Source organism: Mycolicibacterium obuense, from assembly GCF_055397605.1.
This window is the reverse complement of sequence record NZ_AP043663.1, coordinates 5332830-5443191: the sequence shown is the minus strand read 5'-3', so window position 1 is coordinate 5443191 and position 110362 is coordinate 5332830. Positions and strand designations below refer to the sequence as shown.

The 110362-nt window shown below is 68.8% G+C and carries 112 protein-coding genes (2 of these 112 only partly in view); 60 read left to right on the top strand and 52 right to left on the bottom strand.

Translation table 11 applies throughout. The features are described 5' to 3' along the window. Positions 1-2001: the 3' portion of an MMPL/RND family transporter gene (locus ACZ50N_RS26385; RefSeq protein ID WP_236728492.1), read on the top strand. 891 nt of this gene lie to the left of the window's left edge; 2001 of the gene's 2892 nt are visible here — the last part of the coding sequence; its start codon lies off the left edge, out of view; it ends in the stop codon at positions 1999-2001. A gap of 7 nt (positions 2002-2008) precedes the next feature. On the opposite strand, the gene ACZ50N_RS26380 is transcribed toward ACZ50N_RS26385, so the two are convergent. After that, positions 2009-2485, bottom strand: coding sequence for a hypothetical protein (locus ACZ50N_RS26380; protein WP_048424983.1), 477 nt, complete (start codon positions 2483-2485; stop codon positions 2009-2011). Between the two features lie 206 nt (positions 2486-2691). On the opposite strand from ACZ50N_RS26380, the gene ACZ50N_RS26375 reads away from it, so the two are divergent. Beyond that, positions 2692-3267, top strand: coding sequence for a DedA family protein (locus tag ACZ50N_RS26375; protein WP_201778417.1), 576 nt, complete (start codon positions 2692-2694; stop codon positions 3265-3267). Here the strand turns inward: ACZ50N_RS26375 and ACZ50N_RS26370 are convergent. Genes ACZ50N_RS26370 through ACZ50N_RS26345 form a run of 6 tightly spaced genes read right to left on the bottom strand, consistent with a single transcriptional unit; the run spans position 3233 to position 8532 of the window. After that, positions 3233-4009, bottom strand: a complete 777-nt coding sequence (locus tag ACZ50N_RS26370) for an HpcH/HpaI aldolase family protein (protein ID WP_464474173.1) — start codon at positions 4007-4009, stop codon at positions 3233-3235. The genes ACZ50N_RS26375 and ACZ50N_RS26370 overlap by 35 nt on opposite strands. A gap of 10 nt (positions 4010-4019) precedes the next feature. Then, positions 4020-4976 (bottom strand): aldo/keto reductase, encoded by a 957-nt coding sequence (locus tag ACZ50N_RS26365; protein WP_046365368.1) that lies wholly within the window; start codon positions 4974-4976, stop codon positions 4020-4022. Then, positions 4976-5830, bottom strand: coding sequence for an ATP-binding cassette domain-containing protein (locus ACZ50N_RS26360; protein WP_464474172.1), 855 nt, complete (start codon positions 5828-5830; stop codon positions 4976-4978). The genes ACZ50N_RS26365 and ACZ50N_RS26360 overlap by 1 nt, the downstream gene beginning before the upstream one ends. Next, positions 5827-6639 (bottom strand): ABC transporter ATP-binding protein, encoded by an 813-nt coding sequence (locus tag ACZ50N_RS26355; protein WP_464474171.1) that lies wholly within the window; start codon positions 6637-6639, stop codon positions 5827-5829. The genes ACZ50N_RS26360 and ACZ50N_RS26355 overlap by 4 nt, the downstream gene beginning before the upstream one ends. 1 nt (position 6640) lies before the next feature. After that, a complete protein-coding gene (locus ACZ50N_RS26350) occupies positions 6641-7600 on the bottom strand; it encodes an ABC transporter permease (protein ID WP_048424986.1) in 960 nt (319 codons plus the stop codon). Beyond that, positions 7597-8532, bottom strand: coding sequence for an ABC transporter permease (locus ACZ50N_RS26345; protein ID WP_046365376.1), 936 nt, complete (start codon positions 8530-8532; stop codon positions 7597-7599). Before ACZ50N_RS26345 ends, ACZ50N_RS26350 begins: the two co-directional genes overlap by 4 nt. A gap of 341 nt (positions 8533-8873) precedes the next feature. On the opposite strand from ACZ50N_RS26345, the gene ACZ50N_RS26340 reads away from it, so the two are divergent. From ACZ50N_RS26340 to ACZ50N_RS26315, 6 genes are all read left to right on the top strand, one after another. Continuing rightward, positions 8874-10460, top strand: coding sequence for an ABC transporter substrate-binding protein (locus ACZ50N_RS26340; protein WP_464474170.1), 1587 nt, complete (start codon positions 8874-8876; stop codon positions 10458-10460). Beyond that, complete coding sequence (locus ACZ50N_RS26335; protein ID WP_464474169.1) at positions 10457-11677, top strand: sialidase family protein; 1221 nt, start codon at positions 10457-10459, stop codon at positions 11675-11677. The genes ACZ50N_RS26340 and ACZ50N_RS26335 overlap by 4 nt, the downstream gene beginning before the upstream one ends. After that, positions 11674-12369: an SDR family NAD(P)-dependent oxidoreductase gene (locus ACZ50N_RS26330; RefSeq protein WP_464474168.1), complete on the top strand. Its 696-nt coding sequence runs from the start codon at positions 11674-11676 to the stop codon at positions 12367-12369. Before ACZ50N_RS26335 ends, ACZ50N_RS26330 begins: the two co-directional genes overlap by 4 nt. Continuing rightward, positions 12366-14627 (top strand): 4-hydroxythreonine-4-phosphate dehydrogenase PdxA, encoded by a 2262-nt coding sequence (gene pdxA, locus ACZ50N_RS26325; protein ID WP_464474167.1) that lies wholly within the window; start codon positions 12366-12368, stop codon positions 14625-14627. Before ACZ50N_RS26330 ends, pdxA begins: the two co-directional genes overlap by 4 nt. A gap of 9 nt (positions 14628-14636) precedes the next feature. Then, positions 14637-15440, top strand: coding sequence for a DeoR/GlpR family DNA-binding transcription regulator (locus ACZ50N_RS26320; RefSeq protein ID WP_464474166.1), 804 nt, complete (start codon positions 14637-14639; stop codon positions 15438-15440). A gap of 78 nt (positions 15441-15518) precedes the next feature. Further along, positions 15519-16007 (top strand): MarR family winged helix-turn-helix transcriptional regulator, encoded by a 489-nt coding sequence (locus tag ACZ50N_RS26315; RefSeq protein WP_073682161.1) that lies wholly within the window; start codon positions 15519-15521, stop codon positions 16005-16007. A gap of 6 nt (positions 16008-16013) precedes the next feature. Here the strand turns inward: ACZ50N_RS26315 and ACZ50N_RS26310 are convergent, their stop codons facing one another. Further along, on the bottom strand, positions 16014-16958 hold the full coding sequence (locus ACZ50N_RS26310) for an NADP-dependent oxidoreductase (RefSeq protein WP_464474165.1): 945 nt from the start codon (positions 16956-16958) through the stop codon (positions 16014-16016). A 153-nt stretch (positions 16959-17111) separates the two neighbouring features. Then, positions 17112-18143 carry a fused (3R)-hydroxyacyl-ACP dehydratase subunits HadA/HadB gene (locus ACZ50N_RS26305; protein WP_046364231.1) on the bottom strand — a complete coding sequence of 344 codons (1032 nt, stop codon included), beginning with the start codon at positions 18141-18143 and terminating at the stop codon, positions 17112-17114. Between the two features lie 19 nt (positions 18144-18162). Between ACZ50N_RS26305 and ACZ50N_RS26300 the strand changes: the two genes are divergently transcribed. Then, positions 18163-18678: a MarR family winged helix-turn-helix transcriptional regulator gene (locus tag ACZ50N_RS26300; protein WP_048424991.1), complete on the top strand. Its 516-nt coding sequence runs from the start codon at positions 18163-18165 to the stop codon at positions 18676-18678. A gap of 1 nt (position 18679) precedes the next feature. Here the strand turns inward: ACZ50N_RS26300 and ACZ50N_RS26295 are convergent, their stop codons facing one another. Then, on the bottom strand, positions 18680-19423 hold the full coding sequence (locus ACZ50N_RS26295) for an SDR family oxidoreductase (RefSeq protein WP_133412607.1): 744 nt from the start codon (positions 19421-19423) through the stop codon (positions 18680-18682). An 83-nt stretch (positions 19424-19506) separates the two neighbouring features. Here ACZ50N_RS26295 and ACZ50N_RS26290 point away from each other — a divergent pair, with 83 nt between their 5' ends. From ACZ50N_RS26290 to ACZ50N_RS26280, 3 genes are all read left to right on the top strand, one after another. After that, a complete protein-coding gene (locus tag ACZ50N_RS26290; RefSeq protein WP_133412606.1) occupies positions 19507-19713 on the top strand; it encodes a zinc-ribbon domain-containing protein in 207 nt (68 codons plus the stop codon). 85 nt (positions 19714-19798) lie between these two features. Next, positions 19799-20764, top strand: coding sequence for a glycoside hydrolase family 6 protein (locus ACZ50N_RS26285; RefSeq protein WP_464475725.1), 966 nt, complete (start codon positions 19799-19801; stop codon positions 20762-20764). A 55-nt stretch (positions 20765-20819) separates the two neighbouring features. Continuing rightward, the gene (locus ACZ50N_RS26280) at positions 20820-21695 is read left to right on the top strand and encodes a nitroreductase family protein (protein ID WP_464474164.1); all 876 of its coding nucleotides are present in this window, start codon (positions 20820-20822) and stop codon (positions 21693-21695) included. Here ACZ50N_RS26280 and ACZ50N_RS26275 read toward each other — a convergent pair. After that, positions 21677-22177: an STAS domain-containing protein gene (locus ACZ50N_RS26275; RefSeq protein WP_048424994.1), complete on the bottom strand. Its 501-nt coding sequence runs from the start codon at positions 22175-22177 to the stop codon at positions 21677-21679. The two genes, ACZ50N_RS26280 and ACZ50N_RS26275, sit on opposite strands and share 19 nt — an antisense overlap. Positions 22178-22407: 230 nt before the next feature. On the opposite strand from ACZ50N_RS26275, the gene ACZ50N_RS26270 reads away from it, so the two are divergent. After that, entirely contained in the window at positions 22408-23586 is a 1179-nt protein-coding gene (locus ACZ50N_RS26270) for an FAD-dependent monooxygenase (RefSeq protein ID WP_048425110.1), read from the top strand. Here the strand turns inward: ACZ50N_RS26270 and ACZ50N_RS26265 are convergent. The 4 genes from ACZ50N_RS26265 to ACZ50N_RS26250 form a co-directional block, all read right to left on the bottom strand. Continuing rightward, positions 23575-23922, bottom strand: a complete 348-nt coding sequence (locus ACZ50N_RS26265) for a hypothetical protein (protein ID WP_464475724.1) — start codon at positions 23920-23922, stop codon at positions 23575-23577. The two genes, ACZ50N_RS26270 and ACZ50N_RS26265, sit on opposite strands and share 12 nt — an antisense overlap. 70 nt (positions 23923-23992) lie before the next feature. Then, positions 23993-25063 (bottom strand): aldo/keto reductase, encoded by a 1071-nt coding sequence (locus ACZ50N_RS26260; protein ID WP_464474163.1) that lies wholly within the window; start codon positions 25061-25063, stop codon positions 23993-23995. A gap of 4 nt (positions 25064-25067) precedes the next feature. Beyond that, positions 25068-25568 carry a DoxX family protein gene (locus ACZ50N_RS26255; RefSeq protein WP_464474162.1) on the bottom strand — a complete coding sequence of 167 codons (501 nt, stop codon included), beginning with the start codon at positions 25566-25568 and terminating at the stop codon, positions 25068-25070. A gap of 60 nt (positions 25569-25628) precedes the next feature. Further along, entirely contained in the window at positions 25629-26885 is a 1257-nt protein-coding gene (locus ACZ50N_RS26250; protein WP_110797955.1) for an oxygenase MpaB family protein, read from the bottom strand. A 79-nt stretch (positions 26886-26964) separates the two neighbouring features. Here ACZ50N_RS26250 and ACZ50N_RS26245 point away from each other — a divergent pair, with 79 nt between their 5' ends. After that, on the top strand, positions 26965-28713 hold the full coding sequence (locus tag ACZ50N_RS26245) for an MOSC domain-containing protein (RefSeq protein ID WP_464475723.1): 1749 nt from the start codon (positions 26965-26967) through the stop codon (positions 28711-28713). 97 nt (positions 28714-28810) lie between these two features. Continuing rightward, positions 28811-29764: an LLM class F420-dependent oxidoreductase gene (locus ACZ50N_RS26240; RefSeq protein ID WP_464474161.1), complete on the top strand. Its 954-nt coding sequence runs from the start codon at positions 28811-28813 to the stop codon at positions 29762-29764. 16 nt (positions 29765-29780) lie between these two features. On the opposite strand, the gene malQ is transcribed toward ACZ50N_RS26240, so the two are convergent. From malQ to ACZ50N_RS26225, 3 genes are all read right to left on the bottom strand, one after another. Further along, positions 29781-31763 (bottom strand): 4-alpha-glucanotransferase, encoded by a 1983-nt coding sequence (gene malQ, locus ACZ50N_RS26235; protein WP_464474160.1) that lies wholly within the window; start codon positions 31761-31763, stop codon positions 29781-29783. A 28-nt stretch (positions 31764-31791) separates the two neighbouring features. Further along, complete coding sequence (locus ACZ50N_RS26230; protein ID WP_048424999.1) at positions 31792-32502, bottom strand: VIT1/CCC1 transporter family protein; 711 nt, start codon at positions 32500-32502, stop codon at positions 31792-31794. Between the two features lie 138 nt (positions 32503-32640). Beyond that, positions 32641-33111 carry a hypothetical protein gene (locus tag ACZ50N_RS26225; protein ID WP_111509391.1) on the bottom strand — a complete coding sequence of 157 codons (471 nt, stop codon included), beginning with the start codon at positions 33109-33111 and terminating at the stop codon, positions 32641-32643. Positions 33112-33246: 135 nt separating this feature from the next. Between ACZ50N_RS26225 and ACZ50N_RS26220 the strand changes: the two genes are divergently transcribed. Continuing rightward, positions 33247-34710 carry an amidase gene (locus tag ACZ50N_RS26220; protein ID WP_046364241.1) on the top strand — a complete coding sequence of 488 codons (1464 nt, stop codon included), beginning with the start codon at positions 33247-33249 and terminating at the stop codon, positions 34708-34710. Here the strand turns inward: ACZ50N_RS26220 and ACZ50N_RS26215 are convergent. Continuing rightward, positions 34707-35537 carry a formate/nitrite transporter family protein gene (locus ACZ50N_RS26215; protein WP_046364242.1) on the bottom strand — a complete coding sequence of 277 codons (831 nt, stop codon included), beginning with the start codon at positions 35535-35537 and terminating at the stop codon, positions 34707-34709. The two genes, ACZ50N_RS26220 and ACZ50N_RS26215, sit on opposite strands and share 4 nt — an antisense overlap. A 30-nt stretch (positions 35538-35567) precedes the next feature. After that, complete coding sequence (locus tag ACZ50N_RS26210) at positions 35568-36389, bottom strand: acyl-CoA thioesterase (protein WP_464474159.1); 822 nt, start codon at positions 36387-36389, stop codon at positions 35568-35570. A gap of 82 nt (positions 36390-36471) precedes the next feature. Between ACZ50N_RS26210 and ACZ50N_RS26205 the strand changes: the two genes are divergently transcribed. From ACZ50N_RS26205 to ACZ50N_RS26185, 5 genes are read left to right on the top strand one after another with little or no spacing between them, the layout of a single operon-like run. After that, the gene (locus ACZ50N_RS26205) at positions 36472-37317 is read left to right on the top strand and encodes a 1-acyl-sn-glycerol-3-phosphate acyltransferase (RefSeq protein ID WP_046364261.1); all 846 of its coding nucleotides are present in this window, start codon (positions 36472-36474) and stop codon (positions 37315-37317) included. 8 nt (positions 37318-37325) lie between these two features. Continuing rightward, on the top strand, positions 37326-37760 hold the full coding sequence (locus tag ACZ50N_RS26200) for an SRPBCC family protein (RefSeq protein ID WP_046364244.1): 435 nt from the start codon (positions 37326-37328) through the stop codon (positions 37758-37760). 45 nt (positions 37761-37805) lie between these two features. Continuing rightward, entirely contained in the window at positions 37806-38705 is a 900-nt protein-coding gene (locus ACZ50N_RS26195; protein ID WP_464474158.1) for an EamA family transporter, read from the top strand. Next, positions 38702-40012: a hydroxyacid-oxoacid transhydrogenase gene (locus ACZ50N_RS26190; RefSeq protein WP_464474157.1), complete on the top strand. Its 1311-nt coding sequence runs from the start codon at positions 38702-38704 to the stop codon at positions 40010-40012. Before ACZ50N_RS26195 ends, ACZ50N_RS26190 begins: the two co-directional genes overlap by 4 nt. Then, positions 40005-40436 carry an acyl-CoA thioesterase gene (locus tag ACZ50N_RS26185; RefSeq protein WP_046364246.1) on the top strand — a complete coding sequence of 144 codons (432 nt, stop codon included), beginning with the start codon at positions 40005-40007 and terminating at the stop codon, positions 40434-40436. Before ACZ50N_RS26190 ends, ACZ50N_RS26185 begins: the two co-directional genes overlap by 8 nt. 61 nt (positions 40437-40497) lie before the next feature. Here ACZ50N_RS26185 and ACZ50N_RS26180 read toward each other — a convergent pair whose 3' ends face one another. After that, a complete protein-coding gene (locus ACZ50N_RS26180; RefSeq protein WP_464474156.1) occupies positions 40498-41409 on the bottom strand; it encodes a LysR family transcriptional regulator in 912 nt (303 codons plus the stop codon). Positions 41410-41610: 201 nt separating this feature from the next. Here ACZ50N_RS26180 and ACZ50N_RS26175 point away from each other — a divergent pair, with 201 nt between their 5' ends. After that, positions 41611-42360, top strand: coding sequence for an SDR family NAD(P)-dependent oxidoreductase (locus tag ACZ50N_RS26175; protein WP_133412592.1), 750 nt, complete (start codon positions 41611-41613; stop codon positions 42358-42360). A 13-nt stretch (positions 42361-42373) separates the two neighbouring features. Here the strand turns inward: ACZ50N_RS26175 and ACZ50N_RS26170 are convergent, their stop codons facing one another. Genes ACZ50N_RS26170 through ACZ50N_RS26155 form a run of 4 tightly spaced genes read right to left on the bottom strand, consistent with a single transcriptional unit; the run spans position 42374 to position 46202 of the window. After that, entirely contained in the window at positions 42374-43162 is a 789-nt protein-coding gene (locus ACZ50N_RS26170; protein WP_464474155.1) for a DNA-formamidopyrimidine glycosylase family protein, read from the bottom strand. Between the two features lie 12 nt (positions 43163-43174). Next, on the bottom strand, positions 43175-43525 hold the full coding sequence (locus ACZ50N_RS26165; RefSeq protein WP_046364250.1) for an STAS domain-containing protein: 351 nt from the start codon (positions 43523-43525) through the stop codon (positions 43175-43177). After that, the gene (locus ACZ50N_RS26160) at positions 43522-44577 is read right to left on the bottom strand and encodes a cobalamin B12-binding domain-containing protein (RefSeq protein WP_464474154.1); all 1056 of its coding nucleotides are present in this window, start codon (positions 44575-44577) and stop codon (positions 43522-43524) included. The genes ACZ50N_RS26165 and ACZ50N_RS26160 overlap by 4 nt, the downstream gene beginning before the upstream one ends. Next, the gene (locus ACZ50N_RS26155; RefSeq protein WP_464475722.1) at positions 44574-46202 is read right to left on the bottom strand and encodes a PP2C family protein-serine/threonine phosphatase; all 1629 of its coding nucleotides are present in this window, start codon (positions 46200-46202) and stop codon (positions 44574-44576) included. Before ACZ50N_RS26155 ends, ACZ50N_RS26160 begins: the two co-directional genes overlap by 4 nt. A gap of 239 nt (positions 46203-46441) precedes the next feature. Between ACZ50N_RS26155 and ACZ50N_RS26150 the strand changes: the two genes are divergently transcribed. Next, positions 46442-47575, top strand: a complete 1134-nt coding sequence (locus tag ACZ50N_RS26150) for a CynX/NimT family MFS transporter (RefSeq protein ID WP_464475721.1) — start codon at positions 46442-46444, stop codon at positions 47573-47575. 30 nt (positions 47576-47605) lie between these two features. Here ACZ50N_RS26150 and ACZ50N_RS26145 read toward each other — a convergent pair whose 3' ends face one another. Both ACZ50N_RS26145 and ACZ50N_RS26140 read right to left on the bottom strand, forming a co-directional pair. Next, positions 47606-47749 carry a hypothetical protein gene (locus tag ACZ50N_RS26145; RefSeq protein ID WP_162938453.1) on the bottom strand — a complete coding sequence of 48 codons (144 nt, stop codon included), beginning with the start codon at positions 47747-47749 and terminating at the stop codon, positions 47606-47608. Between the two features lie 287 nt (positions 47750-48036). Then, positions 48037-49386, bottom strand: a complete 1350-nt coding sequence (locus tag ACZ50N_RS26140; protein ID WP_464474153.1) for an acyltransferase family protein — start codon at positions 49384-49386, stop codon at positions 48037-48039. Positions 49387-49566: 180 nt separating this feature from the next. Here ACZ50N_RS26140 and ACZ50N_RS26135 point away from each other — a divergent pair, with 180 nt between their 5' ends. Genes ACZ50N_RS26135 through ACZ50N_RS26125 form a run of 3 tightly spaced genes read left to right on the top strand, consistent with a single transcriptional unit; the run spans position 49567 to position 50420 of the window. After that, positions 49567-49806 carry a hypothetical protein gene (locus ACZ50N_RS26135; protein ID WP_082164362.1) on the top strand — a complete coding sequence of 80 codons (240 nt, stop codon included), beginning with the start codon at positions 49567-49569 and terminating at the stop codon, positions 49804-49806. Continuing rightward, on the top strand, positions 49793-50062 hold the full coding sequence (locus ACZ50N_RS26130) for a hypothetical protein (RefSeq protein ID WP_133412590.1): 270 nt from the start codon (positions 49793-49795) through the stop codon (positions 50060-50062). The genes ACZ50N_RS26135 and ACZ50N_RS26130 overlap by 14 nt, the downstream gene beginning before the upstream one ends. 16 nt (positions 50063-50078) lie before the next feature. Further along, positions 50079-50420 carry a heme-binding protein gene (locus ACZ50N_RS26125; protein WP_046364730.1) on the top strand — a complete coding sequence of 114 codons (342 nt, stop codon included), beginning with the start codon at positions 50079-50081 and terminating at the stop codon, positions 50418-50420. On the opposite strand, the gene ACZ50N_RS26120 is transcribed toward ACZ50N_RS26125, so the two are convergent. Continuing rightward, positions 50417-51613, bottom strand: coding sequence for an MFS transporter (locus tag ACZ50N_RS26120; protein ID WP_464475720.1), 1197 nt, complete (start codon positions 51611-51613; stop codon positions 50417-50419). The two genes, ACZ50N_RS26125 and ACZ50N_RS26120, sit on opposite strands and share 4 nt — an antisense overlap. Before the next feature lie 284 nt (positions 51614-51897). Here ACZ50N_RS26120 and ACZ50N_RS26115 point away from each other — a divergent pair, with 284 nt between their 5' ends. Next, positions 51898-53034, top strand: a complete 1137-nt coding sequence (locus ACZ50N_RS26115) for a glycoside hydrolase 5 family protein (protein WP_464475719.1) — start codon at positions 51898-51900, stop codon at positions 53032-53034. Positions 53035-53062: 28 nt separating this feature from the next. Here ACZ50N_RS26115 and ACZ50N_RS26110 read toward each other — a convergent pair whose 3' ends face one another. From ACZ50N_RS26110 to ACZ50N_RS26095, 4 genes are all read right to left on the bottom strand, one after another. After that, complete coding sequence (locus tag ACZ50N_RS26110) at positions 53063-53836, bottom strand: enoyl-CoA hydratase/isomerase family protein (protein WP_133412587.1); 774 nt, start codon at positions 53834-53836, stop codon at positions 53063-53065. A 12-nt stretch (positions 53837-53848) separates the two neighbouring features. Next, positions 53849-54235 (bottom strand): nuclear transport factor 2 family protein, encoded by a 387-nt coding sequence (locus tag ACZ50N_RS26105; protein WP_133412586.1) that lies wholly within the window; start codon positions 54233-54235, stop codon positions 53849-53851. 68 nt (positions 54236-54303) lie between these two features. After that, a complete protein-coding gene (locus tag ACZ50N_RS26100; RefSeq protein ID WP_464474152.1) occupies positions 54304-54861 on the bottom strand; it encodes a type 1 glutamine amidotransferase domain-containing protein in 558 nt (185 codons plus the stop codon). Positions 54862-54927: 66 nt separating this feature from the next. After that, positions 54928-55215, bottom strand: coding sequence for a sortase family protein (locus ACZ50N_RS26095; protein WP_464474151.1), 288 nt, complete (start codon positions 55213-55215; stop codon positions 54928-54930). A gap of 99 nt (positions 55216-55314) precedes the next feature. On the opposite strand from ACZ50N_RS26095, the gene ACZ50N_RS26090 reads away from it, so the two are divergent. The 3 genes from ACZ50N_RS26090 (at position 55315) to ACZ50N_RS26080 (ending at position 57136) form a co-directional block, all read left to right on the top strand. Beyond that, positions 55315-56019, top strand: coding sequence for a cutinase family protein (locus ACZ50N_RS26090; protein ID WP_133412583.1), 705 nt, complete (start codon positions 55315-55317; stop codon positions 56017-56019). 203 nt (positions 56020-56222) lie between these two features. Then, positions 56223-56909: a HemK2/MTQ2 family protein methyltransferase gene (locus ACZ50N_RS26085; protein WP_046364723.1), complete on the top strand. Its 687-nt coding sequence runs from the start codon at positions 56223-56225 to the stop codon at positions 56907-56909. Next, a complete protein-coding gene (locus ACZ50N_RS26080) occupies positions 56906-57136 on the top strand; it encodes a CDGSH iron-sulfur domain-containing protein (RefSeq protein WP_073684327.1) in 231 nt (76 codons plus the stop codon). Before ACZ50N_RS26085 ends, ACZ50N_RS26080 begins: the two co-directional genes overlap by 4 nt. Here the strand turns inward: ACZ50N_RS26080 and ACZ50N_RS26075 are convergent. Continuing rightward, positions 57113-58123: an iron-containing redox enzyme family protein gene (locus ACZ50N_RS26075; RefSeq protein ID WP_464474150.1), complete on the bottom strand. Its 1011-nt coding sequence runs from the start codon at positions 58121-58123 to the stop codon at positions 57113-57115. The two genes, ACZ50N_RS26080 and ACZ50N_RS26075, sit on opposite strands and share 24 nt — an antisense overlap. A gap of 205 nt (positions 58124-58328) precedes the next feature. Here ACZ50N_RS26075 and ACZ50N_RS26070 point away from each other — a divergent pair, with 205 nt between their 5' ends. From ACZ50N_RS26070 to ACZ50N_RS26035, 8 genes are all read left to right on the top strand, one after another. Beyond that, a complete protein-coding gene (locus tag ACZ50N_RS26070; RefSeq protein ID WP_464474149.1) occupies positions 58329-59321 on the top strand; it encodes a ferritin-like domain-containing protein in 993 nt (330 codons plus the stop codon). Between the two features lie 161 nt (positions 59322-59482). Beyond that, positions 59483-60721, top strand: coding sequence for a KasA/KasB family beta-ketoacyl-ACP synthase (locus ACZ50N_RS26065; RefSeq protein WP_133412580.1), 1239 nt, complete (start codon positions 59483-59485; stop codon positions 60719-60721). Further along, on the top strand, positions 60718-61434 hold the full coding sequence (locus ACZ50N_RS26060) for an NUDIX hydrolase (RefSeq protein ID WP_048425011.1): 717 nt from the start codon (positions 60718-60720) through the stop codon (positions 61432-61434). Before ACZ50N_RS26065 ends, ACZ50N_RS26060 begins: the two co-directional genes overlap by 4 nt. A gap of 49 nt (positions 61435-61483) precedes the next feature. Beyond that, a complete protein-coding gene (locus ACZ50N_RS26055) occupies positions 61484-61936 on the top strand; it encodes a hypothetical protein (RefSeq protein WP_046364717.1) in 453 nt (150 codons plus the stop codon). 99 nt (positions 61937-62035) lie between these two features. Then, positions 62036-62836 (top strand): DeoR/GlpR family DNA-binding transcription regulator, encoded by an 801-nt coding sequence (locus ACZ50N_RS26050; protein ID WP_464474148.1) that lies wholly within the window; start codon positions 62036-62038, stop codon positions 62834-62836. Positions 62837-62841: 5 nt separating this feature from the next. Further along, a complete protein-coding gene (locus ACZ50N_RS26045; RefSeq protein ID WP_464474147.1) occupies positions 62842-64374 on the top strand; it encodes a xylulokinase in 1533 nt (510 codons plus the stop codon). Beyond that, positions 64371-65408 carry a zinc-dependent alcohol dehydrogenase gene (locus ACZ50N_RS26040; protein ID WP_082164348.1) on the top strand — a complete coding sequence of 346 codons (1038 nt, stop codon included), beginning with the start codon at positions 64371-64373 and terminating at the stop codon, positions 65406-65408. The genes ACZ50N_RS26045 and ACZ50N_RS26040 overlap by 4 nt, the downstream gene beginning before the upstream one ends. Beyond that, entirely contained in the window at positions 65405-66055 is a 651-nt protein-coding gene (locus tag ACZ50N_RS26035; protein WP_464474146.1) for a class II aldolase/adducin family protein, read from the top strand. Before ACZ50N_RS26040 ends, ACZ50N_RS26035 begins: the two co-directional genes overlap by 4 nt. Before the next feature lie 49 nt (positions 66056-66104). Here the strand turns inward: ACZ50N_RS26035 and ACZ50N_RS26030 are convergent, their stop codons facing one another. The 4 genes from ACZ50N_RS26030 to ACZ50N_RS26015 all read right to left on the bottom strand — a co-directional run bounded on the left by ACZ50N_RS26030 (position 66105) and on the right by ACZ50N_RS26015 (position 70786). Further along, entirely contained in the window at positions 66105-67154 is a 1050-nt protein-coding gene (locus tag ACZ50N_RS26030) for a substrate-binding domain-containing protein (protein WP_046364712.1), read from the bottom strand. Positions 67155-67218: 64 nt separating this feature from the next. Continuing rightward, on the bottom strand, positions 67219-68259 hold the full coding sequence (locus tag ACZ50N_RS26025; RefSeq protein ID WP_046364711.1) for an ABC transporter permease: 1041 nt from the start codon (positions 68257-68259) through the stop codon (positions 67219-67221). Continuing rightward, complete coding sequence (locus ACZ50N_RS26020; RefSeq protein WP_046364710.1) at positions 68256-69800, bottom strand: sugar ABC transporter ATP-binding protein; 1545 nt, start codon at positions 69798-69800, stop codon at positions 68256-68258. The genes ACZ50N_RS26025 and ACZ50N_RS26020 overlap by 4 nt, the downstream gene beginning before the upstream one ends. Then, positions 69797-70786, bottom strand: a complete 990-nt coding sequence (locus tag ACZ50N_RS26015; protein ID WP_201778418.1) for an NAD(P)-dependent alcohol dehydrogenase — start codon at positions 70784-70786, stop codon at positions 69797-69799. Before ACZ50N_RS26015 ends, ACZ50N_RS26020 begins: the two co-directional genes overlap by 4 nt. A 200-nt stretch (positions 70787-70986) precedes the next feature. Between ACZ50N_RS26015 and ACZ50N_RS26010 the strand changes: the two genes are divergently transcribed. The 3 genes from ACZ50N_RS26010 (at position 70987) to ACZ50N_RS26000 (ending at position 75149) form a co-directional block, all read left to right on the top strand. Then, positions 70987-71943 carry a sugar-binding transcriptional regulator gene (locus ACZ50N_RS26010; RefSeq protein WP_464474145.1) on the top strand — a complete coding sequence of 319 codons (957 nt, stop codon included), beginning with the start codon at positions 70987-70989 and terminating at the stop codon, positions 71941-71943. Next, positions 71940-72704, top strand: coding sequence for an SDR family oxidoreductase (locus ACZ50N_RS26005; protein ID WP_046364707.1), 765 nt, complete (start codon positions 71940-71942; stop codon positions 72702-72704). Before ACZ50N_RS26010 ends, ACZ50N_RS26005 begins: the two co-directional genes overlap by 4 nt. 522 nt (positions 72705-73226) lie before the next feature. After that, positions 73227-75149: a hypothetical protein gene (locus tag ACZ50N_RS26000; RefSeq protein ID WP_464474144.1), complete on the top strand. Its 1923-nt coding sequence runs from the start codon at positions 73227-73229 to the stop codon at positions 75147-75149. On the opposite strand, the gene ACZ50N_RS25995 is transcribed toward ACZ50N_RS26000, so the two are convergent. The 4 genes from ACZ50N_RS25995 to ACZ50N_RS25980 all read right to left on the bottom strand — a co-directional run bounded on the left by ACZ50N_RS25995 (position 75146) and on the right by ACZ50N_RS25980 (position 78578). Further along, complete coding sequence (locus ACZ50N_RS25995) at positions 75146-76327, bottom strand: mechanosensitive ion channel family protein (protein ID WP_277243214.1); 1182 nt, start codon at positions 76325-76327, stop codon at positions 75146-75148. The two genes, ACZ50N_RS26000 and ACZ50N_RS25995, sit on opposite strands and share 4 nt — an antisense overlap. A gap of 134 nt (positions 76328-76461) precedes the next feature. Then, positions 76462-77118: an MOSC domain-containing protein gene (locus ACZ50N_RS25990; protein WP_464474143.1), complete on the bottom strand. Its 657-nt coding sequence runs from the start codon at positions 77116-77118 to the stop codon at positions 76462-76464. A gap of 25 nt (positions 77119-77143) precedes the next feature. Continuing rightward, a complete protein-coding gene (locus ACZ50N_RS25985; protein WP_048425017.1) occupies positions 77144-77545 on the bottom strand; it encodes a DUF2237 family protein in 402 nt (133 codons plus the stop codon). 16 nt (positions 77546-77561) lie between these two features. Further along, a complete protein-coding gene (locus tag ACZ50N_RS25980) occupies positions 77562-78578 on the bottom strand; it encodes a CobW family GTP-binding protein (RefSeq protein ID WP_464474142.1) in 1017 nt (338 codons plus the stop codon). Positions 78579-78689: 111 nt separating this feature from the next. Between ACZ50N_RS25980 and ACZ50N_RS25975 the strand changes: the two genes are divergently transcribed. Beyond that, entirely contained in the window at positions 78690-80309 is a 1620-nt protein-coding gene (locus tag ACZ50N_RS25975) for a diguanylate cyclase domain-containing protein (RefSeq protein WP_464474141.1), read from the top strand. Here ACZ50N_RS25975 and ACZ50N_RS25970 read toward each other — a convergent pair. From ACZ50N_RS25970 to ACZ50N_RS25960, 3 genes are all read right to left on the bottom strand, one after another. Further along, a complete protein-coding gene (locus ACZ50N_RS25970) occupies positions 80275-81030 on the bottom strand; it encodes an SDR family NAD(P)-dependent oxidoreductase (RefSeq protein WP_464474140.1) in 756 nt (251 codons plus the stop codon). The genes ACZ50N_RS25975 and ACZ50N_RS25970 overlap by 35 nt on opposite strands. Continuing rightward, positions 81027-82280, bottom strand: coding sequence for a metal-dependent hydrolase family protein (locus ACZ50N_RS25965; protein WP_464474139.1), 1254 nt, complete (start codon positions 82278-82280; stop codon positions 81027-81029). Before ACZ50N_RS25965 ends, ACZ50N_RS25970 begins: the two co-directional genes overlap by 4 nt. A gap of 90 nt (positions 82281-82370) precedes the next feature. Continuing rightward, positions 82371-82793, bottom strand: coding sequence for a hypothetical protein (locus ACZ50N_RS25960; protein ID WP_464469167.1), 423 nt, complete (start codon positions 82791-82793; stop codon positions 82371-82373). A gap of 61 nt (positions 82794-82854) precedes the next feature. On the opposite strand from ACZ50N_RS25960, the gene ACZ50N_RS25955 reads away from it, so the two are divergent. After that, a complete protein-coding gene (locus ACZ50N_RS25955) occupies positions 82855-83499 on the top strand; it encodes a hypothetical protein (RefSeq protein ID WP_046365979.1) in 645 nt (214 codons plus the stop codon). Between the two features lie 12 nt (positions 83500-83511). On the opposite strand, the gene ACZ50N_RS25950 is transcribed toward ACZ50N_RS25955, so the two are convergent. Beyond that, positions 83512-84900: an aspartate aminotransferase family protein gene (locus ACZ50N_RS25950; RefSeq protein WP_464474138.1), complete on the bottom strand. Its 1389-nt coding sequence runs from the start codon at positions 84898-84900 to the stop codon at positions 83512-83514. A 42-nt stretch (positions 84901-84942) separates the two neighbouring features. On the opposite strand from ACZ50N_RS25950, the gene ACZ50N_RS25945 reads away from it, so the two are divergent. Continuing rightward, positions 84943-86382, top strand: coding sequence for an HNH endonuclease signature motif containing protein (locus ACZ50N_RS25945; protein ID WP_464474137.1), 1440 nt, complete (start codon positions 84943-84945; stop codon positions 86380-86382). 50 nt (positions 86383-86432) lie between these two features. Here the strand turns inward: ACZ50N_RS25945 and ACZ50N_RS25940 are convergent, their stop codons facing one another. Genes ACZ50N_RS25940 through ACZ50N_RS25930 form a run of 3 tightly spaced genes read right to left on the bottom strand, consistent with a single transcriptional unit; the run spans position 86433 to position 90493 of the window. Then, complete coding sequence (locus ACZ50N_RS25940) at positions 86433-87857, bottom strand: WS/DGAT/MGAT family O-acyltransferase (protein ID WP_464469164.1); 1425 nt, start codon at positions 87855-87857, stop codon at positions 86433-86435. Between the two features lie 22 nt (positions 87858-87879). After that, on the bottom strand, positions 87880-89337 hold the full coding sequence (locus tag ACZ50N_RS25935) for a protein adenylyltransferase SelO (protein WP_464474136.1): 1458 nt from the start codon (positions 89335-89337) through the stop codon (positions 87880-87882). 10 nt (positions 89338-89347) lie between these two features. Continuing rightward, entirely contained in the window at positions 89348-90493 is a 1146-nt protein-coding gene (locus ACZ50N_RS25930) for a hypothetical protein (protein WP_464474135.1), read from the bottom strand. 181 nt (positions 90494-90674) lie between these two features. On the opposite strand from ACZ50N_RS25930, the gene ACZ50N_RS25925 reads away from it, so the two are divergent. Next, entirely contained in the window at positions 90675-91568 is an 894-nt protein-coding gene (locus ACZ50N_RS25925) for a mycobacterial-type methylenetetrahydrofolate reductase (RefSeq protein WP_046365982.1), read from the top strand. Here the strand turns inward: ACZ50N_RS25925 and ACZ50N_RS25920 are convergent. Further along, complete coding sequence (locus tag ACZ50N_RS25920) at positions 91565-92113, bottom strand: hypothetical protein (protein ID WP_464474134.1); 549 nt, start codon at positions 92111-92113, stop codon at positions 91565-91567. The two genes, ACZ50N_RS25925 and ACZ50N_RS25920, sit on opposite strands and share 4 nt — an antisense overlap. Further along, positions 92114-92725, bottom strand: coding sequence for an MspA family porin (locus ACZ50N_RS25915; RefSeq protein ID WP_464474133.1), 612 nt, complete (start codon positions 92723-92725; stop codon positions 92114-92116). A 191-nt stretch (positions 92726-92916) separates the two neighbouring features. Here ACZ50N_RS25915 and ACZ50N_RS25910 point away from each other — a divergent pair, with 191 nt between their 5' ends. From ACZ50N_RS25910 to hrpA, 3 genes are read left to right on the top strand one after another with little or no spacing between them, the layout of a single operon-like run. Further along, positions 92917-93315, top strand: coding sequence for a hypothetical protein (locus tag ACZ50N_RS25910; protein WP_464474132.1), 399 nt, complete (start codon positions 92917-92919; stop codon positions 93313-93315). Next, on the top strand, positions 93236-93637 hold the full coding sequence (locus tag ACZ50N_RS25905) for a VOC family protein (RefSeq protein ID WP_046365972.1): 402 nt from the start codon (positions 93236-93238) through the stop codon (positions 93635-93637). Before ACZ50N_RS25910 ends, ACZ50N_RS25905 begins: the two co-directional genes overlap by 80 nt. 1 nt (position 93638) lies before the next feature. Then, positions 93639-97550 carry an ATP-dependent RNA helicase HrpA gene (hrpA, locus tag ACZ50N_RS25900; protein WP_464474131.1) on the top strand — a complete coding sequence of 1304 codons (3912 nt, stop codon included), beginning with the start codon at positions 93639-93641 and terminating at the stop codon, positions 97548-97550. A 6-nt stretch (positions 97551-97556) separates the two neighbouring features. On the opposite strand, the gene ACZ50N_RS25895 is transcribed toward hrpA, so the two are convergent. Next, positions 97557-99194, bottom strand: coding sequence for a helix-turn-helix domain-containing protein (locus tag ACZ50N_RS25895; RefSeq protein WP_464474130.1), 1638 nt, complete (start codon positions 99192-99194; stop codon positions 97557-97559). A 99-nt stretch (positions 99195-99293) separates the two neighbouring features. Here ACZ50N_RS25895 and ACZ50N_RS25890 point away from each other — a divergent pair, with 99 nt between their 5' ends. Genes ACZ50N_RS25890 through ACZ50N_RS25860 form a run of 7 tightly spaced genes read left to right on the top strand, consistent with a single transcriptional unit; the run spans position 99294 to position 105336 of the window. Next, on the top strand, positions 99294-100343 hold the full coding sequence (locus ACZ50N_RS25890) for an ABC transporter substrate-binding protein (protein ID WP_464474129.1): 1050 nt from the start codon (positions 99294-99296) through the stop codon (positions 100341-100343). Then, complete coding sequence (locus tag ACZ50N_RS25885) at positions 100340-101176, top strand: ABC transporter permease (RefSeq protein WP_464474128.1); 837 nt, start codon at positions 100340-100342, stop codon at positions 101174-101176. Before ACZ50N_RS25890 ends, ACZ50N_RS25885 begins: the two co-directional genes overlap by 4 nt. Further along, the gene (locus ACZ50N_RS25880; protein WP_464469154.1) at positions 101173-101943 is read left to right on the top strand and encodes an ABC transporter permease; all 771 of its coding nucleotides are present in this window, start codon (positions 101173-101175) and stop codon (positions 101941-101943) included. The genes ACZ50N_RS25885 and ACZ50N_RS25880 overlap by 4 nt, the downstream gene beginning before the upstream one ends. 16 nt (positions 101944-101959) lie before the next feature. Beyond that, complete coding sequence (locus tag ACZ50N_RS25875; protein ID WP_046365006.1) at positions 101960-102706, top strand: ABC transporter ATP-binding protein; 747 nt, start codon at positions 101960-101962, stop codon at positions 102704-102706. After that, the gene (locus ACZ50N_RS25870; protein ID WP_073684913.1) at positions 102703-103686 is read left to right on the top strand and encodes an amidohydrolase family protein; all 984 of its coding nucleotides are present in this window, start codon (positions 102703-102705) and stop codon (positions 103684-103686) included. The genes ACZ50N_RS25875 and ACZ50N_RS25870 overlap by 4 nt, the downstream gene beginning before the upstream one ends. Beyond that, positions 103679-104887 (top strand): FAD binding domain-containing protein, encoded by a 1209-nt coding sequence (locus ACZ50N_RS25865; protein WP_464474127.1) that lies wholly within the window; start codon positions 103679-103681, stop codon positions 104885-104887. Before ACZ50N_RS25870 ends, ACZ50N_RS25865 begins: the two co-directional genes overlap by 8 nt. Positions 104888-104901: 14 nt before the next feature. Continuing rightward, on the top strand, positions 104902-105336 hold the full coding sequence (locus ACZ50N_RS25860) for a cupin domain-containing protein (RefSeq protein WP_464474126.1): 435 nt from the start codon (positions 104902-104904) through the stop codon (positions 105334-105336). Here ACZ50N_RS25860 and ACZ50N_RS25855 read toward each other — a convergent pair. Beyond that, a complete protein-coding gene (locus tag ACZ50N_RS25855) occupies positions 105333-106493 on the bottom strand; it encodes a zinc-binding dehydrogenase (RefSeq protein ID WP_464474125.1) in 1161 nt (386 codons plus the stop codon). The two genes, ACZ50N_RS25860 and ACZ50N_RS25855, sit on opposite strands and share 4 nt — an antisense overlap. A 30-nt stretch (positions 106494-106523) precedes the next feature. On the opposite strand from ACZ50N_RS25855, the gene ACZ50N_RS25850 reads away from it, so the two are divergent. The 5 genes from ACZ50N_RS25850 to ACZ50N_RS25830 form a co-directional block, all read left to right on the top strand. Beyond that, positions 106524-107315, top strand: a complete 792-nt coding sequence (locus tag ACZ50N_RS25850; protein ID WP_464474124.1) for a glutaminyl-peptide cyclotransferase — start codon at positions 106524-106526, stop codon at positions 107313-107315. A 14-nt stretch (positions 107316-107329) separates the two neighbouring features. Next, positions 107330-108202 (top strand): DUF1295 domain-containing protein, encoded by an 873-nt coding sequence (locus ACZ50N_RS25845; protein WP_464470821.1) that lies wholly within the window; start codon positions 107330-107332, stop codon positions 108200-108202. Beyond that, positions 108199-109299 carry an FAD-dependent oxidoreductase gene (locus ACZ50N_RS25840; RefSeq protein ID WP_464469149.1) on the top strand — a complete coding sequence of 367 codons (1101 nt, stop codon included), beginning with the start codon at positions 108199-108201 and terminating at the stop codon, positions 109297-109299. Before ACZ50N_RS25845 ends, ACZ50N_RS25840 begins: the two co-directional genes overlap by 4 nt. Before the next feature lie 95 nt (positions 109300-109394). Beyond that, complete coding sequence (locus ACZ50N_RS25835; protein ID WP_464474123.1) at positions 109395-110042, top strand: (2Fe-2S)-binding protein; 648 nt, start codon at positions 109395-109397, stop codon at positions 110040-110042. A 5-nt stretch (positions 110043-110047) separates the two neighbouring features. Beyond that, positions 110048-110362, top strand: partial view of an FAD binding domain-containing protein gene (locus ACZ50N_RS25830; protein WP_464474122.1) — the 5' end (the start) only. Its footprint extends 663 nt past the window's final position; only the first 315 of its 978 coding nucleotides appear in the window; the start codon lies at positions 110048-110050; its stop codon lies off the right edge, out of view.

Genomic DNA, 110362 nt, shown 5'->3' with positions numbered 1-110362 from the left:
GGCTCCGGCCTCACCATCGCCGGAGCGGTGCTGTGCCTGACCTTCACCCGGTTGCCCTACTTCCAGAGCCTCGGGGTGCCTGCCGGCATCGGCGTGCTCGTCGCCGTGGTGGCCGCGCTGACGTTGGCACCGGCGCTGCTGTCGATCGGCCGGCATTTCGGACTCTTCGAACCGGCCCGGCCGATGAGCACGCAGGGTTGGCGGCGCATCGGGACCGCGATCGTGCGCTGGCCGGGTCCCATCCTGGTGGCCACTGTCGCGATCGCGCTGATCGGCCTGCTGGCGCTGCCCAATTACAAGACCAACTACGACAACCGCACCTACATGCCCGCCGACTCGCCGGCGAACGTCGGCTACGCCGCCGCCGAACGGCACTTCTCGCAGGCGCGCCTGGAACCCGAACTGCTGATGGTCGAGGCCGACCACGACCTGCGCAACCCCACCGACATGATCCTGCTCGAGCGGGTCGCCAAGGCCGTGTTCCACACCGACGGCATCGCGCAGGTGCAGTCGATCACCCGCCCGCTCGGTACCCCGCTGGACCACACGTCGATTCCGTTCCAGCTCAGCGCCAGCAGCGCCGCGCAGATCAACTCACTGCCGTTCCAGCAGGCCCGCACCGCCGATCTGCTCAAACAGGTGAGCGTGATCAACGACGGAATCAACACGTTGCGCCAGCAGTACGCGCTGCAACAACAGTCGGCTGCGGTGACCGATGAGCAGACCCGGGCGTTCGCGCAGACCGTCGCGACCGCACAGGATCTGCGGGACAAGATCGCCAACTTCGACGATTTCTTCCGGCCGATCCGCAACTACTTCTACTTCGAGCCGCACTGCTACGACATCCCGATCTGCTGGGCCCTGCGGTCGCTGTTCGACGCCCTGGACGGCATCAACGACCTGACCGACCAGCTCGCCAATGTCGCCGGGAGTATCGCGAAACTCGATGCGCTGCAACCGAAGTTGTTGGCCCTGATTCCTCCGCAGATCAGCAACCAGGAGACCAACCGCAATCTGACGATGACGAACTACGCGACGCAGTCCGGTCTGAACGACCAGAATTCGCGGGCCCTGGAGAACTCCACCGCGTTGGGCCAGGCCTACGATGCGTCCAAGACCGACGATTCGTTCTACCTTCCTCCGGAAGCGTTCACCAATCCCGAATTCCAGCGTGGGCTCAAGCTTTTCCTCTCACCCGATGGCAAAGCCGCCCGAATGATCATCACCCATGAGGGCGATCCCGCCACCACCGAGGGGATCTCGCACATCGACTCGATCCGGCATGCGGCGGTCGAAGCCGTCAAGGGCACCCCGCTGGCCGGCTCGCGGATCTTCATCGCCGGTACCGCGGCTACCTACAAAGACATCGCCGACGGCGCGAAGTACGACCTGATGATCGCGGGGATCGCGGCGATGTGCCTGATCCTGCTGGTGATGGTGTTCATCACGCGCAGCATCGTCGCGGCGTTCGTCATCGTCGGCACGGTGGCACTGTCCCTGGGCGCGTCGTTCGGCCTGTCGGTGCTGATCTGGCAGGACCTCCTGGGTATCCAGCTGTACTGGATCGTGTTGGCGCTGGCCATCATTCTGCTGTTGGCCGTCGGCTCCGACTACAACCTGCTGCTCATCTCGCGCTTCAAGGAGGAGATCGGAGCCGGACTGAACACAGGGATCATCCGTGCGATGGCGGGATCCGGGTCGGTGGTGACGGCGGCCGGGCTCGTCTTCGCGGCCACGATGGCGTCGTTCCTGTTCTCAGATCTGCGCATCCTGGGTCAGATCGGCACGACGATCGCGCTCGGGCTGCTGTTCGACACCCTCATCGTCAGGTCGTTCATGACGCCGGCGGTGGCGGCTCTGCTGGGCCGGTGGTTCTGGTGGCCGCTGCGGGTGCGGCCGCGGCCGGCGAGTGCGATGTTGCAGCCCTACGGGTCACGCGCGGCGGTGCGGCAACTGCTGCTGTGGGAGGACGACGACCCGGCGGTCAAGCACGCGAAGTAGGCGAGGGTCAGACGTGGGCTGGTTCGCGCTGCTCGATCGGTTCGGTGTCGAGCACCTCGACGTCGCGCAGGTTCCCCTTGAGGGCGGCCACGCGGCGGAGCTGGTTGGCCATGTTCATCGACGTCAGCATCGGGATACCGCCGATGAACGTCCGGAACGACGGGTGCCCGCCGTCCAGATGCAGGACGAACAGACACCCGACGACGTAGAAGAAACCGAGCGTGAACAGCGCGGCGGGAATCGCGTAGGCGAGCGGTGACCGGGCGTCGTGAATCAACTCGGCCGCGTAGTCGGCTTCGTCACGTGTGAGGGGTTGCTTCTTGCGCAGCTTCGCCAGCACCTCTTTGTGGGCGCCGACGACATCGCCGAGCGGATGCGACGTCTGCCGTTCGAGCCGTCCGACGTACACGAAAACACACGTGGCAAAAACTATTTCGGCGACAGCGGCAAGCACCGACAGATCGCCCCACAGACCCAGGTCCACGGTGGAACTCCTCACGCTCACCGAAAAGGTTACCCGGGCTAACTGATTCCGACGCACGCTCACAGCAATGACACAGGAAGCTTCGGACCGGGCCGTCTTCTGCAACATCGGTACCCTCGCGGGGGATTCCCCTCACGAAAGGCGACCCTTTGTCGACACAATCCGCGACAGCTGTGGATGGTATTGCCGGCTGGACGGTCGAGCTGATGGAGCGATGGGGCGGGCTCGGCGCGGGCATCGCGATCGCCGCCGAGAATCTCTTCCCCCCGGTACCGAGCGAGGTGATCCTGCCGATGGCAGGCTTCGCTGCCCGCCTCGGTGACCTCTCCCTGGCCGAGGCGATCGCGGGTGCCACGGCGGGCTCCCTGGTCGGCGCCTGGCTCCTCTACGCGCTCGGGGCGTGGCTCGGACATGACCGGATGCGGGCGCTGATCCTGCGGATCCCGCTGGTCGACGCCGAGGACGTCGACAAGACCACAGCGTGGTTCGGCAAGCACGGGGCCAAAGCGGTCCTGTTCGGTCGCATGATTCCGCTGTTCCGCAGCTTCATCTCGATCCCGGCGGGCGCGGAACGCATGAACTTCGCGCTGTTCACGGTGCTGACCCTGCTGGGCAGCCTCGTCTGGAACAGCGCCTTGATCGGCGCCGGCTACCTGCTCGGAGCCAACTGGCACGCCATCGACCCGTACACCGCCGTCCTGCAGTATCTGGTGATCGGCGGGGTGCTGCTGTGGCTGGCGCGGTTCGTCATGACCCGCCGGGCTCGTCGTTCGCAGCCTTGAGGTGCGCGGCCGCCGCGATCTTCAGATGCGTGAGGTCAGAGGCCACCGACGCGAACGTGTAGCCCTCACCCAGCCGGCGCGACGCAGTCGCTCCGTCGGGGGTGTGGATGCCGGCGGCGATGCCTGCCGCGGCGGCGGCTTCGCGGACCCGCACGAGCGCTGCCTCAAATTCGTCGTCGACAGCAGGGTCCTGCGAATGCGCGCCGCCCACCGCGATCCGTAGGTCGGACGGGCCCACGTAGACGCCCGTGAGACCCTCGGTCGCGCAGATCTCCTCGACGTTCGCCAGGCCCTGGGGTGTCTCGATCATGGCGAAGACGACGGTGTCGTTGTTCGCGACCGCCGGAGTGGGGCCGATGCGCAGCTGGGCACGCATGGGTCCGTAGGACCGAATGCCGGCCGGCGGATAGGTGGCCGCCGCGACGGCTGAGGCGGCTTCGGCCGCGGTGTTCACCAGCGGCACGATGACTCCCGCCGCACCCGCGTCGAGCGCTCGGCCGATGGGCGTGGGGTCGTTGGCTTCGACGCGGACCATGCCCACGGGCCCCTGGGCAGCGTCGACGGCGGTGAGGCCCGCCACCATGCCGGAGTAGCCGATGAGGCCGTGCTGCAGGTCGAGCGCGAGGTAGTCGTAGCCGACGTAGGCCAGCCATTCGTGGGCCACCGGGCAGTCCAGCACCGACCAGTAGCCGATCAGGCGTTCGCGGCGGCGCATCCGAGATGCGAATTCGCTTGCGGTCATGGGTTCGTCCTCAGCGGTTGTAGTTCGGCATGGCTCCGCGCACGGCAGCGCCGACGTCGTCGCATTCCGCGACCAGGTCGGCGTCGAGTGGGCCGGCGGCGATCGCATCGATGTTGGCTTGGAGGTGCCCGACCTTGGAACCGCCCAACAGGATAGGTCCCGCCGCCGGCTTGCTCACCAGCCACCGCAGGGCCAGCTCGGTCATCGGTATACCGGCCTTCTCGGCGAGCGTGGCAAGGTCGCCGATGGCGTCGAACACCGCGGCGTTCCAGTACCTCTGCTTGTACATCGCGGCGAGCCGCGAATCGCCGAAGCGGCCCTCCGCCGGATCGGCGTCGAAAGTGTGCTTGCCCGTGAGCAGTCCACCGCCCAACGGGTTGTACACCATGGTCACCAGGCCGGTCACGGCAGCGAACTCGGCGTATTCGTCTTCGATGCGGCGCGCGATGAGGTTGTAGACCTGCTGGGCCACGATCGGGCGCGGTGCGCCCACTTCGTCGGCGAGATGGTTGATCTCGGCGATCTGCCAGGCTGCGTAGTTGGACACTCCGAGTGCGCGCACCTTGCCCTCGGCCACGAATTCGGCCACGGTGGCCAGAGTGTCCCGCAGCGGCACAGCCCGATCGGGCTGGTGGAGGTAGAACAGGTCGACGTGGTCGGTGCCGAGGCGGGCCAGGCTGCCGTCGAGGCTCGCGCGGAGCCCGGCGGGCGAGAGCGGCGAGTGGTCACCGGAATCCGGATGGGGGATGCCCGCTTTGGTGGCCAAGGCGACCTCGTCGCGACGACCACGCAGCACCCGGGAGAGGATCCGTTCCGATTCGCCACCGGCATAACCGTTGGCGGTGTCGATGTGGGTGATCCCTGCCGCCAGAGCGGCATCGACCATGTCTGCGGCCACGCGCTCGTCGACGGTGTCCCCGAACGTCATGGTGCCCAGGACGGGTCGGGTGAGGTCGAGCTCGGTCATCAGGCAGCTCCTCGGGAGGTGGGGGTGGCGGTGCCGGTGGCACCGAGACGCGAGACCACGTTGCGCGGCTTCACGCCGACCATCGTGGTGGGATCGAGCGCCGCGGCCCGCAGCGCGGCGGTGTAGGGCTGGGTCGGGCGGGCCAGAACCTCAGAGGTGCTGCCCGATTCGACGATGCGACCGGACTGCATCACGACGATGGTGTCGCTGATCTCCCGCACCACGCCGAGATTGTGGGAGATGAACACGTAGGTCAGACCGGTGTCGTGCCTGATCTCACGCAGCAGATCGAGCACCTGCGCCTGGACCGACACGTCGAGCGCGCTGGTCGCCTCGTCGCACACCAGCAACTCGGGTTCGCTGGCGAGCGCACGGGCGATGCCGATGCGCTGACGCTGACCACCGGAAAACTCCGCCGGTTTGCGGTGCAGTGCCGTGGACGGCAGACCCACCCGGTCGATCAGCGCGGCGGCACGCGTCTCGCGCTCGCTCTTGCTGCGCACGCCGCGCAGTCGCAGCGGCTCGGCGACGATGTCCACCGCGGACAGATGGGGGTCCAGCGATCCGTAGGGGTCCTGGAACACCATCTGGATCCGGGATCGGTAGGGCTTGAGCTTCCGCTCCGACATCGTCGCGATGTCGACGTCGTCGATGCAGATCCGTCCCGACGTGGGGCGGACCAAGCGCACGATCGACTTGGCCAATGTCGACTTGCCGCAGCCAGATTCGCCGACGACGGCGAGACAGGTGCCCTTGTCGACGGATAGGCTGATCGAGTCGAGCGCGCGGAACACGCCCCCCGTGACCGGGTATTCGACGACCAGATCGTCGATGCGCAGCAGTGGTTCGCTCATGCCGGAACCTCCAGTTCGGGGTGGCCGTCCAGGCGCGGAACGGCGTCGAGAAGGCGCTTGGTGTAGGGACTCTGAGCGTTACCCAGCAGCTCGTCGGCGTTTCCGCCCTCGACGAATCGGCCCTGCTTCATGACGAAGATCCGGTCCGACATCAGCCGCGCCACGCCGAGATCGTGGGTGATCATCAACATCGCCACTCCGGTGCGCTCCTGCAGTTCCAGCAGCAGGTCCAAGATGCTGGCCTGGACGGTGACGTCGAGAGCGCTGGTGGGTTCATCGGCGACGATGAGTTCCGGGCCGGCGGCAAGGGCGGCTGCGATCAAGACGCGCTGCAGCATGCCGCCGGACAGTTGGTGCGGATACTTGCCGAGTTGCTCTGTGGCACGGGGAATGCGGACCTGCTCGAGCAGTTCGACCGCGCGGTCCCGTTGTGCCGCGCGCCCCGTGACCCCGCTGTGGCGGATCGCGTCGCGCAGCTGGGAGCCGATGGTGTGAACCGGGCTGAGCGCCGTCATCGGGTCCTGGGGGATGAGTGCGATGTGGCGACCGCGTACTTTCGCCAAAGCCGCGCTGTTGCCGAGGATGTCGCAGTCCTTGAAACTGGCGTGCCCGGAGAGCACGGCCAGATCCGTGGGCAGCAGGCCCAGGACGCCCATGGCGGTCGTGGATTTCCCGGAGCCGGACTCGCCGATGATGGTGACCGTCTCGCCGGCATCGATGCAGAACGAGACGCGGTCGACCGCGCGAACGACCCCGCGCGCGGTGATCAGTTCGATCTGGAGTTCGTCGACGCGTAACAGGTTGCCCATCTCACTTGTCCTTCCGCTGCAGCGCAAAGCGTTTGAGGAGACCCTTCGACCCGCCGGTGCGATCACGCATACCGTCGCCCAGCAGGTTGACCCCCACCACCAGCACCGCGATCACCAAGCCCGGCAGCGTGACCAGCCACCAAGAGGTGGTGACGTAGTCCTGCCCGTCGGAGATGATGCGACCCCAGGTGGCGAAGGGCCGTTGCGGGCCGGCGCCCAGGTAGGACAGGGCACTCTCCAGCAGTACGGCCTGCGCGAGCAACAGCATGACCACCAGCGAAACCTGCTTGACGATGTTGGGCACGATGTGACGCAGCAGGATCGCGCCGTTGCCCAGGCCGAGCACGTGGGCCGCCGCGATGTACGGCTTCTCCCGTTCGACCAGGGTCAAAGATCTTGTCAGGCGCGCGATTTCGGGCCACTGCGCGATCGCGATGACGAATGTGATCACCGGGATCGACGCGCCGAACAGCGCGACGACGAGCAGCAGCATCATCAGCAGGGGCAGTGACAGCTGAGCTTCGAGCAGGCGGCTGACGATGGTGTCGGTCCACCCGCCGCGGTAGCCGGCGAGCGCGCCCAGTGTCAGCCCGATCAGGCCCGACACCAGCACCGCGAGAAGACCGATGAGCAGCGACACCTGGCCGCCGTAGAGCACGCGCGCGAGCAGATCGCGGCCGAGCTGGTCGGTGCCGAACAGGTGGCCGTCTGTCAGCGGCGGCAAGCGGCGCGCGGCCAGGTTCGTCGCGTCGGGGGACGGGAGCGGCAGAATGCGAGCCAAGGCCACGGGAGCAACGACGATCAGCACGGAGATGGTGCCGACCCAGATCTTGATGCGGCTGTCGCGGCTGCGCCGGGTGGCCCCGGCCCGGGCGATGTCGCGTTCGGTGACGGCGGAAGGGCGGGGTTGATCGGGTGGCTCGATCACGATGGTCTGTGGAGGGGTTGATGCGCTGGTCATTTGCCGCGTCCCTTTCCGAGGCGGACCCGCGGGTCCAGGAGTGGATAACAGAGGTCGACCAGCAGCTGGACCAGGATGGCCAGGACGGCGGTGACCAGCACGGTGGCCTGGATGAGCGGGTAGTCGCGGGTCTCGAGTGCGCGGACCACCAGTGAGCCGACGCCCGGCCACGCGAACACGACCTCCACGACGACGACGCCGTTGAGCATCGACGCGAAGCGGGTACCGAGCGCGGTCAGCACGGGGATGGCCGAGTTGCGCAGCGCGTAGCGCCAGATCAGCTCGCGTTCGGACACCCCGCGTGCGCGGCCGACGGTGATGTAGGGGGACAGGAACGCGCCGACCATCTCGCGGCGGACCATCCGAGAGATGAGGGCCACCTGCAGCACTGCGACCGTGACAGTGGGCAGGATCAGGCTCGACCAGGTGGTGAATCCGGCAGGCGGCAGGATCGGAAACACGACCGCGAACACCGTGATCAGCATCAGCCCGGTCCAGAAGTCGGGCATCGACTGACCGGCGATGGTCGCGGCGTTGGCGGCCAGCTCACGACGCGTGTCGGCGTGGTGGGCCATCCAGACCCCGAGGGGGATGGCCACCACCGTCGTCAGCAGGATGGCGGCGACCGCCAGGGTGACCGTGTAGGGGAGTCGCGAGAACACGACGTCCAGCGCGGGTGCCTGGAATGAATACGAGGTGCCCAGATCCAGATGCAGCAACCCCTGCAGGTACTTCAGATACTGGACGAAGACGGATTCGTCGAGACCCATCTGGGTGCGGATGCGGGCGAGATCTTCGGTGCTCGCCAGCGGCCCCGCCAGGGCGTAGGCCGGATCGCCGGGGGCCATCCGGATGAGCACGAACACCGTTGTCAGGGTGAGGAACACCGTGAGGAGGCTCTGGCCCAGGCGGCGCAGTAGATAGCCCGGCATCGGCCCGAGCAGTGCGTCCATCGACCGGCGGCGAGCCGTGCCGGCCTGGGGAGCCGGTTTCGGTGGGGCCGCGAGTAGTTGATCGGCCATCTCAGTCACCGACCTCTCGATGCGCCTGTGCGGTCATCGTCGACCTTTCGATCCGCCGCGACGATGTGGTCGCGGCCGTGAAGTGACGAGTTTGTCGTCCAGATCACAATGACACTGATGCGCACAACGCGCAAGTATGGATTTCAATATTGCGTGTTACGCGCAAAACAGTTACGTTGTTGTGGTCGCGATCACAACTCATGCGCATTCCGATGCGTCACCGCGACAACCCCGTCGAAGTTGGAGGGTCGATGATGACCGAATCGCTCGCCGATCGCCGCCTGTCGCGACGCTCGATGCTGAAGTCGAGCCTGCTGTTCGGTGCCGGTCTGGCCATCGCTCCCGCGGTGGTGTCCTGCGCCACGCCGACGGGACGCCCAGGACCGACCACCATCAGCCTCGGTCTCAATCGGGCACTGAACACGCTCGACAACAAGCTGCTGCAGTATGACGCCGCGCTGACCGTGCAGCGCGCGGTGCGGCAGGCGCTGACCGAGATCGACGCCGATCTCAAGCCCCGACTGGTGCTCGCCGACCAGTTCCGGCTCGTGGACCCGACCACCTGGTACGTCCGGCTGCGGCCCGGTATCCGCTACTCGGACGGCGCACCGGTCGAGGTTCGTGACGTGGCCACGGCGCTGTCGATGTACTCCCAGGTCAACGGATCCTTTGTCGCGGGCTTCTTCCCCGAGTGGCCCACTGTGGAGCAGATCGACGACGCCAGCTTCACGTTGCGCACGACGCGGCCCGTGCCGGTGCTCGACTACCTGATGAGCAACATCTTGATCACCCCGGCGGCGGCCAACAAACCCGAGGACCTCTCCGGTGGAGTCGGCACCGGGCCCTATGTGGTGACACAGTCGGATCGCGGACAGGGCACCTACACCTTGGCGCGCAACGAGAACTACTGGGGCGCAGCGCCGCACGTGGAATCGGTGCGGGTGCGGTTCATGCCCGACGAATCGAGCCGCGTCGTGGCCCTGCGCAGCGGTGAGATCGACGTCATCGACTCCATCACCCCCGATTCCACCGACCAGATCTCCGGGCTGGCCGGCGTGGCCGTTCAGCATGCGGACGGGGTGCGTCTGAACCAGCTCTTCTACAACTTCCGCAAGCCCCCGAGCTCTCCGATGGCAGATGCGCGGGTGCGCCGGGCGCTCACCTACGCGATCGACGGGCAGTCCCTCATCGACAACGTCATGCAGGGCTCGGCCACCGCCTCCCGCGGCGTCATTCCGTTGAGCCTGGCCGGCGCCGTCGAAACCGGCAACTACACCTACGATCCGGACCGCGCCAAGTCCGAGCTCAGAGCCCTGGGGCTCGATGATCTGCGCGTCAAGATCATCTGGGAGAGCGGTGAATTCGCAGCAGACACCGACATCATGGAGTCGGTGGTGCAGATGCTCTCAGCTGTGGGGGTCAACGCCGTGCTCCAGCAGTTCGAGCCCGGCGGCGACATCGCCCAGTGGCGGCAGGGTAAGGCCGGCGACTGGGACATCCTCGGCAACGGCTACCCCAGCCCCACCGGCTTGGCGCTGACGATCATGCAGGGGATGTATGCAGGCACCGCCGCCAAGGAGGCCACCCGGGACACCTACCACGGTTACGTGTTCCCCGACATCACGAAGACCATCACGGCTGCCTCCGAAGAAGTGGACCCTGTCCGCCGCGATGCCCTGCTCGCCGACGCGCAACGGCAGATCTGGGCGACCTGCCCGTGCCTCTGGTCCTTCGTCCCGAAGGCCGTCCTCGGCCGCCGGAGTCGCATCGACGGGATCAACCTGCGCCCCACCAACTCCTACGACCTCGCCGCTGTGACGCTGAACGGAAACGCATGAGCACCGCCACCGCCGACACCACCACCCTGCAGCCCGACGGCGTGCTGCGGGATCACGCCGAAGAGGGCCGCCACGAAACGTTGCTGCCGCCGCCGCGCGTCCAGAACCACGCCGCGAACCTCACGATGCTGCCCGACGGATCCCTGGCGTGCGTGTGGTTCTCGGGCACGCAGGAGGGCGTGGCAGACATCAGTGTCTGGTTCTCCCGACTGCCCGCCGGCGAGACGGTCTGGACGCAGCCGGTACAGATGTCCGACGACAGCACGCGATCCGAGCAGAACCCCGTGCTGCACGTCCGCGACGGCGGTGAGGTGTGGCTGCTGTGGACGTCGCAGCACGCCGGCAACCAGGACACCGCGCGGGTGCAGCGACGCATCTCGAACGACGGCGGAAACACCTGGGGCCCGGTGCACACCATGGTCGCCGAAACCCCGCATGCGGGTGTGTTCATCCGCCAACCCCTGACCGTGCTGCCGAGCGGCCGACTGCTGCTGCCGATCTTCTACTGTGTGCGCACCCCGGGCGAGAAGTGGGTCGGCAACCACGATTACAGCGCCGTGCTCATCTCCGACGACGACGGATCGACCTGGCGTGAGGTGGTGGTGCCCGACAGTATTGGCTGCGTACACATGAACATCGGCCGTCTCTCCGACGGCACACTGGTCGCGCTGTTCCGCAGTCGGTGGGCCGATTCGATCTACCGCAGCGTGTCCACCGACGACGGCGAATCGTGGTCGGCGCCGCAGCCCACCGAACTGCCCAACAACAACTCCTCGATCCAGTTCGTCGTACTGCCCGACGATCGACTTGCGTTGGTGTACAACCATTCCAGTGCCGCCGACGCCACGGCCCGACGTCTCTCGCTGTACGACGAGATCGACGACGACGGACTCGCCGAGGGCGCCCAGCACCCTGTCACGCCTGAGCCGTCGGCGATCGACGCCGACGCGCGCACCGCGTTCTGGGGTGCCCCGCGGGCCCCGATGACGCTTGCGATCTCCCGTGACGGCGGACTGACGTGGCCCGTCCGCCGCACCGTCGAAGACGGTGATGGTTACTGCCTGTCCAACAACTCCCGCGATGCGCTCAACCGCGAGCTGTCGTACCCGTCGATCTGCGCGGACGGTCAGACGCTGCACGTCGCGTTCACGCGCTTCCGTCAGGCGATCGAGTATGTCGGACTGGACAATTCGTGGGTGTACGGAAGCGCGACATGAGCGAGGTCAAAAGCGCCACCAAGCAAGCCATCGTGACGGGGGTCAGCTCCGGAATCGGTGCGGCCATCGCCGAGCGGCTGCTCGCCGACGGCTGGCGCGTGCTGGGGCTCAGTCGCCGCAAGCCCGCCCTCGACGACGACCGTTTCGACTGGTGCGAAACCGACATGGCGGACTTCGGCCAGATCCAGCGCCACCTCGCTGGGCTGCAGACCGTCGACGCGGTCATCCACGCGGCCGGTGTCCAATTCGCAGCGCCGGTGGGCGAACTGGATCTCGGGCACAGTGCGCAGATGTGGCGCATCCACGTCGGTGCGGCCGAAGCGCTTGTCGACACCCTGGCCTCCCGGATCGCCGAGGGTGGCCGCATCGTCCTGATCGGCAGCCGCACGATGAGTGGCAATCCCGGCAAGAGCCAGTACGCCGCCACCAAATCCGCACTCACGGGCATGGCTCGCTCGTGGGCAGCCGAACTCGTCACGCGAGGCATCACCGTCAACGTCGTCGCCCCGGGACCCACGGACACCCCGATGTTGGCCGACCCGAACCGGGCACGAACCCCCGCCACGGTGCCCCCGATGGGGCGCCTCATCGACTCCGGTGAAGTCGCCGGCCTGGTCACCTTCCTACTGGGCGCCGACGCGCGCAGCATCACCGGCCAGGTCATCACCCAATGTGCAGGTCTGTCGCTATGAGCACTTCTGCCGACATCCTCGTTCTCGCCGACGACCTCTCCGGTGCCGCCGAGGCCGCCGCATCCTTCCTCGGCCGCGTCCCCGAGGCGAGGCTCGTGCTGGACCCGGCGCACGCGGACCTTTCCGGCGTCACCGTTGTCGACCTGAACACGCGGGCAGCGCCGCCGTCACAGACGGATTCGGTTCTGGAGTCCACCCTCGACCGCAGCCCCGCGGACCGTCTCACGATCGTCAAGATCGACTCACTGTTGCGCGGGCACATCGGTTCGACCGTGGACGTCCTGGCCGATCGCGGCCCGGTCGTCGTCGCGGCCGGGCTTCCCGGTCTCGGCCGCACTGTGCGCGACGGTGTGCTCCACGTCGACGGCGTTCCCCTGCACCGCACCGACCTGTGGCACCTGGAGCCGGCACCACCGCCGCTGTCGATCACCGACGTCGTCCGGCGCCCCAGCCGCATCTGCTCGTCGCCGGCGGACATCGCCGTCGCGGTGGCCGACGGTGCGGTGGCGATCTGCGATGTGGCCTCAGACGCCGACCTCGATGCCACGCTCGCCGCCGCTCGACAGGTACCGGGTGTCCAATTGGTCGGAACCGCAGCGCTGACGGCTGCCCTGGCGCGCACACTGGACGCGAGCTCTTCCGTATCGATCGCCGAAAACGACGGTCAATCAGTCATTTTGACCGTCGTGGGCACCGGAGCCAGGAATGCGACGGCACAGGTTGCGGCGCTCGTCGGCGCCGGTGCGGTACCGATCACGGTCGCAGCCGACGAGCTCCTCACGGGCACCGCCGAATCGTCCCGACTGGCTGAGACATTGGCGACGCACGCGCAGGTCGTCCTCACCATCACCGGATCGGTGCCGGCGGAGCAGCGCACTGCGTTGGCCTCTCGGCTGGGCGCTCATGTCGCCGCCGGTGACCGTGAGGCGAGACAGCGCCCCGATCTCGTCCTGACCGGCGGGGAGACCGCCCGCGCGGTCATCGACGCGCTCGGATACGACGCGCTGCGGCCGGTCGACGTCGTGCACCACGGAGCTGTCGTCAGTGTGGCCTCCGACGGTCGCAGGATCGTGACTCGCCCCGGAAGCTTCGGCGATCGCGACAGTTTCGTCGACATCGCAGCGCACCTGAGTTCCTCACGTGCGGACAGGGTTTCACCCACCCACCACCCGATGCTTTCACCCACCCACCACCCGATGTTTTCACCCACCCACCAGTTGAAGGGCACCACCATGACGCCGAACTCCGGCACCGCAGCACTTCCCGTCGTCGCCGTCACCATGGGGGATGGCGCCGGGATCGGTCCCGAGGTGATCGTCCCGGCACTCCTGGACGACGCCGTCGCGGGGTGGTGCGTCCCCGTCGTGATCGGAGACGCGAAGCGGCTGACCCAAGCCGCGGACATCCTGGGCATCACGTGTGACATCGTTGCGGTCGAGACGGTCGGCGACGCCCGTGTGGCGCCGGGCCGGATCAACGTCATCGACCTCGACCTGCTTCCGGCAGACCTGCCCTGGGGTGAGCTGTCGGCCGTCGCCGGCAACGCCGCCTACGAATACATCCGGGTGGCAAGCGAACTGGCGGTTCGCGGCGAAGTCCAGGCGATCTGTACCGCGCCGCTGAACAAGGAGGCGCTGCACGCCGCGGGACACATCTATCCGGGGCACACCGAGCTTCTCGCCCACCTGACGGGTACCGAGGAGGTGTCGATGATGTTGTCGTCGCCGAAGCTGAAGGTCATTCACGTCACCACTCACATCGGGCTGCTCGACGCCGTCGCAAAAATCGAACCGGGCCTGGTGGAACGAACGGTGCGCCGCGGGCATGACGCACTCGTGCGGTCGGGCAATCCGCATCCCAAGATCGGTCTCTGCGGTATCAACCCACACGCGGGGGAGAACGGGCTCTTCGGCTACGGCGAAGAAGACCAGAAGATCGTGCCGGCTGTCGAAGCGCTGGTCGCCGACGGGATCGACGCGCACGGACCACTGCCGGCCGACACCGCCTTCTTCCTCGCCGGCCGCGGCGACTACGACCTGATCGTGGCGATGTACCACGATCAGGGACACGGACCGGTCAAGGTGCTCGGTATCGAGGCGGGCGTCAACATCACGGTCGGTCTGCCGGTCATCCGGACGTCGGTCGATCACGGAACCGCCTTCGACATTGCGGGCAAAGGCATCGCGGAGGCGGGTAGCATGGTCGAAGCTCTGCGCCAGGCCGCCGAACTTGCCACCAGCACAACGGTTCTCAATTAGGAGTGGGTGATGCCACCACGTGGGTCGACGGGCCGCCGCGCTGAGATCATTCGGCTGGCCCGGTCCACAGGGCTGGCGAGCGTCGAAGAGTTGTCGGCCCAGTTCGGCGTGACCGCGTCGACGATCCGCCGCGACCTGAGCCTGCTGACCGAAGAGGGACTGATCGCGCGCACCTACGGAGGTGCGATCGCGCTCGGGCGGCAGCCGGAGTCCTCGATCCGGCAACGGGCGATGCAGGGATTCGACGCCAAGCACGCCATCGCCAAGTGGGCGGCCGAGCAGGTGCAACCCGGCGAGACCATACTGCTCGACGCGGGCACCACGGTGGGGGCGATGGGCGATTACCTGCGCACCGTCGCCGATCTCACGGTGGTGACCGCTGGTCTCACCGCTCTCGAAGCCCTTGCCGACGCTGACGCAGTCCGCGTCGAGTGCATCGGCGGCACTCTGCGGCACCTCAGCCAGGGTTTCGTCGGCCCGTTGGCCGAGGCCACGCTGGAGCGGCTGACGTTCGATCGCGCCTTCCTGGGCGCAGACGCGGTCAACTCGGAACTGGGGATTTGCGAAGCGGAGCTGGAACAGACTCGGCTCAAGGAACTGATGATGCAGCGCGCGGAGACGGTCTACGTGCTGGCCCACGCACAGAAGCTGGGGCGCAGGCCATTTCACGCGTGGGCGCCGATTCCGGCCGGCGCCACGCTGGTGACCGACTCCGACGTCACCGAGGACCAGATCCGTTCGTTCGAAAAGGCTTCGCTGACCGTCGCGGTGGCGCCGCAGCTTCTGGACCCGGCGGTCAGACCCGCGACGTGATCCGCGGACCGCGATGGCTCACGCGCGTGTCTGCGGTCGGGCCCTGGCACTTCGACATCGAAGCACTACAGTCGGGCCATGGCCGACACCCTGAACCCCGTCCAACTGCGGGCGTACTTCGCACTGATGGAGTCGGTCAGCTTGTTGCAATACGCGGTACGCCAACAGCTGCTGGACGACGGGGGCTTGAGTTACGTGCAATTCGAGATTCTCGCCAAACTCTCGGACAACGATCGACCGCTCACGATGACCGATCTCGCCGACGGCGTCGTCTACAGCCGTTCCGGGTTGACGCACCAGGCCGGGCTGCTCGAGAAGCAAGGATTGATCAGCCGCGCCGCGTCCTCGGAGGACCAGCGCGCCACCGTCGTCGAGATCACCGCGCGCGGCCGTGACCGGCTGGCCGCGGTGTTGCCGGGGCACATCGACGTCGTGCAGGAGTTGCTCTTCGACGCGCTTTCGGCCCGAGATGTACGCGCACTCGCAGACATGATGAGCGCGGCGCGCGACCACATGCGTGCTCGCCCGCCGCGCTCGGCCGCCCCCCGCAGACACCGCGCCGACTGACCGGCGTCAGTGTCGCGCGGGGACGAGCAGCGTCTTGCCGTGCAGGCGCCCCGCGTCAGAGGCGTCGTGCACCGCGGCGGCCTCAGCAAGAGGGCGGCGATCGGCGACCTCGATGCGCAGCTGTCCGTCGTCGACGCGGTGCGCCAGTGCAGCCAGCTGGGCGGCGTCGCTGCGGACGAACACGCGCTGGGTGCGGATTCCCCGCGGCGGGTTCTCGGGTCCGAACACCATGGTCCCGACGTGGAAACCGCCGTCTCCGATCAGGCTGATCAAGGCCTCGGTTTGCGAGTCGGTGGTGGAGACCAGGTTGAGCACCACGTCGAACGGTGCCCCCTCGACGCGGATCGGTGATCGGTCGTAGTCGAGGTACCCCACCGTGCGATCAGCGCCGAGATCAAGCAGCCGTTGTGTGTCGCGGTCCCTCGCCGTGGCGGTGACGTGCGCGCCGGCCTGCTTGGCCAACTGCACGGCGTAGCCGCCGACGGCTCCGGCGGCGCCGTTGATCAATACACGTTGCCCGGCCGTGAGCCCGGCGATCTCGAACAGCGCCTGCCAGGCGGTCAGTGCGGGCTCGGGGAGTGCTGCGGTATCGACGAGGGGCACCGACGTGGGGGCCGCCGCCAATGCGTAGGCGGGCACCAGGGCGTACTCGGCTGCCGCGCCGTCAGCGTCGAGGGGCAGGAACGCCACCACGGCGTCGCCGAGCGTCCATCCGGTCACGCCGTCGCCGAGCTCCGCGATCGTGCCGGCCACGTCCACACCCGGGATGTGGGGGAAGTCGACCTCGTAGACCTCTGTCAGGTAGCCGCCCCGGATGCCCGCGTCCACCGGGTTGAACGATGTGGCGGCGACCTCGACCAGCACCTGCTGCGGGCCGGGTGTCGGGCGCGGAGCGTCCTCGTAACGCAACACGTCACTGCCGCCGTACTCGTGATACCGCACTGCCTTCATGGTGTCCTCCTCGATCATGTGCTTCGCATTCGAAGCATCTGCGGGTGACAACTCGCTTCGACATCGAAACATTCCGGAGGTGCGCGGTGGATCGATAGGTCGGCCTGACCGGGGCCGCAGTGGGCCGGCCGCGCCAGCCGGCGCCGGAGTCGGTCAGCTGAAGCGGACGGCGAGGGTGGCCAACCCGAAGATCTTCTTTCCGGCCGACTTCGCGCCGACGATCAGGACGCCCGACCGGGTCTCGGGGTCAAGCGACTTCACCTTGCCGCTGAACTCGACGTCGGCGCCCTCCTTGGCGGACACGATCGCCGGCGCCGACAGCCGAACGGCGAACCGCAGCGCCGCCCCGGGATCACCGGTCCACGACGAGGCGAACCCGGCGCCCAGGCCCATCGTCAACATGCCGTGGGCGATCACGTCGGGCAACCCGGCCAGCTTGGCGAGGTCCTCGTCCCAGTGAATGGGGTTGGCATCACCGGCCACCCCGGCGTAGTTGACGAGATCGCCCCGCGACAGGCGGGTGTGGTGCACCGGGATCTCCTCGCCGGCTGACACGTCGGTGAACGCACGTGAGCCCGGCGTGCGTGTCGAGCCGCCGTCGGACAGCCGGACGTCGCCGTCGGGGCGCACCGTCTTCTCGTAATTCTCCTGCGAACCCCCGATGTCGAGGATGTTCATGTCGTGCATCATCGCGTTCTGCACCGCGGCCTTGACGTCAGCGCCGATGTCCTCGGCGGTCACCCCGACCACCGTCGTGTGCAGCGTGTGCACCCGTTCGCCGGCGGTATCGGTGAACGTGTTCGTCACCGTGATCAGGTCACGTCCGGCGATGCGGCGCACCGACGTCAGCTCGACATCGATCTTCAACTCGTCGCCCGCCACGATCGGACGGTGCTGCTCGAAGACCTCCTCGGTCTGCATGTAGGTGTCGTAGCCGACCACGACCTCTTCGAACATCCGACGGTTGCACTGCATCCCCGGCGCCGACGTGAAGGTCAGTGGCGCCACGAGATCGGGATAGCCCAGTTCAGCGGCGGCGTCGACATCCCAGTGCGCGGGGTGATAGTCCTGCACTGCACGGGCGTACTCGCGGAGCTTCTCGCGGCCGACCAGATACGTGCCGTCCATCTGGTAGTAGTGGCCCACCCGGGCTTCCAACGGCGACGTTTCTGCTGCGGCAGTCATGGATTGCACACTAATCGGCATGGCAGAACGGTCGGCGGGGGCGGCGGGCGACGGGCTCACCGCCTCCCAGCAGCGGGCGTGGATCAGCTACATGCGGGTGTACCACCGGCTCGAGTACGAGATGAACCGGCACCTCCAGCGCGACTGCGGGTTGTCCCTTGCGGACTACACGGTGCTCAATGCGCTGTACAACGCACCCGACGGCAAGGCGCAACTGTCCAGCCTGGCCACCGTCATCGGATGGGAGCGCAGCCGGCTCTCTCACCACCTGAAGCGCATGGCCACACGCGGGCTGATCGACCGGCTGCCGTCGGCTGACGACCGCCGCGCCACCGACATCACGCTGACCGCCGACGGGGTGCGCCAATTCCGAGCCGCCGTTCCGATCCATGCGGCCTGGGTGCGAGAGACGGTTTTCTCCGACACCGACCGTGGCCAGGAGTCGGCGCTCGCCGACATCCTGGCCACGGTCCACGACTCACTGCTGCGTACGGGCTCGCTCCCACCTCCGGAATTCGGCTCGCCGACCGAGTGATTCACACCTGTTCTGCCCCGCCGTCGACGAACACTTCCGCGCCCGTCATGAAGCTGCTCTGATCCGAGGCCAGGAACAGCACCGCCGCGGCGATCTCCTCAGGCTGACCCACCCGGCCCAACGGCACGTCCGCGGCTTGGGCGTCGAGGAGCTCCTGCTCACTGCCCGGAGCCAGACCGACGAGTCCGGGGGTTTCGACAGGTCCCGGCACGACGGTGTTGACGCGGACGCCGCTGCTCGCCAACTCGGCGGCCCAGGTGCGGCCGAACGACCGGATCGCGGCCTTCGTCGCGGCGTACACGCTGAACGACGGTGTCCCGTTGGATGCCGCGGTCGAGCCCGCGAGGACGATCGAGGCGCCGCGATTGAGCAGGGGCAGCACCTTCTGCACGGTGAACAGTGTGCCGCCGACATTGGTGGTGAACGTGGTGGTGAAGTGTTCGACAGTGATGTCCTGCAGCGCGGCGAACTCTCCGCCGCCGGCGTTGGCGAAGACGACGTCCAATCCTTCACCGCGCGCCTCGATGACCTCGACGACCGCGTCGAGTTCCTCGGGTTTCGACACGTCGCTGCGCACACCGGTCGCGGCGTCGCCGATCGACGCGACTGCCGCATCGAGAGCCTCCTGCCGGCGCCCGGTGATCACGACATGCGCACCCTCGGCTGCGAGTCGCTGAGCAGTGGCCAGTCCGATCCCGGATGTCCCGCCGGTGACCAGTGCGGTCTTGCCTTCCAGCTGTCCCATGATGTTTCCCTTCTTCGCGGTGGACGTGCGCTACAACATGCGTGACATGTCACCTATTCCGGCGGCGTCGCTACGGTGGTGTGGTGTTGTTCTTGCTGTTCGGCATCGGAACCAAGCGCAAACCCCTCGGCGCGGGAGGCATGCGGACGTGCCCTCGATGCCACAACACCACGCAGTGGACGCGGATGCGCCAGTTCCGCCAGTTCAGCGTCTTCTTCGTTCCGCTGATGCGGTGGAAACGACAGGAGTTCGAGATGTGTGGAATCTGCGGCACCGCCGTCACCACATGAGGCCCGCTCAGATTGGCGTCGGACGAGAAGCCTCGATACGTTCGTCGGCGTGACGTTTCCCGCGCTCAGTTCGCTCGCCCGGTGGATGGCCCCTGTCATCGCCGTGACCGCCGTGGCCACCGCCGGCGCCCTCGCAGGACCGGCGCCCGCCGATCTGCGTACCGACACCGTGCGCCTGGCCGCCGACGCCAACCCGCTTGCCGGCCTGCCGTTCTACGTCAACCCCGACTCCAAGGGCGTCCGGGCAGCGCGCAGTGTCGGCAACCCCGTGCTCGACCGTGTCGTCAACACGCCGACCGCGTACTGGATGGATCAGCTGTCCACGCCCGCAGTGGACGCGAAGTACATCGCGACCGCTCAGGCGGCGGGCACCATGCCGATCCTCGCCCTCTACGGAATTCCGCACCGCGACTGCGGCAGCTTCGCCGCGGGCGGCTTCGGGTCCGCGGGCGCCTACCGCAACTGGATCGACGGTGTCGCGGGAGCCATCGGCGGCGGGCCGGCCACCGTCATCCTCGAACCCGACGCTCTCGCGATGGCCGACTGCCTCTCCGGCGATCAGCGGCAGGAGCGATTCGACCTGATCTCCTACGCCGTGGACACGCTGACGCGCAATCCCGGCACCGCCGTGTACGTCGACGCCGGCCACTCGCGCTGGGTCAGCGCCGACGAGATGGCCAACCGGCTCAACCAGGTGGGCGTCGCCAAGGCGCGCGGCTTCAGCCTCAACACCGCGAACTTTTTCACCACCGACGAGGAGGTCGGCTACGGCTCGGCGATCTCCGGGATGACCGGTGGCAAGCCGTTCGTCATCGACACCTCGCGCAACGGTGCCGGACCGGTCGAAGGGGATCCGCTGTACTGGTGCAACCCGACCGGACGCGCGCTCGGCGTGGCACCCACCGCGAACACCGGCAACCCGCAGATCGACGCCTTCCTCTGGGTGAAGCGGCCCGGCGAATCCGACGGCTCCTGTGGCCGGGGCGAGCCCGGCGCAGGCACATTCGTCAACCAATACGCCGTCGACCTGGCGCGCAACGCCGGCTGGTGAGACTGCTCGCCGCGTAGGATTTCTCCGCGAGAAACCCCAGGCGGAAGGACAGGCGGTGGCGAGCGGACCCGATACCGCGACGCTGGAACGGGTGCTGGAGGCGGCCGGCTGGGCGCCGTCAGCGCAGAACGCCCAACCCTGGTCGTGGCACGTCGACCCGAACGGCCTGCATCTTGACGCCGATTGGAGCCGCCGGCTCGGCGACTCACCCTTCGACCGTTGCGATGTCCTGCTCGCCTGCGGAGCGGTGCTCGACCACTGCGCGATCGCGCTGGACGCCGCCGGCTGGGCCACCCGCATCCACCGCTTCCCGGGCGGCACCGTCCTCGATCCCAGGCTCGATCCCGTGCGCTTGGCCACCTTCGAGACAATCGAATCCGCTCCGATGCCGGCCGCTCGTGAGCTTGCCGACGTCATCCACCGCCGCAGGTCGGACCGTCGCCACTACGCATCTGCTACCCTCCCCGAGACAACGGTCGAAACGCTACTGGTGCGTGCCGCGCGCCGCGGTGTCGAGCTGGGGGTCGTCCCGGCCGCGCGATGGCACCGCGACGACACCGGGCAGGTGCATCTGCACTACGGCGACCACGCGGAGACGTCCGCGGCTCCCGCCGACGGTGTGCTGCTCGCACTCGGCACCGAGGACGACAGCGACGCGGCCCGGCTGCGTGCCGGGGAAGCGGCCAGCCGCGTTCTCCTCTCGGCGACCGCGATGGGGCTGGCGTCCTGCCCCTTGACCGAACCGCTGCGCCCGGCGCGGGACAGGGTCGCGTTGGCATGCGAGGTGTTCGACGGGCAGAGGCATGCGCAGATGCTGATCCGCATCGGCACGCAACCGGCCGATGTACCGGGTGTCTCCGCCGTCGTCCGGCGGTCTGTGGCCGAGACGACGACGTGGGCGGTGGACGGCGGTCAGCGGCGAATACGCTGAATCGTCGTGCGGCTCGCCGGCCGGTGCCACCCCGCCTGTGCGGTCCAGATGACGTGTGCGAGGCCGTGGCCCAGTCGGTCGAGACGGGCCAGCGCCGACGACAGATCGGTGGCAAGCGGGAGCTCGCCGTCCGGATCGCAGATCGACAGCAGGCGGCGGACCGGGTCACCCCCCACGATCGTCCAGTCCACATCGCTGCGTGTGCAGTGCACGCTGATGTAGTAGAGCGCGGTGAAGCCCGCCGAGCCGAAGAAGTCGACGGCACGCAAGTCGAGCACGAGCTGTTTCGAGATACGTGTGTGTCGCTGGACGTAGCGGCCGAACTCCCGACCGTTGACCGCGTCGATCTCGCCGATGACCGCGATGGCCACGCGAGTGGACGAACACTGGCGGGCCTCGAAAATGGCTGGCCCGCAACGCTGTTGCTCGTAATCCGTGCTGTAGGCGAGGGAAAAGCTGCGGTGCTTTTCGGCGGCGGTCATCGTGGGATACCTCGGATCGGTTGAACTCGTGGACAGTCCGCGGGCTGGAAGCTCAACCAAAGTCAAGATAATACGGATTTCGTTTGAGCGAAAGGTCTGCGTCCATTCTGTGAGCGTGCCCCTCAGCAGGGCATCTGTGTCTGTGCGGTGCCTGAATATTGACGCTCGAGCTGATCCGCGGATCGAACGCAACGAAATCCGTCGCCACGCCACCGCAGGCACAATGGATCGTGCCCTCACACGCGATCATCTCCGGTGCCGGTATCGGCGGCCCCGCTCTGGCCCATCAACTCAACGCGCGCGGATGGCGCACCACGATCCTCGAGCGCTATCCGCAGCGCCGCGACGAGGGACAGAACGTCGACATCCGCGGCGCCGCCCGCGACGTCATCCGCCGGATGGGTATCGACGCCGACGTGCGCGCAGCCAACACCACCGAGATCGGAACCCGGTTCGTCACCGCCGACGGCAGGGCTGTCGCGTCGTTCCCGGTCGGCAGCGGCGGCCACTCCGACGGACCCACCGCGGAACTGGAGATCCTGCGCGGCGAACTGTCCCGCATCCTCGTCGAGCACACGGCGGAGGCCACCGACTACCGATTCGAGACCCAGCTCGTCGACGTGACCGACCACGGCGACCGGGTGACGGCGGCGCTGAGCGACGGCTCCACGCTCGACGCCGACGTCGTCGTCATCGCCGAGGGTCTGTATTCGCGCTCACGCCGATTCGTCACTCCCGTCGACGTGCACAGGCTCGGCATGTACTGCGCCTACGCCACGCTGCCTCGCGACGACAGCGATGACCGGTGGTGGAACTGGCAGCACGCCACCAAGTCCCGCAGCGTGCACCTACGACCGGACAACCTCGGAACCACGCGCGGGATGCTGTCCTTCCTCTCCGACGTGCGCGGGCTGGAGGAACTCGGCCGTCGCGACCTGGTCACAGTGCTGCGGCGCACGTTCGCCGATGTCGGTGGCGCCGCACCGCGCATCCTCGATGCGCTGGACGCCGATGCGCCCATGTACTTCTCCGCGGTCGGCCAGGTGCATCCGCCGGTGTGGAGCAAGGGCCGCATCGGGTTGCTCGGCGACAGCGCGTTCTGCAACGCGACGTTCGGCGGCGCGGGCACCAGCCTCGCCCTGATCGGCGGCTACCTTCTGGCCCGTGAGCTCGCCGACGGCGACGACCCGAGTACCGCACTGCACCGTTACCGCGACGCCATGCGGCCCTTCGTCGCGACGGCGCCCACCGTGCGAGAGAACTCGCTGCGCTTGGCCAACCCGCGATCGCGATTCGGGGTGCGCGCCGTACACACCGTCGCGCGCGCCGCTGCGGGCCCCCTCGGGAAAGCGGTCAGCACAGTTTCCGGGATGGCCGGCATCGGCGGTGACCAGCAGTCACTGGACTGAGTCCGGCAGCAGCGCATCGATCACCGTCATCTCGGCAACCGTCGCCCACGACGGATTCGACTGCACCGGAACGCGAAACACCTCCAGGGAGGCCAGATCCGGACTCGTGCGGAGCTGCTCAGCGGTCAGCGGCTCGGAGAGCAGCGGGATGTGCACCGGCACCCGGTGCCTGCCGTCGGCGACCGCCACGTCACCGGTGATCCGGCCGACGCCCCAGATACCGCGGTCAGGTCGCGTCGTCACCCACAGCAGCACCCGCTGCCCAGGCCGCATAAACCGCGTCCGGTAGTTGTCGGCCACGCACCACCGCGGCGCGGTGTGCCCGGCCGAGACCATCGGCTCCACGGGCGTGTGCCGCGGATTGCACTTGATCACCCAGGCGCCCAGCGTCTCGAGCGAGACACGCTCAGACGTCAGAACTCTCCCGCCACAGGTCGATGCCGGACTCGATGGCGTACTGGTCGATTTCGGCGAGCTCCTCATCGGTGAAGTCCAGGTTCTTCAGCGCGCCGAGATTCTCGTCGAGTTGGGCCACACTCGATGCACCGATCAGCGTCGACGCCACGGTCGGCTCCCGCAGCACCCATGCCAGCGCCAGCTGGGCCAGCGACTGGCCACGACGCTCGGCAATGCCGGCCAGGCCGCGCAGCCGCTCCAGAACATCGTCGGTGACCTGCTCGTCATCGAACGTCGGCCGGGCGGTGGCACGCTCCACACCGTCGGCGGGCTGCGAGATGTAGCGGTCGGTGAGCAGGCCCTGCGCCAGCGCGGTGAACGCGATCGCGCCCATGCCCGCGGTGTTCAGCTCGGCGGTGAGACCGTCCTCAATCCACCGATTGAGGAGTGAATACGACGGCTGGTGAATCACCAGCGGCGTGCCCAAACTCTGTGCAATGGCGGCGGCCTCGGCCGTTTTCGCCTGCGAGTACGACGAGATGCCGACGTAGCGTGCCTTGCCCATGCGTACCGCGGTGTCCAGCGCGCCGATCGTCTCCTCCAGCGGGGTGCGGGGGTCGATGCGATGGGAGTAGAAGATGTCGACGTAGTCCAGCCCGAGACGGTCGAGGGATTCGTCGAGGCTGTTGAGGACATAGGTGCGGCCGCCGAGCTGACCATAGGGGCCGGGCCACATGTCCCAGCCAGCCTTCGTCGAGATCAGCAGTTCGTTGCGGTAGGGCTTGAAGTCGCGGCGCAGCATGCGGCCGAAGTTCTCCTCCGCCGAACCGTAGGGCGGCCCGTAGTTGTTCGCCAGATCGAAGTGGGTGATGCCGCGATCGAAGGCGTGCCGCAACACTTCTCGTTGCGTGTCGAACGGCCGATTGTCGCCGAAGTTGTACCAGAGGCCCAGCGAGATCGCGGGGAGCAGCAGCCCCGAGGTACCGACTCGGCGGTAGGGCATCTCGCTGTAGCGCTGGGCCGACGCCACCCAGGGGTCGTGGGTGAACGGAACGTCCGGAATCGCGAATTGCTCGGCCATCTGTTCATCGTAGGCCGCCCGCGTCGGCTGCTCGGTGTCCCTTAAGGGCATCCAGTGACGCGCCGCCTGCGCCGACGATCAGCAGGAAGATGCTGCCGCACAGCATGGCCATCTCGAGGCGCCCTTCGTGGAAGAAATCCCAGACACCGCCCTCGGAGGGATAGAGCGGCGCGTCGCGCCACAGCAGCGGCACTTTGGTGATGGTCAGCGCGCCGACCATGTCGACGATCATCGGCAGCACTGCGATTCGAACCAGCAAGCCGACGAGAATGGCTGCGCCGCAGAGAATCTCGGCAACACCATCGGCGTAGGCGAGTGCTGTCGACGCCGGTATCCCGGACTTCTCGAACCGGCCCGGGCCCAGGGTGTCGGGCCGCAGGAACTTCAGCACTCCTTCGCCGGCGAAGATCAGGCCGACGTAGAGGCGGATCAGGACCACCGCACCCGATGCTCGGGTGGCGGTCACACGATCGAACGGGAGGGGGCGTGCGGAGAGGACGGACATGCGGACTGCCTTTCTCGACGATGGGTTCGTCGAGATACACGCAGTCGGGTCATCTCCGGTTCACCGTCGCAGCGGAACCGCCGCCTCGAACTGGGCCGCCTTGCCGGCTGACTGCCACGAGAGCCAGCGTTCCCAGCGATGCAGATTCGTGCGCTGCCACCATCGATCCAGGGGCGGGCAGATGCGACGACCGAGCTCCAGCGCCGTGATCGCCGGTGCCCGCGCGAGCAGGAGCGCGATACCGGGCAGTGCCGACGGGAGCCGGTAGCGGCGGCGATTCCAGGGCAGCATGTAGAGGCCCAGATAGCCGGCCTGCACCCGATAGTGGTACTCGGCGCGCAGCCGGCCCAGGCCCCGGTGCGCCGTGGTCGGTGCGAATGCGGGCACGAACGATTCCACCAATTCGGTTCCACTGGAACCGCTGTCGTGACTGCGGGCCGAGTCGGCCATCAGCAGGATGCGCCACGCGTCGGTGACGGTCTCGGGGAAGTAGCCGTCACACCGCACGCCGACGAGATGGCCGCAGTACCGGTTGAAGTGCAGCACCGCGCGCATCTCGGCCGGGGAGGTCACGTGGCCGAGGAGGAACAACCCGAGCGCGGGCGCGACACTGCCACCGAGCAGCGTGAGCAGCATCGCGGACTGGCTGATCGGCAAGCCCCACCGCGCGGTGTCCCACTCCGGGTGCTGGCGCACCCGCTCGCGGACGCTGACGTGCATGATGCGCACGTGCAGAGAGATCTGCCGACCGAGCGAGCCGGGGGTCAGCAGCGCGCCCGGGCGGCACACCTCGATCCACCAGCGTGACGTCTCCAGGTAGCGATGCAGCGCGCGCTGGCCCGCGTACCCGCCGGACAGCGAGAGCGGGACCGCGAGCCAGCCCTCGGTGTAGGTGTCGGTGGTGCCGGCGTTGCCGAGCGCGCCCAGGGCATACGCCCACCGTCGCCACACCGCAGCGCCCTGCTCGACCAGTTCGGGATCCAGCCATTCGGGCTGCTGCTCGAACTCCGCGAACAGCGCCCGCATCGACTCCGGTGCGTGCGCCACGCTGTCGATGCCGTGGCGTTGCGCCTGCTCGACGAGATCGCGAGCCCGACGTGCGCCGAGCTCCCCGTGGTAGGTCTCGGCGACGAATCGCTCGGCCACCGGATCGCCGTCGGTGAGGCCGGTCATGAACGCCCGGGCCACGGCGTGGGACGGGAACGGGTCGATGCCCGTCAGCCGACGGATGCCGCTGCGCAGCCGCGCGCGCCGGTCGCCCACCTCGGGGTAGCGGAACGCGGTGGGTGCCTGCGGCGGACGAACCGTGTCGGGCATGGCTGTAGTCATAGCGCAGCCCTCGTGCCGACGGGTGGGTTTGGCTGCGACGGTGCGCCGATCCGAGGAGGATGGCCGGGTGGCCACCCTGGTGTCTGTGAACGTGGGCATGCCCCGTGACGTGTCGTGGAACGACCGCACCGTCTACACCGGAGCGTGGAAGGAACCCGTCTCCGGACCGCGGCGGATACGCAGGCTCAACATCGACGGTGACGGGCAGGGCGATCTCGGCGGGCACGGCGGCGAGAACCGCGCCGTGCTCGTGTATCAGATGGATTCCTACCGGCATTGGGCGCAGGAGTTCGGCCGTGACGACCTGGTGCCGGGCCTGCTGGGGGAGAACCTCACCGTGGAGGGTCTGCCCGACGACGAGGTGTGCATCGGTGACCGCTACCGCGTGGGTGACGCGATTCTCGAGGTCACGCAGCCCCGGGTCACCTGCTATCGCGCCGGGATGCGGATCGGGGAGCCGAGAATGGCCGCACTGCTGGTTGCGCACCGCCGCCCCGGGTTCTACTGCCGGGTGATCACCGAGGGCGATGTCGAAGCCGGGCAGGAGATCGTCAAGATCTGCGACGGCCCCGAACAGATGACCGTCGCCGAGATCGACGCGCTGCTCTACCTTCCCGGCCATGCTCGCGATGGACTCGCCCGGGCGCTGCGCATCCCCGCCCTCAGCCCGGGCTGGCAGGGTTCGCTGCGCGCGCTGGCCGACCACGACGCGGCCGATACCGGCAACCCCGGTCTGGCCGCCGCTGGTCCGCCGCCCGCCTGGACCGGCTTCCGGTCGCTGATCGTGCGCGACGTAGTCGAGGAGAGCCGGTCGGTTCGTTCCGTGGTGCTCGCCGATCCGACGGACGCGCCGCTACCGAGATGGCTTGCCGGCCAATCGGTCACGGTCCGGTTGCCGCGCAGCGGCGAAGCGCCCGCCGTGATCCGTACCTATTCGCTGTGCAACGCACCGGGTAGTCCGGCCTACCGCATCGGTGTCAAGCGCGAACCGCACGGCGCGGCGAGCGAATACCTGCACACCCAGCTACAGCCGGGCGACTCACTCGACGTCGCCGCGCCACGCGGCACGTTCTGGTTGGCCGACGACGAGTCGCCCGTGGTCCTCGTCTCCGCCGGAGTCGGGGTCACGCCGGTGCTGTCGATGCTCAACGCTCTGGTCGCAGCCGCATCCACCCGGTCGGTGTGGTGGCTGCACGGCGCGCGCAACGGCGCCGACCACGCGTTCGCCACCGAGGTCGAGAATGCGCTGAAAGCATTGCCCAACAGTGTCTCTCACGTTGTCTACAGCCGGCCCGCACCGACGGACCGGGCAGGAGTCGACTTCAGCGAGCACGGGCGGCTCTCCGCTGCGACGCTCGAGGGGCTGGGCATCCCTACCGAGACGACCGCCTACGTGTGCGGACCGCAGCCGTTCATGACCGGGATGGCAGCGGCACTGCTCTCCCACGGCCTGGACCCGTCGCGGGTGCACACCGAGATCTTCGGTGCTGGGCCGGCTCTCACCCCCGGGATCGCCGCGACGACCCGCACGCCGCACCCACCCGAGGGTGAGCCCGGACCGGGTCCCGAGGTGCAGTTCGTGCGCAGCGGGCTGGCCGTGCCGTGGGGACCGAAGCGGATGAGCCTGCTCGAACTCGCCGAGGCGTGCGACGTCCCGACCCGCTGGTCATGCCGCACAGGTGTCTGTCACAACTGCGAGACGGCCCTGCTGTCCGGATCGGTGCGCTACGACCCCGAACCGCTGGAGCCTCCTGCCGACGGGAATGTGCTCATCTGCTGCGCGTCACCGGTCGAGCCGCTGGCGCTGGATCTGTAGCGCCGGCTGCCACCGGAACCTCGCCGCGAGCTCGGGTGCGCTCACCCCGGCCAAACCCGCATGCATAGTGACACCGGCGCGGGGTAACCGCGCCGGCATGGCGAAGATCGGTTACTTCCTGTCCTGCGAACAGTTCACCCCGCAAAGCCTGGTCGATCAGGCGAAACGGGCGGAAGACGCGGGCTTCGAGGCGCTGTGGATCTCCGATCACTTCCACCCGTGGAACGACGAGCAGGGCCAGAGCCCCTTCGTGTGGGGCATCATCGGCGCGCTGTCGCAAGTGACGTCGCTGCCGGTCAGCACCGCGGTGACGTGCCCGACGATGCGCATACATCCGGCGATCATCGCCCAGGCCGCAGCGACAGCCGCGGTGCAACTCGACGGCCGGTTCGTGCTGGGCGTCGGTAGCGGCGAGTTGCTCAACGAGCACATCTTCGGTGACCCGTGGCCCTCGGTGGGGGTGCGTCTGGAAATGCTCGAGGAAGCGATCGACGTGATCCGGTTGCTGCACCGCGGCGAGGAGATCAGCCACCACGGTGAGCACTACGAGGTGCAGGAGGCCCGCATCTACACCCGCCCGGAGCAGCCGGTGCCGATCTACGTGTCCGGATTCGGCACGCAGGCAGCCGAATTCGCGGGACGCGTCGGCGACGGGTTCTGCACCACGATGCCCGACGCCGACCTGGTCAAGGCGTTCCGCGAATCCGGGGGCGGCGACAAGCCTGTGCAGGCGGGCACGAAAGTGAGCTGGGATCGCGATGCCGACGCCGGTCTCGACGCCGCGCACCGGTTGTGGGCCAACGAGGCACTGCCCGGTCAGCTGGCGCAGACCCTGCCGCGGCCCCGCGACTTCATGGCGGCCTCGACTCTGGTGCCGCGCGACATGGTGGCCGAGTCGGTGGCGTGCGGTCCCGATGTCGATGCGCACGTCGCGCAGGTGCGTCAGTACGTCGACGCCGGGGTCGACGAGATCTACGTGCAGCAGATCGGCCCCGACCTCGACGGGTTCTTCACGAGCTGGCAGCAGGACGTGCTACCGCAGTTCCGCTGACGAGTTACCAGGGATGTCAGCTCTGCCTCATCGCCGCGGTGATCGCGGCGACCCGCGGATCGGCTTGCAGCTCCTCGAGCGTCTCGGGCAGCGGTAGCCGCCAGTTCGGGTATTCGTCCACGGTGCCGGGCAGATTGGGCTGGCGCACCTCGCCGATGACGTCGTAGGGCGAGATCAGCGTGAGCCTGCTCGGTGTACGCGCGAGCAGCCGGTGCATCGCCACGACGACGGCGGTCTCATCAGAGTCCTCGGCGCCGAGCAGCCCCTCAGAACGCAACAGCGCCAACCATTCCGCGCGCTCGGCATCGGCGTTCGCCTGCTCTGCCGGCACGTCGTCGAGCAGGCCCAGATCGGCGCGCGCCCGCACATGCTCGCCCTCCAGGAATCCGGCGGCGGTCGGCAGGTCGTGCGTGGAGATGCTCGCCGCTGCCCGTTCGGGCCACCGCGCCGGCGGCAGCAACGGCTCGTTCGGCTCGTCGAGGTCGCGGGTGAACCACGCGACTGCGCAGCCCAGCATCTCGTTGTCCGCCAGCGCCTGTGTCACCTCTGGCTCGACGGTGCCCAGATCTTCGCCGACCACGGTCGCGTTGGCCCGGTGGGCCTCCAGCGCCAGCACGGCCAGCATCGCCTCGGCGTCGTAGTGCACGTAGGTGCCGCGGTCGGGTCCGTCGCCCGGCGGTATCCACCACAGCCGCCACAACCCGGCGACGTGGTCGATGCGCAGGCCGTCGGCATGGGAGAGCACGGCGCGCAGCATGTCGCGCAACGGCGCATAGCCGCTCGCCGCCAATCGATCCGGCCGCCACGGCGGCAACCCCCAGTCCTGGCCGCGGGGCGTGAAATTGTCCGGCGGCGCGCCGATGCTCACTCCGGTGGCCAGCACGTCGGCCAGCGCCCAGGCGTCGGCACCGTCTGCGTCGACGCCCACGGCGAGGTCGTGGAGCACTCCCAGCGCCATCCCGGACGCCTTCGCCGTCTCCCGCACCGAGCCGAGTTGCGCCGCGCACTGCTGCTGAACCCACGCGTGAAAGGCCAACCGAGGAGCCAACTCTCGCCGGGCAGCTGCGACTGCGTCGCTGTTGACCTGGCGCAGCGATTCTGGCCACCGGCTCCACCGACCACCGTGACGTTCGGCGAGCGCGCAATACGTGGCCCAATCGCGCAGCCCGGCAGAGGCGTCGCCGGACAGGGGATCGGGTCGCCCGGCCGAGTGCCACAGCAGCTCCAGCGCCGAGCGCTTCGCCGCCCACACCAGGTCGTGGTCGATGCGCGGCGTGCTAGCGGATACACGCAGTGCGTCGACATCGGCGCGGGTGGCGGGGTCGAGTCCGGCGTAGGCCGGTAGGTCCTCGATCCGCAACGCCAACGGGTTGGCGAACCGCCGGCTCGACGGCGTGTACGGCGAGGGCTGGACCGGATGGGTCGGGCCGGGTGCGTGCAGCGGATTGAGAAGTACCGCGCCACAACCGTGTTCGGTGGCGGTCCAGCGGATGAACTCGGTCAGGTCGCCGAGGTCGCCGATACCCCAGGAGCGTCCCGAGCGCAGCGCGTACAGCTGCAGCATCCAGCCCCAGGTGTCGGGCGCGGTCGGCACTGTCGGCGGCGCGGCGACCACCGTGACCTCCTGGCCGTCGCGCGTGTGCAGCTGATACCAGCCCGGCGCCAGGTCGGCCGGAATCTCGTCGTGCACGTCGATGCGCGAGCCGTCCTCGGCGATCAGCAGCGTCGCCTGAGGGACAGGCTTCGGCTGTCCGGTCAAGCGCACCGCAATGGTGGGCGGCAGCACCCCCGCTCGCGCGCGTTCCTCGAGAAGGGTGAGCTCGGCGCGGCGCTGGGCTTCGGTCCCGGCCTCCACATCGAGAAGACCGAGCACACGGATCACGACGTCGGCATCGACGTTCACCGGTTCGCGACGTTCATTGCGGTAGAAGGTCGCGACGCCGTGCGCATCGGCCAACCGGCGCAGGTCGTCAGGCACGGGTGCGGGCTCGGTGGTCACCGCCGGTCTATACCCCGCGCGGAGATCCTTACACTGCGGCGCCGACCAGGTGTCCGATTCCATAGGTGATCAGCAGTGCGAGGCCGCCGCCGATCACGTTTCGGGCCATGGCGCGTTGCTTGGGTGCGCCGCCGAGTCCGGCCGACACCGCGCCGGTGAGAAGAAGTGCGGCGAGGACGGCCACCACGGTGACCGGCACTCGCAACGACGTCGGGGGCGCAAGGATCGCAATGATGGGGAGCAGCGCGCCGATGGTGAAGGACAGTGCCGATGACAGGGCGGCCTGCCACGGATTGGTGAATTCCCCTGGTGTGATGCCCAATTCAGCCTCGGCATGCGCGGTGAACGCATCGTGAGAGGTGAGCTCCTCGGCGACGGTGCGTGCGGTGGCGGGGTTCAACCCCTTCGCCTCGTACAGGGCGGCGAGTTCGTCCAGTTCTGCGGCGGGATCATCGCGCAGCTCGCGCCTCTCCTTGTTCAGCAGCGCCTTCTCAGTGTCGCGCTGCGTGCTCACCGAGACGTATTCGCCCAGCGCCATCGACACCGCGCCGGCGGCCAGGCCGGCGATGCCGGCGGTCAGGATCGGGCCCCGCTCGGCCGTCGCCGCAGCGACGCCGACCACGAGTCCCGCGGTCGACACGATCCCGTCGTTCGCCCCAAGGACGCCGGCCCGCAACCAATTCAGCTTGGCGGCAACGGAACCGAGATGAGGTTCGTCGGCGTGGGTTTCAGTGCTCACCGCGCTACCGTAGCCAGAATCGGCAGGATCTACCAGCAAACCAAGCCTTCCCAAACGCGCCGCGAAGGTGCTCTTTTGGTAGCTCCGAGCGCCCGATCGCTACCGCCGGTGCACTTTCGGCTCGGTCAGTGAGCAGACTCAGTGCGCGGCGGCGATCCGCACGGGGGCGCCCGCGGGCTGTGACGGGACGGCAGCAGGCACGGCCGCACGACGTCGGCGGCGCTGATCGCGGACGATGCGCCGGGTCAGGTGGCGCTCGTCGCGGTCGGTCAGCGACCGGAAGCGCTGGGAGAGGGCATCGAGTTGTTGCCAGCTGAGCCCGTCGAGATCACCGTCGGCGTCGTGGGTCGCCACGACGACGGCGCCGCGCAGCAGAGGCACGTTCTTGGCAGTGAAATTGGTTGTTGCCATGAGTAATTCGGTGGCATGGCGGTTGACGCGACGTTGGCAGCGTCCCGCCGACGAGCTGAACCAGAAATCGAACTGATGGTCAGCGCTGCTCAGCGACTGCAGCCCGCGGTCGTGCACGAGACGGTCGATGTCGGCCCGGGTGTAGGCCCGTGTCTCATAAATCGAACCCTGGGTGCTGAAGTACAGGATTGTGTTCATGGCGATGATCCATTCGTCACTTTCTCGGGGGTGGTGTGACGCGGGGTCCGCGTCGTTACTGGAGTTACCCATGTGACAAATGGGACAAACCTTGATAACGATCGAAACATTCCCATTGCGCGCTACGGTCGCGTCATGGACTTCGCGGACTACCGGACTTTCGATGCCGTCGGGCTGGCCGAGCTGGTGGCTTCCGGCCAGGTGTCGGCCGATGAGTTGCTCACCGTCGCACGGGAACGGGCCCGCGCCGTCAACCCGCGGATCAACGCGATCGTGCGCGACGTGCCCGCGCCCGAACCCTCCGACGGTCCGCTGCGCGGAGTGCCGTTCCTGATCAAGGACCTCGGCCAGGACTTCGCCGGACTGCCCACCGGTGCCGGATCGCGGGCACTGGCATCGCGGCCCGCCGCCGAGCACGCCACGGTGGTGCAGCGCTGGCTCGATGCCGGCCTGGTGATCTTCGGCAAGACCAACACCCCTGAGTTCGGCGCGAAGGGGATCACCGAGCCGGTCGCGAACGGCGCGGCGCGGAACCCATGGAACCTCGCACACAGCCCCGGCGGGTCCTCCGGTGGCTCGGCAGCCGCGGTCGCCGCCGGCATCGTCCCGTGCGCGGGCGCCAGCGACGGCGGCGGTTCGATCCGCATCCCGGCGGGCTGCTGCGGACTGTTCGGACTCAAGCCCGGCCGCGGCCTCGTCCCGTCAGGTCCGGGTGCCGGGGAACCCATGCACGGCGCCGCGGTCAACGGCGTCGTCTCCCGATCGGTGCGCGACACCGCCGCGATGCTCGACGTATTGCGCGGCGGTGAACCCGGCGCCCCGTACTCGCCCGCGATTCCCGACGAGCCGTTCACCTCGGTCCTCGACGCAGACCCAGCGCCCCTGCGGATCGGGTTCCGCGTGCCGTCCTCGATCACCCCGTCTCCGGACCCGGAGGCCTACGCCGCCGTCGAGAACGCCGTGCGGGTGTTGACCGAACTCGGCCACCAGGTGGAGGAGCTGCCGGAAGCGCCGTTCGACGACGCCGCCCTGGCCCGCGACTTCCTGCTGACCTGGTTCGTCTCTCTGGCCTTCGAAGTCGACGAGACCAAGAGGTTGACCGGCGCGGGTGACGCATCCTTCGAACGGGACACGTTGATCATGGCGGCACTGGGCCGGGCGACCAGCGCCGTCGACTACGTCGACGCCGTGGCCCGCCGCCACGAACACACCCGTCGGCTCACCGACTTCTTCACCACGCACGATCTGCTGTTGACGCCGACGCTGGCCAGCCCACCGCCGGTGATCGGCGCCTTCGACCTGCCGGCTGCGCTGGCGCGCGGCGCCGACGTGCTGCTCAAGACCCGGACCGCGAAGATGCTGCGATTCACCAAGATCGTCGACGACATGGTCGACGACAACCTCGGCTGGGTTCCGTACACCCAGCTGGCGAACCTGACCGGCCGCCCGGCCATGTCGGTGCCGCTGCACTGGACCGCAGGCGGGCTCCCGCTCGGCGTCCAGTTCGTCGCTCCGCTGGCCGGGGAGGCTCTTCTGCTTCGCCTCGCCGCCCAGCTGGAGCGGGCCGCGCCCTGGTTCGATCGGGTGGCCCCGGTCTAGCGTTCTTCACCCGCCGGCGATTCGGCCTCGCGGCGTTCCTCTTTCAGGCGATCTTTGCTGCGGATCAGGCGCAGCAGCGTGACCAGCGCCAGCCCGCCCACGATGTTGCCGACCACCGTGTAGCCGAACCACGACAGCCAGTCCAGGTAGCCGAACGACGTGCCTCCGGCGATCAGCGCCCCGAAGATCAGCAGCGAATCCAGGATCGAATGGAACAGCTGCAGACCGGCCAGCAGGAACGCGCCGGCGACCGCGGCGGCGATCTTGGCCGGCATCGAATCGGTGCCGTGCTGCATGCGCGTCATCAGCGTGATCACCATGCCGCCCAGCAGCGCGAGCGCGATGCTCTCTGCGTTCAGCGGCGCCTCGACGAAGTGCTTCGCCGATTCGATCGTCTGCTCGTGCAGCTTCGGGAACGCCGCCATGACCAGCCACATGATCAGCCAGCCGCCGACGAGGTTGGCCGCCAGCGTGCCGGCCCACAGCTTCAGTAGCTGTGCGACGCTCGCCCGCTTGGCGACCACCGTGGTGACCGGCACGAGGAAGCCTTCGGTGAACAGCTCACTGCGGCCCAGCAGCAATGCGAGGAAGCCGACGGAGAAGGCCAGGCCCGCCAGCAGGGGATTGCCGGTGGCGAGCAACACCGACAGGTAGGCCAGCACGCCCATCGCGACCTCGGTGCCGCCGAAGAACCCGGTGACCAAGATTTCCCGCGGACTGCGGTGCAGCCGCTGGGTGCCCTCGTCGACCATCCGGTTGAAGGCGTCTTCGAGAGCGTCCTCGATCGGGCTGTCGGAGTCTCCGAGTTCGCGCTGGTCGGTGTCCATCGCGCGCGAGTACCCACTGAGGCGCCGGAGTCACCCCCGCGGTGGCGCGAAGTACAGCTCCTGACGCACCGTGCACACGAGCGTGCCGTCACGGTTGAACATCGAGCCGCTTCCCAGCGCCAGGGCCTCGGTGCTGCTCGGCGAGCTCTGGTCGTAGAGCAGCCAGTCGGACAGGTCCGCCGGGGCGTGGAACCACACCGAGTGGTCGCGCTGCAGGGACGTGCCGATCCGGCCGCGGGCGCGATACACCGGCTCGGTCAATGTCACCGCCGACAGATAGGCGACCAGCGCCGCCGTCCGCGCCGGATCGTGCTCCGGCAGCTCGCCGTCGGGCCGCCACCAGATGAGGCTGCGCGCCGGCGGCGCCGACTCCTCCTCGACGATGCGGCGCTCGAACCAGCGCAGGCTGGCCCACTGCCCGGCCGTCGCCTCCGACGACTCGGCCAGGTGTGGCGGCACCACCGGCAATGACTCCGGGGCCGGCACCGTTGGACAGGTCGGCTGGTATCCACCGGCTTCCGCCAGCGCGGTGAACGACGACATCGCCTCGAGCAGGATCTGGTCGTCCTGGCGGGCCGTCACCCGGCGCGCCGAGAACGTGCGGCCCTCCTGGAGGTCGACGACGTCGAACCGGACCGGCCGGCGTGCGTCACCCGGCCGGAGGAAGTACGTGTGCACGCTGTGCGGAGCGCGGTCGGGTGCGGTCAGGCTCGCCGCCAACAGCGCCTGCGCGGAGATGTGCCCGCCGAGGATGTGGTTGGCGGGCGCCGGAAGCTGCTCCCCACTGAACGAGCGCGAGTCGAGGCGCGTCAGGTCCAGCGAGGCGAGCACGTCGGCGAGGGAGGAGGGCACGCCGCAGATAATGCCCGACGGGTGCGTGGCCGCCGCGGCGCTGCAGGTTTACTGCGAGCCGATGGTGGTCAATATCACTGCCATGCCTGGGCTGGGTGATGCGCTGGAATGGGTCAAGCACGAAATTTCGGCGCGCGTGCCCAAGGCCGACCTCGATCAGCGCGACGCCGACTACATCCTCGAGCAACTGCCGGGACTTTGGTTGCTGGCGTCGCTGTACTTCCGCGCCGATGTCCGTGGGTTGGATCGCATCCCCGCCAACGGCCCCGTGCTGATGGTCGGCAACCACAGCGGCGGCAATCTGCCCCCGGACACGTTCGTCTTCACGTTGGCGTTCTGCTCGTACTTCGGTGTCGAGCGACCGTTCTACCAACTGGCGCACAACCTGGTGGTCTCCATGCCCGGGCTGGGATCGCTGCGCAAGTTCGGAACCGTCGCCGCCAACCACGACAACGCGACGCTCGCCTTGGCATCGGGCGCGGCGCTGCTGGTGTACCCCGGCGGTGACTACGAGGTGTTCCGGCCGTCGTGGGAACGCCACGACGTCGACTTCGGCGGCCGCAAGGGCTACGTCAAACTCGCTCGTGAAGCAGGAGTGCCGATCGTCCCGATCGCCAGCGTCGGTGGCCAGGAGGCCGCGCTGTTCCTCGACCGCGGTCAGTGGCTGGCCAAATTGCTGATGGTTGACAAACTGGCCCGGCTCAAGAGCGTGCCGATCTTGTTCGCCCCGCCATGGGGGCTGACGGTCAGCGACTTCATCCCGCGGCTGCCGCTGCCCACCAAGGTCGTCATCGAGGTCCAAGAACCCATCGACGCCGCCGACATCGCCAACGCCGACGACGACGTCATCAACGACAAAGTGCTCGCCAGCCTGCAGGGTGCGGTGGACCGTCTCGGCGCCGAACGGCGCTTCCCGGTGATCGGATAGGGGGAGCGATGCGACTCTCGCGCAGCATCGTCGTCAACGTCGAACCCCACCTGGTGTGGAAACACATCAGCGACCCCGGGTGCTATCCGGAGTTCATGGCCAACCTGGAGCGCTGGGAGATCGTCACCGACACCCCCGCCGGGGTGGGCGCGCGCTACACCGTGCACTGGAAGGTCGGCTCGGTGCCCATCGGCGGCGTCATCGAGGTGTCCGAGTTCGACGAGCCGCGCGACCTCGCGTGGATCGGCATCACCGGGATCACGCTGCGGGGCCGCTTCCGGATGCGCGACGCCGGAGACGGCCGCACCAAGGTGAGCTTCCGGCTCGCCTACGAGGCACCCGGTGGGCTGCTCGGATTGATCGCCGACCGTGTCGCCGCGAGCCAGGTGACCCGCACGATGGACGAGACACTGCGCAGGCTCAAGCACCTCGTCGAGAACTGACGTCGAGCACTGACGTCGAGCACTGACTCTGCTGTACTCGCAGCCGTGCCCGTCCGTGCGATCCCCCCGTGGTCGGTGCCGCTGTTCTTCGTCGTCGGTGCGGTGTCCCAGTATGTCGGCGCGGCGATCGGCGTCTGGCTGTTCGCGACGACGGAGCCGGCGACAGTGGCGTGGTTGCGCGCGATGGGCGCCGCAGTGGTGTTGCTGGCGTGGCGACGGCCCTGGAACGGGCGGGAAAGACGGCCCTGGACCCGGCGGGGTGTGGGTGCGGCTGCGGCGTTCGGCGCCGTCACGCTGGCGATGAACATCGCTTTTTACGAGTCGATCGCCAGGATTCCGCTGGGCACTGCCGTCGCGATCGAGTTCACCGGTCCGGTGGCGGTCGCGGTGCTCGGGTCGCGCCGCCCCCTCGACTACGCGGCTGTGGGACTGGTCGGTGCGGGGGTCTACCTGCTGGCCGGGGTGCAGGCCGACGTCGACGCCGTGGGCGTGGCGTTCGCGCTGCTCGCCGCCGCGCTGTGGGCGGGCTACATCGTGCTCGGCAAGAGGGTCGCCGACGCGGGGACCGGGCTCGACTCACTGGCCGTGGGTATGGCGGTTGCCGCGGCGGTCAGTGCGCCGGTGCTGCTCGCGATGCAATCCGCTGTCGACGTGTCCGTGCTCGCCGAACCGCGGACCTGGCTGTGGGGCGCAGGTATCGGGCTGCTCTCCAGTGCCATCCCCTATGCGCTGGACCAGCCGGTGCTCGCGACGATCGGCAGGGCGCGGTTCGCGCTGCTACTGGCGTTGCTGCCCGCAACCGCCGCAGTCGTCGGCGCCGTGGCTCTGGCCCAGCGGCCCACCGTCGCCGAAGTCGCGGGCATCGGCGCGGTGATGGCGGCCCTGGCGGTCAGTGCCCGGGCCGCCCGCGGCGGCGGCGGTGACGACGGCACAATCGAGCCATGAGCTGTTGCCAGCACGAGGCGGGCCTCGACCCCGGATTCGACACCGCGTTCACCGTCGACGCCTCCCGCATCACGTTCGGTCGCGGCTGTATCGGCGAGGTGGGGGACCAGGCGGCTGCACTGGGGATGCGTCGCGTCGCGCTGTTCACCGATCCGTCGGTCGCCCGGCTGGAGCTGTTCGACAACGCACAGCGCGCGCTGCGCGACGCCGGACTCGACGTCGTCACCTATGCCGAGGTCGCCGTCGAACCCACCGATGAATCCTTCCGTGCGGCAGCAGCTTTCGCCACGGACGCGCGCCCGGACGGTTATGTGTCGGTCGGCGGTGGATCGGTCATCGACACCGCCAAGGCCGCCAACCTCTACGCGACCCACCCCGCCGATTTCGCTGCCTACGTCAACGCGCCCATCGGAGAGGGCCGACCGGTACCCGGACCGCTGGCGCCGCACATCGCCTGCCCGACGACATCGGGCACCGGCAGCGAAGTCACCGGCATCGCGATTTTCGATTTCCTCGAGCTACACGCCAAGACAGGCATCGCCAGCCCGGCGCTGCGTCCGTCGGAGGCGCTCGTCGACCCCGACAGCACCGACACGCTGCCCGGCGAGGTCGTCGCCTGCAGTGGGTTGGACGTGCTCTCTCACGCGCTGGAGTCCTACACCGCGCGGCCGTTCACCCGGCGGGCGGCGCCGGCGCGGGCCAGCGCGCGACCCATGAGCCAGGGTGCCAACCCGTGGAGCGACCTGGGCAGCCGCGAAGCCCTCGCCCTGCTCGGCCGCTATCTGGTGCGTGCGGTGACGGACTCCTCGGACCGCGAGGCCCGCGAGCAGACGATGTGGGCGGCGACGCTGGCCGGCATCGCGTTCGGCAACGCCGGTGTGCACATTCCGCACGCGATGGCCTACGCCGTGGCGGGACAGGTCCGCGAGTTCCGCCCCACCGGATATCCCGACGCCAAACCGCTTGTGCCACATGGCATGTCGGTGATCCTCAACGCGCCAGCTGCGTTCCGGGTCACCGCCGCGGCGGACCCGGCCCGCCACCTCGCCGCCGCCGGGCACCTCGGTGCCGACGTCTCGAGCGCCGTCTATGCTGACGCGGGGGAAGTCCTCGCCGGCCATCTGGTGGGCATCATGGAGTCGGTGGGGATGCCGGCCGGGCTCGGCGACGTCGGCTACACCGACGCCGACGTGACTGCCCTTGCCGCCGGCGCGTTCCCGCAGCAGCGGCTGCTCGGCAATGCGCCGATCGACGTCGATGAAGCGTTGCTGGCCACCATCTTTCGCGGTGCTTTGAGCTATGCCTGACCACGATCTGGAGAGCTACGGCTATGTCCTGCCCATCACCACCCGGTGGATGGACAACGACGTCTACGGCCACGTCAACAACGTCACCTACTACAGCTATTTCGACACCGTCGCCAACCACTTCCTGATCACCGAGGGTGGTCTCGACATCCACACCTCACCGGTGATCGCGCTGGTGGTGGAGTCGTCGTGTACCTACCGTGCCCCAGCTGCCTATCCCGATCAACTGCGCGCGGGTCTGCGCGTCGATGCCATGTCCCGGCGATCGGTGACCTGGGGCGTGGCGATCTTCGGCGCTGACGACTCAGCGGCGCTCGCCCACGGACGATTCGTGCACGTATTCGTCGACCGTGAGGAGCGCCGGGCGGTACCGATTCCCGAGCAGATCCGCGCCGCACTGGAAACCATTGCCGCACAGGCGTAGTCCGAGGCTGGTATGCGGGGGGCGACCCGGTGGCGTTCAACGGGTCAGATGGAAGGGGATGTCAGGGCCAGGTGTACCCGCACCAGTTCTGCCGATCGAGTTGGTCGAGCATGGCCATTTCCGCCGATCCCGGATCGCGGCGGACGCCGACGAGAACGGGCTCGGCCAGGGCGGGGAGTAGCGGGCAGGCCAGTTCTTCGAACCCCTCGGGAATGGCCGAGGCCGGGACCACTGTGACGCCCAGGCCCTGCGCCACGAGCCGGACCGCTGTGGAGATCTGTGATACTCGGGCTACCGTGTGCGGGCTCAGGTCCGTGTCGGCGAGCAGACGGGCGAGGTATTCGTCGAGCAGGCTGGCACGGCGGAATCGGATCCACCCCTCCGACGCCAGGTCTTCCAGACGCACGGCGACGCCGTCCGAGTGAAGCGGGTGGCCCTTCGGCAAGACGGCAACATACGCTTCCTCGCCCAGTGGGTGAGCGTCGAAAGTGCATCCGCCCGGAATGCGGTGCACCAGAACCATGTCGAGGGTTCCCTGGCGGAGCAGTCGTTCCATGTCTGCGGGGTCGGGCTCCTCGTGCAGTGTCACCTGAAGCCTCGGGTGGTGCCTGCGTAGTTGCCCCATTGCCTGCGGCAGCTGGCGTGTCCCCAGGCCCATGTGGACGGCGATGATGAGTTCGCCTGCCAGTTGCCCGTCGGCGGCGCGGGCGGCGGTGACGGCGCGCCGGGATGCCGTCGTCACCACCTTTGCCTCTGCCAGAAAAGCTCGCCCGGCAACGGTCACCGTCACCCCATGTGGGGTGCGGGTGAACAGCCGCACCCCGAGGTGCTTCTCCAGGGCGCTGATCTGTTGCGACAGCGAGGGTTGGCTGATTCGCAGTCGTTCTGCTGCCGCTGTCATCGACCCCTCGTCGGCAACGGCCAGCGCGTACTCGTACTGGCGCACGTTCATCCGCGAGTCCACTCTCGTCATGGCATAGACAATTCCAATGCAGACCATACAGCGCCACTATTTGCGTCTATGTAGAGCAGCTCCTACGGTGATGTCCACACCACGTGCAGCCACCTGACTATGACGTCGCGGACCGGGTCTCAACCTGCGATTCCAGTCGGCAAAGCATTGCGCAGCAGAGCATTTGGAGCAGATCTCACAGTGTTGACTCAAGGAGTACGGATGCGTCTCGCAAACAAAGTAGCCCTCGTCACCGGGGGCAGCACAGGCCTCGGTCTGGCAATAGCCCAGCGATTCGGAGCCGAAGGCGCCCACGTCTTCATCACGGGCCGTCGGAAGGAGGCTCTCGAGGCCGCGAAGGCATCGATCGAAGGACACGTCACGGCAGTCACGGCAGACGCCACGGTCTCAGCTGATCTCGACAGGGTGATCGAAGCCATCCGCCAGGACAGTGGACGGCTCGACGTGATCGTCGCAAACGCCGGGAACATCGAGCGGATGAACTTCGCAGACGTGACCGATGAGCACTTCGACCGCACCTTCGACCTCAATGCCCGCGGCACACTGTTCACCGTCCAGAAGTCCCTGCCACTGATGACCCCGGGCGGATCCATCGTGCTGGTGGGCTCGATCACGGCACTCAAGGGGCTCCCCGGATCGACGACCTACAGCGCGACGAAAGCGGCTGTGCGCTCCTACGCGCGCACGTGGGCGGCAGAGTTCGCAAGCCAGGGACTCCGGGTCAACGTGCTGTCCCCGGGCCCGTTCGACACACCCATCATCGACGGACAGGCTGAATACTTCGGGCAGGATCCGGCGGCTCTCCGAGCCCAAATGAGCACCCACGTCCCGATGGGACGCCTGGGACGTCCCGAGGAACTCGCCAGTGCCGCACTGTTTCTCGCCTCGGACGAGAGCAGCTTCATGACTGGTGCAGAACTGTGCATCGACGGCGGCATGGCCCAGGTGTAGCCCGCGTCACCGCTCATCGCTGACAGGTCGGGCACCACCAGGTGCGCCGGCGTTCCGGATCTCCTCCCACCTCGGCGACCACCCGGACCGTCGTCCCGCATCGCAGGCACGGGCGTCCGGCCCGGCCGGCCACCCAGTGCTGCTCGCCCTTGCGGCGCACCCCGGTGGTCACCTGCATCGCCCCCGGTACCGTCGCCGAGTGGCGCAGCGCCCGCGCGCCCAACTTCAGCAGTGCGGCGGTGTCGACCCGCCCGACCGGTGTCCACGGATCATGCCCCCGCAAGAAGCACAGCTCATTGGCCCACAGATTTCCGAACCCGGCGACGCATCGTTGGTCGAGTAGTGCGGCGACCAACGGCCGCTTCGGATCCGCGGCCAGGCGCCGCGCGGCCTCGTCGGGATCCCAGTCCTCGCGCAGCGGGTCTGGTCCCAGGTGGCCGATGCACTGCGCCTCGTCGGCCGTGCGCACCAGCTCGACCACGGGCAGCTTCACGCCGTAGGCGGCCGGCCCATCGGTGCGCAGCAGCACCCGGACGTCGGGCATCACCGAGCGCGGCAGCCATCGCCCGGCCGTCGACACCGTCCACGAACCCGACATGCGTAGATGCGTGTGCAGGGTGACACCGCCGGACAACCGGGTCAGCAGGTGCTTGCCGTGGGTCACCTGGGCGGTCACGGTGTGCCCGGCGAGGTCGTCGGTGGCATGCGCGGGCACGCGCAGCTCGCCGCGAACCAGGGTGCGCCCCGTCAGGGCGTCGTCGAGGCTCCGGGCCAACGCATAGACGGTGTCACCCTCGGGCACGCGGGCTCCGACTCAGACGCTGCGGGACTCGCTCGCCGCCTCGCGGCTGGGCCGGGTCGTGAGGTGTTCAAGAACACCGGTGATGTCGAGGAGCCGCTGTAATTGCGCGGGCCGGTGGTCGAGGTGCAACTGCACCCCGGCGGCGGAGGTCTTGCGGTGCACGAGCAGCAGCCCGGACAATCCGGCGGAATCGCAGAACGTCAGCCCGGCGAAGTCGAGGCGCAGGTCGGAGACCGCGGTGGTGGCGGCCAGCACGTCGGACGCAGCGGACACAAGGGCAGGGGTGCTCTCGTAGTCGAGGTCGCCGGTCACGGTCAGCCTGGTGGAGGTGCCGTCGATGTCGGTGCTCAGCGTGAGGTTCATGCAGATGCTGCCTGGTCGATCGGGGCCCTGCCGAGGGCACGGTGTGCCGCGGCGAGGAGGCGCTGGGTACGGGGAAATTCGGACAGGTGGGCGGCCAGAGCGTCAAGTGCGGGATGCAACGACGCCGCGGGCACTCCACGGGCGGTCAGGATCTCAGCGGTCCAGGTGACGAAGTCGGTGAACAGCGCATCGTCGTCGGTGTAGAGGGCGACCGCGAGGAAGTCGACGATGTGCGCGATGTCCTCGATGGTGTGCTGACGCTGCTGGTCGCTGTAGTCGCGCATCGCGGGGAAGCGGCTCTCCAGCTCCGTCACCGTCGTCGCGACCAGGTTTCCCGCCGTCGTGCTGACCATCGTGTATTCCTGGTCGGCCAGGTGCGGCAGATCGTCGATGGGTTGGTGCGGTGCGCACGGCGAGCGCCGCGGGATCCCGTCGGCCAGCAGCACGGCCGCTTCCCTGGCATTGGAGGCCCACGCGTCGGCCCCCAGCAGCGAGGCGAAGCGGCCGTCCACCCCGAAGCCGGCGCCCCCGGCGAGGACGGGAACCCCCGCCGCCTGGCACGCCGTGATCGCGGCGTGGGCGGTGGGTAGCCGTGTCGGGATCATGCAGGACAGCGCTACCGCGTCGGGGCCCTGCTGGTGCAGGTGCGCGATCAGATGGGGTGTGGGCACCTGAGCGCCCAGGAAGTCGACCTGCCACCCGCGCAAGCGCAGCACCTCGGCGAGAAGCCGGGCGGGCAGCGCGTGCCACTCGCCGTCCACGCACGCCACGGTGACCCGGCCCCGTGACGTCTCCGGCGGTCGGCATGCGCCGTGGTGGGCCAGAGCTGCGATCACTCGGTCGTTGATCGCGGTGGCGACGTGCTCCTGCACGACGGTGATCCGGTTGGCGGCCCACTCCGAACCCACCCGCTGCTGCACGGGCGCGATGACGTCGAGCAGCAGTTCCTCGCAGGGTGTCCCGGCGTCGGCGGCATCGAGAACCGCTGCGGCGGCGGTGTATTCGTCACCGTCGAGGAGCGCGGCCCAGAGCCTGTCGATGGTGGTGCTCATGCGGAGGCCGTGTACCTGCCCGCGGTGTGCCCGTCGACCGCGCTGAGGTGGGTGCGCCGGGGGGAGGTGATCGCCACGACGGCGATGTCGTCGTGGGGTCGGCCTTTCACCCACTGCGAGGTGAGCATCATGATGCGTTCGACCACGGCCTCGGCCGGCATGCCCGCGCACTCGCGCAGCGCGGCGGTCAGCCGCGGCTCACCGAACATCTCCGCGCCGGTCGGCCCGCCGTGCGCCTCGGTCACTCCGTCGGTGAACAGAAGACAGGTCTCGCCCGGCGCCAGCGCGGTCTCGAACGTGGACGACTTGATGTCGGGCAGCGCCCCGACCAGGGTGCCGCGGGTGTCGGCTTCCTCCACCCGCCCGTCGGCACGCACGATCAGCGGCGCGAGATGCCCGGCGCTGGTCAGCCGCAGAGCCACCTGTCCGTCGCGACGGCACACCGAGGCCAGCACCAAGGTCGCGAACTTGGTGTGCTCGGCCGACAGCAACGCGCTGTTGAGCAGTCTCAGCACGCCGGCGTGGTCGTCGGCCAGCGGGGCGAGTGCCTGCAGGGTGTTGCGGATCTTGCCGGTCACCAGCGCGGCCTCGAGGCCCTTGTCGCAGACGTCGCCGAGCACGACGAGCGTCTCGTCCTCGGGGTTCGCCGCCGGGTGGACGTCGTAGAAGTCGCCGCTGATGAGGTGGTCGTCCTCCGACGCGCGGTAGCCACCGGCCAACTCGATGCCGTGGAAGCGGTGCAGCTGGGGCGGCAGCAGATCACGCATCAGGGTGCGGGTGATCGCGGCCTGCTCGCCGTACAGGCGGGCGGCGGACAGGGCCGTGCCCGCGCGGGCGGCGAAGAGCCGGGCGAACACCTCCTCGCCGTCACTGAACGCCATCTGTGAGGTCTGGCGCAGCAGCACCAGCGCGCCCGCGGGGACACCGTGGCCGGGCAGTGGGGTGATGACGACGGAGCCGACTGGGCCGGAGAAGCCCTCCGGGATGAGCCATTCGGGGACCGTGGCCGGATCGATCCACCGCGACGGTACCGGCGGGAACCCCCGAAGGGCCTCCGCGAGGCCGGCGACCAGCTCAGGGCCGCCAGCGATGGTGCGCTGCACCACTGCGCCGTCGGGACCCGCGCACACCAGCGAGATCTGCCGGCGCGTCCCGGGCGCCACGACGACCGCGGCGTCGGCCAGGTGACGCGCCGCCATCCGGACCGTGGCCTCCATACAGCGCTCGACGTTGAGCGACGCCATCAACTCGGTGGAGGCCTCGTCGAGGAATGCGGCCCGGTCACGCTCGCGGGAGACCGCCTCCTGTGCGCGCAGCAGCGCCTGCTCGGAGTCGGCGAACAGCCACCAGGCCACCGCACCGGCCGACAACGTCGTCGGCCGCGCCGCGATCTCGTGCCCGGCGACGTCGCCGGCGGCCGAGGGTGAGCGCTCCAGATGGGCGGCGCTCAGCCAGGTGGGTGTGCAGTCGAGGAGAGCCGTGCCGGGGTGCGCAGCGGGGAAGATCGCCAGCGCCGCGGGACTGGTCGCGCACACCATGCCGTCGGCATCCACCACGATCACGGGATGCGGGATATCGTCCCAGCTGGGCTCGGCGACGGCGGTTTCGGTGGCCGGCTCGGTGATGACGCCTACGGCGAGGTCCGGGGTAGCGTTCTCACGCACGTCAACCCCCGTTCAATGTCTTCGGTCACTCTACGCCGATCACGTGCGGTTTCGGTGATCAGGCGATTTGCCTTGGCTGCTGTGGTCGGACGACCCTGGAAGAAGTGAGCAAGGCACCCAGCACCGCAGCGGTTCCTTCGACGGTAACGCATCACCGGCCGCGGGCGGGAGTTGTGACGATTCTGTCCGCGGTCGCGATCATGTTCGTCGCGGCGAATCTGCGCCCGGCCGTGGTGGCGGTGGCGCCCCTGGTGGGCGACATCAAATCGGCGACCGGGTGGGGCAGTGGGATCACCGGTTTGCTCACCACCCTTCCCGTGCTGGTGTTCGGCCTCGTCGCGCCGTTCGCGCCCCGGTGCGCGGCGCGGTTCGGTATCGAACGCACAGTGTTCGGCGCGATGGTCGTTCTCGTCGTCGCGAGCGCGGTGCGTGTGATGCCCACCCCGGCAGCGCTGTTCGCCGGGTCCGCGCTCGCCGGCGTCGGGATCGGGGTCTGCAACGTTGTGCTGCCGTCGCTGATCAAACGCGATTTCGTGCATCAGTCGGGGCTGATGACCGGCCTGTACTCGATGACACTGTCGGGCGGTGCCGCCGCCGCTGCGGCGCTGACGATCCCGATCGACGACGCGCTGGGTGGCGATTGGCGGCTCGCGCTCGCCAGCTGGGGTCTGTGCGCGACCGTGGCGGTCCTGCTGTGGGTCCCGCAGCTCCGCCGCGTGCACCGGATCAGCGCCGGGCGCCCCGCGGCGTCGCTGTGGCGCAATCCGATCGCGTGGGCGATCACCGCGTTCATGGCGGCTCAGTCGTTCATCTTCTACACGTTCACCGCGTGGCTGCCCGAGTTCCTCGTGGACCGGGGCATGTCGGCCAGCAGCGCCGGGGCTGTCCTGGCTCTGGGCCAAGTCGCGGGGCTGGTGATGTCGCTGCTGGCACCCATCGTGGCGGGCCGGTTCGCCGACCAGCGGGTGGTCACCATGGCAGCGTTGGGGCTGACCGCTGCGGGTTTCGTCGGCCTGTTGACGACGACGACGGCGCCGACGCTGTGGACGATGCTCGTGATGGCAGGCCCGGGCGCGTCGATCAGCTTGGCGCTGCTGTTCATGGTGCTGCGCAGTACCTCGACCGACCAGACCAGTCAGGTGTCGGGCATGGCGCAGAGCGTGGGATACGTCGTCGCGGCGATCGGCCCGGTCGCGATCGGTGCGCTGCACGACGTGACGGGGTCGTGGACCGTCGCGATGGGTGTTCTCTCCCTGGTCCTGATCCCGCAGGCGGTGTCGGCGCTGTGGGCGGCCCGGGACGTGACGATGGACGGGCACCAAAAAAGCCGGTGACCAATCGGTCACCGGCTCCAGGTGGGTGGGTCAGCTCTGGGCGGATTCGTACCGCTCGGCGACGGCCACCAGCTCGTCGCGAATCGACGAATCGGGCAGCGAGCGGATCCGCGCGTACAGACGGCGCCGATCCCTGGCGAGCTTGAGGTTGGCGCGGAACTGCGCGACAGACATGGTGCGTGTACTCCTTTTTCGGTTCCCCGGGGTGCCGGGGTGCTGTGGTGTGGCCTGCGGGGCGGGGATCGCCCGCCCAGCAGGCACAACGGGTCATGCTTCCGTGTTAATTCCACGTAAATCAACTCGCTGACGTGTGAGTTTGCGGACAGTGAGCGCCGTCACCGGGGTGTAGACGGCCGGGATCGGGGTATCGCGACGGCCATGACACCCGATCCGTCGACCGAGGATCCCGCAGAGCCGGGTAGCGCCGATTCCGAGCAGGGCGTGGCGCCGGCCAACCCGGCCTACGCGACTCCGCCGCCGGACGGACTGCCCGACGCAGATCGCGACTGAGCGGCGGTGCGTGGGCGCACCCCGACGAGCAGTGCGCCGCCGGTGAACAGTGCCGCGGCGAGCACCGGGAGGCGGCCGCCCGGCGCGAAGCCGTGTGCGGACAGCAGCGCGAGAGCAAGCGCACATCCGGCCGTGCCCGCGTACAGCGTCACCTCGGTGAGCGCCTGCGGCGCTCGGACGGCCACCGTCGGCAACGCGGCCGCGACGAACCGGCGTTGCCAATGCAGCAAGGTGAGCAGTGCTGCGGCGACCACCGCGAGCACGATTTCCCACTCGAGGCGGGCCAGCCACCATGCACCGGAACCCAGCGGGGGCTGCGGCAGCAGCCCGGTGGGATAGCCGACCAGGGTCACGATGATCACGGGCAGCATGTGCCACAGGTACAGCGCCATCACGTTCTGGTTGGCCACCCGGAGCACCCGAGGCCAGACGCCGCGCGCCAGCGCCCGATTCAGCACCGGCACCAGGGCGAACAGCACGCCGATCTGCACCAGCGCCAGCGCCAGCAGTGCCGCGGACGGTGGTGCGCTGTTCTCCACGCGGTCGCCGGGCACGCCGATCATCGCGGTCGGGTACGGGCCCCAGGTCACCATCGCGGGTAGGGCCAGCGCGGCGATCGCCGCGGTGCCGAGCAGCACGCACCGGCTCAGTCGGCCGTCATGGAACGCGATGCCCAGCTGGTAGATCGCCGCCCAGCAGAAGAAGTAGTTCGCCATCCGGATCTCGGGGTGGTCGGTCGCGATGCCCACGATGTCGACGAGCACCAGACTGACACCCAAGACCAGCGGCACCCGCAGCCCCCACCGGCGGTGCGCCGCGACAGCCAGCGGTGTCAGTGCGACCACCATCAGGTACACGGCCAGGAACCACAGGTGCATGGCGACGGCCCAGCCGCCCAGTTCGAGCACCGACCCGCTGATGCCCGACACCATCAGGACCGCCATCACGATGACGATGGCACCGGCGTACACCCCGGTGGGACCCAGCGTGCGGGCCACCCGGCGCCGAATCCAGTCCTGTCTGGCCGCGGTACCCGCATCGGCGGGGAGCCGCTGCCACGACGCTGCGCTGGCATACCCGGCGACGGCGAAGAAGACGGGAACGACCTGGAAGAACCACGTGATCCACTGGGTGAACGGCATCAGCACCAGCGGGTTGTCCCGACCGAAGGAGCCGTCCCGGTAGGTCATCACCGAGAGCAGCCAGTGTCCGATCACGACGATCAGCACCGCGGCGGACCGGTACAGGTCGAGGGCGCCTTCGCGTGGCGGTGTGGGGCCCGCGGTGGTGGACTCGGTCATCGACCCTCCCGGTGCGCATGTCTCCCATCCGCACGGTAGCCGAAGGGCATTACGTCACCGATGCGCGCGAAAATGTAGACGAAGGCTGACGGCAGCGTCAGAATCTCACGTGTGAAGCACCTGCGGAGTCATCGCCGTGTTGGCGTGTTGGCCGGACTAGGCGCGACGTTGCTGAGCAGCATGGTCTGTGCACCCACTGCTTCGGCCGACGTGTGCGGCAGCGTGGGCGGCCGGTTCGTCTCGGTGAGCGGCTGCGGCAATATCGCCGATGCGGTCGCGCCCTGGGTACCGCCTCCAGGGGCCTACGCGCCGCTGCCCGAGGACTACGCGGCGCCGCCACCGCCACCGCCGCCACCGCCTCCGAACGTCAACGTCTGCGCGAGCGTGGGCCGCCGAATCAGCGTGAGTGGCTGTGTCTAGGCTGCGGGCGGCCGCGTTCCTGTGCGCGGCGGCGGCCCCGATCGCCGGTGCGATGGGCCTCGCACCGCCGGCCGGCGCGGAGTGCGTGAGCTCGAACGGCACCACGGTCTGCTCGCAGGGCACCGTGCGCGGCACGAACAACGGACAGGGTCCCGGAACGCTCGACACCGGACCCACGTGGCCCTATCCCTGCGAATACGACTGGTACTGCAATGACGGCGGCCTTTCGATCATCTTCACGCCCGGCCGCAACTGAATCCGACAGGAGCACCATGAGCACCTTCCTCACCCGTGCCGCGCTGACAGCGATCGCACCGGCAGCGGCGCTGCTGGCCGTCGCGGCCCCGGCGTCCGCGCAGCCTGCGCCGCCACCCCCGCCGCCGAACTGCACCGCTGCCGATCTGGCCGGTGTGATGGCCGGCGTCACCGCATCCACCTCGGCCTATCTGTTCACCCATCCGGACGTGAACGACTTCTTCACCGGTCTCCGAGGCAAGAATCGTGACGAGATGAAGACCGAGGTGGAGGGCTACATCGCCGCTCGCCCGGACGTGGGCGATGCGCTGCGCGCGATCCGGCAGCCCTCGGTCGACTTCCGTGCCCGCTGCGGCTAGTTGCCGCGTGGCGTCGATGTCATCTGCCCCGGCCGGCACAACACCGAGACGATGACGCACAGCACGGCGGCGACCCCGAACGCCGCGTAAACGTTCAGCGCGTCGGCGGTGCCGCCCAGTACCGCCGCCGCGATCGGGCGCGACCCGAGGAACCCGACGAGCCACAGCGCCATGATCCGCCCGCGCAGCTCCTCGGGGGCCTGCTCCTGCACGACCGTTCCGAGCCCGGTCATGGCCCACCCGAAGCCCAGTCCAGCCAGCGCGAACCCGGCCACGGCGACGGCCGTCACCGAGCCCATCGCCAGCACCGCACAACCGGCCGCCATACCCCACAAGCCCAGCAAGGACACGCGGTCGGCCACGATGCGGCCGCGCAGCACGGCCAGCAGCGCCATCCCCGCCGCGGCGCCGATCCCGAAGATCGCCGACAACGTGCCGACCATGCGGGCGTCCCCGCCGAGCGCCTCGGCCACCGACGGGGTGAGGGTGATCGACGAGTCCGACGCGACACCGATCACCGCGACCGCGATCAGAGCCAGCAGGAGCCGGCGATCGCCCATCACGTAGCGGACCGCGACCCGCACCCTGTAGTCGGTGCTCGAGCTGCGAGCCGGTGGGACCGGGAACCGCACCACGACCAGGAACGCCGCGAACACCAGATGCAGAGCCGCGCTCGCGGCGAAGGCGTACGCCGGTCCGAGGTGGGCGGCCAGGTATGCGCCCGCGGCCGGGCCGAGGATGCGGCCGATCGTCATCGGCATGCTGTTGAGCGCCATCGCGGTGGACAGTTCCCCGTCCCGAATCAGGCTGGGCACGATCGACTGCATGGCCGGGCCACCGACGGCGAACCCGAAGCCGACGAGCAGCGAGCCAAATAGCACAGCGACCGCTGCCGCCGTGCCGTCCGCCGACGGCGCGGTTAAGAGCCACCCGGCCACCACGCCGGAGCCCGTCGCGCAGAACACCCGGCCGAGCAGGATCTGACGGACCGGGTTACCGGTGTCTGCCCACTTGCCGCTGGTCGGGGTGAGCAGCAGCTGCGGCCCGAACTGGGCGACGCCCACCATGCCGACCATCAGCGCGGAGCGGGTGGCGTCGTAGATGACGATCGCCGCGACGATGCCGTGCGTCCACACGGCGACGACAGAGAAGATCTTGCCCCAGAACAGCGCGCCGAAGACGCGGTCGAACATCAACCCCACCGCGCCGCGGGGGCGGTCGTCGAGGGTGTCTTCGCGCGCGGGCGTCACCCGAACTGCATAGCACAGTGCCGGCACACGCATCGACCGCCCATCCTGTCCACTGAGCGAAATCGCCAGTGCTGCTTGATGTTCGGCGTAACAGCAGGTGCCTTCAGATCGATACACCGGGCGGCTGGCCGTGTCCTGCCCTGTCCCACGCCCCGGTTCTCCCGTCGAAGGATGATGCCTTGACTCGCCCGACCGCGCAGGTGAGCTCCGTCGCCCACGGAGGCGCACTGCGCCGCCGTACCGCGCTCAAGGCACCCCTGCTCGCAGCTGCGGCGATGACGCTGACCCCGGTGCCCCGAGCATCGGCCGACGACGGGCGCTGGTCGGCCGACCGGGCCGGGCGGTGGTATCAGCAGCAGGACTGGCTGGTGGGCGCCAACTACATCGCCGGCAATGCGGTCAACCAGTTGGAGATGTTCCAGCCCGGGACATTCGACCCGCGGCGCATCGACGCCGAGCTGCGGCTGGCCAGCCTGGCCGGGCTGAACACCGTGCGGGTCTTCCTCCATGACCTGCTGTGGCTCCAGGACCCGACGGGGTTCCTGCGCCGCGTCGGTCATGTGGTCGACATCGCCTCTCGGCACGGGATACGACCCCTGTTCGTTCTGTTCGACTCCTGCTGGGATCCGCTCCCGGCGCTCGGCAAGCAGCCCGCACCGCGCCCGGGGGTGCACAACTCCCGCTGGGTGCAGAGCCCCGGTGCGGAGAACCTCGACGACCGGCGCTACAAGCGCGTGCTGCACGACTACGTCGTCGGTGTCCTCACCCGGTTCCGCGGCGACCGGCGCATCCTCGGATGGGATCTGTGGAACGAACCCGACAACCCCGCCAAGCAGTACCGGGACACCGAGCGCGCCGACAAGCTGGCGCTGGTGGCGGACCTGCTGCCGCAGGTGTTCCGCTGGGCACGCTCCACCGGCACCATCCATCCGCTGACGAGCGGTGTGTGGGACGGCGTGTGGGGCGATGCCCGGCTGCGCAGCGAGATCGCGGGCATCCAGCTCGACCAGTCCGACGTCATCTCGTTCCACAGCTACGACAGCCCCGTCGGTTTCGACGCCCGGATCAGTGAGCTCGCGTTCACCGGCCGCCCGCTGCTGTGCACCGAGTACATGGCGCGTTCGCTGGACTGCACCGTGGAGAACATCCTGCCGATCACCAAGCGCCGCAACGTCGCAGCCTATGCGTGGGGTCTGACGGCCGGAAAGACGCAGACGTACTTCCCGTGGGATTCGTGGGATCGGCCCTACGCCATGGAACCGCAGCCGTGGTTCCATGACCTTCTCGGGAGGGACGGTGAACCCTACCGGCCGGCGGAGATCGCCACGATCCGCAATCTGACCGGCCGACCTCGTCCGTCGTGATGCCCGTCGTGATGCCCGTCGCGACCTGTCACCGGGCCTTCCACTGCGGGCGCCGCTTCTCCCGCCAGGCCGAAATGCCCTCGGCGACATCGGCTGTCGCGCCTGCCACCTTGCGCATCACCTCGCCGAACCGGACCGACTCGATCCACCCCATGTCGGCCGTCCGCCAGGCCACTTCCTTGGTGGCCCGCTGAGCCAGCGGTGCCGCCTCGGTCAGCCTCCGCGCCCATTCCTGCGCCGCGGGCAGGAGCTCGTCGGGTTCGACCAGCTTCCAGACGAGCCCGACCTCCTTCGCCCGCTCAGCCGCCATCGGCTCACCCGTCAGCAGTAGTTCCATCGCATCGGCCCAGCGCAATCGTCGCGGCAACCGGATCGCGCCGACGATCGTGGGCACGCCGATCCTCACCTCGGGAAATGCGAACGTTGCTTCGGTGCTCGCAATCACGAAGTCGCAGAACAGAACTCCGGTGAGCCCGTAACCCAGGCACGGCCCCTGCACGGCCGCGATGGTCGGCTTGAACAACTCCATGCCGCTTTCGAAGGAGTTGATCGTCGGCTTCTCCCAGAACGTGCCGCCGAACGTCCCGACCGCGCCCTCGCCGTCCTTGAGGTCGGCACCGGCGCAGAAGATCCGGCCGGTCGAGGCGAGGATGCCCACCCACGCATCCTCGTCGTCGCGAAACCGGTTCCACGCCGCATTGAGTTCCTGCCGCAACGCACCGTTGATGGCATTGCCCGCCTCGGGCCGGTTCAGCGTGATCGTGGCGACGTGATCGCGGAGCTCGTAGGTCACCAGGCTCATGGCGCCACTGTGTCAGTTGCCGCGCTTCTCCGCGTGCAGGAAGGCGGCCGTGTCGTAGTAGGTGCGGAACGCCGAGATCGACTCGTCGTCACCTTCGAGCACGCTGACCCCGTCGTAACGGAAGTCGCTGCCGTCGCGCAGCGTCCCCGTCGAACTCCACTCCAGGTACGCGATGCCGTCCTCGGTGACGGTGTGCGAGAAGTCGGACGACAGGTCGTCGAAGACATCTCGGTATTGCGTCCAGAATGTGCGTGCGCCGTCCTTCCCGTGCTGGCCGTGGGGGAGGCCCGCCTTGGTCAGCGTCGCGTCGTCGGCGAACAGCTCGACCAGCGGCTCCACGTCACGACTTTCGTGCAGTCGGGTCAGCGCGTCGATGAAGTGCTTCGTCAGTTCATGCATGCGTTCCGCCTACCCGCCGCATGGCCCCGCACACGCGTCGGATCGTGCGGGGTCACCGTTTCGACAGATCAGGTGTGGGCCGGGTTTTCGGCGAAACGATCGGTGATGGTCTGGCAGAAGGCCGGCAGATCGTCGGGTGAGCGGCTGGTGATCAGGTTGCCGTCGACGCAGACCTCCTGGTCGACGACCGTCGCACCCGCGTTGCGGAGATCGGTGCGCAGACTGGGGTAGGAGGTCAGCGTCCGGTCCGCGACGACGCCGGCTTCGAGAAGCACCCACGGTGCGTGGCAGATCGCGGCCACCGGTTTCCCGGATCGGACGAACTCGCCGACGAAGGCGACGGCCGCTTCGTCGAGGCGCAGCTTGTCGCTGTTGACGGTGCCGCCGGGGATGACGAGTGCGTCGTATTCGTCGACGCGGGCGTCACTGACCAGCCGGTCCACCTCGATGGTTCCCGCCGGTTCGAGGTCGTGGTTGCGCGCGTCGATCTCGCCGTCGCTGAGCGAGAGCAGCTCCACGCGCCCACCGGTCTCGGTGACGGCATCGCGGGGCCGCTCGAGTTCGACCTTCTCGACGCCGTCGGTGGCGAGGAAAGCGATTCGGCGGCCGTTCAGTTCGTTGGGCATGGTGGCGTCCTTTCGTCGGCTGTGCGGGCGGTTACCCGCTCGCCGACGATCGAATCCCGTAGACGCTCAGGCCGACTCCGATCCGTCAGCATGCGGGGTCGGGCTCTGCGCCGACTCCCACTTGGACTCCAGTGAGCGGGTGACCCGTGTCCCGGCAGCGAATCGTTGCTGAAACGTCTCGCCGTCACCGTCGTCCTCCAGCGTCACGAGATAGCCATCGTCGTCGGCAACGATGTGCACCACCTTGTACTGCCGCTCGCCGTCGCCGCGGTCGGCGGTGATGATGTCACCGGGCGCGACGTCGTCGATGGGATCGGTGGACGTCGGGTCGGAAAAGGGGTCGGCGTCAGACATGCGTCGACCGTAACCGACAGCGCCGTTTGCTCAGCAACGACGGGGGTACTGCTGAACTGGCGCCACTGACCGTGCGTCAGTCCCAGAGAGGAATCCTTGATGACACGTCGACAGTGGGCCCGAGCCGCCGCAACGATGATCGCTGCTACCGCCGCCGTGTCGGGGGGCGCTGCCGCTGCTCCGACGGCGGCCGCCCAGGAATGTCCGGACGTCGAGGTGGTGTTCGCACGCGGAACAAGTGAAGCGCCGGGTGTTGGCAATGTCGGACAGGCGTTCGTCGATGCCGTGCGTGCGCAGGCGGCGCCCCGCACGGTCGGCGTGTACGCGGTGAACTACGCGGCATCCAACAACTTCGCGGCCCGCACCGAAATCGCTCAGACCGTGATCGACGGCATCAACGACGAGTCCGGTCACGTCCAGGCCATGGCGGCGAATTGTCCGAACACCCGCATGGTGCTCGGTGGCTACTCGCAGGGTGCGCTGGTGTCGGGCTTCACGACCTCCGATGTGGTTCCGGCCATGGTGCCGACCGCGATCGCGCCACGTCCGATGCCGCCGGCGGTCGCCGATCACGTCGCTGCGGTGGTGCTGTTCGGGACTCCGTCGGGGACGTTCCTGGAACGCTATGGCGCCCCGGCCATCACGATCGGTCCGCGGTACGCGGACAAGACGCTTCAGTTGTGCGCGCAGGGCGACACGATCTGCGACGGCGCCCCCGATGGCGGCCCGACCGTGGCGCACGCCCTGTACCCGGTCAACGGGATGGTCAACGAGGGGGCGGCGTACGCCGTCGGTCGGCTGTAGAGATCACGCCCCGGCGTAGGTGTCTTCGCGGGCGCACGTCGGGCAGATGGTCATGGTGAGCCCTTCTCTGTCGGTGGTTGTCACAGCCGCGCAGCGGATTTCCACGCCATGTGACGACAAACAGAAGTTTGGCCGGTTCAAGAGAGGGCATCAATCGGGGGCGATGCCGCCCCCGGTGTCGTCATCGTCGGCAAGGAGCGCACGTGACCACCGCATACACCGATCTCGGCACCATCGAGGCTGGAGTCTATCCGCCGCAGGAAGATTCACATCTGCTGATCGACGTGATGATCGCCGCTGGGCTCGCTCCCGGCGCGAAGGTGGCCGATCTGTGTACCGGTAGCGGAGTGGTGGCTCTGGCCGCCGCGCAGGCCGATGCGGCCGAGGTGGCCGCGTTCGACATCTGCCCCACGGCCGTGGCCCATGCCCGGCGCAGCGCGACCGCCGCCGGTGCGAACCTGGCTGTGCATCGCGGGTCCTGGGCACGTGCACGGGAATTCGGGCCGTTCGATCTGGTGCTGGCCAACCCGCCGTACGTGCCCCAGGCGCCGGTCGACGACACCGACGATATCCCGGCTGATGCCGGGCCGGCGCAGGCATGGAATGCCGGCGCCGACGGACGATCGGTGCTGGATCCGATGTGCACCGCCGCGCCGCACCTGCTCGCCGAGGGTGGCACGATGTTGATCGTGCACTCGGAGTGCTCGAATGCCGAGCAGACAGTGACGGCGTTGCGCAGCGAAGGCTTGGCCGCCGATATCGTTGCCCAGCAGATGATTCCGTTCGGTCCGGTGATGTCGGCGCGGGCCGACTGGTTGATGAGCGTGGGCCTGCTACCGCACGGTGCCACGATGGAACGCATCATCGTGATCCGGGCGGACGCACCGTGACCGAGCCATCGGCGCGCACCGTCCGCGTCGTGCCCGGCGGCCCGGTGATGGTGGAAGGGCCTGTGCGCGTGGAACTCCCGGACGGTTCAGTCGTGGAGTCGGACAGGTTCATGGTCGCCATCTGCGCATGCCGTCGCTCGAAGACGTATCCGCTCTGCGACACCAGCCATCGCCGCAGGCAACGCGCTGCGGCAGACGAGGACTCAGTCCAGAGCGCGGCGGAGTGAGCCGAGTCCCGCGTTCCAGCTCTCCATGAGGTGATCGGCCAGCCGTCCCTCGACGAGGTCGAACGCCCGGATACCGAACACCACGTCGGCGTCCAACTCGGGTTCGCGGGCGACCAGGTCGCCGACCACATCTGTGCGCACCACCTGCTCGTGCACCGCGTCCGCTTCGACATGCTCGCGGTAGAAGGCGGCGCACTCGTCGGGCGCGCCCATGCGCTCCAGCGCGGCGACCATGCGCTTGGACCCGGGAGGAGACGTCACCTCGGTGGCGGCGAAATGCCCGACGGCGGCACCGCGTAACCGGCGGTGCAGACCGAACATCGACATCAGGTTCACCACGGCCAGCGACGGCGCGGGCACGTCGGGGAGATACCCGAGATAGGTGGTGTCCAGCCCGGCCGCGGCCATCAGATCGGCGAACAGTTGCTGGTGCAGCCGGGCGCCCTTGCCGGCCCCGAATTCATCGAATTCGACAGCGACGAACGATGCCTTGGCCTGCCCGGTGAGGCGCGGGATGGCCCACGCGTGCGGGTCGCCTTCTTTCAAGTGGTACAGCGAGCGGTGGGCGAAGTATTCGCGCATCTGCTCCCAGGTGCCGTTGTCGCGCAGGTAGTAGGACGGTCCGGTGCCGCCGACCGGTTCGACGCAGAGGGCGTCGAGTTCGTCGAGTGCGCTGGTTTCCGGCTCGATGTTCCCGACGCCGCGCCGCACGTCGTCGAGGAACAGATCCTCGAGGCGGCTGCGCAGATAGAGCAGCCCGGGGTTCCATTCCCAGCCGGCGTCCACGCCGGCGAAGCCGCGGTAGTGCAGCTCGTAGCAGAGGTAGAGCGCAAGCTGTAGATCGATGCCGGCGGGGTCGGCGTCGGCCAGCGACGTCTCCACTTTCGTCAGATACCGCAGCGGAGCTCGTTCGTTCAGCAGCTCGATCACTGACAGCGAGATCGGCCCGCGGGGTTCGGGCAACACGGGGTGGACCATCGTCGGCATCACGGCTGCGACATACCCCGCGGCGGTCGGGCCAAACGGGTCCCCCCGCTACCCACGGCGGGTGCTTGATCACACGCGGATGATGTCTATTTCACATTTCCGGGGTTGAGCTGTCGAGCCCCCCGGTCGGTGGGTAGCCCATCAGCAGGCGCACACAAGTGCCAGTGACCGAAGCACAAGCCAACTCCTGAAGGGGTGACAAGACATGGCCACCACGGCTACCACCGAGTCCGTCGACATCGAAGCCAAGAAGGCCACGCTGATCGCTCAGCTGCGCACGATCCTCGACCTGACCAACACCGAGATCCAGGTCGCCGAGACCCGCATCGCACAGGCCCGTACCGACGCCGTCCGGCGCGAGCTGACCCAGAACGCCGAGAACGGACGGGACCGCGCCGAGCAGATCGAGCAGGCCATCCGCGACCTCGGTGGGTTCCCCGACGTCATCGGTCCGTTCCTCGGCCGCGCCGCCGCGGCGGTCAAGGCCCTCACCGAGCAGGCTGCCCCGTTCGACGAGGCACTGCTCGGGGACCTCGCACTCGAGGATCAGCTGCTGGACCGCTCGCGCTACGTCAAAGCCCTCGCAGTCGCCGCGAAGGACAAGGACGTCGAGGCGCTTGCCGAGCGGCTCATCACGGCCCACTCGGCGACCGTCGAATGGCTGACCACCGTGCTCGCCGAGGACGCACTCGGCGGCCCCGCAGCGCTGCGCCGCACCCCGCTGCAGGCTGCCGCGGGCCTGACGGTCAAGGTGCTGAACCTGCCGTTCACCTGGTCCGTGGAGCGCGCGGAGCGGGCCGTCGAGGCCGTGCGCTCGGTGCGTCCGGCCGTGGGTGACCTTGTCGACCGCGGCGCCCGTAGCAGCGAGATCGCGGCGAAGGCGCTGGCCGGGGCACGCAACTCGGCTCTGGAAGCCGCCGAGCGCATCACCCGTGAGCAGGGCGCCGAGGAAGTGGCTGACGTGATCCATGCGGCGCGTGGCGCGGCCGGAGTGCTCGACAGCGACGAGCTGCCCATCGCCGATTACGACGAGTTGAACCAGGCCGATGCGGTGGCTGCGATCAAGGACCTGACCGACGCCTCCGACATCCGCGTGATCGTGTCGTACGAGGAAGCGCACAAGAACCGCCAGCGCGTGGTCTCTGCGGCGCAGACCCGGTTGGCCGCCATCGCGCAGGAAGTCGTCGGCATCGGCTGATCACTGCAAGACATGCGCCGGCGCGGCATCCTTCGGGGTTCCGCGCCGGTGGCGTCTGAGCGGCGAGGGGGCCTTTTGACAGAGGCTGCCTTGACGACACGCGCACGTCTCGTTAGAGAATTGTCGGTGACGTTCCGACGGGTCGAGGGGATTCGCACGACATGACAGCCACAGCTGACCGACCGGCCGTCGTGGTGACAGCGTTGGCGGCGACGACCGCTCTCGCCGCCGACGTGGAGGAGTCGTGGGCCGCACTGCTCAACGGCAAGAGCGGGATCAGCCTCATCGAAGACCGCATGCTCGACCAGTTCCCGGTGCCGGTGACCATCGGCGGATTGGTGCGAGAGGACTTCGACTCCCAGCTCAGCCGTGTGGAAGTCCGGCGCCTGTCGTACATGCAGAAGATGGCTCTGGTGCTGAACCGGCGACTGTGGACGGCCGCGGGCGCCCCCGAGGTCGACACCCGCCGGCTACTCGTCTCGGTGAGCCACGCCTATGGATCCACACAGGACCTCTGGACCGCCTGGGAGGAGTTCAAGGCTCGCGGCATGCGGGCGGTCTCCCCGCTGGCCGTTCAGATGCACATGCCCAACGCGCCCGCTGCCGCGGTCGGTCTGGACCGCCAGGCCAAAGCGGGTGTCATCGCGCCCACCAGCGGCGACGCCTCCGGCTCGGCAGCCATCGCCGAGGCGTGGCGGCTGATCACACTCGGTGAGGCCGATGTCGCGATCTGTGGCGGCGTCGAGTCGCGGATCGAACCGGTGCCGATCGCGGCCTTCGACAACATGGGGCTGCTGTCCCACCGCAACGACGACCCGGTGGGCGCGTGCCGCCCGTTCGACAGGAATCGCGACGGCATGGTGTTCGGCGAGGGCGGCGCGTTGCTGCTGCTGGAAACCGAGGAGCATGCCAGGGCGCGCGGGGCGACGATTCTGGGCCGGTTGCTCGGGGTGGGCACCACCTCGGACACCGCTGACTTGATCGAGCCGAATTCGGACGGACAGATGGCCGCCGCGGCGCTGAGCCGGGCGCTCGAGCTCGCCGCCGTGGAACCGCGCGATGTCGATGCTGTGATCGCCCACGCCGCCGGTACGCGCGCCGGTGATCTCGCCGAAGCCCGCGCGCTGCACGCTGTGCTGGGGACGCATCGGCCCGCCGTGACCGCCCCGAAGGCCGCGCTGGGCCATGCCATGGGCGCGTCGGGTGCCGTGGCCGCGGCGTTGACGGTGCAGTCGCTGCGCGACGGTGTGCTGGCGCCGACGCTCAACTACGACACCCCTGACCCGGACATCGACCTGGACGTGGTCGCCGGTGAACGCCGTCCCGGTGACTACCGCTACGCGGTCTCGAACACGCTGGGGTTCGGCGGCCACAACGTGTCCCTGGTCTTCGGCCGGTGACCCTGGTCTACGACGAGACGCTTCGCGCCCGCGTCAGGGACAACCTGTCCGCGCACGAGCGGCGCACCGTCTCCGATCCCGCCAAGCGGCGGGCTGCCGTGGCGGTGGTGCTGGTCGACTCCGTCGTCGGAGAGGACAGGGTCGATCCCGCCCCGGTGGACGACTGGATCGCCGGCCGACCGATGCCCGAGAACCTGGACGGACGAATGGTCGATGTGTCCGGTGGCGCGTCGTTCCTGTTGTGTCGCAGGGCCTCTCGGCTGTCCACCCATGCCGCACAGTGGGCGCTGCCCGGTGGGCGGCTGGACCCGGGGGAGAGCGCCGTCGATGCGGCGTTGCGCGAGCTCGACGAGGAGGTCGGCGTGGCGCTGCCCGAGACCGCGGTGCTCGGCCTGCTCGACGACTATCCGACCCGCTCCGGGTACGTCATCACCCCGGTCGTGGTGTGGGGTGGCGGCCGGCTGGATCTGCGGCCGTCACCCGACGAGGTGGTGGCGGTGTACCGGGTGGGACTGCACCAACTGCTCCGCGAGGACTCGCCGCGGTTCATCACGATCCCGGAGAGCCCGCGGCCCGTCGTGCAGATCCCGTTGGGCAACGATCTGATCCACGCGCCGACAGGCGCGGTGCTGTTGCAGTTGCGGTGGCTGGGGCTCGAGGGGCGTGCTGACCCGGTCGACGAGCTCGAGCAGCCGGTGTTCGCCTGGCGGTGAGCTGACGTCGGTGTTTCTGCCGACAACGGGCCGGGTAGCCACAGCCACGATGGCCACCACACACCTGCCCGGCAGGCACCGCCTCTCGACCGCACCGGCACACGCCGGCCCGCGGTGGGGGCTGGCGTCGATGATCGTGGCCGCGGGCATGGGGGGATGGTTGCTCGCCGTCGCGGGACCTGACGGTGCCCGGGCGATGACGGTGACGACACCACCGCCGGCCGCCGTCCCGGCCGTCCAGGACATCCAGCGGGCCGGTTGGGTGACCGCGGTGTCGCCGACGTCGCTGACCACTACAGATGCCGCCGGACAGACCACCACGTTCTCGATCACCTCCGAGACCGCGCAGATCCACGGGCCGGGCTCCACGGCGTTCCGGCCCGCACAGCACGTCGTCGTGGTCGGTGTGGTGCGTGACGGGGCGCCGGTGGCGACGGCGATCGCCGATGGTGGCGCCGCGGCGGGCGAGGGTCGGCCGATGGATTACCAGCTGCCGAACTGACCTCTCCCGCGTTCTTGCCATCTTCACACCTCTGTTGTTAGTTTTGTGATGTTCGGTGAGAAGTTGCGGTGTGCAATGTCTGGTGTGCAAGGAGGCGCGGTGACGTCCACCCCGCCCATGCGCGTCAGCGCCAACACCGCTCGCCGCACCGAGATCGCGCAGTTCGTCCGCGCCAAGGGCACGGCCCGCATCGACGAACTGGCCCACGAATTCGGGGTCAGCACCATGACCATCCATCGCGATCTCGACCACCTCCACCAGGTGGGTCTGCTGCGGAAGGTGCGTTCCGGTGCCGAGGCACCGCCCACCGAGGCGTTCGAACGCAACATCGAACTGCGTCGTGTCCTCAACCTCGCCGAGAAGCAGGCTGTCGCCAGAGCCGGGGTGGCCTGGGCGAGCGACCGCATCGACATGACCGCGGTGGCCCTGGACGACAGCACCACCGCTCTGCACGTGGTGTCGTTGCTCTCCTCGCACCTGCCGCTCACGGTGATCACCAACTTTCTGCCCGCCATCAACGACCTCTCGACCGATGCGCGAGTGCGCCTGAACGCCATCGGTGGCGACTTCGTCCCGGAGTTCTCGTCGTTTCTCGGCCCACAGGCCATTCGGGCACTCCGCGACGTGCACTACGACGTGCTGTTCATGTCGGTGCCGGCGCTTTCGCGCGGCAGGTGCTTCCATCCCTCAAGTGCCGCAGCACAACTCAAGCGAGCTTTCATGGACAGTGCCGAGTTGCGGGTGTTGTTGATCGACCACAGCAAGCTCGCCCGGCGCGCGATACACCGCATCTGCGATGTGGCGGACTTCGACGTCGTCGTCGTCGATTCCGGAATCGACCCTGACGAGCACCGCCGTCTCGAAGACGCCGGGGCGAACATCCTGGTGGCCGAATCGTGAGCACCGTGACAGCACCTCTGGTCATCGCGGTCGACTGCTCGACCACCGCCGCCAAGGCGATCGTGGTCGACGCCGCGGGGCGCGTGGTGGGTTCCGGCAGCCAGGCGCTGGACACCCGGAGCCCGGTCCCGCACTGGTTCGAGCAGGACGCCAGCCAGTGGTGGACGGCCACCGACGCGGCCATCCGGGCTGCGCTGCAGGACATTTCGGATCGCAGCACTGTCGCGGCGGTCTGCGTGACGCATCAACGGGAGAGCTTCGTCTGCCTCGACGGTGACGAAACGCCGATCCGGCCGGCGATCCTGTGGCTGGACGGTCGCGCCGAGGCCGAGGTTCGGACCTACGGCACCGAGCGCGTGGAGCTGTTGTCGGGCAAGCCCGCCGACATCACCCCCGGTCTCTACAAGCTGCTCTGGCTGCGCGACCACGAACCCGAGACGATGGCGCGCTGCCAGCGCGTCGCCGATGTCCACACCTACCTGGTACACGCGATGACCGGCAGGTGGGTGTCGAGCACGGCCTCGGTCGATCCGCTGGCCGTGATCGACCAGAGCACCGGCGATTACAGTGACGAGCTGCTCGAGCTCGCCGGGCTGCGCCGCGCCCAGCTGCCCGAACTCGTCCCGAGCGGAACCACGATAGCAACGCTGCGGCCACAGGTCGCCGACGCGTGGGGCGTCAGTCACGACGTCGCGGTCATCGCCGGCACCGGCGACGGCCAGGCCGGCGGAATCGGTTTGGGCGTGACGGATCCGGGCGCGGCCTACCTGGTGCTCGGCACGGCCGTGGTGATCGGCAGCGAGACGAAGTCCTATGTTCCGGCACGCGCGTACCGATCGATGATCTCGGCCATGCCGGGCCAGTCCACCGTCGAGACGTTCAGCTCGTCGGGGACCTACCTGTCGACCTGGTTCCGGCGCGAGTTCGGCGATCCCGGTCTGGCCGGCGCACCCGACCCGGCTCTGGAGCGCGCCGCCGCGGACCTGCCCATCGGCAGCGAACGGCTCATGACGCTGCCGTACTGGAACGGGGCACAGACCCCGCACTGGGACGGGAAGGCTTCCGGAGTGACGTTGGGCTGGCAGGGATGTCACACCCGCGCCCACTTCTACCGGTCCCTGCTCGAGGGCATTGCGCTCGAGCTGCGTCTGCAGCTCGACGGACTCGAAGCCGCGCGCGGTGAGCCGGTCGAGGTGATGCGGGCGACCGGCGGCGGAGCCCGCAGCGCGCTGTGGACGCAGATTCTCGCCGACGCGTTCGACCGGCCGCTGGAGGTGTGCGCCACCGCCGAAGTGAGCGCGCTCGGCGCGGCCGCGATCGCGCTGACCGCAGTCGGCGCCTACGACACACTGCCCGCCGCAGCGGCGGCGGTCAGCACCACCGACGCCGTGGTGACTCCGCGGCCTGATGCGGCCGCCGCCTATCGGCGGCTGCGCGCGCTCTACGAGCGCGTCTACGCGCAGACCCGCGACCTGCTCCACACCTTGCACGAAACACCCCTGCACGAAACACCACTGTCGAAGGAGATCTCCCCGTGAGAGCCGCCATGTTCTACGGTCCCGGCGAACTGAAGCTGGAGGACATCGGCTCCACCGAGCCCGGACCGGGTGAGATCCTCGTCGAGGTGCGCGCCGCCGCGACGTGCGGCACCGACCTCAAGTCCTACCGACGCGGCCACCCCAAGCTCTTCCCCACGCTGCCGTCGCGATTCGGCCACGAGTTCGCCGGCGTGGTCACCGCCGTCGGCGACGGTGTCGACACCTTCGCCGTCGGCGACCGGGTCACCGCGGCCAACACCGTGCCGTGCGGCTACTGCTGGGCGTGCATCCGCCATCGCGAAAGCCTCTGCGAGAACCTCGAATTCCTCAACGGCGCCTTCGCCGAGGAAGTGGTGATCCCCGCCGCGATCGTGGCCCGCAACACCTACACGCTGCCCGACGACCTCGACTTCGCCGACGCCGCGCCGCTCGAGCCGCTGGCCACGGTCGTGCACGGCATGGCCGAGACGGGCATCGAGCTCGGTGACACCGTCGTCGTGCACGGGGCCGGGCCGATCGGGCTGATGTTCGTCCGGCTCGCCACCCTGCGGGGCGCCAACGTGATCTCCGTCGACCAGTCACCGTGGCGGTTGCAGCAGGCCGTCCGCGCCGGTGCGGTCGACACGATCGACCTGTCCGAGGTCTCCGACTTCGAAGACCGTGTCGCGCTGATCAAACGGCACACCCCGCACGGCCGTGGCGCCGACGTCGGCATCGAGGCGGTCGGCCTGCCGCAGGTGTGGGAGCAGACCGTCCGAACCCTGCGCCCCGGTGCGACGGCCGTGCTGTTCGGCGGAACACCCGCCGGCGCAGCGTTTTCCGTCGACTCCAGCGCGATGCACTACGAGGAGTACACCCTCAAGGGCGTGTTCCACCACACCCCCAACTACGTGCGTACCGCCGTCGAGTTGCTGTCCAGCCGCAAGGTGGACGGCTCGATGCTGGTGACCGAGCGCCGGCCGCTCTCCGAGCTGGTGCCCAGCCTGGAGGACATGGCCGCCGGCCGCGGATCGAAATACATTCTGGAACCATGAAACTGGAAGAGCAGCGGCAGCAGGTCGTCGACGCCTGCCGGTACCTGAGCCGCTCGGGCCTGGTCGTCGGCACGGCAGGCAATGTGTCGATCCGGGTCGACGACGTCCTCGTGATCTCGCCGAGCGGGGTGGACTACGAGGCGATGTCGGCGCGCGATGTCGGCATCCACGACCTGGACGGCAACGCCGTCGACGCGGTGCTGGCCCCGTCCAGCGAGCTGGCCCTGCACCTGGCGGTGTACCGATCCTCGGAGCACACCGCCGTCGTGCACACCCATGCCCCGGCCTCGACCGCGCTGTCCACCGTTGTCGACGAAGTCCCTGCGTCGCACTACTATTCGGCACTGTTCGGCGGGCCTGTCCGCGTCGCTCCGTACGCCACCTTCGGCACCCAGCAGCTGGCCGACAACGTCAGTGCTGCGCTGCGGGGCCGCACCGCGGCACTGATGGGAAATCACGGCGCGGTGCTGGCCGGTGCGGCACTGCCCAAGGTGCTGAACCTGGTGCCCTATCTCGAGTACGTGTGCGATGTGCAGTTGCGGGCCATGGCCACCGGCGCGCCGGTGCGGGTCCTCGACGACGCCGAGATCGCCGAGGTCGGCAGGCTGCTGTCCGGCTACGGGCAACAGGCGTCCGGGAAGGACTGACGAAAGAGGGGCCGGCCGCAGCGCGACCGGCCCCACTTCGTGTGGTGCGTCAGGGCTGCTTCTGGCCCGGGATTCCCTCGTAGGCGATGTCACCGCTCTTGAGGTTCGAGGCGGTCAGCTCCGAGAGCCCGTCGAGGAACTTCTGCCGGTCGGTCACCACGTGCTCGATCGCGACGTCGACGTTGTCCTTGGTGATGGCGGGCATCACGTACACGGGCTTGGTGTTGACCTCTTCCTTCTTGGCCAGCGCGTTGGCCACCGCGAGCCCCGCGGAGAGCTCCACGGTGCCGTTCTGCAGTGAGGTGCCGATGAACTCGCCACTCTTCACCGCGTTGAGGCCGTCCTCGATGCCGTCGATGCCGACGATCGGGACGTCGCTGCGGCCGGACTCCTTGAGCGCCTGCAGCGCACCGAGACCCATGTCGTCGTTCTCGGAGACGACGGCGTTGATCTGCGGGCCGAAGCCGGAGATCCAGTTCTTCATCTTGTTGACGGCCTCGTCGCGCTTCCAGTTGGCCGTGTCCTTGGCGAGCACCTTGATGTCCGGGTACTTGGCCAGCACGTTGTTGATGCCCTTGGTGCGGTCCAGCTCACCGGACTGTCCCAGCGGGCCCTGCAGGATCACGATGTTGCCCTTACCACCGAGGTGGTCGGCCATCATCTGCATTTCCTGCTCACCGGCTTTGACGTCGTCGGGCTGCACGCTGCCGGCGACATCGGGGTTGTTCAGCGCGGCGTTGACGGCCACCAGCGGGATGCCCTTGGCCTTGGCGCTCGCGACCTGCGGGCCCAGCGAATCCGCCTGGATGGGCACGACGATGATCGCGTCGACACCCTGATTCACCATCGAGTCGATCTGGCTTGCCTGCGTGGAGACGTCGAGATTAGCCGAGTTCCAGACCAATTCGATGTTGTTGTCCTTGGCGTAGGCCTCCATGCCCTCTTTGCCCGCGGTGATGAACGAGCTCATGTCGTACACCGTGACACCGATGCGCTTGGTGTCCGCGTTGGACGTGGTGTCTCCGGCGCCGCACGCGGTCAGCGCGGCACCGACGACACCGGCCGAGGCCATCGCCGCGAACTTGGTGATCAATCTCATGGGTTCTCTCTTCTTTCGATTTCGACAGTGAAACGTTGTGCGGAGATCGGTGATTCGGCTGTCGTCAGGTACGCCTCCTGGAGGACCAGACGTCGACCGCGACCGCGGCGACGATCAGCACACCCTTGATGACGTCCTGCCAGTAGGCCGGCACCACGAGGATGTCGAGACCGTTGTTCAGCGTCATGATCATGAACAGGCCCAGTGCGGTGCCCCAGATGCTGCCGCGTCCACCCATCAGGCTGGCGCCGCCGATCACGACGGCCGCGATGGCGTCGAGTTCGTAGCCCTGCCCCAGGTTCGGCGGGCCGGAGATGACGCGCGAGGCGAGCATGACGCCCGAGAGCCCGGCCAGCAGACCGGAGATCGCGTAGACGCTGAACAACACGTTCTTGGCGTTGATGCCGGCGATCTCGGCCGCGTTGCGGTTGCCACCGACCGCGTAGACCCGCATGCCGTAGGTGGTGCGCTTCATGATGATCGCCAGCGCGATGATGCCGATGATCATCAGCAGCACCGGAATCTGCAGACCGAGGATCTTGGTGTTGGCGATGGAGCCGAACTCGGCGGGCAGCCCGTTGATCGGCGCGCCACCGCCGATGACATATGCCAGACCGGAGCCTGCTGTCAGGGTGCCGAGCGTGGCGATGAACGGTGGAACGTTGATGCGCGAGACCAGGAATCCGTTGACGCATCCGACGGCCAGGCCGACCAGGACGGCCACCAGCACGGTCATCCACACCTGACCCGGATTGGCCTTGGCGGTCGCGGCGGCCGACATCGCCGACACCGCGATCACGCTGCCCACCGAGAGGTCGATGCCGCCGGTCAGGATGACCAGCGTCTGACCGAGCGCGATCAGCGCGAACGGTGCCGCGGCGACCAGGATCGTGATCAGGTTGTCAGGGGTGGAGAAGCGCGCGCTGCGGTAGCTGAAGTAGGCGATGACCAGCAGCACCACGATCACCATGGAGTACCGCAGGAGCATGCCCGAAATCCATTGCCGAGAGAACAATTTCACCGGCTCGCCGGTGATCGGCGAGGCGACGGTCGGCGCAGCCGACGGGCCGGGAGGCTGCGCGCTGCTGTCGACGTCGGTACTCATGAAGCCTCCTGCTTCGGGGTCGTCGTTGATCTGCTGTCGAGTGCGGTGGCCAGGCGGAAGACGGATTCCTGGACCTCGGGGTGGTCGAGGGCGTCGCGGTCGAGTTCGCCGACGAACGTGCCGTCGCGCATGACGAACGCCCGATGGCTGAGCCCGACGATCTCGGGCATGTCCGACGAGGCCATCAGCACCGCCATCCCGTTGGCCGCGAATTCGGTGACGATGCGGTAGATCTCGCTGCGGGCGCCGACGTCGACACCGCGGGTCGGCTCGTCGAGAAGCAGTACGTTCACGTCGCCGGTGAGCCAGCGCGCCAGCACCACCTTCTGCTGATTACCGCCGGAGAGCGTGCCGACTTCCTGGCTGAGTCCGCGGGTCTTGAGGCGTACCGACGACATCACGTCGGACACCGCCTTGTTGCGCGCGCGGCCCCGCAGCCAACCGGCCAGCGAGAACGACGACAGCCGGGGCAGAGTCCCGTTGTCCAGCACGCTCATCGAGAGCACCACCCCGGAGAGCTTGCGATCCTCGGGCACCATCGCCATGCCCGCGGTGATCGCCGCGGCGGGCTGGTTGCGCTTGACGGTCTTGCCGCGCACGGTGATCTGACCGGCGCTGCTGGACCGGGCGCCGAAGATCGCCTCCAGCAGCTCGGTGCGGCCTGCGCCGACGAGACCGGCCAAACCCACGATCTCGCCGGCGTGCACTGTGAACGACACCGGCCCCGAGGCGCCGTCGACCTGCAGGTCGCGCACCTCGAGCACGGGATCGGTGCCCGGTGTCGGGCGGTCGGGAAAAAGAGCGTCCAGTTCGCGGCCGATCATCGCGGTGACGATGTCGTCGTCGCTGACGTCGGCGATCTGCTTGTCGAGGATCAGCCCGCCGTCGCGCAGCACCACCACTCGGTCGGCGATCGCGCGGATCTCGGCCATCTTGTGGGTCGTGTACACCATCGCGACGCCGTGCTCGCGCAGCCGGCGCACCACCTTGTAGAGACCCTCGACCTCGCGTTCGGAGATCGCGGAGGTGGGCTCGTCGAGCATCACCACCTGCGCGCCGGTGCGGGCGGCCTTGACGATCTCGACGATCTGGCGCAGCCCGACAGGCAGGCTCCCCATCCGTGCCGACGGGTCGATGTCGACACCGAACACGCCCAGCGCGTCGCGGGCCTGATCGATCATCGCGCGCCGGTTCAGGAACGGTCCGACGGTGAGTTCGCGCCCCACGAAGAGGTTTTCGTAGACCGACATGTTCTCGATCGACGCGAGTTCCTGAGGCACGATCGCCACGCCGTGGCGCACCGCGTCTTTGGTGTTGCCCGGTGTGAGCGTCGCGTCGCCGACGGTGACGGTGCCGTGATCGGCGCTGTACTGGCCGCTGATGATCTTCATGAGCGTGGACTTGCCCGCGCCGTTCTCGCCGGCGAGTGCGGTGACCGTGCCCGGCTGCAGATCGAGCGTGATGCCCTCGAGCACCGGCACGCCGCCGAAGCTCTTGCGAATGTCGTTGCAGCGCAACAGCGCCGCTGTTGGTGAGGTCATCGGGGCTCCACGATCGATTTGAGGCTGGCCGGATCGGAATCGCTGTCGAGTGCTTCGCCGACGTGCTCTAGGTCGTACCGGCCCGTCACCATCGCGTCGAGGTCGACGGCGCCACTGGACACCAGGTGGATGGCTGCGGGCCAGGTGTCGGTGTAGCGGAAGATCCCGGTGAGGTTGATCTCGTTGTTGGCGATGTGGGCGACCGGCAGCGGGTATTCGTCGGCGCCCATGCCGACCAGCACGACGTACCCGGCCGGTCCGACCGCCTTGATCCCGCTGGCCACCGCGGCGGGCACGCCGGTGGCGTCGACGAACGCGTCCACGGGATCGATGGCGGCGACATCGACGGAGGTGGGATCGAGCACCTCGGTCGCGCCGAACTGCAGCGCCTTCTCGCGGCGGGAGGCGACGAGGTCGGTGACGACGATGCGGGCGGCCCCGAACGCGCGGGCAGTCTGTGCGCAGATGACGCCGATCGGTCCGGCGCCGGCGATCAGGATGGACGTGCCCGGGGCCACGTGCGCCTTGCGCATGGTGGCGATGGCGACCGACAGCGGCTCGAGCAGCGCGGCGGCATCGTCGGACATCGAATCCGGCACCGGGTGGGCCATGTCGTCGTCGGTGAGCACGTACCGGCAGAAGGCGCCGTCGATCGGCGGGGTGGCGTAGAACTCGATGTGGGCGCACAGGTTGTAGCGGCCCGCCCGGCACTGGGTGCACCGACGGCACGGGTGCTGCGGTTCGACGGCGACGCGCTGGCCGATCCGGGTCGGGTCGACGCCGGCGCCGACCGCGGCGATGCGCCCGGAGAGTTCGTGGCCGAGGATCATCGGCTCTTCGACGACGAAATCGCCGATGCGGCCGTGCCGGTAGTAGTGCACGTCCGAGCCGCAGACTCCGACCGCGGCGACCTCGACGAGGACCTGATGATCGCCCGGGGTGGGTACCGGTCTGTCCTCGATCCGTAGGGCGCCGACGCCGGTCATGACGCTGGCCCGCATGGTGTCCGGAGTCTTCTCGACGTCAGAACTCACCACGGTCACTTCGCACTCCCTCGCGCTCATCTGTTACGCCAACCGCTCATTTGATCCTTGTGATGTGGATCATTCTCTGGGCTATGCTCACATGTCAAGCAGGTGTGCTCATATGAGCAACGTCGGTGATCGGGTGACAGGCGGGAGGCGAGATGGGACCGGACGAGCTGTTCCAGCGCGCCGTCATCGCCCGCCGCTACTACCTGGAGGGCCGCACCCGCGTCGAGATCGCCGAGGAATTCGGCCTGTCCCGGTTCAAAGTCGCCCGGATGCTCGAAGAGGCGCTGGAGTCGGGCATGGTCGAGATCACGATCCACGATCCGGGCGCGATCGACGTCGAGCTGTCGAGTGCACTGCAGAAGCGCTACTCCTTGCAGCACGCGTATGCCGTTGTCGCGCAGTCGAAGAACACCGCCGACCGAGTCGAAGCCGTCGCCAAGGCGATGGCCGATCTGCTGCATTCCGTGCTGCGCAAGGGCGACGTGATCGGCATCGACTGTGGCCGCACCATGACCCGAATCGCCCCGTATCTGCACGATCTGCCGCGCTGCGACGTCGTTCAGCTGACCGGCCTGGCCGGTGGACTCACCTCCAACGGCGCCGACCTGACCCGGCGCATCACCGAGGTCACCGGCGGCAAGTCCTGGCCGCTCTACGCGCCCTACGTCGTGGCCGACGCCCGCACCGCCCGGAGTCTGGCGAGCACCTCGCCGATCAAAGACGCGTTCGCCAACCACTCGCGGGTCGCGTGCGCACTCGTGTCCGTGGGCGGTTGGACCGCCGAGGCGTCGCAGGTCTACACCTCCGTGCCCGAGGACGAGGCCGCGGAACTGTACGAGGCGGGGGTGCGCGCCGAGACCTGCGGGCTGCTTCTCGACGAGAACGGCCGGCGCATCGCAGGTCTCGACGAGCGCCGCATGGGCATCACCGAACAGGGGCTGCGCGCCATCCCCACCGTCATCGCGATCTGCGCCGGCGCCGAGAAGATCGTCGCCACCCGCGCCGTGCTGCGCTCCGGGCTGATCTCCGCATTGGTGACCGACACCGAGATCGCGGCCGCGGTCCTTGACTCGGACCTCGTTCCTGACAGCGAAAGGACTTCACCATGACCGAGCCGGTAGTCGACCTGGATTTCCCGCTGACCGGTAAGACCGCGATGGTGACCGGCGGCGCGTCAGGCATCGGCGCGGCCATCGCCGCAGCGTTCGCGACCAAGGGCGCCCGTGTCGCCGTCGTCGACCTGGACGGAACGGCGGCCCAGCAGCGCGCGGCTGAATTGGGTTCCGACAACAGAGGATTCGGCGCCGATGTCGCCGATCCGGCGTCGGTCACCGCGGCGGTCGACGGCGTGGTCGCCGCGTTCGGTCGCATCGACATCCTGGTCAACAGTGCGGGCATCGTGATGCTCGCGCCCGCCGAGGAACTGTCCCTCGACGCGTGGACCAAGACGATCGCGGTCAACCTCACCGGGACCTTCCTCGTCAGCCAGGCGGTCGGGCAACACATGATCGCGGCTGGGAGTGGAGCGATCGTCAACATGGCCTCCCAGGCTGCGACGGTGGCGCTCGATCAGCACGTCGCCTACTGCGCGTCGAAGTTCGGCGTCGTCGGCGTGTCGAAGGTGCTGGCCTCGGAGTGGGGGCCGCGCGGGGTGCGGGTGAACACGATCTCGCCGACCGTGGTGCTCACCGAGCTGGGGCGCAAGGCGTGGGACGGCCCCCGCGGTGACGAGCTGAAGAAGCAGATTCCCACCGGCCGCTTCGCCTATCCCGACGAAATCGCGGCTGCTGCAGTCTTTCTCGCCAGTGACGCGGCGGCGATGATCACCGGGGCCGACCTGCTGATCGACGGTGGCTACACGATCCGGTGACCCGAGGGGCGGTAAACCCTTCCCTCGGAACTGCTAGCCGCGCTATGTTTGCCGGACGACAACAGGGGGAGTCGGCCAATGGCGGCAGCAAAGAATATCGGACGGGTGGGCGCGCTGGCGGTTGCGCTGGGTATCGGGTCCGCCATCGCGGCGTGGCCGGCAGTCGCAGGGGCGGCACCCGACACGGGTGGTTCGGCCGGTGCATCGGCCACTGCGGACAGCACATCCCAGGCCCCCGGCCGGTCTTCGCACAAGCGCGCTCCCAAACGGGTTGCGGCAGCGTCAAAATCTGATTCCGATACCGGAATTTCGACCCCCGAACGCCCCGGCAGAGCGTCCGATGACACCGCGGAGCAGGCCCCCGATACCGTGCGCGTGCATCGCCCGAAGGCCTCCTCGCCGGTGGCTGCCGGGGTCGAAGAAGCGCCGGAAGTCACCTCTGACCGTGACGATGCGACGCCACTGCGATCTCCTCGGCGCGCGCCGTTCCGGAGTTTGCCGGAATCGGCTGATCCACCCGCCGTGGCGGATGTGACCGGCCCCGCGCCGGTGGCGACGGTGTTGCGGTCGCTGTTCACCCCGCATGCCCCTGCGCAGCGTCCGAACGAACCGGATGCTCCGGCCGCTGCACCGCTGCTGTGGACGATGCTCGGCAACGTACGACGCCAGCTCTCCGAAGGCCGTGACCTCACGCCCGCCGGCCCGCAGACCAGCACCTCCCACACCGCGGCCGCAGATGCCGCACCTGTGTCCATCCCTGGTCGACCGTACGGCCCGGTGGTGGTCGGCGCGGACGGAACCCTCTACCAGGTCACCTCCGACGACACGGGCACCCGGGTCAGCATTCTCGACAGCGACGGCAATGTCGTCACCACCACGGGCTATCTACCGGGCGGGACGGCGAGTACGCGCGTCGACTCGATCGCCGCGCGGCCGGACGGCACACTGCTCGTCTCCACGGTAAACGGCGGGCTGAAGAACCGGTCGACCATCGTGGCCATCGACGATCAGGGTGGGATCACCACCGTCGCACGTCTTACCGGTGGAGCAGGTGGTCTCACCGTGGGCGCGGACGGGTCGGTGTACACGCGAACCTCCATCACCGTGCCCTTCATCCCTTACGGCACGTACGAGTACCGCTTCGTCCGGATCTCACCCGACGACACCGTGCGGTCGCTGCCGCCCCGCACCTCGTTGACGCTGGCCGAGGACGGTACCGCCTACCTGCTGTCGAGCGGCTTCGGAAGCTCGACGCTGCGTTCCTTCGACACCGCCGGGAAGTCGAAAACGATCTTCGTCCCCAATTCGGCCTCCGCGCTCGGCGAGCCGGTGCTCGGCCCGGACGGGACGCTGTATCTGACCGCCGACGTCCGACTGTTCGGCAGCAAGACCACCCGGCTGTACACCGTCAACGGCACCTCGAGCAGTGTGCGCACCCTGGCGGGGTTGGCGGGAGTCACCGTGGTGACCGACGACGGCGTCTACCTCGAGACGCACACCTATCCCGGAGCCAAGGACAACGGTGTCGACGGCACCACCTACATCTCCAAGCTCACCCGAACCGACATCGACACCCTCGCGCCCATCGACGGTCGTATCTCCGCGTTGACCGGGTTCCAGGTGACGCCGGCGGGAGCCGTGTACGTCCCGCTCGTCGACCCCGCCGCGGACACCACCGCGGTCGCCGTCTTCGACGCCGCGGGGAACCGCACGACGATCGTCCTGCCCAGCACGACGCCCGCCGACCCCGGGTTCGTCCAGGCGATCGGCGAGGGTCCGCATGCCGACGAGTTCGGCTACGTCAGGTACTCCGCCGACGGCACAGACCATGTCGCTGTCCTGGCCGCCGACGGGACGGTGGCGCGAACCGTCGACCTCCCGCAGGGTGCCACCGTCGACGGCCCGGTGTTCTTCGGTCCCGACGGCACGCCCTATGCGATGGTGAGGTACCCCGCCGGCACCCTGCCCCCCAATACGTTGGCCACCCAGGTCCTGTCCCTGGCCAACGACGCGCTGACGCCCACGGTGCCCAACGGGGGCACCCCGAACTTCGTCGACGTCCAGTTCGCGCCCGACGGAACGGGTTACCTCTTGACCAGGGCGAATTCCGCGAACTTCAGCGGGGTCAGGATCACCGGCTTCGACGCACTCGGCGCTACGGGTGCCAGCCTGACGCTCGCCGACCCGATCCTGGTCGACAGCACGAAAGTCCTGGTGTTCGCCCCCGACGGCACGGGCTACGTCGTGGACTACGGTCAGAGCGGCGGCGCGGTGTACGCCCTCTCCACGTCGGGCGTGACCAAAGTTCTCGACATCCCTTACACCCCGGGCACATACGTCTACGGCGTCGTGGTCGGTGCGGACGGCACGCCATACCTGACGATGGGCTCGAGGGCGGACAACAGCACCACGGTCACGCCCATCACATCGGGCCTGTCGAGCTAGCCGGTCTTCTCGAACGCGCGGCCACGCCGGTCGGCGTCCGCGCTGCCGCTGAAGAGGCCCGAATCTGCTTGCGGTGCATCGGGATACCCGCCGTCGTAGGTGTCGACGCGGTCGGTGGAGGTCTGGTGCTCGATGCGCCGGCACGGCAGAGCCCCCGGGTTGGTGCGCTGGAGCCACGCCACCATGCCTTCGCGCACATCGCACCGCAGGTCGAACAGCTGCGCCGCGTTGGACGCACTGACCAGCATCCGCACCCGCACGACACCCTCGACGGCGTCGGTGACCTGCAGGACACCCACACGTCCGTCCCATTTCTCGTTGGCCCGCAACAGCCGGTCCAGTTCGGCGCGCATCGCGTCGAACGGCACGGTGAAATCGACGTCGAGTTCCGCGGTGCCCAACAGCTGGGTGGCGTTGCGGGTCCAGTTCTGGAACGGCGTCGTGGTGAAGTAGGTGCACGGCAGGACCAGCCGACGCTCGTCCCACAGGTGCACGACGACGTAGGTCAGCGTGATCTCCTCGATGCGCCCCCATTCCTCTTCCAGCACCACCACGTCGCCGACGCGAATCGCGTCGGAAAAGGCGATCTGGATGCCCGCGAACACCGAGCCCAGCGAGGTCTGGGCCGCCAGGCCAGCGACCACGGTCAGCACGCCGGCAGAGGCGAACACCGTCTTGCCGATGTCGCTGAACGACGGAAACGTCATCAACGCCGCGGCCGCACCGAGCACCACCACGACCGCCACGGCGAGCCGGCGCAGCGTGGTGACCTGGGTGCGGATCTTGCGCCGGTGCCGGTCCGCATCGGTCAGCCCGGTGTCGCCGCCGGCGAACCGATCGATCACCTGCCGTTCGGCCACCACCAGCAGACTCGCCACCAACCAGGTGACCGTACCGATCAACGCGATCACCAGCGTGTGGTCCAGCCAGCCGCGCCAGCCGGCCTGCCCGTCGGAGACACGCCGCACCGCCGCTGATGCGGCGATGACCACCAGGGTCGCCCGCAGCGGCCGCCGCGTCAGGTCGGCGACGTCATGCAGCACGCGGCTGCGCCGACCCAGCCGCAGGAGCAGCCAGGACAACGACAGCCCGAGCGCATAGGCCAGCCCGACAGCGCCGGCCACCCACGCTGCGGCGGTGGCCAGATGGGTCGCAGGCGCGAAAGTCACTTCGTCCACAGGAAATACAGCTCCTCGGGATCGGGGTTCGCGCCGAGGGAGGTGTCGTCATCGACAGTGTCGGCGCAAGATGTGCGTTCCCGGCTGCCGCGGCGGGCAAAACCGTATCGCCGGATCGAAGCGCCGATTGGGACTCAGCTCACACCGGTACGTTTGGCCACCTGTCGCTTGATCTTGGCCGGCAGTGCATCCGCGACGGCCAGACGCGGGAGCAGGTCCGGCTCGCTCATCAGGGCGCGGAACACGACGCCGACCGTGACGTCGTGGTCGGGCCGCGAGACCACCTCGACCCCGTCCCCGGCGCGGACGGTTCCGGGAGCGATGACGCGGAAGTAGGCACCGGGCAACGCGGCGGTGGTGAACGTCTTCATCCATCCGCGGACGCCCATCCAGCTGGCGAACGTGCGGCACGGAGTCCGGGGGCTGGTCACCTCGAGCAGAAGCCCGTCCGAGCCGACCGCCCACCGCTCACCGACCAGGGCGCCGGTCACGTCGACGTCGGCCGTGGTCAGGTTCTCGCCGAACACCCCGTTGGTCAATTCGCGGCCCAGGTCACGCTCCCAACGGTCCAGATCCTCACGGGCGTAGGCGTACACCGCCTGATCGTCGCCGCCGTGGTAGCGCCGGTTGATGATGGAATCCCCGGCGACGCCGCTGCCCGGCCCCGCTTTCGCCGGCCCCGGTGCGCTGACCGCCAAGGGGTCGGCACTGGGCCGCTTGTCGATCCCGGTACGCAGTTCGCCCAGATCGATGGGTGCAGTCGCCGTGTTCACCGTCAACACCGAAGCCATGACCGACGCTAACCCGAGTTCGCGTCTAGAGCCCTGCCGGGTCGTCGGGGACGTCGACGGCGTAGGACGCCAGCACCTCCAGCGCAACGATGTCGAGGGTGCGTTCGTGCGTCGACGCCAGCACGACGGGGCAGGCCTGCCCGTCCTGGTGTGCCCGCAGCCAATTACGCGCCGTCACGCACCAGCGGTCGCCAGGCACGAGGCCGGGAAACCGGTAGGCGGGCATCGGTGTGCCGAGGTCATTGCCGATCGACCGCTGATGGGCGAGGAACTCCGCCGTCACGACGGCGCAGATGGTGTGCAGACCGAGGTCCTGATCGCCGGTGCTGCAGCAGCCGTCGCGATAGAACCCGGTCAGCGGTTCGGTGCCGCAGGGGTCGAGTGGCTCACCGAGCACGTTCAGTTCGGGTGACGGACGTTCTGGCACCAACCCAGCCTAGGTGTCAGATGCTGAGTCGGCGGTAGCGTTGCAGCCGCCGGATGTCCGGCGCCGCCGCGGTTCCGGTACTGGGTGCCAGCGCGGATGACACCGCGGCGCGCACAACGTCGGTGTCCAGGTGCATGCCGATCGCGACGAGGTTGTTCGCGTCGGCGTCTGCCTTGGCGGGTGCGACGTGGACCGACGCGCCGACGACGTTCACCACGTAGCGGCGCACCGCGCCGCGGAACCGGACGGCGATCGTGCCCTTCATCCGATACACCCCGGCCGGTGGTTCCTCGAGCAGGTCCAGCACGGCGCCGGGGTCCACACAGCCCTCGCTCAGCACGGTCACGGAATCCGCGTGAGTGTGCGCGTGCGGAGATTCCTGCTGGTGCTCGCCGCCCTTCAGCAACTCCTGGAACGTCAACTGCCCCACCTGTTCGTCGGCGGCCACGTCGAACAGCAGCGCCGGGTCGATCCGCCCGGCCGTGGCGCCCACGACCTGGGCATGGGGGTTGTTCTCGCGCACCCGCTCGGTCACGCGCCGCAGCGTCGCCTCCGCGTCGGCGACCTGGTCGAGCTTGTTGACCACCACCAGAGTGGCGGCGCCGTACCGCGCCGGCGGGGCGGCGTCCCGATCGACGGTGTCGAAGTGCGTCACCGCATCCAGCACGTCGACCACGCCGCCCGACCGGATTCCGTCGACACCGCTGAATCGGATGATGCGGGCGATCGCCACCGGCTCGGCCAGGCCGCTGGCCTCCACGATGATCGCGTCCAGCCGCAGACGGGGATCAGCCAGCCGGGCCAGCGCCACGTCGAGACCGCCCTCGTCGGGCAGGCAGCAGATGCATCCGCCGGCGATCGACGCGGGCTCGTCGACCTGGCCGGTGACCAGTCCTGCGTCGACATTGAGCTCACCGAAGTCGTTGATCACCACGCCGATTCGTGCGTCCGGGGCACGCAGCACATGGTTGAGCAACGTCGTCTTCCCGGCGCCGAGATAACCGGTCAGTGCGATGACGGGTATCGGTTGCACAGCTGGGCAGGTTACCTGTGTGCGTAAGAAATGACGGTGCACAGGTTCCGCCGGTAGCATCAGCCTCCGCGCTGTCAGCGCGAATGGTGGGGATAGACGGGTGCGCGGCACATGGACGGTGGCACGGCGGCAGAGTTGCCGTTCTCCGGCGCCCCTGCTGACCTGCGCGTGCTGCAGTCGCTGCTGCGCATCGCCGAGGCGGTCGCACGGGCCGACGCGTTCGACGATGCCCTCGAGGTGATTGCCGAGCAGGCGCTCGCCGCACTGCGCGGGTCATCGCTGTCGATCAGCCGCTGGGAGGCCGACCTCGCACAGCTGCGCACGATGATCAACGTCGGCGACATCGGCCCCGACGAGAGCCGATGGCCCACCGACGAGTTCTACCCGGTGTCCGCCGATCCGCACATCTCGGAGTTGCTGCTGCACGGCCGCCCGTACATCAACGCCCTCGACGAGCCCGACTGCCCTCCGTACTGCACCGAGTGGTTGCAGAAAATCGGCAAGGAGAGCGAGATCGCCGTGCCGATCATGAGCGGCGACGCCATGTGGGGCGAGATCTGGGCTTCGGGCGACGGCGGCCGACGGTTCGACCTCGGGGACGCGCAGCTGCTCTCGGCCATCGCCGCGTACATCACCGTGGCGATCAACCGGTCCGAGACGTTGAACACGGTGTGGGGATACGCGCTGCAGGATCCACTCACCGGCATCGCCAACCGCCGCGCGGTCGACCAGCGATTCGCCGAATTGGATTGGGAGAGATCGTCTCCCGTCGCGATCCTGTGCGATCTGGACGGCTTCAAGCGCATCAACGACCGCGACGGACACCCGGCGGGCGATCAGCTGCTGCGCGACGTCGCCGCCGTTCTGGGTGGGCTGGCCGCGACCGTCGACGGCGCCATCGCCGCGCGCCTGGGTGGCGACGAGTTCTGCATCGTGCTGCCCGATGCGACCCTGGCCTCAGCTCAGGTGTTCGCCACCGATGCCACCCGCGCGCTGCACGATGTCGTTGATCGCGAAGTCAGCCTGTGTTGGGGCGCCGCGGTGGCGGGGCCCGGCGTCCGCAGCGCCGGCGAGTTGCTGGCGGCCGCCGACGCCGCGCTGCTGCACGCCAAGCGGCAAGGCCCGGCGCGCTACAGCACCGGTGCGCCGCTGGATGCACGCGACATCGACGGGTGGGACCGCCGCTCCGGCCCGCGGCGCGCTGTCGACCGATTGGCCTCCGATCTGGTGCGCATGCTCGACGACCAGCCCGCGCTGACGCTCGCCCAGGCCCTGGAGGCGCTGGCCGTTGCGCTCGCTCAGGCTGTGGATGCCGCGGCCTGGGCGATCTCGGAGACCGTTGGCGGCGGGTCGGCGCTGCGGATGGTGAACAACGTGTCGAGTGTGCGCAAGCGTGAGGCGGGACTGATCGTTCTCGTCGACTTCGGCCCGCCGAACTACTCCCTCGAGGATTACCCGGCCACGGCGCGCGCGATCGCCGACGGCACGACCTTCGTGGCCGCCGTCGGCATGGAGTCCGCCGATCCCGACGAGGTCGCGCTCCTTCGCGAGCTGGGCTACCAGGCAGTGCTCGGCGTCGGCATCCCCGCCGGCGAGACGAGCTATCTGATGGAGATCTATTCACACGACGGGCATGCCGACCTTGCCGAAGTCGCGCCGCTGGCACGGGTTCTCGCGGCGTACTGCGTGACCAGGGTCAGCGGAAACCAGCCGATCCACCGTCGGCCATGAGCGTCTGACCGGTGACGAACGCTGCGTCGTCACCGAGTAGGAAGCACACCACGGGGCCGATGTCGGTCGCCACGTCGCCGAGGCGGCCCAGAGGCACGGCGCGCACAGTGCGCTCGTAGGTCTGCGGGTCCATGTCCCGCCACGCCCTGATGCTCTCGGTTTCGGCATAGGGGCACACCACGTTCACCCAGATGCGGTGCCGGCCCCATTCCAGCGCCGCGACTTTCGACATGCCTCGGATGGCTTCCTTCGCCGCCCCATAGGCGCCGAACCGGGAGAGGCCCTGGGTGCCCGACCCCGAGCCGAGGTTGACGATGCTGCCTCCGCCGTTGCCGACGAACACCGGGTACACGGCCTGCATCAGGGCGAACGTGGCACGTGGTCCCACGTCGAACACGAGGTCATAGTCCTCCCGGGTGATCTCGTGAAAAGCCTTGGGCTCGTTGGTCGCGATAGCGTTGTTGACCAGGCCGTGCACCGAACCGAAAGTGTCGACGGCCGCCGCCACGATGCGCTCGGCGGCGTCGTCCTCGCGGAGGTCCATGGTCACCGAGGCGACCTGGCCGCCGCCCAATTCCGCCGCCGTCGTGCTCAACAGCTCCTCATCGCGGTCGACCAGCAGCACCCCGGCGCCGCGTGCGGTGAGCGCCCTCGCGATGCCCTTGCCGACACCGCGAGCGGCGCCGGTCACGATGACGGCCCGCCCGGTCAGATCCGTCATGCCGGATGTCCCTTCACGATCGCGCCGTCCTTGACGATCACGGGCAGATTCGTCGCGGGATCGCCGAGCACGGACAGGTCTGCAGTCGGATCGCCGTCGACCAACAGCACGTCGGCCCATGCACCGGCGGTGATCTCACCGAGGCGTGCCGATCGGTAGGGATCGCGATCGCCGGCCAGCCGCAGGAGTGCGGCGTTGCCCGACGTGACGAGTTTGAGCGCGTCGACGGCGCTCATGTACTCGCCGAGTCGCACCACCATCGCGCTCTGTAGATCGGCGTGCTCGGGCTCGAACAGGAGGTCGGTACCCCAGGCCAGCCGCACACCATGTGTGGCGGCCCAGCCGAAGAGCCGATCGGTGCCCGCGCAGATCTCGCGGTTCTTCTGCGCGCTGGCCGGGTTCGCGAACGTGTGGTCGTGTTCGGCGAACGGCTGCGTGGACAGCCACACCTCGCGCTCGGCGAGCATCGCGATGGTCGGTTCATCAGCGAGGTGGCCGTGCTCGATGGACTTCACCCCGGCCTCGACGGCCCGTCGGATGCCGAGGACGTTGTAGACGTGCGTGGCGACGTAGGTGCCGTAGTCCTCGGCGGCCTGCACGGCGGCGCGCAGTTCGGCCGGGGTGAACTGGACGGTGTAGAGCGGGTCGTAGAGCGACGCCGCGCCGCCGCCGACCATCAGTTTGATCTGGCTGGCGCCGAGCTTCAGTTGTTCGCGCACCGCGGCCAGGACGCGTTCGGGCCCGTCGGCGACCCGCATGAAACCGATCTGTTCTCCGCGGGACTCGTTGCCGCCCAGTGCGGTCGGACGTTCGTAGACGAAACTGAAGTCGCCGTGACCGCCGGTCTGCGAGATTGCGGCCTGGCTGGGGTAGATGCGCGGGCCCAGCTCCGGTCGGGCATCGGTCACCGTCTTGATGCCCGCGGTGTCGCCGGCCATGTCGCGCACTGTGGTGAAGCCGCGCAGCAGAGTGTCCCGGGCGCCCACCAAAGTCTTGGCGGCCAGCAGGGTCTGCGAGCCCATCGCGAGGTCCAGCAGCGAGTTGGCCATCCCGACGAGGTGAGCGTGCGCGTCGATCATGCCGGGCATCAGGGTGTGCCCCGCGCCGTCGATCACGGTCGTGCCGTCGGTCTCGGCGATGGGTGACCGGTCGACCGCGGTGATCGTGCGGCCCTCGATGAGCACGTGCCCGTCGGTGGTCTGGTCGGACAGTCCGTCGAAGATCCGCACGTTCTTGATCACCAGGCGCATGCCGGCCACGCTAGCCGCTGGACAGGCACCGAAAAGCCGGACCCGCGCCACGGGTCCGGCTGTGTTCGGTGGTCAGTTGTCGGTCGAGTGTCAGCCGACGGGGATGGAGGCGCAGCCCACTCCGGGGATGCATCCGGATACTCCGCCGGGTCCGGCAGAGCCGCCGACGCCGCCGGGGTTGGTCGAGCCGCTGGCACCGCCGGGTCCGGCGACGCCCGAGGGGCCGCCGGGGATCGCGCCGCTGGCACCGTCAGGGCCGGCTGCACCGGCCACGCCACCGGGGTTGGTCGCACCGCTGACCCCACCGGGTCCGGCCTCGCCGCCGGGACCGCCCGGGATCGCGCCGCTCGCGCCGCCGGGGCCTGCTGTGCCGATCGACGCGCACGGGGTGCCGTCCGGGTTGAAGCACGGCGGCGGTGCCGGCTGCGCGAAAGTCAGGGGCGCAGTTGCGATTGCAGTCGCCGCCGCGCCCGCGAAGATCAAGGAACCTAGATTCAGTGTCTTGTGTCGCATGGCTAACTAGTTGCCCGATCGCTGCAGAATCGAAACCACGAGTTGATGGCATTCTGGCGGGATGGGTCTGATCTTCCGGTTGCTCGAGCTGCTGGTGGTGCTCGTGCCGCTGGTCGGTGTGGGCTACGCGACGTACCGCGGCATCGTCGCCACGAGACGGCAGCGCGACGCGGAATTGCCCGCGCCGGCCGCGGCGCGTCCTGCGACTGCGGCTCAGCGGCGCACGGTCCTGCGAACCGTCGAACAGCACGACCGCACTGACACCCGGTGGCTGGAGTACGAACTCGATGCGGCCACGCTGCTGGACTTCCCGTTGATGACCGACCTGAGCGATCCCCTCACCGAACGCTTCCACCGGGCGAAGCTGCGCGCCGATTTCCTGCGGCCCGCCGACATCGGCGATCTGCTCGAAGACCGCGATTCGCTGAGGGCCTACATCGAGGCGGTCGGCGAATACGCGACCGCATTCGACATCGCCGAAGCCGAAGCGCGGCGCCGCAAACGGGCCGCGTTCACCGCCGACGAGCAGGACCGGCTGCTGCGCGCGCAACGGCTGCTTCGCGTCGCTGCCGATGCTGCCGCCACGCCGCAGGAGCGCGAGCGGGCCTACCGGTTGGCCCAGCGGGAACTGGACGGGCTGCTGGTGTTACCCGAGCGTGCCCGCCATGCACTGGAACGCGGAATCAGCGGCGAGCTGGGGGATTAGCCCAGCGCGACGTCATCCGAGAGAAGCGTCGGCGACGTCGAGAGCCTTGTCGAGCAGTGCCACACCTTCGCGTGCCAGGTCCTCGCCGATGATGCACGGCGGGACGACGTGGATGCGGTTGTAGTTGGCGAACGGCAGCAGCCCGAGCTTCTTGCATTCGGCGATCACCGAATTCATTGCAGCGCTGGAACTTCCGTACGGGGCCAAGGGTTCGCGGGTGGTTTGGTCGGCGACGAGTTCGACGGCCCAGAACACGCCCGCGCCACGCACCTCGCCGACGCTGGGGTGCCGCGCCGCGACGTCGCGCAGCGCCGGTCCGAGAACCTCGGTGCCGATCCGGGCCGCGTTCTCGACGATGCCTTCTTCGGCCATCGCGGTGATGGTCGCGACTGCGGCGGCTGTCGCGAGCGGATGGCCGGAGTAGGTGAGCCCGCCGGGGTAGGCGCGGTGGGCGAACGTCTCGGCGATGTGCGGGCTGATCGCCACCCCGCCGAGCGGCACGTAGCCGGAGTTGACGCCCTTGGCGAACGTCAGCAGATCGGGCACGACGTCGAAATGGTCGATGGCGAACCACTTTCCGCTACGGCCGAAGCCCGACATCACCTCGTCGGCGATGTAGACGATGCCGTACTCATCGCACAGGGCCCGCACGCCGGCGAGGTAGCCGGGCGGCGGCACCATGATGCCCGCGGTGCCGGGGATCGACTCGAGGATGATCGCGGCGATCGTGGACGGGCCCTCCATCCGGATGATGTCGCGCAGATGCGCCAGTGCGCGCTCGGACTCCTCCTCCTCGGTGGTGGCGTGGAACTGCGAGCGATAGAGGAAGGGGCCGAAGAAGTGCACGGTTCCGGCGTTGCCGTGGTCGTTGGGCCAACGGCGCGGGTCGCCGGTCAGGTTGATCGCGGTCTCGGTGCCGCCGTGGTACGAGCGGTAGCGCGAGAGCACCTTGTACCGACCGGTGTGCAGACGGGCCATGCGGACCGCGTGCTCGACGGCGTCGGCGCCGCCGTTGGTAAAGAAGATCTTGTTCAGCTCACCCGGGGTGCGCTCGGCGACCAACCGCGCGGCTTCGGAGCGCGCGGCGTTGGCGTGCTGGGGTGCGACGGTGCACAGCTTGGCGGCCTGTTCGGCGATCGCGGCGACGACCTTGGGGTGCTGGTGGCCGATGTTGGTGTTGACCAGCATCGAGGAGAAGTCGAGCAGCCGGTTGCCCTGGCCGTCCCAGACGTGGCAGCCCTCCGACGCGGTGATCGTCATCGGGGTGATCTCGGCCTGAGCCGACCACGAATGGAACACGTGGGCGCGGTCGAGCTCGTAGGCGCGGTCGGCTTCGGCACGTGCCTCGTCGGCGGTCAGGCCGTTGGGCAGTGTCAATTCATGCAAGGTCGGATTGGCCACAGGTAAACCGTAGTCGGTGCAGCCGAAATTGTCGGTGATCGAATGTATGTTCGAATCATGTCGGAGGTACAGCGGGTGGTCGCGGGGTTACGCGCTGCGGTCGATGCTGTGCTGGCCTGCGGCCTCGATCGGTCCACTGCTGGCGAGGTGGTGGAGCTGCTCGACGAGCTCGAAAACGCGGGCTGCCGGCTGCCCGCGGCCCAGCATCGGGCGTTGGCCCGGTTGCAGGTGGAGACATCTGCGGTGCAGATGGGGGCGAAGAATTGGAAAGACGTGCTGGCGATCCGCTACCGGATCAGTGGTTCGGAGGCGAACCGCCGGTTGAGTGAGGCGGCGCTGTTGGCGCCGCGGCAGTCGATGACCGGAGAGCCGCTACCCCCGGTGCTGCCGGCGACCGCGGCCGCGCAAGCCGAGGGGCGGATCACCCGCGAACATGTGGAGGTGATCCGTAAAGCGGTCGACGACCTCCCGAGCTTTGTCGACGTGGCCACGCGGGAGCAGTTCGAGGCTGAGGTGGTGCGCATCGCCCGTGGTGCCGGTCCGAAGGCCACCCGCGACGCCGCAGAGTTGGAGTTGTTCCTGCTCGATCAGGACGGGCCCGAACCCGACGACGCCGACCGCACCCGCAAGCGGGGGTTGACCAAGAGCCCGCAACGTCGCGACGGCATGACGCAGTGGCGGGCCGACCTGACCCCGGAGGCGGCGGCGGTGTGGGAGGCGATCTTCGCCAAATACGCCGCCCCGGGCATGTGCAACCCCGACGATAACGAGCCGTGCGTCTCGGGGACACCGACGCAGGCGCAGATCGACAACGATCACCGCAGCCTGGCCCAACGCCAGCATGATGCGCTGGTCGCGGTGGGCCGGATCGCCCTGATGAGCGGCGAGTTGGGTCAGCTGAATGGGTTACCGGTGACGGTGATCGTGCGTACCACCCTGCAGGACTTGGAATCCCGCGCCGGGATCGGGACGACGGGCGGCGGCACCCGGCTGCCCATCAAAGACGTGATCCGCATGGGTTCCCACTCGAGCCACTATCTGGCGGTGTTCGACCGCGCCACCGGGTCAGCGCTGGACCTGTTCCGGGCTCGCCGCACCGCCTCGGCGGCGCAAAGGGTCATGCTGATCGCCCGCGACGGCGGCTGCAGCAAACCCGGCTGCCCCGTCGGCGCGTATGGCTGCCAGGTCCACCACGTCACCCAAGATTGGGCCGAGGGCGGGCTGACCAACATCGACGACCTCGGCCTGGCCTGCCCACCGGATAACCGCGCCGTCGCTCCCGGCGGCTGGACCACATCGATGAGCCCCCGCCACGACGTCGAATGGACCCCACCACCGAACCTCGACACCGGCCAAACCCGGATCAACACCCACCACACCCCCGAACGCTTGCTGCGCCCGGAGGATGACGAGCCCACACAGGAGACAGCCGACCCGTCGGAACCCGGCGGGCCCGCGCCACCGGACAACGAAGCCGCCTGAGTGCGGCGAGGCGATGACAGGTCTTGCCGAGGTGACTCTCGTGGGAGCGATCAGTCCTCGGAGGCCTTCTCGAGTTCGGCCAGCGCCTCGCCGCTGTAGACGGCCAGGCGCTGCAGGTGCGGCAGCCGGTCGCGGCAGCCGACGAACCCGATGTTCAGGGTGTCGGCGTAGCTCTGCAGCGTGATGTTCAGCGCCATGCCATGGATCGGGATGGACACCGGGTAGGTCGCTTCCAGTCGAGAACCGTTGAACCACAACGGTTCCCGCGGACCCGGCACGTTCGAGACGCACAGGTTGAACGTGTAGGGCCACGGCGCCTGGACACCGGTCAGCGCGCCGGCGATCTGGGTGCCCGCCGGTGCGAGCAGCGCCGCACTGTAGGCGATGATCGCTGCCGGTGACATGTTCTGCAGCTGCGCCTTGGCCGCTCCCGTCGCGGCGGTGATGACGTTCAGACGCTCGACCGGATCGGCGATGTGGGTGCCCATCGGGGCGAGGATCGCGCCGACGGCGTTGCCGCCGCCCTCGTCACCTTTGGGGCGGACGTTGACGGGGAGGAACGCGATCAACGAGCGATCGGGCAGCTCGTCGATCTCCGACAGGAACTTGCGCAGGCCGCCGCCGAGGATGGCCAGCGCCACGTCGTTGATCGTCGCGCCGTGCTGTGAGCTCAGCTTCTTGAGGCGGTCGAAGTCGTACTGCTGCGTCGCGAAGCGCCGATTGCGGCTGATCCGTGCGTTGAGGATGCTGTGCGGCGCCGAGGCCGACCCCGGGATCTGGGCGTAGTCACCGTCACGGCGAATCTGGGTGTTGACCACCGCCGTCGCCAGGTCCACCGCCGAACTCACACCGCCGGTCACCGTCGACGAGATCCCGCCCAGCGCCCGCAACGTCGCGGCGATCGGGTTCACGGTTTCGGTGCTGGCGAGCGGCCGCGTGCGTTCGGGCAGCGGCACGTTGAAGAACATCCGGGTGTCGCGCGACTCGGGGTCGGTGGACATGCTGCGGGCGAGCATGCGCATCGCGCTGTACCCGTCGACCAGCGCGTGGTGGATCTTCATGTACAGCGCGAACCGGCCGCCTTCGAGGCCCTCGATGACGTGCAGCTCCCACGGTGGGCGGGTCAGATCGAGATGGTTGCTGTGCAGCCGGGAGACCAGGACGCCGAGCTCGCGTTCGTCACCAGGGCTGGCCAACGCCGATCGGCGCACGTGGTAGTCGAAGTCGAAGTCCTTGTCCTCGACCCAGCTGTGCAGCGGGCTGTACTGCAGCCGTGGATGGGCGAGCTTGAGGTTCCACGGCCGCATCACCTCTTGGCGGCGCGCCTCGGCGATCATCTCCCGGAGGTATTCGACCGTCGCGTCTGGCGGCGGCGTGAACGGCAGCAAGCCGGCCACGTGCATCTTCGAACTGGGTGTTTCCCCGTAGATGAACAGCAGGTCCTGCAGACCGAGCCTCTTGCTAGTCGCGCTCACCCCGTCACGGTACGCGGTGTGATCAGGTCCCACAGAATGTTCGGAACGTGGCGGAGAACTCCTGCCTGCCCGGCTCCGCGTAGCGCTCGAGACCCGGTCGCTGCACGTACGGCGCGCGCACCGCATCGAGCAACGATTCCGCCGGCCCCAGGTCGCCGTCGGTGGCGGCGGCCAGCGCCTCTTCCACCAGATGGTTGCGGGGGATGTAGAGCGGGTTCACCGCGTCCATGGCCGCCGGATCGGGGCCGAGTTCGCGCCAGCGGGCGAGCCACGCGTCGAAGGCGGCGAGGTCGATGAACTCGCCGCGTACCGGTTCGGCGTCCCCGCGGGCCGCCTCGGCCAGCTGCCGGTAGAACGACGTGTGGTCGACTCCGCTGTTCTGCATCTGGACGAGCAGCTCCTGGGTCAGCGCATCGGCCGCCTCAGCCGGGGCGTCGGCGAGCCCGAGCTTCGCGCGCATGCCCGCATCCCACCGGCTCTGGTACCGGTCACGGAAAAGGCCCAGCGACTGCTCGGCCTGGCTCACCGCGGTGTCGACATCGTCGTCGAGCAGCGGCAGCAGGGCCTCCGCGAAGCGCGCGAGGTTCCACAGGGCGATGCCCGGCTGATTGCCGTAGGCGTAGCGGCCGCCGTGGTCGATGGAGCTGAACACCGTCTGCGGATCGAACGCCTCCATGAACGCGCACGGGCCGTAGTCGATCGTCTCGCCCGAGATCGTCATGTTGTCGGTGTTCATGACGCCGTGGATGAAGCCGACCAGCATCCACCGCGCCACCAGGTCCGCCTGTACGTCGATGACCGCCTCGAGCAGCGCCCGGTAGGGCTGCGCCGCATCCGCACAGGCCGGGTGATGACGCCCGATCGCGTAGTCGGCGAGCCGGCGCAGCACTCCGACGTCCTTGGTCTGGCGGGCGACCAGCGACGCGTACTCGAAGCTGCCGACACGCAAGTGGCTGGCCGCCACCCGGGCCAGGACGGCGCCGGGCAGCTCGGTCTCGCGGTACACCGGCCGGCCGGTCGCCACCACCGACAGCGACCGCGTGGTCGGAATGCCGAGCGCGTGCATCGCCTCACTGATGACGAACTCGCGCATCATCGGTCCGACCGCGGCCAGGCCGTCGCCGCCGCGCGCGAACGGCGTGCGTCCCGACCCCTTCAGATGGAGGTCGCGCGTCTGTCCGGCGGCGTCGACGAGTTCGCCGAGGAGTAGCGCCCGTCCGTCACCCAGACGCGGGACGAATCCGCCGAACTGGTGACCCGCGTAGGCCTGTGCCACCGGGGTGGCGTCGGCCGGAACCGCGGTGCCCGCGAGCAGACGCACCCCTTCGCGACTGCGCAGCCACGCCGCGTCCAGACCCAGTTCAGCGGCGAGCGTCTCGTTGAGCACCAGCAGCGTCGGGTTCGGCGCGTCCTCGGCCTGCCATCGCACCGCGAGTTCGGGGAGGTCACGGACGAACGTGTCCCGCAGCGCGATGGTCATCCTTCCCAGACTACGGAGACGTCTGGATCAGAGCGATGGCGTCGACGTTGTCCTTGACGGGAATCCGGCGGGAGCTCTCCTCGACCACCAGCGCGCCGGCGGGGTCGGTGTAGCCATCGCTGTGCGGCAGGATCAGCGCCCGCTGCCCCGGGGCCAACTCGGTGGTCTGCAACGCCGATGTCGGTGGGGCGACCTGGGCGATGTGGTCGCCGGTCAATTGCCACACGACCGGGGGCGCGGCTTGCGGTTGACCGCAGCGCCACGTCGTCAGGCTCAGCTTGGGCGGGCCCTGCTGCGGCCACCACAGCTTGGTGATGCGGAAGCCGGCCGCCGGATCGGTGGCGGCGACGTCGAACGTCTGCTGGTTGCCGTCCGCATCGGCCTGCACGACGGCCGCGGTGCCGCACGCATCGTTGGTGGCCCGGTAGAGCGCGTAGGCCAGCGAGCCGCCGTCGGGGGAGAGGCGGGCGACGGTGACCGGGCTGTTGGCGTCGACCTGTCCGAGCGACGTCGGTGCGCCGGGCCCGCGTACCGCGTAGAGCGTGTCCGGGCCGCCGAACGGGGACGGCGGCGCTTCGACGCGGGCCAGCACGGCGGTTCCGCCGCGGGCCACGATCAGCCGCGGGTCGCCCGCGCCCGGCGCGGCCGGGAGGTCGACGGTCTGCATCGGCCGGGGCGTCGCATCCGGTGCCGCGAGGTCGAGACTCATGAGCCGGTTCGGCTGCTCCCACCAGACGATCGTGCTGCCGCCCGCGGTGCCCAGCGTGGGGCCCACCGGGATCTGGCGAATGCCACCCCGCCGGTTCGCCACATCGAGGATCCCGACGTGGTTGTCGACGGTGCGGGAGAACACGAACCGGCCGTCCTCGGTGGTGATGAGGTCGTTGCTGGGCGCGAAGGGCCCGGCCACCGTGGCGATCTTGGTGGTGCCGTCGACGACGCCGATCTCATCGGCGGCGCGGTAGGCGAGCATGGGGCCGGCGGGCGCCGACGGAGTCGTCGTCGGGTCGAACGGAGACGTGACTCTCGGGGACGTGGAATCCGCGCTCGATGACGGAGAGGCGGGCGGTGACTGCAGACCACTGCACGCTGCGGCCAGGATGGCGAGCAGCGCGAACAGCGTGACGGTGACGCAACGGCGAATCAGAATTCTCATAGGGGATCGCTCTCCATGAAAGCCGAAGAGTGCGTGATGGTGGTCGCGGGGTGGGTGCGCGACGCGCCCGGCACGGCTCCGCTCGGTATGGTGATTGCTCGCCGGTGACGGGGGAATCGTGGGCTGACGAGCATCGTCGGCCGGGCAGCCGGGCTGTGAGAACTCAGATGTGGAGCAACTTGTGAGCCTGAACACCATCGCTTTGGAGCTGGTGCCGCCGAACGTCGACCGGGGACGCGAGCAGGCTCTCTCCGACGCCGAGAAGGTGCTGCGCTGTTCGGCCGAGGCGGGCATCGGCGGGCGCGTCCGGCACGTGATGATCCCGGGCATGATCGAGGAGGACGACGACCGTCCTCTGGAGATGAAGCCCAAGCTCGACGTCCTCGAGTTCTGGTCGATGATCAAGCCGGAACTGCCCGATGTGCGCGGGTTGTGCACCCAGGTCACCGCGTTCATGGACGAGCCCACCCTGCGCGGCCGGCTGGCCGAGCTCAGCGACAGCGGGTTCGACGGGATCGCGTTCGTGGGTGTGCCGCGCACTCTCAGCGACGGCGAGGGCTCCGGGGTGGCGCCCACGGATGCGTTGACGATCTTCGACGAGGTCGTCGACAATCGCGGCGTCATCCTCATCCCCACCCGCGAGGGCGAGCAGGGCCGGTTCACGTTCAAGTGTGACCGTGGCGCCACCTATGGCATGACGCAGCTGCTGTACTCCGACACGATCGTCGACTTCCTCACCGAGTTCGCCAAGACCAACGAACACCGTCCCGAGATCCTGCTGTCTTTCGGATTCGTGCCGGCGGTGGAGACCAAGGTCGGTTTGATCAACTGGCTGATCCAGGATCCCGGCAATGCCGCCGTTGCCGCCGAGCAGGAGTTCGTCAAGCAGCTGGCCGGTTCGGAACCGGTGCAGCGGCGCAAGCTGATGGTCGACCTGTACAAGCGCGTCATCGACGGAGTGGGCGAGCTGGGCTTCCCGCTCAGCGTGCACTTCGAGGCCACCTACGGCATCAACACCCCGGCGTTCGAGACGTTCGCCGAGATGCTCGCCCACTGGGCGCCCGACACGGCCTAAGGCAGCGGCCGGCCGTAGATCGGCTCGTGCGGATTCCCGGGCTCCTCGATCGCGGGCAGCGGGTACACGGGCAGGTCGTCCGGCAGCGGAGACTCGGGCTGCGCGACGGTTGACGGCGGCGTTCCCGACGGGCTCTCCGCCGTCGGCATGGCCGCCACACCGGCGCTGGCCGAGACCCCCGGGGTCGGGGTGCCCGGCGGTTCCAGACCGGCGGAGATGCCGTAGCGGCTGTTCGAGGTCACCAGCGGTCCCTCGTCCTGGGGTGCGTTTCCTCGGCTGCTTCCCGGCAGTCCCTCGGCCTGTGACGGCGTGTCGACTGTGGCCGCGATCCGTACCCCGCGTGAGTCCGTCAGTGGCGGCGGCTCGACCGCGATGACGTTGTACGGGTAGTCGAAGCTGCCCGGTTCGACATCGGGTGCCAGCGGCACCCACGGCGGTGGGTCGGGCAGGTCCGGCTGGCCGGCTGCGACGGGGGCAGCTGCTATCGCGGCGGCGAGCGTCATCGCGGCCAGCAGCGAGACCCACGTCCGGCGCATCATCGTCACCTAGATCTTGATCGGGTCGCCGTAGACCGCGAATTGCGTGTGCGCGACGTCGGTCGAGACGCGCAGGTACGCATACGACCGTACGGTCACGTCGCCGCCGCACGCATCGGCCTTGATGTGGATGTTGTCGATGTCGATCATCGCCCGGCCGTCCGGGCTCAGGGTCATGTTCGACAGCGGGAGGTCGACGATCACGCCGGGTTGCAGAACTGTCTGCACGAATCCGGCGACGCCACCCGTGCCGCCGACGGAGACACCGGAGCCGCTACCGACACCGATCGCGCCCTGCGGTGCGACGCCGGCCGTGCCGCCGTACTGCAGGCCGGCGGACACATCGGACTGGCAGCCCAGCTGGTAGCCCAGGATGAAGATGCTGTCGGTGATCGGGCTCGATCCGCCGACGGCCGTGGCGGTCGCCGACGCGGTGACGAAACCCTCGCGAGAATCGTTGGCGTTGGCCAGGTTCGGCACCGAGTTGACCACCTCGTTGTCGATCCGGATGTTCAGGTGCCAGCCGTCGCGCGTCACCTTGTCGTAGAACTGCGGGCGCATCGCCACGGGTTCGGCATCGGCAGTGGTGACACTCACCGTCGTGAAGGACAACACCGTCATCGCAGCAGCGAGCCTCCCCGCACCCCAGCGCACGCGTGTAGCTAAGCAGACCAGCGAACACCCCGCGCGCTCGCGCTGAGAATTCCCCGCTGCTGCGGTCTACTTCATCGATGAGAGTGCAGCTGCCCGCGTGTGCGGCTGCGGCGCTGGCCGTAGCCTCGGCGGTGCTGCACGGGGGTGCTGCGCTCGGCATGGGCAGTCCTTGGCTGGTGGCGCTGACGGCCGCGATGGTCGCGGGGTGCCTGTACTGCGGCTGGGAACTGATGACGCGTGACAGCGTGCGGGCTTGGCTGCTGGTCGCGTTGATGAACCTGGCGATGATCGCGATGCATCTTCGGCTGCCCGCCGAACACCACTCGGCCGGACAGCCTGACGGGACACACGGCGCGGTGGGACACGCACTGCACCCGGCCACCGTCGTCGCGGCGGTCGAGGTGGTGCTCGCCGCGGCAGTGTTGTTCGCACGCAGCCGTACGCTCGCGCCGTCCGTCGCGTGCCAGAGTGGAGACCATGACTTCCGCGCAGACCCCCGCGCACCCCGCGGTCGGCACGCTGGGCTCGACGTCGATCGACTGCCCGGATCCGGCTGAGCTGGCGGACTTCTACGCCGCGCTGCTCGGCATGCGACGGTTGGTGGAGACGCCCGACGGCGGCGTGGTGGCGATCACCGACGGCAAGGCCATCCTGGCGCTCATGCGCGTCGACGGGTACGTCGCGCCGACATGGCCGAACCCCGATGTGCCCGCCCAGATGCACCTCGACGTGTCGGTCACCGACGTCGACGCCGCGGTGGCCGCCGCCGAGCGGCTCGGCGCACGCCAGGCAGATTCGCAGCCGCAGCCCGCGCTGTGGCGGGTGATGCTCGACCCGGCCGGCCATCCGTTCTGCCTGACGACGGTGACCGCTGCCTGAGATGTCCGATTCGAGCACCACTGCCGACGTGCGCGCGCTGCGCGCCCGGTTGGACGGCCTGACCCTGCGGGACGCGTCGCGGATCGGCCGCAAACTGCGCCAGCTGCGGTCACCCGATCCCGCGCACCTAGAGCGGCTGACCCAGCAGATCACGGCGGCCGAGGCGCTGATCGCCACCCGGCAAGCTGCCGTGCCGACCATCAGCTATCCGGATCTGCCGGTCAGCGAGCGGCGCGACGACATCGCCGCCGCGATCGCCGCGAACCAGGTCGTCATCGTGGCCGGCGAGACGGGCTCGGGGAAGACCACGCAGCTGCCGAAGATCTGCCTGGAGCTGGGCCGCGGCATCCGCGGCACCATCGGGCACACGCAGCCGCGCCGGCTGGCCGCGCGCACTGTCGCCCAACGCATCGCCGACGAACTCGGCACCCCGCTGGGCGAGGCCGTCGGCTACACAGTCCGGTTCACCGACCAGGCCAGTGATCGCACGCTGGTGAAGTTGATGACCGACGGCATCCTGCTGGCCGACATCCAGCGTGACCGCCGCCTGCTCCGCTACGACACCCTGATCATCGACGAGGCGCACGAACGCAGCCTCAACATCGACTTCCTGCTCGGGTATCTGCGCCAGCTCCTGCCGCGGCGGCCCGACCTCAAGGTGATCGTCACATCGGCGACGATCGAGCCGGAGCGCTTCGCGCGGCACTTCGCCACCGACGGTACGCCGGCGCCGATCCTGGAAGTCAGTGGCCGCACCTATCCCGTCGAAATCCGTTACCGCCCACTGGAAGTGCCGGTGGTCGCCGAGGGTGACGACCCGGATGACCCCGACCACGACGTGGTGCGCACCGAGCTGCGCGACCCGACCGACGCCATCGTCGACGCCGTCGCCGAACTCGCGAGCGAGCCGCCCGGCGACGTGCTGGTGTTCCTGTCCGGTGAGCGCGAAATCCGCGACACCGCAGAGGCGTTGCGCGCTGATCTCGGCGACCGGGCCGAGATCCTGCCCCTCTACGCGCGCCTGCCCACCGCAGAGCAGCAGAAAGTGTTCAGCCCGAGCAAGGCTCTCCGACGGGTGGTGCTGGCCACCAACGTCGCCGAGACGTCGCTGACGGTGCCGGGCATCCGCTACGTCGTCGACCCCGGAACGGCACGGATCTCCCGGTACAGCCGGCGCACCAAGGTGCAGCGGTTGCCGATCGAGCCGATCTCGCAGGCCTCGGCCGCGCAGCGTGCCGGCCGATCCGGCCGCACGGCGCCGGGTGTGTGCATTCGCCTGTACTCGGAGCAGGATTTCGAATCCCGGCCCCGCTACACCGATCCCGAGATCCTGCGCACCAACCTCGCCGCGGTGATCCTGCAGATGGCCGCGCTCGGGTTCGGCGACATCGAGGGCTTCGGATTCCTGGACCCGCCCGATGCGCGCAGTATCCGCGACGGCATCGCGCTGCTGACCGAACTGGGCGCCTTCACCGACGGTGAGCTCACTCCGCTGGGCCGCCGGCTGGCGCAGATCCCGGTGGATCCGCGGCTGGGCCGGATGATCCTGCAGGCCGACACCGAGGGATGTGTGCGAGAGATGCTGGTGCTCGCCGCGGCACTGTCCATCCCGGATCCCCGGGAGCGGCCCACCGAGCGGGAGGAGGCGGCGCGGCAGAAGCATGCGCGCTTCGCCGACGAGCACTCCGACTTCGTGTCGTTCCTGAACCTGTGGCGCTACCTCGGTGAGCAACGAAAAGAACGGTCTGGCAGCTCTTTTCGACGGATGTGCCGCGAGGAGTTCCTGCACTACCTACGGATCCGGGAATGGCAGGATCTGGTCGGGCAGCTACGCGGCATCTGTCGCGATCTCGGCATCACCGAATCCGACGAGCCGGCCGATGCAGCGCGGGTCCACGCGGCGCTCACCGCGGGTCTGCTGTCGCACATCGGGATGCGTGAGGGCGACGGCCGAGACTATCTGGGCGCGCGCAACGCGAAGTTCGTCCTGGCACCCGGATCGGTGCTGACCCGTCGGCCACCGCGCTGGGTGGTGGTGGCCGACCTGGTGGAGACCAGCCGGCTCTTCGGGCGTATCGCGGCCCGTGTCGATCCGGAGGCCGTGGAGCGGGTGGCGGGACATCTTGTGGTGCGCACGCACAGTGAGCCGCACTGGGATGCCGAGCGCGGAGCCGTGATGGCGTTCGAGAAGGTGACGCTGTACGGGCTGCCGCTGGTGGCGCGGCGCCGGGTGAACTACGCGCAGATCGATCCGCCGGTGGCCCGCGAGCTGTTCATCCGGCACGCCCTGGTCGACCAGGAGTGGCGCACCAAACACCACTTCTTCGCCGACAATGCCCGGTTGCGCGCGGAGCTCGCCGATCTCGAGGAGCGCGCCCGCCGCCGCGACCTGCTGGTCGGCCACGAGGAGATTCTCGCGTTCTACGACGCCAGGATTCCCCCGGAGGTCGTCTCGGCGCGGCACTTCGACGGGTGGTGGCGCAAGCAGCGCCACCGCACGCCGGATCTGCTGACGATGACGCGAGATGATCTGCTGCGCAACGAGTCCGGTGCGGACCAACCCGACTCCTGGCGGGCCGACGATGTAGCGCTGCCGCTGTCCTACCGCTACGACCCCGGCGCCACCGACGACGGCGTCACCGTCCACGTGCCCGTCGACGTCCTGGCCCGGTTGGGCGGTGACGAGTTCGCCTGGCAGGTACCCGCCCTGCGCGAAGAGCTGCTGACCGCGCTGATCAAATCGCTGCCCAAGGATCTGCGCCGCAACTTCGTGCCCGCCCCCGACACCGCCCGCGCGCTGCTGTCGTCGATCACACCGGAGGACGGCTCGCTGCTCGACGCAGTGCAACGCGAATTACGCCGGCGCACCGGCATTCTCGTCCCGATCGATGCGTTCGACCTGGACAAGGTCCCAGCCCATCTACGGGTGACGTTCGCGGTGGAGGCCGCCGACGGCAAGGTCGTGGCCCGGGGCAAGGACCTCACCGAACTGCAGCGGACGCTGGCCGCGCCGGCCCGTGACGCGGTGGCGGCTGCGGCCGGGGACCTGGAACGAGCGGGGCTGCGCGCGTGGCCCGACATCGACGAGTTGCCGCGCGTCGTGGAACGGCCGGGGCGATCCGGCAACACCGTGCGTGGGTATCCCGCGCTCGTCGACGAGGGAACGTCGGTGGCGGTGCGCGTGTTCGCCAGCGCGGCCGAGCAGGCGATCGCCGCGCCGGCAGGTACCCGGCGACTGCTCCGGCTCACGGGGCCATCGGTGGCCAAGCAGGTGGAGAAGGCGCTCGACATGCGGACCCGGTTGACCCTGGGCACCAACCCGGACGGTTCGCTCACCGCGCTGATCGAGGACTGCGCCGACGCGGCGTTGCAGCTGCTGGTGCCCGAACCGATCTGGACCAGAACGGAATTCGAGCAGGCCCGCAGCCGCGTGACCCGGGATCTGGTGCCCACGACCCTCGACGTGGTGCGGCGTGCGCAGAAGGTGGTCACCGCGCTCCACGAGGTGTCGCTCGCGCTACCGGACACGCCGTCGGCGGCCCAGGCCGACGCGATCGCCGACATCCGCGCCCAACTCACACGGCTGGTGCCCGCCGGCTTCGTGGCAGCCGCGGGTGCGCCGCGGCTGGCCGACCTCACCCGCTATCTGACCGCGATCAGCAGGCGACTCGAGCGGCTGCCGCAGGCGCCGGTCGCCGACCGCGAGCGGATGGACCGCGTGGACGCGGTGCAGGACGCCTACGACGACGTGGTCGCGGCGCTGTCGCCGGCCCGGGCGGCCGCTGCCGACGTGCGCGACATCGCCTGGATGATCGAAGAACTACGCGTCAGCCTGTGGGCTCAGCAACTCGGCACCCCCCGCCCGATCAGTGAGCAGCGGATCCACCGTGCGCTCGACGCGATCACGGCCTGACACTGCTCACCCCAGCGCGGCGATCCGGGCGACCGTCAGCGCCGACGTCAGCTGCAGCAGATCGGCAGGGCGCGACATCGCCAACCCCGTGAGTTCCTCGAGGCGGCGCATCCGCTGAGCAACGGTGTTGTGGTGCAGGTGAAGCCGCGCGGCGGCGGCCCGCCGGTCCAGTCCGGCGTCGATGACGACGCGGGCGGTGTCGAGCAGCGCCGTCGAGCGGGTGCGGTCGTAGTCCATGGCGCGGCCCAGCACCGATGTCGCGAACTCCTTCAGGCGCGCCGTGTCTCCCAGCTCGAGCAGCAGCTGGTCGACCGTCAGCTGGGTCAGGTCGATCACGGCCGGGGCCCCCGCGCCGGCGGCCAGGTCCAGGGCGCCACGGACGGCCCGGAATGTGGCGGGCAATCCCGCGGCGTCGACTGTTCTCGACACCGCGGCGATCACCCCCGTCATCGCGACGGTGTCGACGAGTCGACGGGTCGTCTCCACGGCGGCTCCGCTGGGCCAGAGCAGGATCACGTCACCACGGTGCACGGCCGACAGGGGGCGCTGCGTCGCGTGCCGGAAGAAGCGGTCGGCGGCGGCCAGCAGTGCCTCGGTGTCGTTGCAGCGCAGCCCGATCAGCGTCTGCGTGCCGGCGAGATCCCAGCCCAGCCGGCGGGCCCGATCGACGATGGCGGGAAGCGAGCCGGGGTCGGAGCCCAGTACGTCGGCCACCAGCGATCCGCGTAGGCGTTGTTCGACTTCGGCCGCTGTGCGGGCACGCAACAACTCGAGTGCGGTGACGACTGCGGCCTGTTCGATCGCGCGGACGTCGACGGCGGACAGTGGATCGTCCGTAGCGGCGACGCGAATGTGCGCCACCGGCGCGCCGTCGAGGATCACGTCGGTGACGGTGAAGTCTTCGGCTTCGCCGGGCGAGCCCGCGGCCGCCAGTTGCTCTGCGTAGACGTCGTCGATCACCACTGACCGCCCGAGCAGTTCGGCCAGTGCTTCGGCGACGCCGGTGACACCTTCACCGCGCAGCGCCGTCTCGGTCAGCAATGTGTGAACCTCTGCGGCGCGCCGCAATTCGGTGATCGTCGCCTGTTCGGCGGCGCGCAGTTGCGCGGTCCCGAGTGCGACTGCGACCTGGGTCGCCAGCGTGCTGACCAGTCCGACCTCGGCGCGATCGAATCGGTGGGGGCCGGCCCGGTAGCCGTTCAGCGCCCCGACGACGGTGCCGGACCGGCGTAGCGGAACCGAGATCAGTGCCCGGTAGCCCTGCTCGTGCGCCACCCCACTCCACGTGAAGTGCGGCTTGCGGTCGATGTCGTCGACCGTGACCACCTCACCGGTGCGGAAGGCGATGCTGGTCGGTGCCTCGTACTCGTCGCGCACGTCGAGCAGGATCGGCCGGTCGGCGTTGACCTGGGCGACATAGTCCGGCGAGAGCCCGTGTGAACCGACGATGGTGAGCGCACTGCGATCGGTGGTCGGCAGGAAGACGGCGCAGAAGTCGTATCCGAGCAGGGTGCATGCGGTCTCGGCCACCCGATCCAGCACGGCCTCCACTGGGGTGTCCCCACCGACGGCTTCCCCGATGTCGGCGAGAGCTCCCAACCAGACTTCCAGCTGGCCCTCGCCGTCGTGTGTATCAACAGACACATCGATCAGCCTAAGTGTGTCTGTCAAGACATTGCCTCTGTTGTCGTCACCCTCCACAGTGAGAGTCGTGACCGCGGTCACAGACCAAGGAGGTAACCGGTGACACTCTCGATTCGGACCTGGGCGCGCGCGGTGCTCGCCCTGGCCCTCAGCGCGGTGCTGCTGGCCGCCACCGGCTGCGCGGCCGGGCTGGGCGGGCCGGCGTCCTCACGTACGGCGCAGGACGGCGTCATCCGTTTCACGTTCGCCCCCGACCCGATCTGGGACTACATGAACGAGACCGGCGTGGTGGCGCAGTGGGAGCGCGACACCGGCTACCGCATCGAGACCAGTGCGACGTGGGACGAGTTCGGGTTGTTCGCCGGCGGTCACGCCGACATCATCTCCACCGCGTCGTTCGAGGTGCCGGGCCTCGAGGAGCAGACCCGGCGCGAGACCGTCATCATCGGGCGCTACAACGCCGAACGCAGCCGGATCCTGGTGCGCGCGAACGACCCCGCGCAGACGCTCGCCGATCTGAAGGGCAAGCGCCTCGGTGTGTTCACCACGGTGTCGGGCACGCTGGTGTGGAGCGCCCTGGTCAAGCAGATGCACGATGCGAAGCTGGTCGACGGGGACTACCAGATCATCGTCGCCGACATCCAGAACCTGTCGAACCTGTTGGCGCGCGGCGAGATCGATGCCTGCATCTGCTACCCGGATCTGTCGGCGCGCGAGCTGCGCGATGGCTCGGTGCGCCCGCTCTACGACGGGAAGTCATCGGCCGATCTGTTCGCCGAACTGAACGCGCCGGGCCACGACGGTCCGATGGGCAACGTCTTCGTGGGCCGCAAGGACTGGGTGGATGCCCACCCGGGCGAGGTGTCGGCCTTCCTCGACCTGTGGGACCGCGGCCTGGCCGAATGGCGAGCCCACCGCGACGAGATGATCGAACGCTATCCCCAGCATTTCGCCGTCGCCACGCCCGAAGACATCGCCTTCATGAAAGCCTATGTCGCCGAAAATGACTGGGTGGTCGACGAGGTCCGGTTCGACCCGAAGTGGGCCGCCGACGAGAGCTCGGTCTTCGACCTGATGCGCGCCACCGGCGTCATCGGCGATGACGTCACCGATCCGAAGTTCCTGCCGACCGAAGGAGTTCAGCCGTGACCTCGACCGTCGCCCCGCCGGATTCGCCGTCCGTACCGGTGCCCGCCAATCGGCGCCCCCGCCGGCGGCGGCTCGGCCTGACCGCGAACCTGCGGTGGCTGGCCTCAGGCACCGCACTGGTCCTCGCGGTCGCGATCTGGGCGGCCGTCGCCGCGTGGATCGACGACCCGATCGTTCCCCGGCCCGCCGGAGTCGCCGAGCAGGTGGGCGCGATCGTCGTCTCAGGGGAGGCGCTGTCCAACTTCTCGGTCAGCATCGCCAAGATCGCCGCCGGATTCGTGATCGCGATGGCCGGTGGCCTGGTCATCGGATTCCTGATGGGCCGCAGCCGATTCATGACGTCGTACTTCTCACTGCCGCTGTTCGTGCTCGGCAACATGCCGGGACTGACCTACGCGGTGTTCGGACTGCTGATCTTCGGTGTCGGCGCGGGCGGGCCGATCGTGGTCTCCGCGCTGGTGGCGCTGCCGTTCATCGCGATCAACGTCGCCGAGGGGGTGCGCTCGGTGGACTGCAGGCTGCTGTCGATGTGCCATGCCTTCGGGCGGAGCCGCACCGACGTGGTGCGCCACCTCTACCTCCCGGCGGTGACGACGTTCGTCTTCGCCGGCGTGCGATACGGCTTCGCGATGGCGTGGAAGGTGGAGGCGTTGACCGAGGTGTTCGGCGCGAGCAGCGGCGTCGGCTTCATGATCCGCAAGGCCTACCAGGAGTTCCGCGTCGACGACATGCTGGCGTGGACAACCCTTTTCATCGTCGCGATGGTGCTGATCGAGCGCGGCCTGGCCGCGCTCGAGAATCGCTTCTTCGCCTGGCGCAAGGAGATCGCATGACCACCATGACCCGCCGGATCTCCAGCGGATCACTCTCGGCCACAGCGGTTCTGGCCGCGGTGGCGAGCATCCTGGCCGCCTGGCAGCTGGCCGTCGTCCTCGGCAACCGCGTGCCATCACTGCCGGACGCGGTGACCCGGCTGGGTTCTGAAGCCGCCGCCGGCGAACTCTGGGGCAACCTGGCGATCAGCATGAACCGGTTCGTGCTCGGGCTCGCTGCCGCGCTGGTGGTCGGTGCCGCGCTGGGCGTGCTGATGGGACTGTCCCGGTTGGCGGATCTGGCTTTCTCCGATCTGACCGCCGCCGGACTCGCCATTCCCGCGGTGATCTGGGCGCTGCTGACCACGATGTGGTTCGGTTTCGGCTGGCTCACCCCGGTGATGACGGTGTTCCTGTCCGGCCTGCCCTTCGTCGTGGTCAACATCGCCAAGGCCACGCGGGCCGTCCCCGCGGAGTTGGTGTTGATGGCACGGTCGTTCGGAGTGTCACGGGCGAAGGTGCTGCGCCAGATCGTCGCACCGGCCGTGGCCGGTTCCACCGTGGCCGCAGTGCGCTTCGCGATCATGAGCGCCTGGAACGGGCTGCTGCTGGCCGAATGGTTCGGTTCCACCTCGGGCGTCGGCTGGCGCGCCCGCTACTGGTACGACGCCAATCAACTCGACGGGTTCCTCGCCTGGGTGCTGGTGTTCATCGCCCTGCTGGTGGTCGCCGATCTGCTGATCCTGGGTCCCATCGAGCGCCGCACCACCCGCTGGCGCACCGTCTAGAAAGCGAGAAAGTCCAATGGCTGCAATCGAAATCAAGCAACTGGTCAAGGAATTCACCGACCGCCGCGGAGCGGTCACCCGGGTCATCGACGAGGTCGACCTGACGATCTCGGGCGAGACATTCGTCTCGGTGGTCGGTCCGTCGGGCAGCGGTAAGACCACGCTGCTCAACATCGTCTCCGGCATCGAACCGCACACCTCCGGCACGGTGTCGCTGCGGGCCGGCTCGCGCGACGCCCGGGTCGGCTATGTGTTCCAGGATCCGCGGCTGCTGCCGTGGCGGACCGTGATGGCCAACCTCGGCTTCGTCCAGCACGAGCGCGACGGGTGGCAGGACCGGGCCCGGCACTACCTCGACCTGGTCGGCCTGAGCCACTGCGCCGACCGGTTCCCCGCGCAGCTCTCCGGCGGCCAGCAGCAGCGCATCGGCATCGCCCGCGCGTTCGCCGTCGAGCCCGACATCCTGCTGATGGACGAGCCGTTCAGCCACCTCGACGCGATGACGTCGCGCACCCTGCGCGAGCATCTGGAACGGATCTGGTTGGAGTCGCGCCGCACGGTCATGTTCGTCACCCACGACGTCACCGAGGCGGTACAGCTCTCCGACCGCATCGTCGTGCTCGCCCCCGGTGGTCGGGTGCACGAGATCATCGACGTGGACCTGCCGCGCCCGCGCCGCGCCTCCGATCCGGCGGTGGCCCTGCTGCAAGCCGAGGTGCTCGCGCGCTTCGAGGCGCTCGAGGCGATGGGTTCGGCGGCATGAGCTTGCGCCCCGGACCGATCGATGTCCACGCACACTGGTTGCCGCAGCACCTGTTCGGGCTCGCCCCCGGCTCCCCGCTGCCCCCGTTGCGCGATCACCAGGGCGAACTGCACCTGGGCGAGCTGCCGTTGTCCATCGAGACCGAGGCGATGAGCGACGTATCCCGGGTGCTCGCGGACACCGACGCCGCGGGCCTGGGCGCCCGGGTGCTGTCGGCGCCGCCGTTCGCCTTCCCGGTCGCCGAAGGAGACGTCGACGAGTTCGTCGGCAGCTACAACGACGATCTCGCGCAGGTCTGTCGGGACAGCGACGGCAGGCTGGTGGGCCTCGGGCTGGTGTCACTGCACGACCCCGAGGCTGCCGCCAAGCAGATGTCGGCGCTGGCCGGCACCGACGGGATGTACGGGATCGCCATGCCCCCGCTGCTGGGCACGGCATCGTTCGATGTGGATCCGATGCGGGAGATCATCGGCGCCGCAGCTGATCTCGATCTCGCCGTCCTCGTGCACCCGATGCAGCTGCCCCGGCCGGAATGGTCGTCGCACTACCTGGCGAATCTGATTGGAAACCCCGTCGAATCCGCCACAGCGGCCGCCGCGCTCACTCTCGGCGGCGTCCTCGACGAGTTCTCGAACCTGCGGATCTGCCTCGTCCACGGTGGTGGGTGCGCACCCGCCCTGGTGGGGCGCTGGGCGCACGGCTGGCAGCAGCGGGCCGACGTGCGCGGTGCCGGCACCCGGCCACCGCGGGAGATGTTCTCCCAGTTGTGGTTCGACACGCTCACCCATGACGTACCCACCCTGCAGTTGCTGCGCGCTCAGGCCGATCCTGCCCACCTGATGTGCGGCAGCGACTACCCGTTCGACATGGGCACCGCAACCCCCCTCGAGCTCCCGCGCGCGGCCGGCATCGACGACGCGGCACTGGAGGCCAACGCCCGAGCGTTCCTCGGGCTCGACACAGGAGAACACCATGAGTGACGTGAGTTGGAGTTGTCACCGGGCGCTGGTGATCGGCGGATCGATCGGCGGGCTGACAGCCGCGCTGCTGCTGCGCCGCCTCGGCTTCGACGTCGACGTGTACGAGCGCACGCCGACCGATCTCGACGGCCGTGGCGGCGGCATCGTGCTGCAGCCCGACACGCTGCGCTGGTTCACCGAGTGCAGCAGCCAGCACCCGGAGACCGTCAGCACCCGAACACATTTCGTGCAGTACCTGGGTGCGGACAACACGGTGTTGCACCGCGAGAACGCGCCGTGGAGCTACACCTCATGGGGCACCTTCTACCGGGCCCTGCTCACCGACTTCACCGATGCGGCGGGCACGGGCCACTATCACCTCGGCGAGTACGCCGCCGGCTTCGACCAGGACGCCGACGCGGTGACGGTGCGGTTCGCCTCGGGACGGGTCGAGACCGCCGAGCTCGTGGTGTTCGCCGACGGTATCGGCTCACCGAGCCGGCGCCGCATCGCACCCGACGCGCGGATGGAGTACTCCGGATACGTCGGCTGGCGTGGCACGGTGCCCGAGCGAGAGGTGTCACCCGAGACGTTCGAGCTGCTGCACGACTCGATCAGCTACAGCGTCGCGCCACACACCCACATCAACGTCTATCCGATCCCTGCGCCCGGGGGTGGTCTGGCGGTGGGGGAGCGGCTGCTCAACTACGTCTGGTACCGCAACGTGCCCGACGGTCATCAGCTCGACGAGCTGATGACCGACAAGCGCGGCTTCGTGGCCGGGGTGTCGCTGCATCCCGGTCAGGTGCAGGACCGGTTCGTTGACGAGATGCGTTCGGCGGCAATCGAACTGCTTGCGCCTGCCGCCGCCGAGGTGGTGCTGCGTACGGAGCAGCCCTACCTGCAGGCCGTCTACGACGTCGGCGTCTCCCAGATGGCACTGGGCAGGGTGGCGCTCGTCGGCGACGCCGCCAGCGCAGCCCGGCCGCACGCCGCGGCAGGCACGGCCAAGGCGGCCGCGAACGCATGGGCGCTGCATGACGCACTGTCCGACAGCGCCGACATCGCCGAGGCGCTGGCCAAATGGGAGCCCGGCCAACTCGAGCTGGGGCAGCGGCTGCTGCGTCGCGTCAAGGAGATGGGCACCCGTTCGCAGGTGGACTGCACCTGGGTGCCCGGCGACCCCGACAACCGGTTCGGCCTGTACGGCCCGGGCCACTGACTCAAGGAGACACCATGACCAGTACCCGTGACTTCCTCACCGACGCCCCACTGGCGGGGACGCTGGTGGGCACCGACTTCGAGGGCTGGAGCGACGACCTGCGCGCCGAGTTCGCCGAGCACGCACATGACGGGCATGTCGGGTCGAGGTTGCTCAGCCAGAACGACCGCGTCCGCGTCTGGGAGATCCGCCTCGCGCCGGGTCAGCGGTGGCACGCCCATCGCCACGTGCTGGATTATTTCTGGACGGCGGTCAACCCGGGCCGCAGTCGGCAGCACACCGCCGACGGCACCACCCGCGAGGTCTCCTACGGAGCGGGCGAGACGCGTCACTTCCATTTCGCCGCAGGCGAATTCCTGTTGCACGACATCGAGAACGTCGGCGAGACCGAGCTGGTGTTCACCACCGTCGAGCACCTCGACTCGGCGAACCGGGCGCTGCCCCTCTAGGGGGTGACGGCGGTGCTCGCCGGGTCGATGAGAATCTTGGCGTGCGTCTCGGGGTCCCCTAGGGCGTCGAAGGCCGCGGCGACCCCGTCGAGGCCCACGGTCCCGGTCACCAGCGCCGACGCGTCGAGCTTGCCGTCGGCCAGCATGTGCAGCGTGTCGCGGAACTCCAGCGGCGTGTAACCGAACGCGAACCGGATGTCGACTTCCTTGCCGATCGCCATCGCGGGCCGGATCTTGTCGTCGCCCATGCACACGCCGACCACGACGATCCGCGAGGCCAGCGGCGCGGCGCCGACGACGCCGTCGATCATGCCGGGCACCCCGACGCATTCGAAGATCACCGGCCGCTTGGGTGCCGTCCCGCCGAGGCGGTCGGCCAGCCGGTAGACGTGCGACCAACCGGGGACCTTGCGCAGCTTCTCCATCGAGCCCATACCGAACTCGTAGAGCGCCGGGAGTTCGGTCATGCCTCGCTGCTTGGCCGGCACCGCCTCGTAGGGCGAATCGACGGCCGGGTCGACGACGACGTCGGCGCCGCAGCGGGCCGCCAAGGCCCGCCGGCCGGGGGAGAAGTCGCTGGCGACGATCGTGCGGACCCCGAGGGTCTTGAGGTGACAGATCACCGCGAGCCCGACAGGACCGCAGCCCAGCACGATCGCGACGTCCTTGGTGGCGATGTCGCTGCGCCGCACCGCGTGGTAGGCGACCGCCATCGGCTCGGTCAGCGCCGCCGTCTCGGGGTCCAGCCCGTTGGGCACCGCGAACGTCATCGCGGCTTCGGCCAGCACGCGTTCGGCGTAGGCGCCCGGCGCCAACGGTGAGAGGCCGGTGAGTTGCACCGCGCCGTGGGCCCGCAGCAGCGGGAACGAGACCACCGTGGTGCCGGTCGCGAACTCCTTGCCCACCTTGCGGCCGCGTTCGGCGACCACGCCGCTGAACTCGTGGCCCATCACCACGGGGGTGTCGCCGCGCATGAAGTCGGTGTAGCCGCCCTCGACCATCACCTCGCGGAGCTCGTCGGCGTGGTCCTTGGCGTGCAGATCCGATCCGCAGATGCCGCAGCGCAGTACCTCGAGCACCAGTTGGCCCTCGGCGGGGACGGGTTCGGGCGCCTCGATCACGTCGAGGGAACCGTTCAGACAGGAGACCGCTTTCATCGGCCCATCGTTGCACGGTAGAACAGCGGTATGACCAGACGGCAGAAGTGGGCGGGTATCGCGCTGGCGGTGCTGGCCGTCGCCACCGTGGTGCCGGGTGCGCACGCCGAGCCCGAGCCGCCTCCGGGGGTTGCCGCGGTGCCGGTCATCGAGCCCGTCGTGCTGGGGGAGATGCCGCACGATCCGATGGCGTTCACCGAGGGCTTCGAGATCGACGGCGGCGTGCTCTACGAAGGCACCGGTGAAGTCGGCACGTCCCAGCTGCGCGAACTCGACCCCGACACCGGCGCGGTCCGCAAGGCCGTGGACATGCCCGGCCGCTACTTCGGCGAAGGTGTCACGGTGGTCGGAGACCGCATCTGGCAACTCACCTACACCGACGGCGTGGCCGTCGAATGGGACCGCGCGACGCTGACCCCGATCCGGGAGGTTCCACTGCGCCCGCAAGGCTGGGGACTCTGCCGGGACGGCGACCGGCTGATCCGCAGCGACGGCACCGCTCGGCTGCGTTTCCAGAGCCCGGACGATCTGACCGAGACGGGCGGGGTCGACGTCACCAAGGACGGCCGGCCGGTCGCCGGGCTCAACGAGCTCGAGTGTGTGGGCGACCGGGTGTGGGCGAATGTGTGGCCCACCGATCAGATCGTGCGGATCGATCCGGCCACCGGCGCAGTGGATCTCGTGGTCGACGCCAGCGGGCTGCGTGCCCGCGGCATCCCGCCGGCCGCGCAGGTGCTCAACGGCATCGCGCACGTGGCCGGTGATGAGTTCCTGCTGACCGGTAAGTACTGGCCGACGACGTTCCGGGTCAGGTTGGGGTGACACCGGTGACCCAGATGAGCAAGGCGCGCTCGCTGTCGATCGTGACACTGGCCTACGTGGTGGCCGTCGCCGTGGCCGCCGCGTGGCTGCTGTGGGGGCCCGCCACCGGGCGGCTGTGGCTGGACACGCTGATCGCCGACGTGTTGGCCACCCTGGTGGTGTTCGCGTTCAGCCGGGCGTACGGCAATTCCAGCTTCTACGACGCCTATTGGAGCGTGATCCCACCGCTGCTGCTCTTCTACTGGTGGAGTCAGGGCGATGGCGACACGCTGCGCTCGTGGCTGGTGGCCGTGCTGGTCGTGGTGTGGGCTGTGCGGCTGACCGGCAACTGGGTCTACGCGTTCCCCGGTCTGCACCACGAGGATTGGCGCTACCCGATGTTCCGTGACAAGGCGGGCCGGTGGGAGTTCCTGGCTGATCTGGTGGCCATCCACCTGATCCCGACGCTGCAGGTGTTCCTCGCGATGGTGCCCGTCTACGTGGCGGTGACGACCCCGGAACGCGGTCTGGCGTGGCTCAGCATCGTGGCGTTCGTGCTCGGGTTGGCCGCGGTGGCACTCGAATTCGCCGCCGATACGCAGATGCACCGGTTCGTGCGCGACCGGCGGCCCGGCCAGGTGATGGACCGCGGGCTGTGGGCGTGGTCGCGGCATCCGAACTACTTCGGGGAGTTCGGGTTCTGGTTCGCGGTGGCCCTGTTCGGCGTGGCGGCCTGGCCGACGGCGTGGTGGCTGTTCGCGGGCGCGGCGGCGATGCTCGCGATGTTCCTGGGCGCGAGCATCCCGATGATGGAGGAGCGGAGTCTGGCGCGCCGGCCGGACTACCAGGCGGTCATCGAGCGGGTGTCGCGCTTCGTCCCTCGCCCGCCGGCAAAGGTGCGCGCGTGACGCGGGTGGTGATCGCCGGCCTCGGCGACACCGGAGTGCTCACCGCGATCAAGCTGGCCCGCCACGCACAGGTCACCGGGATCTGCAGCAAGCCCGGCCTGGTCAGCGGTCAGGAGCTGGGCTGGCGCCTGGCCCGGCCCGACGAATGGGCGCGGCACAACTGGATCCCCTATGGCCGGTTCCGTGGGCTGGACCGGGTCATCACCGTGCACGGCACACTCACCGGGGTTGATCTCGAATCACGCTGTGTCAGTGTGCAAGCCGCGGACGGGACGGCTCAGCAGGTGCCCTACGACGCGCTCGTGATCGCGACCGGGGTGCGTAACGGGTTCTGGCGCACACCCGTGCTGCAGGGTGCCGACGAGGTCGACGCGGACCTGCGCGCACCGCACGAGAAGCTCGCGGCGGCGCGGTCGGTGATGGTTGTCGGTGGTGGCGCGGCCGCGGTCAGCAGCGCCGCGCAGATCGCGACGACCTGGCCCGGGAAGCGCGTGGATCTGTACTACCCGGGCGAGCGTGCGCTCGTCGGACACCATCCGCGAACTTGGAAGACCGTGCAGCGCAGGCTGACTGATGCGGGCGTGACCCTGCACCCCGGCCACCGCGCCGACGTGCGCGACATCCCGGCCGAGCTGACCGCAGACCCGGTGCACTGGAGCACCGGCCAACCGGCCGCGACCGCCGACGCCGTGCTGTGGGCGATCGGCCGGGTCGTTCCGAACACGGGTTGGCTGCCCGCCGACCTCCTCGACGAGCAGGGATTCGTACGCGTCACGGAAACGCTGCAGGTACCCGGGCACCCGGAGGTGTTCGCGATCGGCGACGTCGCCGCGACCGATCCGCTGCGCAGCTCCGCACGCAACCGCGCCGATGGCCTGCTGGCCCGCAACGTGCGGGCGTTCTTCGACGGCGGCGAGCTCAGCGAGTACAAGGCGCCCACCAGGAGATGGGGGTCTGTGCTCGGTATCCAGCCCGACGGGCTGGAGGTGTTCGCACCCAACGGGCGGGCGTTCCGCTTCCCGGCCTGGTCGTTCGAGCGGGTGTTGATGCCGTGGATCGTGGCGCGCGGAATCTACCGGGGGATCAGGACGCGCTGACCCCGCATCCCCGCCGCGGCGACGAATGTGTCGGAGTTATGAGTTCCCTATGCGTCGAGCGGCCGTGCCGTGAAACGCGCTTACTGTGGTGAGCAGTGGACGAAGACACAGGGAACGAAGAGACGCGATCGACCTCGGATCACGATCACCCGGCGTGGATGAACCGCCGGACGTTCGTGGGGACCACCGCCGTTGTCGGTGGCGTCTTCGTCGGTGGCTCGCTACTCGCCGGGTGCAGTGACGACGAGGGTGACGGGAAACCGGCCGCGGGTGCGGCCGGCACCACCGACGTCACGCTGAGGATCAATGCTGAGGAACGCCGGATCGCGGTCGACAACCGCACGTCGCTGCTCGACATGCTGCGCGAGCGCGCCGGCTTGCCAGGCACGAAGAAGGGCTGCGATCAGGGTGCCTGCGGCGCGTGCACCATCCTCATCGACGGGCAGCGGGTCAACTCCTGCCTGACGCTGGCGGTGATGCACGAGGGAGCCGAGATCACCACCATCGAGGGCCTGGAAACAGACGGCCGGCTCCACCCGCTGCAGCAGGCCTTCATCGACAGGGACGCCTTCCAGTGCGGGTTCTGCACCGCCGGACAGATCGTGTCGGGGGTGGCCTGCATCCGGGAGGGCCACACCGGTTCACCCGCCGAGATCCGAGAGTGGATGAGCGGCAACATCTGTCGTTGCGGCGCCTATACCAACATCGTGGCCGCCGTGACACAAGCGGCCGACAAGGCATAGCCGCTGTGTTCCCCTTCGCCTTCTCCAAGGCCGCCGACGAAGCCGGGGCGCTCGACGCGGGTGCCACCGGCGCCCGCTACATCGCCGGTGGCACCACGCTGATCGACCTGATGCGTGAGACCGTCGAGCGACCGGACGCGGTCGTCGACATCAACGCCCTGCCCTACCGCGACATCTCACTGGACGGGTCACGGCTGCGTGTCGGTGCGCTCGTGCGGATGTCGGAGCTCGCCGCGCACGCCGACGTGCGGCAGCGGTTCCCCGTCATCACCCAGGCCTTGGAACTCAGCGCGTCGGCGCAACTGCGCAACATGGCGTCG

What these genes read in the sequence shown, in the direction of transcription:
- ACZ50N_RS26075 (WP_464474150.1), bottom strand. Translation starts at nt 58,123, where the DNA reads ATGCCGACGATGGTCCACCCCGTGTTGCCCGAACCCCGCGGGCCGATC.
- pdxA (WP_464474167.1), top strand. Translation starts at nt 12,366, where the DNA reads ATGAGCACTTCTGCCGACATCCTCGTTCTCGCCGACGACCTCTCCGGT.
- ACZ50N_RS26330 (WP_464474168.1), top strand. Translation starts at nt 11,674, where the DNA reads ATGAGCGAGGTCAAAAGCGCCACCAAGCAAGCCATCGTGACGGGGGTC.
- ACZ50N_RS26360 (WP_464474172.1), bottom strand. Translation starts at nt 5,830, where the DNA reads ATGAGCGAACCACTGCTGCGCATCGACGATCTGGTCGTCGAATACCCG.
- ACZ50N_RS26365 (WP_046365368.1), bottom strand. Translation starts at nt 4,976, where the DNA reads ATGACCGAGCTCGACCTCACCCGACCCGTCCTGGGCACCATGACGTTC.
- ACZ50N_RS25865 (WP_464474127.1), top strand. Translation starts at nt 103,679, where the DNA reads ATGAGTGACGTGAGTTGGAGTTGTCACCGGGCGCTGGTGATCGGCGGA.
- ACZ50N_RS26215 (WP_046364242.1), bottom strand. Translation starts at nt 35,537, where the DNA reads ATGGACACCGACCAGCGCGAACTCGGAGACTCCGACAGCCCGATCGAG.
- ACZ50N_RS26370 (WP_464474173.1), bottom strand. Translation starts at nt 4,009, where the DNA reads ATGACCGCAAGCGAATTCGCATCTCGGATGCGCCGCCGCGAACGCCTG.
- ACZ50N_RS26305 (WP_046364231.1), bottom strand. Translation starts at nt 18,143, where the DNA reads ATGACTGCCGCAGCAGAAACGTCGCCGTTGGAAGCCCGGGTGGGCCAC.
- ACZ50N_RS26260 (WP_464474163.1), bottom strand. Translation starts at nt 25,063, where the DNA reads ATGGCCGAGCAATTCGCGATTCCGGACGTTCCGTTCACCCACGACCCC.
- ACZ50N_RS26310 (WP_464474165.1), bottom strand. Translation starts at nt 16,958, where the DNA reads ATGAAGGCAGTGCGGTATCACGAGTACGGCGGCAGTGACGTGTTGCGT.
- ACZ50N_RS26140 (WP_464474153.1), bottom strand. Translation starts at nt 49,386, where the DNA reads ATGACCGAGTCCACCACCGCGGGCCCCACACCGCCACGCGAAGGCGCC.
- ACZ50N_RS25945 (WP_464474137.1), top strand. Translation starts at nt 84,943, where the DNA reads ATGTATGTTCGAATCATGTCGGAGGTACAGCGGGTGGTCGCGGGGTTA.
- ACZ50N_RS25965 (WP_464474139.1), bottom strand. Translation starts at nt 82,280, where the DNA reads ATGCGCCTGGTGATCAAGAACGTGCGGATCTTCGACGGACTGTCCGAC.
- ACZ50N_RS26135 (WP_082164362.1), top strand. Translation starts at nt 49,567, where the DNA reads ATGGTCTGTGCACCCACTGCTTCGGCCGACGTGTGCGGCAGCGTGGGC.
- ACZ50N_RS26145 (WP_162938453.1), bottom strand. Translation starts at nt 47,749, where the DNA reads ATGTCTGTCGCGCAGTTCCGCGCCAACCTCAAGCTCGCCAGGGATCGG.
- ACZ50N_RS26120 (WP_464475720.1), bottom strand. Translation starts at nt 51,613, where the DNA reads ATGTTCGACCGCGTCTTCGGCGCGCTGTTCTGGGGCAAGATCTTCTCT.
- ACZ50N_RS25975 (WP_464474141.1), top strand. Translation starts at nt 78,690, where the DNA reads ATGGACGGTGGCACGGCGGCAGAGTTGCCGTTCTCCGGCGCCCCTGCT.
- ACZ50N_RS26180 (WP_464474156.1), bottom strand. Translation starts at nt 41,409, where the DNA reads ATGACGAGAGTGGACTCGCGGATGAACGTGCGCCAGTACGAGTACGCG.
- ACZ50N_RS25960 (WP_464469167.1), bottom strand. Translation starts at nt 82,793, where the DNA reads ATGCGACACAAGACACTGAATCTAGGTTCCTTGATCTTCGCGGGCGCG.
- ACZ50N_RS26225 (WP_111509391.1), bottom strand. Translation starts at nt 33,111, where the DNA reads ATGAACACAATCCTGTACTTCAGCACCCAGGGTTCGATTTATGAGACA.
- ACZ50N_RS26110 (WP_133412587.1), bottom strand. Translation starts at nt 53,836, where the DNA reads ATGAGCCTGGTGACCTACGAGCTCCGCGATCACGTCGCCACGATCACG.
- ACZ50N_RS25875 (WP_046365006.1), top strand. Translation starts at nt 101,960, where the DNA reads ATGGCTGCAATCGAAATCAAGCAACTGGTCAAGGAATTCACCGACCGC.
- ACZ50N_RS26375 (WP_201778417.1), top strand. Translation starts at nt 2,692, where the DNA reads ATGGAGCGATGGGGCGGGCTCGGCGCGGGCATCGCGATCGCCGCCGAG.
- ACZ50N_RS26010 (WP_464474145.1), top strand. Translation starts at nt 70,987, where the DNA reads ATGGGACCGGACGAGCTGTTCCAGCGCGCCGTCATCGCCCGCCGCTAC.
- ACZ50N_RS26320 (WP_464474166.1), top strand. Translation starts at nt 14,637, where the DNA reads ATGCCACCACGTGGGTCGACGGGCCGCCGCGCTGAGATCATTCGGCTG.
- ACZ50N_RS26220 (WP_046364241.1), top strand. Translation starts at nt 33,247, where the DNA reads ATGGACTTCGCGGACTACCGGACTTTCGATGCCGTCGGGCTGGCCGAG.
- ACZ50N_RS26150 (WP_464475721.1), top strand. Translation starts at nt 46,442, where the DNA reads ATGTTCGTCGCGGCGAATCTGCGCCCGGCCGTGGTGGCGGTGGCGCCC.
- ACZ50N_RS25970 (WP_464474140.1), bottom strand. Translation starts at nt 81,030, where the DNA reads ATGACGGATCTGACCGGGCGGGCCGTCATCGTGACCGGCGCCGCTCGC.
- ACZ50N_RS25905 (WP_046365972.1), top strand. Translation starts at nt 93,236, where the DNA reads ATGACTTCCGCGCAGACCCCCGCGCACCCCGCGGTCGGCACGCTGGGC.
- ACZ50N_RS26090 (WP_133412583.1), top strand. Translation starts at nt 55,315, where the DNA reads ATGACACGTCGACAGTGGGCCCGAGCCGCCGCAACGATGATCGCTGCT.
- ACZ50N_RS25870 (WP_073684913.1), top strand. Translation starts at nt 102,703, where the DNA reads ATGAGCTTGCGCCCCGGACCGATCGATGTCCACGCACACTGGTTGCCG.
- ACZ50N_RS25955 (WP_046365979.1), top strand. Translation starts at nt 82,855, where the DNA reads ATGGGTCTGATCTTCCGGTTGCTCGAGCTGCTGGTGGTGCTCGTGCCG.
- ACZ50N_RS26275 (WP_048424994.1), bottom strand. Translation starts at nt 22,177, where the DNA reads ATGACCGCCGCCGAAAAGCACCGCAGCTTTTCCCTCGCCTACAGCACG.
- ACZ50N_RS26240 (WP_464474161.1), top strand. Translation starts at nt 28,811, where the DNA reads ATGGCGAAGATCGGTTACTTCCTGTCCTGCGAACAGTTCACCCCGCAA.
- ACZ50N_RS26055 (WP_046364717.1), top strand. Translation starts at nt 61,484, where the DNA reads ATGGCCACCACACACCTGCCCGGCAGGCACCGCCTCTCGACCGCACCG.
- ACZ50N_RS26005 (WP_046364707.1), top strand. Translation starts at nt 71,940, where the DNA reads ATGACCGAGCCGGTAGTCGACCTGGATTTCCCGCTGACCGGTAAGACC.
- ACZ50N_RS26035 (WP_464474146.1), top strand. Translation starts at nt 65,405, where the DNA reads ATGAAACTGGAAGAGCAGCGGCAGCAGGTCGTCGACGCCTGCCGGTAC.
- ACZ50N_RS25880 (WP_464469154.1), top strand. Translation starts at nt 101,173, where the DNA reads ATGACCACCATGACCCGCCGGATCTCCAGCGGATCACTCTCGGCCACA.
- ACZ50N_RS26190 (WP_464474157.1), top strand. Translation starts at nt 38,702, where the DNA reads ATGAGCTGTTGCCAGCACGAGGCGGGCCTCGACCCCGGATTCGACACC.
- ACZ50N_RS26350 (WP_048424986.1), bottom strand. Translation starts at nt 7,600, where the DNA reads ATGACCAGCGCATCAACCCCTCCACAGACCATCGTGATCGAGCCACCC.
- ACZ50N_RS25850 (WP_464474124.1), top strand. Translation starts at nt 106,524, where the DNA reads ATGACCAGACGGCAGAAGTGGGCGGGTATCGCGCTGGCGGTGCTGGCC.
- ACZ50N_RS25935 (WP_464474136.1), bottom strand. Translation starts at nt 89,337, where the DNA reads ATGACCATCGCGCTGCGGGACACGTTCGTCCGTGACCTCCCCGAACTC.
- ACZ50N_RS26355 (WP_464474171.1), bottom strand. Translation starts at nt 6,639, where the DNA reads ATGGGCAACCTGTTACGCGTCGACGAACTCCAGATCGAACTGATCACC.
- ACZ50N_RS26335 (WP_464474169.1), top strand. Translation starts at nt 10,457, where the DNA reads ATGAGCACCGCCACCGCCGACACCACCACCCTGCAGCCCGACGGCGTG.
- ACZ50N_RS26160 (WP_464474154.1), bottom strand. Translation starts at nt 44,577, where the DNA reads ATGAGCACCACCATCGACAGGCTCTGGGCCGCGCTCCTCGACGGTGAC.
- ACZ50N_RS26185 (WP_046364246.1), top strand. Translation starts at nt 40,005, where the DNA reads ATGCCTGACCACGATCTGGAGAGCTACGGCTATGTCCTGCCCATCACC.
- ACZ50N_RS26100 (WP_464474152.1), bottom strand. Translation starts at nt 54,861, where the DNA reads ATGCCCAACGAACTGAACGGCCGCCGAATCGCTTTCCTCGCCACCGAC.
- ACZ50N_RS25930 (WP_464474135.1), bottom strand. Translation starts at nt 90,493, where the DNA reads ATGAGAATTCTGATTCGCCGTTGCGTCACCGTCACGCTGTTCGCGCTG.
- ACZ50N_RS25855 (WP_464474125.1), bottom strand. Translation starts at nt 106,493, where the DNA reads ATGAAAGCGGTCTCCTGTCTGAACGGTTCCCTCGACGTGATCGAGGCG.
- ACZ50N_RS26285 (WP_464475725.1), top strand. Translation starts at nt 19,799, where the DNA reads ATGGCCCCTGTCATCGCCGTGACCGCCGTGGCCACCGCCGGCGCCCTC.
- ACZ50N_RS26065 (WP_133412580.1), top strand. Translation starts at nt 59,483, where the DNA reads ATGACAGCCACAGCTGACCGACCGGCCGTCGTGGTGACAGCGTTGGCG.
- ACZ50N_RS26315 (WP_073682161.1), top strand. Translation starts at nt 15,519, where the DNA reads ATGGCCGACACCCTGAACCCCGTCCAACTGCGGGCGTACTTCGCACTG.
- ACZ50N_RS26255 (WP_464474162.1), bottom strand. Translation starts at nt 25,568, where the DNA reads ATGTCCGTCCTCTCCGCACGCCCCCTCCCGTTCGATCGTGTGACCGCC.
- ACZ50N_RS25990 (WP_464474143.1), bottom strand. Translation starts at nt 77,118, where the DNA reads ATGGCTTCGGTGTTGACGGTGAACACGGCGACTGCACCCATCGATCTG.
- ACZ50N_RS26095 (WP_464474151.1), bottom strand. Translation starts at nt 55,215, where the DNA reads ATGTCTGACGCCGACCCCTTTTCCGACCCGACGTCCACCGATCCCATC.
- ACZ50N_RS26165 (WP_046364250.1), bottom strand. Translation starts at nt 43,525, where the DNA reads ATGAACCTCACGCTGAGCACCGACATCGACGGCACCTCCACCAGGCTG.
- ACZ50N_RS25915 (WP_464474133.1), bottom strand. Translation starts at nt 92,725, where the DNA reads ATGACGGTGTTGTCCTTCACGACGGTGAGTGTCACCACTGCCGATGCC.
- ACZ50N_RS26205 (WP_046364261.1), top strand. Translation starts at nt 36,472, where the DNA reads ATGCCTGGGCTGGGTGATGCGCTGGAATGGGTCAAGCACGAAATTTCG.
- ACZ50N_RS26105 (WP_133412586.1), bottom strand. Translation starts at nt 54,235, where the DNA reads ATGCATGAACTGACGAAGCACTTCATCGACGCGCTGACCCGACTGCAC.
- ACZ50N_RS26070 (WP_464474149.1), top strand. Translation starts at nt 58,329, where the DNA reads ATGGCCACCACGGCTACCACCGAGTCCGTCGACATCGAAGCCAAGAAG.
- ACZ50N_RS26025 (WP_046364711.1), bottom strand. Translation starts at nt 68,259, where the DNA reads ATGAGTACCGACGTCGACAGCAGCGCGCAGCCTCCCGGCCCGTCGGCT.
- ACZ50N_RS26300 (WP_048424991.1), top strand. Translation starts at nt 18,163, where the DNA reads ATGGCAGAACGGTCGGCGGGGGCGGCGGGCGACGGGCTCACCGCCTCC.
- ACZ50N_RS26125 (WP_046364730.1), top strand. Translation starts at nt 50,079, where the DNA reads ATGAGCACCTTCCTCACCCGTGCCGCGCTGACAGCGATCGCACCGGCA.
- ACZ50N_RS26020 (WP_046364710.1), bottom strand. Translation starts at nt 69,800, where the DNA reads ATGACCTCACCAACAGCGGCGCTGTTGCGCTGCAACGACATTCGCAAG.
- ACZ50N_RS26015 (WP_201778418.1), bottom strand. Translation starts at nt 70,786, where the DNA reads ATGACCGGCGTCGGCGCCCTACGGATCGAGGACAGACCGGTACCCACC.
- ACZ50N_RS26295 (WP_133412607.1), bottom strand. Translation starts at nt 19,423, where the DNA reads ATGGGACAGCTGGAAGGCAAGACCGCACTGGTCACCGGCGGGACATCC.
- ACZ50N_RS25910 (WP_464474132.1), top strand. Translation starts at nt 92,917, where the DNA reads ATGGGCAGTCCTTGGCTGGTGGCGCTGACGGCCGCGATGGTCGCGGGG.
- ACZ50N_RS26340 (WP_464474170.1), top strand. Translation starts at nt 8,874, where the DNA reads ATGATGACCGAATCGCTCGCCGATCGCCGCCTGTCGCGACGCTCGATG.
- ACZ50N_RS26250 (WP_110797955.1), bottom strand. Translation starts at nt 26,885, where the DNA reads ATGCCCGACACGGTTCGTCCGCCGCAGGCACCCACCGCGTTCCGCTAC.
- ACZ50N_RS26200 (WP_046364244.1), top strand. Translation starts at nt 37,326, where the DNA reads ATGCGACTCTCGCGCAGCATCGTCGTCAACGTCGAACCCCACCTGGTG.
- hrpA (WP_464474131.1), top strand. Translation starts at nt 93,639, where the DNA reads ATGTCCGATTCGAGCACCACTGCCGACGTGCGCGCGCTGCGCGCCCGG.
- ACZ50N_RS25860 (WP_464474126.1), top strand. Translation starts at nt 104,902, where the DNA reads ATGACCAGTACCCGTGACTTCCTCACCGACGCCCCACTGGCGGGGACG.
- ACZ50N_RS26030 (WP_046364712.1), bottom strand. Translation starts at nt 67,154, where the DNA reads ATGAGATTGATCACCAAGTTCGCGGCGATGGCCTCGGCCGGTGTCGTC.
- ACZ50N_RS26175 (WP_133412592.1), top strand. Translation starts at nt 41,611, where the DNA reads ATGCGTCTCGCAAACAAAGTAGCCCTCGTCACCGGGGGCAGCACAGGC.
- ACZ50N_RS26265 (WP_464475724.1), bottom strand. Translation starts at nt 23,922, where the DNA reads ATGGTCTCGGCCGGGCACACCGCGCCGCGGTGGTGCGTGGCCGACAAC.
- ACZ50N_RS25845 (WP_464470821.1), top strand. Translation starts at nt 107,330, where the DNA reads ATGAGCAAGGCGCGCTCGCTGTCGATCGTGACACTGGCCTACGTGGTG.
- ACZ50N_RS26345 (WP_046365376.1), bottom strand. Translation starts at nt 8,532, where the DNA reads ATGCCGGGCTATCTACTGCGCCGCCTGGGCCAGAGCCTCCTCACGGTG.